This is a genomic window from Lentilactobacillus hilgardii DSM 20176 = ATCC 8290, assembly GCF_000159315.1.
GTDB classification, from domain to species: domain Bacteria; phylum Bacillota; class Bacilli; order Lactobacillales; family Lactobacillaceae; genus Lentilactobacillus; species Lentilactobacillus hilgardii.
This window is the reverse complement of the sequence record NZ_GG669993.1, coordinates 73,913-189,255: the sequence shown is the minus strand read 5'-3', so window position 1 is coordinate 189,255 and position 115,343 is coordinate 73,913. Positions and strand designations below refer to the sequence as shown.

Annotated in this window: 113 protein-coding genes, 2 tRNA genes, 1 other RNA gene, 1 pseudogene and 3 other annotated features (2 of these 120 running past the window's edge); of the genes and pseudogenes, 19 read left to right on the top strand and 98 right to left on the bottom strand. The window is 38.5% G+C overall.

All coding sequences use genetic code 11. From position 1 onward, the window contains the following. From HMPREF0519_RS05020 to ccpA, 7 genes are all read right to left on the bottom strand, one after another. On the bottom strand, positions 1–490 hold the 5' portion of the coding sequence (locus HMPREF0519_RS05020) for a competence type IV pilus minor pilin ComGF (RefSeq protein ID WP_225429172.1). Its footprint begins 104 nt before the window's first position; the window shows 490 of its 594 coding nt (coding positions 1–490); it begins with the start codon at positions 488–490; its stop codon lies off the left edge, out of view. After that, entirely contained in the window at positions 474–884 is a 411-nt protein-coding gene (locus tag HMPREF0519_RS05010) for a hypothetical protein (protein WP_233419320.1), read from the bottom strand. Before HMPREF0519_RS05010 ends, HMPREF0519_RS05020 begins: the two co-directional genes overlap by 17 nt. Positions 885–900: 16 nt before the next feature. After that, a complete protein-coding gene (gene comGC / locus HMPREF0519_RS05005; RefSeq protein ID WP_004561399.1) occupies positions 901–1,203 on the bottom strand; it encodes a competence type IV pilus major pilin ComGC in 303 nt (100 codons plus the stop codon). 22 nt (positions 1,204–1,225) lie between these two features. Then, entirely contained in the window at positions 1,226–2,287 is a 1,062-nt protein-coding gene (locus HMPREF0519_RS05000; protein ID WP_040472716.1) for a type II secretion system F family protein, read from the bottom strand. 193 nt (positions 2,288–2,480) lie between these two features. Next, the gene (gene comGA / locus HMPREF0519_RS04995) at positions 2,481–3,191 is read right to left on the bottom strand and encodes a competence type IV pilus ATPase ComGA (RefSeq protein ID WP_004561397.1); all 711 of its coding nucleotides are present in this window, start codon (positions 3,189–3,191) and stop codon (positions 2,481–2,483) included. 125 nt (positions 3,192–3,316) lie between these two features. Further along, a complete protein-coding gene (locus HMPREF0519_RS04990; RefSeq protein WP_004561396.1) occupies positions 3,317–4,051 on the bottom strand; it encodes a YebC/PmpR family DNA-binding transcriptional regulator in 735 nt (244 codons plus the stop codon). 225 nt (positions 4,052–4,276) lie between these two features. After that, positions 4,277–5,278, bottom strand: a complete 1,002-nt coding sequence (gene ccpA / locus HMPREF0519_RS04985; RefSeq protein ID WP_040472715.1) for a catabolite control protein A — start codon at positions 5,276–5,278, stop codon at positions 4,277–4,279. A gap of 219 nt (positions 5,279–5,497) precedes the next feature. Here ccpA and HMPREF0519_RS04980 point away from each other — a divergent pair, with 219 nt between their 5' ends. Beyond that, complete coding sequence (locus HMPREF0519_RS04980) at positions 5,498–6,595, top strand: M24 family metallopeptidase (protein WP_004561394.1); 1,098 nt, start codon at positions 5,498–5,500, stop codon at positions 6,593–6,595. Positions 6,596–6,669: 74 nt separating this feature from the next. On the opposite strand, the gene HMPREF0519_RS04975 is transcribed toward HMPREF0519_RS04980, so the two are convergent. Both HMPREF0519_RS04975 and HMPREF0519_RS04970 read right to left on the bottom strand, forming a co-directional pair. After that, a complete protein-coding gene (locus HMPREF0519_RS04975; protein ID WP_004561393.1) occupies positions 6,670–7,182 on the bottom strand; it encodes a YtxH domain-containing protein in 513 nt (170 codons plus the stop codon). An 18-nt stretch (positions 7,183–7,200) separates the two neighbouring features. After that, positions 7,201–7,617, bottom strand: a complete 417-nt coding sequence (locus HMPREF0519_RS04970) for a DUF948 domain-containing protein (protein ID WP_003553723.1) — start codon at positions 7,615–7,617, stop codon at positions 7,201–7,203. Between the two features lie 166 nt (positions 7,618–7,783). Here HMPREF0519_RS04970 and HMPREF0519_RS04965 point away from each other — a divergent pair, with 166 nt between their 5' ends. Next, complete coding sequence (locus HMPREF0519_RS04965; protein WP_004561392.1) at positions 7,784–8,659, top strand: mechanosensitive ion channel family protein; 876 nt, start codon at positions 7,784–7,786, stop codon at positions 8,657–8,659. Positions 8,660–8,811: 152 nt separating this feature from the next. On the opposite strand, the gene cbpB is transcribed toward HMPREF0519_RS04965, so the two are convergent. From cbpB to murI, 4 genes are read right to left on the bottom strand one after another with little or no spacing between them, the layout of a single operon-like run. Beyond that, positions 8,812–9,312, bottom strand: a complete 501-nt coding sequence (gene cbpB, locus HMPREF0519_RS04960; protein WP_004561391.1) for a cyclic-di-AMP-binding protein CbpB — start codon at positions 9,310–9,312, stop codon at positions 8,812–8,814. Positions 9,313–9,339: 27 nt separating this feature from the next. Then, the gene (locus tag HMPREF0519_RS04955; protein WP_003560026.1) at positions 9,340–9,849 is read right to left on the bottom strand and encodes a metallophosphoesterase; all 510 of its coding nucleotides are present in this window, start codon (positions 9,847–9,849) and stop codon (positions 9,340–9,342) included. Then, a complete protein-coding gene (locus HMPREF0519_RS04950) occupies positions 9,846–10,445 on the bottom strand; it encodes an XTP/dITP diphosphatase (protein ID WP_004561390.1) in 600 nt (199 codons plus the stop codon). The genes HMPREF0519_RS04955 and HMPREF0519_RS04950 overlap by 4 nt, the downstream gene beginning before the upstream one ends. Further along, positions 10,442–11,236 (bottom strand): glutamate racemase, encoded by a 795-nt coding sequence (gene murI, locus HMPREF0519_RS04945; protein WP_004561389.1) that lies wholly within the window; start codon positions 11,234–11,236, stop codon positions 10,442–10,444. Before murI ends, HMPREF0519_RS04950 begins: the two co-directional genes overlap by 4 nt. Before the next feature lie 153 nt (positions 11,237–11,389). Here murI and HMPREF0519_RS04940 point away from each other — a divergent pair, with 153 nt between their 5' ends. Further along, positions 11,390–11,902 carry a DUF2507 domain-containing protein gene (locus HMPREF0519_RS04940; protein WP_004561388.1) on the top strand — a complete coding sequence of 171 codons (513 nt, stop codon included), beginning with the start codon at positions 11,390–11,392 and terminating at the stop codon, positions 11,900–11,902. A 99-nt stretch (positions 11,903–12,001) separates the two neighbouring features. On the opposite strand, the gene trxA is transcribed toward HMPREF0519_RS04940, so the two are convergent. The 40 genes from trxA to ezrA form a co-directional block, all read right to left on the bottom strand. Beyond that, positions 12,002–12,313, bottom strand: a complete 312-nt coding sequence (trxA, locus tag HMPREF0519_RS04935) for a thioredoxin (RefSeq protein WP_003560017.1) — start codon at positions 12,311–12,313, stop codon at positions 12,002–12,004. A gap of 91 nt (positions 12,314–12,404) precedes the next feature. Then, positions 12,405–14,771, bottom strand: coding sequence for an endonuclease MutS2 (locus tag HMPREF0519_RS04930; protein ID WP_004561387.1), 2,367 nt, complete (start codon positions 14,769–14,771; stop codon positions 12,405–12,407). Then, entirely contained in the window at positions 14,768–15,274 is a 507-nt protein-coding gene (locus tag HMPREF0519_RS04925) for a CvpA family protein (protein ID WP_003560013.1), read from the bottom strand. The genes HMPREF0519_RS04930 and HMPREF0519_RS04925 overlap by 4 nt, the downstream gene beginning before the upstream one ends. A 19-nt stretch (positions 15,275–15,293) precedes the next feature. Beyond that, a complete protein-coding gene (locus HMPREF0519_RS04920; protein ID WP_003560011.1) occupies positions 15,294–15,560 on the bottom strand; it encodes a cell division protein ZapA in 267 nt (88 codons plus the stop codon). A gap of 93 nt (positions 15,561–15,653) precedes the next feature. Continuing rightward, positions 15,654–15,989 carry a DUF1292 domain-containing protein gene (locus tag HMPREF0519_RS04915; protein WP_003560009.1) on the bottom strand — a complete coding sequence of 112 codons (336 nt, stop codon included), beginning with the start codon at positions 15,987–15,989 and terminating at the stop codon, positions 15,654–15,656. A gap of 3 nt (positions 15,990–15,992) precedes the next feature. Further along, entirely contained in the window at positions 15,993–16,427 is a 435-nt protein-coding gene (gene ruvX / locus HMPREF0519_RS04910) for a Holliday junction resolvase RuvX (protein WP_003553698.1), read from the bottom strand. Next, positions 16,424–16,705: an IreB family regulatory phosphoprotein gene (locus tag HMPREF0519_RS04905; protein ID WP_003553696.1), complete on the bottom strand. Its 282-nt coding sequence runs from the start codon at positions 16,703–16,705 to the stop codon at positions 16,424–16,426. The genes ruvX and HMPREF0519_RS04905 overlap by 4 nt, the downstream gene beginning before the upstream one ends. Before the next feature lie 108 nt (positions 16,706–16,813). Beyond that, complete coding sequence (alaS, locus tag HMPREF0519_RS04900; RefSeq protein WP_040472714.1) at positions 16,814–19,456, bottom strand: alanine--tRNA ligase; 2,643 nt, start codon at positions 19,454–19,456, stop codon at positions 16,814–16,816. Positions 19,457–19,725: 269 nt separating this feature from the next. Further along, positions 19,726–21,087 (bottom strand): DEAD/DEAH box helicase, encoded by a 1,362-nt coding sequence (locus tag HMPREF0519_RS04895; protein WP_004561385.1) that lies wholly within the window; start codon positions 21,085–21,087, stop codon positions 19,726–19,728. A gap of 8 nt (positions 21,088–21,095) precedes the next feature. Then, a complete protein-coding gene (locus HMPREF0519_RS04890; RefSeq protein ID WP_003560002.1) occupies positions 21,096–22,043 on the bottom strand; it encodes a DHH family phosphoesterase in 948 nt (315 codons plus the stop codon). A 170-nt stretch (positions 22,044–22,213) separates the two neighbouring features. Continuing rightward, on the bottom strand, positions 22,214–23,302 hold the full coding sequence (gene dinB / locus HMPREF0519_RS04885; protein WP_004561384.1) for a DNA polymerase IV: 1,089 nt from the start codon (positions 23,300–23,302) through the stop codon (positions 22,214–22,216). A 98-nt stretch (positions 23,303–23,400) separates the two neighbouring features. Beyond that, a complete protein-coding gene (yajC, locus tag HMPREF0519_RS04880) occupies positions 23,401–23,790 on the bottom strand; it encodes a preprotein translocase subunit YajC (RefSeq protein ID WP_003559998.1) in 390 nt (129 codons plus the stop codon). 88 nt (positions 23,791–23,878) lie between these two features. Beyond that, entirely contained in the window at positions 23,879–25,021 is a 1,143-nt protein-coding gene (tgt, locus tag HMPREF0519_RS04875) for a tRNA guanosine(34) transglycosylase Tgt (RefSeq protein ID WP_003559996.1), read from the bottom strand. Positions 25,022–25,040: 19 nt separating this feature from the next. After that, the gene (gene queA, locus HMPREF0519_RS04870) at positions 25,041–26,099 is read right to left on the bottom strand and encodes a tRNA preQ1(34) S-adenosylmethionine ribosyltransferase-isomerase QueA (protein ID WP_004561383.1); all 1,059 of its coding nucleotides are present in this window, start codon (positions 26,097–26,099) and stop codon (positions 25,041–25,043) included. Beyond that, entirely contained in the window at positions 26,096–27,115 is a 1,020-nt protein-coding gene (gene ruvB, locus HMPREF0519_RS04865; protein ID WP_003559992.1) for a Holliday junction branch migration DNA helicase RuvB, read from the bottom strand. The genes queA and ruvB overlap by 4 nt, the downstream gene beginning before the upstream one ends. Positions 27,116–27,128: 13 nt before the next feature. Continuing rightward, on the bottom strand, positions 27,129–27,725 hold the full coding sequence (gene ruvA / locus HMPREF0519_RS04860) for a Holliday junction branch migration protein RuvA (protein ID WP_004561382.1): 597 nt from the start codon (positions 27,723–27,725) through the stop codon (positions 27,129–27,131). A 75-nt stretch (positions 27,726–27,800) separates the two neighbouring features. Next, positions 27,801–29,756 (bottom strand): DNA mismatch repair endonuclease MutL, encoded by a 1,956-nt coding sequence (gene mutL, locus HMPREF0519_RS04855; protein ID WP_004561381.1) that lies wholly within the window; start codon positions 29,754–29,756, stop codon positions 27,801–27,803. Between the two features lies 1 nt (position 29,757). Continuing rightward, entirely contained in the window at positions 29,758–32,373 is a 2,616-nt protein-coding gene (gene mutS / locus HMPREF0519_RS04850) for a DNA mismatch repair protein MutS (RefSeq protein ID WP_040472713.1), read from the bottom strand. A 78-nt stretch (positions 32,374–32,451) separates the two neighbouring features. After that, positions 32,452–33,252 (bottom strand): TIGR00282 family metallophosphoesterase, encoded by an 801-nt coding sequence (locus HMPREF0519_RS04845; protein ID WP_004561377.1) that lies wholly within the window; start codon positions 33,250–33,252, stop codon positions 32,452–32,454. A gap of 88 nt (positions 33,253–33,340) precedes the next feature. After that, positions 33,341–34,924: a ribonuclease Y gene (rny, locus tag HMPREF0519_RS04840; RefSeq protein WP_040472712.1), complete on the bottom strand. Its 1,584-nt coding sequence runs from the start codon at positions 34,922–34,924 to the stop codon at positions 33,341–33,343. A 305-nt stretch (positions 34,925–35,229) separates the two neighbouring features. Further along, positions 35,230–36,372 (bottom strand): recombinase RecA, encoded by a 1,143-nt coding sequence (gene recA / locus HMPREF0519_RS04835; RefSeq protein WP_004561373.1) that lies wholly within the window; start codon positions 36,370–36,372, stop codon positions 35,230–35,232. A 96-nt stretch (positions 36,373–36,468) separates the two neighbouring features. Next, complete coding sequence (locus HMPREF0519_RS04830) at positions 36,469–36,945, bottom strand: CinA family protein (RefSeq protein ID WP_003553661.1); 477 nt, start codon at positions 36,943–36,945, stop codon at positions 36,469–36,471. Positions 36,946–37,199: 254 nt separating this feature from the next. Further along, entirely contained in the window at positions 37,200–37,781 is a 582-nt protein-coding gene (gene pgsA / locus HMPREF0519_RS04825; protein ID WP_003553659.1) for a CDP-diacylglycerol--glycerol-3-phosphate 3-phosphatidyltransferase, read from the bottom strand. Positions 37,782–37,805: 24 nt separating this feature from the next. Continuing rightward, positions 37,806–38,870: a helix-turn-helix domain-containing protein gene (locus HMPREF0519_RS04820; RefSeq protein ID WP_004561370.1), complete on the bottom strand. Its 1,065-nt coding sequence runs from the start codon at positions 38,868–38,870 to the stop codon at positions 37,806–37,808. 84 nt (positions 38,871–38,954) lie between these two features. Next, the gene (gene yfmH / locus HMPREF0519_RS04815; RefSeq protein WP_004561369.1) at positions 38,955–40,238 is read right to left on the bottom strand and encodes an EF-P 5-aminopentanol modification-associated protein YfmH; all 1,284 of its coding nucleotides are present in this window, start codon (positions 40,236–40,238) and stop codon (positions 38,955–38,957) included. Then, positions 40,222–41,502, bottom strand: coding sequence for an EF-P 5-aminopentanol modification-associated protein YfmF (gene yfmF / locus HMPREF0519_RS04810; RefSeq protein ID WP_004561367.1), 1,281 nt, complete (start codon positions 41,500–41,502; stop codon positions 40,222–40,224). Before yfmF ends, yfmH begins: the two co-directional genes overlap by 17 nt. A 125-nt stretch (positions 41,503–41,627) precedes the next feature. Then, on the bottom strand, positions 41,628–42,479 hold the full coding sequence (locus HMPREF0519_RS04805; protein ID WP_004561365.1) for an amino acid ABC transporter substrate-binding protein: 852 nt from the start codon (positions 42,477–42,479) through the stop codon (positions 41,628–41,630). Positions 42,480–42,493: 14 nt separating this feature from the next. Continuing rightward, complete coding sequence (locus HMPREF0519_RS04800; protein WP_004561363.1) at positions 42,494–43,129, bottom strand: amino acid ABC transporter ATP-binding protein; 636 nt, start codon at positions 43,127–43,129, stop codon at positions 42,494–42,496. 12 nt (positions 43,130–43,141) lie between these two features. Next, a complete protein-coding gene (locus HMPREF0519_RS04795; protein WP_003635096.1) occupies positions 43,142–43,786 on the bottom strand; it encodes an amino acid ABC transporter permease in 645 nt (214 codons plus the stop codon). A 156-nt stretch (positions 43,787–43,942) separates the two neighbouring features. Further along, positions 43,943–44,174: a binding site (T-box leader), on the bottom strand. A gap of 59 nt (positions 44,175–44,233) precedes the next feature. Further along, the gene (gene minD, locus HMPREF0519_RS04790) at positions 44,234–45,040 is read right to left on the bottom strand and encodes a septum site-determining protein MinD (protein ID WP_003553645.1); all 807 of its coding nucleotides are present in this window, start codon (positions 45,038–45,040) and stop codon (positions 44,234–44,236) included. After that, a complete protein-coding gene (locus tag HMPREF0519_RS04785; protein ID WP_003553643.1) occupies positions 45,033–45,716 on the bottom strand; it encodes a septum site-determining protein MinC in 684 nt (227 codons plus the stop codon). Before HMPREF0519_RS04785 ends, minD begins: the two co-directional genes overlap by 8 nt. 15 nt (positions 45,717–45,731) lie before the next feature. Next, positions 45,732–46,256: a rod shape-determining protein MreD gene (gene mreD / locus HMPREF0519_RS04780; protein WP_003559969.1), complete on the bottom strand. Its 525-nt coding sequence runs from the start codon at positions 46,254–46,256 to the stop codon at positions 45,732–45,734. 15 nt (positions 46,257–46,271) lie between these two features. Further along, positions 46,272–47,141, bottom strand: coding sequence for a rod shape-determining protein MreC (mreC, locus tag HMPREF0519_RS04775; protein ID WP_003635094.1), 870 nt, complete (start codon positions 47,139–47,141; stop codon positions 46,272–46,274). Positions 47,142–47,186: 45 nt separating this feature from the next. Then, on the bottom strand, positions 47,187–48,203 hold the full coding sequence (locus HMPREF0519_RS04770; RefSeq protein ID WP_003553637.1) for a rod shape-determining protein: 1,017 nt from the start codon (positions 48,201–48,203) through the stop codon (positions 47,187–47,189). A gap of 145 nt (positions 48,204–48,348) precedes the next feature. Next, on the bottom strand, positions 48,349–49,755 hold the full coding sequence (locus HMPREF0519_RS04765; RefSeq protein WP_003559965.1) for a bifunctional folylpolyglutamate synthase/dihydrofolate synthase: 1,407 nt from the start codon (positions 49,753–49,755) through the stop codon (positions 48,349–48,351). An 18-nt stretch (positions 49,756–49,773) separates the two neighbouring features. Beyond that, complete coding sequence (locus tag HMPREF0519_RS04760) at positions 49,774–52,455, bottom strand: valine--tRNA ligase (RefSeq protein WP_003635092.1); 2,682 nt, start codon at positions 52,453–52,455, stop codon at positions 49,774–49,776. A 53-nt stretch (positions 52,456–52,508) separates the two neighbouring features. Next, positions 52,509–52,722 (bottom strand) — a binding site (T-box leader). Positions 52,723–52,749: 27 nt separating this feature from the next. After that, the gene (tpx, locus tag HMPREF0519_RS04755; RefSeq protein ID WP_035444741.1) at positions 52,750–53,259 is read right to left on the bottom strand and encodes a thiol peroxidase; all 510 of its coding nucleotides are present in this window, start codon (positions 53,257–53,259) and stop codon (positions 52,750–52,752) included. A gap of 88 nt (positions 53,260–53,347) precedes the next feature. After that, the gene (thiI, locus tag HMPREF0519_RS04750) at positions 53,348–54,565 is read right to left on the bottom strand and encodes a tRNA uracil 4-sulfurtransferase ThiI (protein WP_003635090.1); all 1,218 of its coding nucleotides are present in this window, start codon (positions 54,563–54,565) and stop codon (positions 53,348–53,350) included. 9 nt (positions 54,566–54,574) lie between these two features. Then, a complete protein-coding gene (locus HMPREF0519_RS04745) occupies positions 54,575–55,720 on the bottom strand; it encodes a cysteine desulfurase family protein (protein ID WP_003553628.1) in 1,146 nt (381 codons plus the stop codon). Between the two features lie 173 nt (positions 55,721–55,893). Further along, a complete protein-coding gene (gene ezrA, locus HMPREF0519_RS04740; protein WP_003635088.1) occupies positions 55,894–57,636 on the bottom strand; it encodes a septation ring formation regulator EzrA in 1,743 nt (580 codons plus the stop codon). A gap of 172 nt (positions 57,637–57,808) precedes the next feature. Here ezrA and HMPREF0519_RS04735 point away from each other — a divergent pair, with 172 nt between their 5' ends. The 5 genes from HMPREF0519_RS04735 (at position 57,809) to HMPREF0519_RS04715 (ending at position 61,313) form a co-directional block, all read left to right on the top strand. Further along, positions 57,809–58,267: a free L-methionine (R)-S-oxide reductase MsrC gene (locus HMPREF0519_RS04735; protein WP_003635085.1), complete on the top strand. Its 459-nt coding sequence runs from the start codon at positions 57,809–57,811 to the stop codon at positions 58,265–58,267. Between the two features lie 198 nt (positions 58,268–58,465). After that, complete coding sequence (rpsD, locus tag HMPREF0519_RS04730; protein WP_040472711.1) at positions 58,466–59,077, top strand: 30S ribosomal protein S4; 612 nt, start codon at positions 58,466–58,468, stop codon at positions 59,075–59,077. Between the two features lie 87 nt (positions 59,078–59,164). Then, complete coding sequence (locus tag HMPREF0519_RS04725) at positions 59,165–60,439, top strand: replication-associated recombination protein A (protein ID WP_003635081.1); 1,275 nt, start codon at positions 59,165–59,167, stop codon at positions 60,437–60,439. A gap of 21 nt (positions 60,440–60,460) precedes the next feature. Continuing rightward, complete coding sequence (locus tag HMPREF0519_RS04720; protein ID WP_003635079.1) at positions 60,461–60,748, top strand: hypothetical protein; 288 nt, start codon at positions 60,461–60,463, stop codon at positions 60,746–60,748. Positions 60,749–60,830: 82 nt separating this feature from the next. After that, the gene (locus HMPREF0519_RS04715) at positions 60,831–61,313 is read left to right on the top strand and encodes a universal stress protein (protein WP_003553615.1); all 483 of its coding nucleotides are present in this window, start codon (positions 60,831–60,833) and stop codon (positions 61,311–61,313) included. A gap of 117 nt (positions 61,314–61,430) precedes the next feature. Here the strand turns inward: HMPREF0519_RS04715 and HMPREF0519_RS04710 are convergent, their stop codons facing one another. The 34 genes from HMPREF0519_RS04710 to HMPREF0519_RS04550 all read right to left on the bottom strand — a co-directional run bounded on the left by HMPREF0519_RS04710 (position 61,431) and on the right by HMPREF0519_RS04550 (position 92,336). Further along, positions 61,431–62,411, bottom strand: coding sequence for a helix-turn-helix domain-containing protein (locus HMPREF0519_RS04710; RefSeq protein WP_003635077.1), 981 nt, complete (start codon positions 62,409–62,411; stop codon positions 61,431–61,433). 59 nt (positions 62,412–62,470) lie between these two features. Beyond that, complete coding sequence (locus HMPREF0519_RS04705; protein ID WP_080544226.1) at positions 62,471–63,013, bottom strand: DNA-3-methyladenine glycosylase I; 543 nt, start codon at positions 63,011–63,013, stop codon at positions 62,471–62,473. Positions 63,014–63,046: 33 nt separating this feature from the next. Next, complete coding sequence (locus tag HMPREF0519_RS04700; RefSeq protein ID WP_003635075.1) at positions 63,047–64,564, bottom strand: glycerophosphodiester phosphodiesterase; 1,518 nt, start codon at positions 64,562–64,564, stop codon at positions 63,047–63,049. Positions 64,565–64,663: 99 nt separating this feature from the next. Beyond that, complete coding sequence (locus tag HMPREF0519_RS04695; RefSeq protein WP_003635074.1) at positions 64,664–65,791, bottom strand: D-alanine--D-alanine ligase family protein; 1,128 nt, start codon at positions 65,789–65,791, stop codon at positions 64,664–64,666. A gap of 202 nt (positions 65,792–65,993) precedes the next feature. Continuing rightward, positions 65,994–66,764 carry a hypothetical protein gene (locus HMPREF0519_RS04690; RefSeq protein ID WP_003635072.1) on the bottom strand — a complete coding sequence of 257 codons (771 nt, stop codon included), beginning with the start codon at positions 66,762–66,764 and terminating at the stop codon, positions 65,994–65,996. Next, positions 66,754–67,632: an ATP-binding cassette domain-containing protein gene (locus HMPREF0519_RS04685; RefSeq protein ID WP_003635071.1), complete on the bottom strand. Its 879-nt coding sequence runs from the start codon at positions 67,630–67,632 to the stop codon at positions 66,754–66,756. Before HMPREF0519_RS04685 ends, HMPREF0519_RS04690 begins: the two co-directional genes overlap by 11 nt. Then, entirely contained in the window at positions 67,629–67,997 is a 369-nt protein-coding gene (locus HMPREF0519_RS04680; protein ID WP_035462871.1) for a GntR family transcriptional regulator, read from the bottom strand. The genes HMPREF0519_RS04685 and HMPREF0519_RS04680 overlap by 4 nt, the downstream gene beginning before the upstream one ends. A gap of 26 nt (positions 67,998–68,023) precedes the next feature. Beyond that, a complete protein-coding gene (locus HMPREF0519_RS04675; protein WP_040472710.1) occupies positions 68,024–69,847 on the bottom strand; it encodes an FtsX-like permease family protein in 1,824 nt (607 codons plus the stop codon). 14 nt (positions 69,848–69,861) lie between these two features. After that, positions 69,862–70,614, bottom strand: a complete 753-nt coding sequence (locus HMPREF0519_RS04670) for an ABC transporter ATP-binding protein (protein WP_035462720.1) — start codon at positions 70,612–70,614, stop codon at positions 69,862–69,864. Between the two features lie 139 nt (positions 70,615–70,753). Next, positions 70,754–71,623 carry an SPFH domain-containing protein gene (locus HMPREF0519_RS04665; protein WP_003553595.1) on the bottom strand — a complete coding sequence of 290 codons (870 nt, stop codon included), beginning with the start codon at positions 71,621–71,623 and terminating at the stop codon, positions 70,754–70,756. An 81-nt stretch (positions 71,624–71,704) separates the two neighbouring features. Continuing rightward, on the bottom strand, positions 71,705–72,532 hold the full coding sequence (locus tag HMPREF0519_RS04660; RefSeq protein ID WP_003553594.1) for a MetQ/NlpA family ABC transporter substrate-binding protein: 828 nt from the start codon (positions 72,530–72,532) through the stop codon (positions 71,705–71,707). A gap of 22 nt (positions 72,533–72,554) precedes the next feature. Continuing rightward, positions 72,555–73,250, bottom strand: a complete 696-nt coding sequence (locus HMPREF0519_RS04655; protein WP_003553593.1) for a methionine ABC transporter permease — start codon at positions 73,248–73,250, stop codon at positions 72,555–72,557. Next, complete coding sequence (locus HMPREF0519_RS04650; RefSeq protein ID WP_003559933.1) at positions 73,243–74,277, bottom strand: methionine ABC transporter ATP-binding protein; 1,035 nt, start codon at positions 74,275–74,277, stop codon at positions 73,243–73,245. Before HMPREF0519_RS04650 ends, HMPREF0519_RS04655 begins: the two co-directional genes overlap by 8 nt. Positions 74,278–74,348: 71 nt before the next feature. Further along, positions 74,349–74,597, bottom strand: a binding site (T-box leader). A gap of 49 nt (positions 74,598–74,646) precedes the next feature. After that, positions 74,647–74,940 (bottom strand): glycine cleavage system H family protein, encoded by a 294-nt coding sequence (locus HMPREF0519_RS04645; protein ID WP_003635066.1) that lies wholly within the window; start codon positions 74,938–74,940, stop codon positions 74,647–74,649. A 15-nt stretch (positions 74,941–74,955) separates the two neighbouring features. Then, positions 74,956–76,158, bottom strand: coding sequence for an FtsW/RodA/SpoVE family cell cycle protein (locus tag HMPREF0519_RS04640; protein ID WP_003635064.1), 1,203 nt, complete (start codon positions 76,156–76,158; stop codon positions 74,956–74,958). 30 nt (positions 76,159–76,188) lie between these two features. After that, entirely contained in the window at positions 76,189–76,413 is a 225-nt protein-coding gene (locus HMPREF0519_RS04635) for a DUF2969 domain-containing protein (protein ID WP_003553586.1), read from the bottom strand. Between the two features lie 19 nt (positions 76,414–76,432). Continuing rightward, a complete protein-coding gene (yidD, locus tag HMPREF0519_RS13295; protein ID WP_081446423.1) occupies positions 76,433–76,708 on the bottom strand; it encodes a membrane protein insertion efficiency factor YidD in 276 nt (91 codons plus the stop codon). A 20-nt stretch (positions 76,709–76,728) separates the two neighbouring features. After that, a complete protein-coding gene (locus HMPREF0519_RS04630) occupies positions 76,729–77,730 on the bottom strand; it encodes a rod shape-determining protein (protein WP_003635061.1) in 1,002 nt (333 codons plus the stop codon). 195 nt (positions 77,731–77,925) lie between these two features. Continuing rightward, the gene (gene murA, locus HMPREF0519_RS04625; protein WP_003559926.1) at positions 77,926–79,245 is read right to left on the bottom strand and encodes a UDP-N-acetylglucosamine 1-carboxyvinyltransferase; all 1,320 of its coding nucleotides are present in this window, start codon (positions 79,243–79,245) and stop codon (positions 77,926–77,928) included. A 16-nt stretch (positions 79,246–79,261) separates the two neighbouring features. Continuing rightward, positions 79,262–79,492 carry a DUF1146 family protein gene (locus HMPREF0519_RS04620; protein WP_003559924.1) on the bottom strand — a complete coding sequence of 77 codons (231 nt, stop codon included), beginning with the start codon at positions 79,490–79,492 and terminating at the stop codon, positions 79,262–79,264. Between the two features lie 286 nt (positions 79,493–79,778). Further along, a complete protein-coding gene (locus HMPREF0519_RS04615) occupies positions 79,779–80,198 on the bottom strand; it encodes a F0F1 ATP synthase subunit epsilon (protein ID WP_003559922.1) in 420 nt (139 codons plus the stop codon). Between the two features lie 13 nt (positions 80,199–80,211). Beyond that, entirely contained in the window at positions 80,212–81,657 is a 1,446-nt protein-coding gene (atpD, locus tag HMPREF0519_RS04610) for a F0F1 ATP synthase subunit beta (RefSeq protein WP_190870492.1), read from the bottom strand. Between the two features lie 18 nt (positions 81,658–81,675). Then, entirely contained in the window at positions 81,676–82,596 is a 921-nt protein-coding gene (locus tag HMPREF0519_RS04605; protein ID WP_003635056.1) for a F0F1 ATP synthase subunit gamma, read from the bottom strand. Positions 82,597–82,618: 22 nt separating this feature from the next. Then, positions 82,619–84,187 (bottom strand): F0F1 ATP synthase subunit alpha, encoded by a 1,569-nt coding sequence (gene atpA, locus HMPREF0519_RS04600; RefSeq protein ID WP_003635054.1) that lies wholly within the window; start codon positions 84,185–84,187, stop codon positions 82,619–82,621. 27 nt (positions 84,188–84,214) lie between these two features. Beyond that, positions 84,215–84,757, bottom strand: a complete 543-nt coding sequence (locus HMPREF0519_RS04595) for a F0F1 ATP synthase subunit delta (RefSeq protein ID WP_003559914.1) — start codon at positions 84,755–84,757, stop codon at positions 84,215–84,217. After that, positions 84,754–85,263: a F0F1 ATP synthase subunit B gene (gene atpF / locus HMPREF0519_RS04590; protein WP_003559912.1), complete on the bottom strand. Its 510-nt coding sequence runs from the start codon at positions 85,261–85,263 to the stop codon at positions 84,754–84,756. Before atpF ends, HMPREF0519_RS04595 begins: the two co-directional genes overlap by 4 nt. Before the next feature lie 43 nt (positions 85,264–85,306). Continuing rightward, the gene (gene atpE, locus HMPREF0519_RS04585) at positions 85,307–85,519 is read right to left on the bottom strand and encodes a F0F1 ATP synthase subunit C (protein WP_003553570.1); all 213 of its coding nucleotides are present in this window, start codon (positions 85,517–85,519) and stop codon (positions 85,307–85,309) included. A 29-nt stretch (positions 85,520–85,548) separates the two neighbouring features. After that, a complete protein-coding gene (atpB, locus tag HMPREF0519_RS04580; protein ID WP_003559910.1) occupies positions 85,549–86,271 on the bottom strand; it encodes a F0F1 ATP synthase subunit A in 723 nt (240 codons plus the stop codon). A 390-nt stretch (positions 86,272–86,661) separates the two neighbouring features. Next, positions 86,662–87,291 carry a uracil phosphoribosyltransferase gene (gene upp, locus HMPREF0519_RS04575; RefSeq protein ID WP_003559909.1) on the bottom strand — a complete coding sequence of 210 codons (630 nt, stop codon included), beginning with the start codon at positions 87,289–87,291 and terminating at the stop codon, positions 86,662–86,664. A 203-nt stretch (positions 87,292–87,494) separates the two neighbouring features. Beyond that, positions 87,495–88,742 (bottom strand): serine hydroxymethyltransferase, encoded by a 1,248-nt coding sequence (glyA, locus tag HMPREF0519_RS04570; protein ID WP_003559907.1) that lies wholly within the window; start codon positions 88,740–88,742, stop codon positions 87,495–87,497. Between the two features lie 30 nt (positions 88,743–88,772). After that, complete coding sequence (locus HMPREF0519_RS04565) at positions 88,773–89,795, bottom strand: L-threonylcarbamoyladenylate synthase (protein WP_003559905.1); 1,023 nt, start codon at positions 89,793–89,795, stop codon at positions 88,773–88,775. 5 nt (positions 89,796–89,800) lie between these two features. Beyond that, positions 89,801–90,667 (bottom strand): peptide chain release factor N(5)-glutamine methyltransferase, encoded by an 867-nt coding sequence (gene prmC, locus HMPREF0519_RS04560; RefSeq protein ID WP_003559903.1) that lies wholly within the window; start codon positions 90,665–90,667, stop codon positions 89,801–89,803. Then, positions 90,660–91,745 carry a peptide chain release factor 1 gene (gene prfA, locus HMPREF0519_RS04555; protein WP_003635050.1) on the bottom strand — a complete coding sequence of 362 codons (1,086 nt, stop codon included), beginning with the start codon at positions 91,743–91,745 and terminating at the stop codon, positions 90,660–90,662. Before prfA ends, prmC begins: the two co-directional genes overlap by 8 nt. A gap of 18 nt (positions 91,746–91,763) precedes the next feature. Then, the gene (locus tag HMPREF0519_RS04550) at positions 91,764–92,336 is read right to left on the bottom strand and encodes a thymidine kinase (RefSeq protein WP_311319193.1); all 573 of its coding nucleotides are present in this window, start codon (positions 92,334–92,336) and stop codon (positions 91,764–91,766) included. Between the two features lie 179 nt (positions 92,337–92,515). Here HMPREF0519_RS04550 and HMPREF0519_RS04545 point away from each other — a divergent pair, with 179 nt between their 5' ends. Together HMPREF0519_RS04545 and HMPREF0519_RS04540 are read left to right on the top strand one after the other, a co-directional pair. Continuing rightward, complete coding sequence (locus HMPREF0519_RS04545) at positions 92,516–93,862, top strand: Mur ligase family protein (RefSeq protein ID WP_040472709.1); 1,347 nt, start codon at positions 92,516–92,518, stop codon at positions 93,860–93,862. Continuing rightward, positions 93,862–94,566, top strand: a complete 705-nt coding sequence (locus HMPREF0519_RS04540; RefSeq protein ID WP_003559895.1) for a type 1 glutamine amidotransferase — start codon at positions 93,862–93,864, stop codon at positions 94,564–94,566. Before HMPREF0519_RS04545 ends, HMPREF0519_RS04540 begins: the two co-directional genes overlap by 1 nt. A gap of 101 nt (positions 94,567–94,667) precedes the next feature. Here HMPREF0519_RS04540 and HMPREF0519_RS04535 read toward each other — a convergent pair whose 3' ends face one another. The 3 genes and pseudogenes from HMPREF0519_RS04535 to HMPREF0519_RS04525 form a co-directional block, all read right to left on the bottom strand. Beyond that, positions 94,668–95,675 (bottom strand): serine hydrolase domain-containing protein, encoded by a 1,008-nt coding sequence (locus HMPREF0519_RS04535; RefSeq protein ID WP_003635045.1) that lies wholly within the window; start codon positions 95,673–95,675, stop codon positions 94,668–94,670. A 26-nt stretch (positions 95,676–95,701) separates the two neighbouring features. Continuing rightward, positions 95,702–97,541, bottom strand: a pseudogene (locus tag HMPREF0519_RS04530) (ABC transporter ATP-binding protein). Further along, positions 97,522–99,267 (bottom strand): ABC transporter ATP-binding protein, encoded by a 1,746-nt coding sequence (locus HMPREF0519_RS04525; RefSeq protein ID WP_003635041.1) that lies wholly within the window; start codon positions 99,265–99,267, stop codon positions 97,522–97,524. Before HMPREF0519_RS04525 ends, HMPREF0519_RS04530 begins: the two are co-directional and overlap by 20 nt. 291 nt (positions 99,268–99,558) lie before the next feature. Here HMPREF0519_RS04525 and HMPREF0519_RS04520 point away from each other — a divergent pair, with 291 nt between their 5' ends. Next, positions 99,559–99,888 (top strand): hypothetical protein, encoded by a 330-nt coding sequence (locus HMPREF0519_RS04520; RefSeq protein WP_003559887.1) that lies wholly within the window; start codon positions 99,559–99,561, stop codon positions 99,886–99,888. Positions 99,889–100,894: 1,006 nt separating this feature from the next. After that, positions 100,895–102,271, top strand: coding sequence for a matrixin family metalloprotease (locus HMPREF0519_RS04510; protein ID WP_003635038.1), 1,377 nt, complete (start codon positions 100,895–100,897; stop codon positions 102,269–102,271). Between the two features lie 204 nt (positions 102,272–102,475). Here the strand turns inward: HMPREF0519_RS04510 and HMPREF0519_RS04505 are convergent. After that, positions 102,476–102,549, bottom strand: a tRNA-Glu gene (locus HMPREF0519_RS04505). Positions 102,550–102,680: 131 nt separating this feature from the next. Here HMPREF0519_RS04505 and HMPREF0519_RS04500 point away from each other — a divergent pair. Further along, positions 102,681–102,753 (top strand) — tRNA-Gln (locus HMPREF0519_RS04500). Positions 102,754–102,823: 70 nt separating this feature from the next. Next, positions 102,824–103,300, top strand: coding sequence for a hypothetical protein (locus HMPREF0519_RS04495; RefSeq protein WP_225429169.1), 477 nt, complete (start codon positions 102,824–102,826; stop codon positions 103,298–103,300). Positions 103,301–103,509: 209 nt separating this feature from the next. On the opposite strand, the gene HMPREF0519_RS04490 is transcribed toward HMPREF0519_RS04495, so the two are convergent. Genes HMPREF0519_RS04490 through HMPREF0519_RS04480 form a run of 3 tightly spaced genes read right to left on the bottom strand, consistent with a single transcriptional unit; the run spans position 103,510 to position 106,456 of the window. Next, positions 103,510–105,006 carry an ATP-binding protein gene (locus HMPREF0519_RS04490; protein ID WP_003635033.1) on the bottom strand — a complete coding sequence of 499 codons (1,497 nt, stop codon included), beginning with the start codon at positions 105,004–105,006 and terminating at the stop codon, positions 103,510–103,512. Beyond that, on the bottom strand, positions 105,003–105,740 hold the full coding sequence (locus HMPREF0519_RS04485; RefSeq protein WP_003635031.1) for a response regulator transcription factor: 738 nt from the start codon (positions 105,738–105,740) through the stop codon (positions 105,003–105,005). Before HMPREF0519_RS04485 ends, HMPREF0519_RS04490 begins: the two co-directional genes overlap by 4 nt. Positions 105,741–105,757: 17 nt before the next feature. After that, positions 105,758–106,456 carry a cysteine peptidase family C39 domain-containing protein gene (locus tag HMPREF0519_RS04480; RefSeq protein ID WP_003635028.1) on the bottom strand — a complete coding sequence of 233 codons (699 nt, stop codon included), beginning with the start codon at positions 106,454–106,456 and terminating at the stop codon, positions 105,758–105,760. Positions 106,457–106,573: 117 nt separating this feature from the next. Here HMPREF0519_RS04480 and HMPREF0519_RS04475 point away from each other — a divergent pair, with 117 nt between their 5' ends. The 3 genes from HMPREF0519_RS04475 (at position 106,574) to HMPREF0519_RS04470 (ending at position 108,505) form a co-directional block, all read left to right on the top strand. Then, positions 106,574–107,359 carry a Cof-type HAD-IIB family hydrolase gene (locus tag HMPREF0519_RS04475; protein WP_003635027.1) on the top strand — a complete coding sequence of 262 codons (786 nt, stop codon included), beginning with the start codon at positions 106,574–106,576 and terminating at the stop codon, positions 107,357–107,359. 49 nt (positions 107,360–107,408) lie between these two features. Beyond that, positions 107,409–107,777, top strand: a transfer-messenger RNA (tmRNA) gene (ssrA, locus tag HMPREF0519_RS13290). 197 nt (positions 107,778–107,974) lie between these two features. After that, positions 107,975–108,505 (top strand): alpha/beta hydrolase, encoded by a 531-nt coding sequence (locus tag HMPREF0519_RS04470; protein ID WP_190870491.1) that lies wholly within the window; start codon positions 107,975–107,977, stop codon positions 108,503–108,505. A 788-nt stretch (positions 108,506–109,293) separates the two neighbouring features. On the opposite strand, the gene HMPREF0519_RS14325 is transcribed toward HMPREF0519_RS04470, so the two are convergent. The 4 genes from HMPREF0519_RS14325 to HMPREF0519_RS04450 form a co-directional block, all read right to left on the bottom strand. Next, positions 109,294–109,407, bottom strand: coding sequence for a DUF5776 domain-containing protein (locus HMPREF0519_RS14325; protein ID WP_233419326.1), 114 nt, complete (start codon positions 109,405–109,407; stop codon positions 109,294–109,296). Then, on the bottom strand, positions 109,401–111,056 hold the full coding sequence (locus HMPREF0519_RS04460) for a MucBP domain-containing protein (protein ID WP_003635020.1): 1,656 nt from the start codon (positions 111,054–111,056) through the stop codon (positions 109,401–109,403). The genes HMPREF0519_RS14325 and HMPREF0519_RS04460 overlap by 7 nt, the downstream gene beginning before the upstream one ends. A 211-nt stretch (positions 111,057–111,267) precedes the next feature. Further along, positions 111,268–112,743: a C69 family dipeptidase gene (locus tag HMPREF0519_RS04455; RefSeq protein ID WP_225429168.1), complete on the bottom strand. Its 1,476-nt coding sequence runs from the start codon at positions 112,741–112,743 to the stop codon at positions 111,268–111,270. 22 nt (positions 112,744–112,765) lie between these two features. After that, the gene (locus tag HMPREF0519_RS04450; protein ID WP_003635017.1) at positions 112,766–113,671 is read right to left on the bottom strand and encodes a cation transporter; all 906 of its coding nucleotides are present in this window, start codon (positions 113,669–113,671) and stop codon (positions 112,766–112,768) included. Between the two features lie 218 nt (positions 113,672–113,889). On the opposite strand from HMPREF0519_RS04450, the gene HMPREF0519_RS04445 reads away from it, so the two are divergent. Both HMPREF0519_RS04445 and HMPREF0519_RS04440 read left to right on the top strand, forming a co-directional pair. Continuing rightward, a complete protein-coding gene (locus tag HMPREF0519_RS04445) occupies positions 113,890–114,429 on the top strand; it encodes a TetR/AcrR family transcriptional regulator (RefSeq protein WP_225429167.1) in 540 nt (179 codons plus the stop codon). A gap of 374 nt (positions 114,430–114,803) precedes the next feature. Continuing rightward, positions 114,804–115,343: the start of a cation:proton antiporter gene (locus HMPREF0519_RS04440; RefSeq protein WP_003635013.1), read on the top strand. It continues 1,452 nt past the right edge of the window; 540 of the gene's 1,992 nt are visible here — the first part of the coding sequence; it begins with the start codon at positions 114,804–114,806; its stop codon lies off the right edge, out of view.

Genomic DNA, 115,343 nt, shown 5'->3' with positions numbered 1-115,343 from the left:
TGCCCACATTTACTAACGTCGGAACATGCCCCAGGTGATCACCTGTGAATCTTAACATATTTTTATATTGCTGCATGTGATACTTCTTCTTAGTGTTTGGACTATATAAAATAACATCATTGTTAGATACTTTAACAACCCTAAAATTAAAATGATCGGATTCCAATAAATCAATGTATGAATAAAAATTAATCATCTGATTATTAGAAGCACGTCCAACATAAGCAAGCATAGTCGTAATTGTCCAGATTGCAAAAACACATACAAGTAGACTAATCATGCTTTCGGCTAACAGATAGCCGTTACGATGTTTTCTACTCATTCCCCAGCAGATCCTCATAATGCTTTCGTTCAACGTTTGCTGACTTTGGTCAATCTGATCATTCATTTGATGGGTAATGCCAATATAAAAAAGGCTGAACAGAGAAATAATTGTGAGCCCAATCAACGAATCAATTAAGGTGAACCCGTCCTTAGTTTTTCTTTTCAATTCTAAAACCACTCCATCCTAATTGTATTTTTTGTAAATAGATTTCTTTACCGGATTTTGATTGCCAATAAATGGTTGTCGGCGAAGCGTATCCGTTTGAATTAATAAATAAGTGTCGGGCATTGTGGGGGACTAATCCATTTGGGCACTTAAGTACCTGCTTTCTTATTTTGGGATGATATGGTTTAAAAACAACTTGTTGAGATTCAGTTTCAATCATCACCTCATACTTGCAATGATTCACTCTGGCTGTCTGTTGGGCTTGTGTCCAGCATTCCTGAAACGAATGCCAGAATAAACGATTTTCAATATGGTTGCCTTTAATGAATGAGATCAAGACCAAGTTAATCAATAGCACACACGAGACAATGCCGAGGTAAATGATTAATTCCAATACGGTGAATCCCTTTCTACCTGTCATCATTTTTTGAAATTTTTATACCTTCGCGTCTGGCTTGTGATACTTGTTTTTTGGTTAAATATCCATCTCTTGATAAGTCATCATATGAAACATGCTCGTCGTCAGGATGTTGGCTCTGATATGCGTCGACTTGTGCTTGCACCATTGACTGCATTGCAGAAGTATGCACTGTTTGAGCGCGCTTACGCTGATTGGATAGGTTGGGAATTACTATCATAATTAGAAGAGAGATAATAAAAAGAACAATCGTCATCTCAATTAAAGTGAATCCTGATCGCGTCTGGTTTGTCATGTCTTTTGTTATTTTTTCACGGTTAATAAAGTCCTTTCACTGAATCATATATCGGAATTAACAATTGAAAATATGTTGCCACAATCGTGACCCCAATCATGAGAAACATCGTCGGTTGAATAAAGGCAATTAATTTATCAGTTGCTAGGAGAATTTCGTCAAACATCAGTTTTGAATACGCAGTCATTGAATTAGCCATCTCGGTAACCGTATCACCTGAATTCAGGAATTTAATAATTTCTTTTGGAATAAAATGATGCGTCTCAACAATTTTTTTCAATGAATTGCCCTTTGTAAGGGATGTGTTTAGCATCTCACCTAGTGCATATATAATCGAATCAGTTTTCTGTGCACAAAGGACCGAATAAATTTCTTTAACGCTTAATCCGTTTCTCAAAAGTGTTGCCAGGTTGCTGACTAAATAATAAACAATGTAACGTTTAAAAATGGAACCCAAAAATGGGATTTTAACAACAATCTCAGCTTTTTTAAGAACCGGTTGCTTAAAAAAACTTATCGTTAAAATGATTAATATAGTGCCAATAGCTAGGCCGATGACTTCAAGAAGGTGAAAATCAATCAATTCAGGTTGCGCAGTTGAAACACTTGGCATCAACGTTTCAATTTGTGGGAATACAAAAGTATGAATAACAATGATCAACGTTAGCAAAATGATACAAAGAAATGCAGGATAAATCATGACGGTTTTGATTTTTTTGATTTGCTTAAGTTTCAGTCGATTGAACGTTGCCAATTCGTTCAAAACATCTCGTAGTTGACCATGCTTTTCAGAAATTAGGATTTGCTGATATGCCTGAGAACTAATAAGCGGTTGAACACATTTTGAAAAATCTGAACCCGTTTCCAAGCCATCAATAATTTGTTTCGTCCCTGATTTCAAATGCTGGTCGGTTTCACAAATAAATTTCAATGCCGCCGTGAGTGAGAAACCAATTTTCAGTAAATTAGCCAGTGTACTGAAAAAATCAGCCTGAACTGCTATTGGCCAACGGTTAACCGTACCAAAACTGTTCGGCAGTTTTTCTAGTAATTTGTTGATTAATAATTGCCTGCTCAAGACCATTTTGCCAATCCTCCCAATCATAAGTATTCGTCTTTATTAATTCCTGGAGTGTGTGAGTTTTTAAAAAAACTTTTTGTTGACCGTCTATTGTTGGAATCAACCGTTGATAACAAACGGCCGTTAATGCTTGGGAGGAGATATATGGTCTGTCGATACCTAATTGCGATAATCGATCGACCACGCCACGGGGACTTTAGGCATGAATTGTAGAATAGACTAAATGTCCGCTAAGTGCTGCTTTTATAGCCGCTTTAGCTGTTAACTCGTCCCGAATTTCACCAACTATAAAGATATCCGGGCGATGTCTCAACCCAACTTTAATAAGATCAGAATATGCCATCCCCGCTTTCCGATTAACTTGCAGTTGTAAGTAATTCGATTGTTTAATTTCAACCGGATCTTCAATTGTCATCACAATTTTTCCTGCTGATGTCTGGTTTACCAGATTATAAATAGTCGTTGTCTTCCCAGATCCGGTTGGGCCGGAGAAAATAACGAGACCGCGACGACTTGTCATTTGTCTCACCTTTTTTAAAGCTTCCAGATCAAAGAAAGCAGTCTTGATTTCTTCCAGATCATAAATAATTCTGACAACCATCGATTCAGCACCAGAAAAATCCCCAACGGACGATAAACGTAGCGAATATTGCCTATCGGCTACCTGCCAATCCATTGAACCAATTTGTGGCCGACGTAATTCGCTTAATGCCATATCGGCCATGTATTTACAATAGTTCATCATTCTCCTGGCTCTTACTGCCGACATTATTTTCCAATCCATCAATGATTCCGAATTTCGAATTTTTATCACATATTGATCATTAACTGGAAGAAAATAGATATCACTCGCATGATAGTTAATTGCCGTGTTATATAATGTGGCAACTTGTTCATTAATTTCCATTTTTTTACCTCACAATAATTACATACGAGGTCAATTAGAAATTTTTTCGAAAAAAAAGCTAAACCAAAACATTTCTGTTTTGATTTAGCTTTAGCCTAAATATCTTAAAAATAATTTAGTTAAGTTTAGTTATTTTCTGGTAATACAGCTGCTTCATAAACATCTTGAACATCATCATTATTTTCAAGTTCGTCGATCAAACCGCTATATTGTGAAATTTTATCTCCAGGAACCTCAGTTGTTGTTTCTGGAAACATTCGTACTTCAGCAGTATCCAAATCATAACCCCTTTTTTGCAACTCATCACGGACAGCGGCTAGAGATGAAGGATCGGTAAAAATTTGAAATTCACTATCTGTTGTTTTCATGTCATCAGCACCGGCGTCTAATGCATCCATCAACATATCATCTTCGCTTTTATCCAAGCCGTCACGTAAGACCTCAATATATCCCTTACGATCAAACATATAAGAAACGGATCCACTGGCACCCAATGAACCACCATGATGTGTAAATGCTGAACGAATAGCAGCGGCGGTACGATTCTTGTTATCGGTTAAAGCAGAAACCATGATAGCTGTTCCGCCAGGACCGTATCCTTCATAAGTGATTTCTTCGAATTTAGCTCCGCCAAGTCCCGAAGCCTTATCAATAGCACGTTGAACGTTATCTTTTGGCATATTGGCAGCGCGAGCTTTTTCCATTACCAACCGTAATTGAGGATTGTTTTCTGGATCAGGATCACCTGCTTTAGCGGCTTGATATAAGTCACGTGATATCTTTTGGAAAATCTTTCCACGTTTAGCATCCTGAGCGTTTTTACGTCCCTGAATGTTATGCCATTTTGAATGTCCTGACATAATAACTCCTCTTTTCTAAAATTTATTAGCTAGTGTCAAACATACGACAATATCTTACCAGATACGAAGAACGGTTTCAAGCCAACGCAAAGAATCCAAATCTTTACAGTACCGATAACAAAACCTAAATAAAAGGGCAGTAATTGATCTAGAGTCTGCTTAATATGGAAAAGCTAACCGTCTAATAACTATCATGACTCTCCTATCTGTTGTATGGTCGATGATCTATTTTGTTGATTCGCGCTTCATAAGACCATAAGGAAGTAAGACGTTTTTCTCGTTAACATCTTCATTATTCATGAGTTTTGTGAGCAGTCTCATAGCGACGGCACCAATATCATATAGAGGTTGCGTAATTGACGACATCTTTGGCCGAACCATTTCCGTTAATTTCGTATCATTACTTGTAATGATTTCAAATTTATCCGGTACCTTAACACCGGCATCAGACATCCCATTCATGATTCCTGCAGCTAATTCGTCATCAGTTACCATCGCAGCTGTCGCGTTAACTGACATTAAAGCTAGTTGCAACAACGTTCCGGTCTTGTATGTATCATCCGTTTCAAAGACCAGTTTATCATCATAAGGAATTCCCGCACTTTTAAGCGCTTTTTTATACCCTTCCAGCCGGAATTTACCATTAATTGCCTGTTCAAGTGGTCCACAGACAAACGCAACTCGCTTATTCCCGCGATCAATCAAATTTTTAACTTCTTCTTGAACTGCTGCCACGTAATCGATATTAACGCTTGGCTTCAAATTTTGTTCATCAACTGAGCCTGCAAGAACAATCGGTGTCTTGGTTCGTTTAAATTCCTCACGCAGTTTATCAGTAATTTCATTACCCATAAACACAATCCCATCAACTTGTTTTGACAAAAGTGTATTAAGAACCTTAATTTCCTTTTCACTATTTGAATCAGAGTTGGTTAAAATAATGTTGTACTTGTACATAGTAGCTACATCATCAATTCCTCGCGCCAACGATGAAAAATACATGTTGGTTACATCTGGCACAATCACACCAACCGTGGTTGTTTTTTTACTTGCCAATCCTCTGGCAACGGCATTTGGCCGATAATCCAATTTTTCAATAACGTCTAACACTTTTTTTCGAGTTGCCGGCTTTACATTGGCATTTCCATTAACAACTCTTGAAACCGTTGCCATAGATACATCAGCTTCTCTGGCAACATCATAAATTGTAATTGTTTGTTTATCCATTTTAATAGCCCTTTCTATCGAGATATAATAAGTTTTCATGTATTTTCAAAACATCATTCAATATACCAAATAAAAGCGATTACGGCAAACTGAAAACGTTTTCAAATAAATCATAAACTACCCTCTGTGAAAATTCAAGTGAAAACGGTGATTTATGACAAATCGAGCAAATTATCTATGCTATACTGTTTGTAATCTACTAAGGAGTTGTTCTGACACATGGATAAAATTGAAAAGATACAGCGTTGGCTCTCTGACAACAATAGAGATATTGCTTTAATCAGCGATCCTAAAACCATTCAATATCTAAGCGGTTTTTATAGTGATCCAAACGAGCGAGTCTTACTGCTGGTCGTCTTTAAGAATTCTGACCCTTTCTTGTTCGGACCGGCACTTGAAACGCAAGCGATCAAAGAATCAGGATGGTCAAATCCGGTTTACGGTTACTTGGATCACGAAAAGCCTTGGGAAATGATTGCAGATCAAATTCATGCCCGCAATACAGCCGAAATAAATTTTGCAATTGAAAAGGCTAATATGTCTGTAGAATGGCTTGAACTGGCAAAGAGTGAATTTCCAACCAGTGATTTTTCTGTTAATCTTGATCAAATGCTGGATCAAATGAGAATGATTAAAAGTCCAGATGAAATCGAGAAGTTAAAAATTGCTGGAAAATGGGATGACTTTGCATTCAAAACCTGTTTTGAGGCCGTAAAAGCCGGTAGGCCCGAATCACGCGTCGCCGCAGAAATGTCTTATGCACTAATGAAGAACAGTATCATGGAATTGAGCTTTCCAGCCCTTATTCAATCCGGCACTCACGCAGCCGAGCCTCATGGTGCTACATCAGATAAGAAAATCGAAAACAATGCTTTGGTCCTCTTTGATCTCGGTACAGTCTGGGATGGTTATATTAGCGATGCAACCAGAACGATTGCGGTCGGTAAACCAGATGACAAATCGATGGATATCTATAAAGTTTGTTTAGAAGCACAATTAACTGCTCAAGAGGCCGCAAAACCGGGAATAACTGCAGAGGAACTGGACAAAGTTGCTCGCGATATCATTACAAAGGCCGGCTATGGTGACTATTTCAATCATAGATTGGGTCATGGAATGGGCATGAGTGAACACGAATTTCCTTCGATCATGGAGGGAAATCAATTAGTACTGCAGCCTGGTATGTGTTTCTCAATTGAACCAGGGATCTATATTCCAAATGTTGCAGGCGTTCGTATTGAAGATTGTATCCACATTACGGAAAATGGCAATGAACCGTTCACACACACAACCAAAGAATTACAATATTTCGGTTAACCTCAGAAACTAAAGAAGGACCACCGCTCACATATAAGTGCGTCGGTGGTCCTTTACCTTTGATAATTCAAAGGCTATTGATTATCTGAATGATCTTGATTCGGCTGAGAATTTGAGTGATCCTCAGTTTCATTGTCTTTCTCTTCATCTGTATCGCTTAGATTCGCATCATCTTGAGTATCAGATTTGGTTGCTTTTGAATAACCAGAATCATTAAAAGCATCCCTGGCATCTACAATAATGTCATCCTGATCGGCTTTTTCCTCAGCTGAAACATCAGTCCCATCAGAATCTTTGGCAGTTTTAAACGATTTTGCTTTATCAGCAAAACTGGAAGAAGCATCTTTTACGTTCCCCTTCGTGCTGTTCAATTCATCTTTAAAAGCATCTTTAAAATCACTTACAGCATCGTTTGCATAAAACGCATAATCAACTGCTCGATCTCGTAATTCATCTGTTTTTTCGCGGAAGTCACGTTTTAAACGGTTCTTTTTCGTTTCATCCATTTTCTGATAAGCAGCGTACAACCCTGCTCCAAGTAATCCTGCAAATAAACCGCCTACTAATTTTTTCCCCATAATAAACATCCCTTTTCAAATTAATTGTTAAGATCGGTTCTTTTTAGCTTGTCGATGTTTAGCAAACATATTCCAAGCCGTCCGTCCGACCGTTCCTGCAATGCCTGCAGTTGCACCCTTTTTACCTGTATCTTTAACTTTTGATGTCAGGTTATGAGTTGCTTTATTTAAATCAGAAACACTCTCACCTAAATCAGCTGCAGCTTGAAATACCGGCGTAACAATGTTTAGCTTTTCATCAACATCTTTTACTAACGTATTGGAAGTTGCCATTATCTTATCCGTCTGTTTCGCAATAACATCTACATTACTTGTCATTGAACGAATCGATGAATTAACTTCAGAAATTGTCCGACTTACCTTTAAAAGGAACATTCCAATAAAAATAACTAAAAGTAAGAATGCAATTGCTGCGATAAGACCTGCGATTTGCCCAGCTGTCATGTTCTTCCTCCTTGTGCAACGATTTACTTTAGAATAGCATTCTAGCAGGGCTTTGACAATAAAATTGTTTATTATGTCACGACATTTTATGTGTAAACTTGTATTAGACAGCGTTTTTTTGATAGTATGAATGAAATAGATTCAATGTAAGGATGGAAAGTCGGAAATGCAACTAAAAAGCCTAATGCTCCTTGCCATTAATTGGCAAAAGTATATTAATTTTATTGATTGGCAAAAACTACTCGTCACCATTAGTGAAAAAATAGGTATCTTATTTTTTTTCACTATTTTAATGCTGATTTTTCGAAAGATCGGTAAATCACTCATTAATCACTTTTTTAAACGATACCGAAAAAAATATCAAGATACCGTCACTGAAAAAAGAATTCGAACATTTCATACCTTATCTATTAACGTGCTGAGTTACATTCTGTGGTTCTTCTGGTTATACTCCGTACTTTCCACCTTAGGAGTACCTGTAGGGACATTAGTTGCGAGTGCCGGTGTATTTAGCCTGGCAATTGGACTAGGTGCTCAAGGGTTCGTGACAGACATTGTGAGCGGCTTCTTTATTCTTCTTGAAAAACAAATTGAGGTTGGGGAGTATGTTCAGATCAACACTATTCGCGGCACAATTACTGCAGTTGGATTAAGGACAACACAAATTGTTGGCGATGACGGAACACTTAATTTTATTCCAAATAGAACGATTACAACAATTGCAAATATGTCCCGTAATAACATGACTGCCATGATTCAAGTTGGTATATTACCCGAAACGCCAATTGACAAAGTCATTGAAATCATCAATCAAGTCAATCAACAAGAAGTCCCTAAATATTCAGATATTATCGGAGACCCGAAAATCATTGGTACAATAAATCTACCAGATGGTAAGTTGGTTGTTCAGGTAAATATTACAACAAAAAATGGCGCTCAAGCTGAAATTTCGCATCGCTTTTTAGCTTCATATCTATCCGAGCTTAATAAGCAAGGCGTTCAATTACCAACAAGCCCGGTAGTTCTTCATAACCCACAATAAATCATGTTGAACATCAATCAGCACGCCTTTTCAAAACATGGCTAAAACTATATCTTATATAAAAACGAGTCTGAGCAGAGATCAATCACTGCTTCAGACTCGTTTTTAAATTTTGTTAATCGTAGTTAGTTATCAATCTCCCGAACGTAGCGTTACTGCGCAGCAGACTGACTCATAGTCTTTTCATGGTAAACCGGCAATGCCACATAACGTTTTGAGAAATTATGTGCAAGGAAATTAATTTCTTTAAACAGTTCGCGGCGTGTAATAATCCCTAAAAACTTATTGTCATGATCAACGTATGGAATGAAATTTTCATTAACCAAGTGTCTCAAAATCACTTCTAAATTTTCCCGTTCATAAATCGTCGGAACATCCTTTTGCATAATTTCTTTTATTTTCATGCTATCCAAAGGTCGGGTTGTAATTCCAGTATCCAATAACATCTGCTCTGTAATCATCGATAAAGAAATCAACCCTTTAAAATGATTATTATTATCAAGCACTGGAATCTTTGCATATTTCACTTTTGTTAATACAAGAAATGCATGCTGTAAATTGTTATCTTCATTGACGGTCGCTACCAGATCAGCGGGAATTAAAATATCTCGCTTGCTTTGGCGCATGACCGTTTCAATTGGCTTGTCAATCATCTAAAAAATGACCTTCCTTTCAACTGATCAGAAGCTAAATCGTAACTCATCAACCGCATTGAATTTTCGATCGTAATATTGAACAACAAGTTTATTGTTTTTTGAACTGATAATTGCGTAAGTACCGCCTATATAAGCATATTGACCACGAGGCAGGGAAATACTTCCAGGGTTAACAAACAAAATCCCTTGATCTTGAGTGACACCAAGCTGATGAGTATGGCCAAACAAAACAATATTGGCCTCTTTACTCTTAGCAAAAAGTTCTAATGCCAGTAGCCCACTGTTAACACCGTGTAGATGTCCATGAGTCAACAAAATGGTTTTCCCATCAATTTTACTTATTTCATCTTCGGCAAAAACAGCATGATCCATATTGCCTCTAACAATGTGCATTTTAGAAACCAAGGGGTTGTTTAAATCAAATTCTGAATCACCACAATGGAAAAAGCCATCAACTTCACCATCGTAGTGTGTTATTAAATCGGAAATAATTTGACGATCACCGTGATTATCACTGACTACAAGTATCTTCAACTATCCCACCGCTCATTTAATTGGCCAATTAACTGACGAATGGCTCGACCCCGATGACTAATCGCATTCTTATCATGGGTTGACATTTCAGCTAAAGTTAACTGTTGTTCTGGAACATAAAACAAAGGATCATATCCAAAATTATTAAACCCACGACGAGCTCGCAAAATTTGACCGTTCACCCGTCCCTTTGAAATAACTTTGTCTCCTTCTGGTGATAAATATATCAGAACTGACTCAAAATAGGCATCCCGATTGGTCTTATTTTGCATTTCTTTAAGAAGTTTTGCATTATTGGCATCGTCATCATGATCACCGGCATAACGTGCAGAATGAACCCCCGGCTGACCATTTAAAGCGTGAACAACGAGACCGGAATCATCTGCAATTACCGGCAGTTTTGTAAACGCCATTATTGCAGATGATTTTAAAAATGCATTTTCTTCAAACGTTTGCCCTGTTTCTTCAACATCTGGAACATTACTAAAAGATTTCAAAGATTCAATTTTAATGCCGGTACCCTTAAACGCTTCGTCGAATTCCTTTACTTTATTCGCATTTTTTGATGCAATGACAATTATCGATGGCTTTTTCAACTAGTAACATCTTCCTTTCCCAAACTAAGGTGATCGGCTGTGATTCTTTTGCCTAACAATTGATCGGCAATTTTTGTAAAATCATTTTGATTACCTGTGGTAAAAAATGATTTTATTTGTGGGAATTGAGATGAATCCCTCATTTGATGATGTGACCGCAGGTAGTCAGCAACACTCTTAGCTGTTGAAATACCAGGATCTATCAAATCAATCCCTGAATTGACAGCGCCTTTTATTTCGGCTTCCAATACCGGAAAATGAGTACAGCCGAGTACAAGTGTATCAATAGACTTATCATGAAAATAAGCTAGTTGATGACTTACTTTTTCCCTGGCTAATTCACTACCGGCATCGCCATGCTCAACCATTGTTACAAAGTCGGGACATCCTAATGAATAAACATCGCTCTTTGGATCAAGGCTTTTAATAATTCTTTGATAAACGCCCGAGCTAACCGTTCCGTTTGTTGCAATGACACCGATCTTGTTATTATTTGTTGCCGCAACAGCTGACTCTGCACCTGGTGCGATAACGCCTATGACCGGAATCGGTAAGATTCTTTTTAAATAATCCAATGAAGCAGCAGTAGAAGTGTTACAGGCGATAACAAACATCTTCACGTTCTGTTTCAACATATAATCAGCAATTCTTTTAGTCAGTTTCCTGACAGTTTCAGGACTCTTTTGGCCATATGGCAGATTAGCTTGATCCCCAACAAATATATATGATTCATTGGGGAGAATTTTAACAATTTCCCTAAGTACGGTTAGACCACCAACCCCAGAATCCATTACGCCAATTGGCCGATTATCCACGTCAATTCCTTCTTCCCTTTTATCAATTATCAGTTTAATTATTTTTTGCGATAGTTGACAAACAAAACAGATTTGCTAAATATATTGTATAATAAATTTATGACAATTTGCATTGATGGAGATTAAAAAATGGATAATGAGACGTACAGTACAATCGTAGAGGACCCACAAATGGTTAATTTGTTGGGTCAGGCATTAATTAGGGATGACCTATTACCAAGCATTCTAGGATCAGATAATCATGAAATTTCATACTGGGCTGGTAAACATTTATCTCGAAGCCATCGTTTAGCAAATTACGATGACTTGATCGCATTTTTCAACCAATTTAAACTGGGAGATCTAAGCTTACTCAAGAAGAGCAGCGGTCAACTTAACTGGCAATTAAGTGGTGATATTGTCAAAAAAAGACTAGATTTATTCGACGATCCGGATTTTTACTTGGAAACCGGGTTTATCGCTCAAAGCTGCCAGTATATTGCAGATCAGACAGCGGAAGCAGAGATCACAAAACCCAATCCTTCCAAGGGAATCGTGCTAATTAGTACATTTCTTGGAAAAGACAAACCGGTTGACGATCAAGAGACCAACAGTCTTTTCAAAATAAAACACCCAGGATCTGAAGATTCATCCAATGAATAGTTGGTATACAAAAAAGGTTGGAGCAAAAATGAGATGACCACCCAAAGTTTTTTACTTTAGGGGTTCTCAAATTTGTCCAGCCTTTTTCCTTTGATAAAATTAGTCTGTATACTGAGCTAAAACTTTCTTTAACTGTTCTTTCGGATGATAGCCAACAACGGTGTCGACAACCTGACCATTCTTCTTAATAAGGAGTGTTGGAATACTCATAATCCCAAATTTAGAAGGGGTATCCGGATTCTTGTCAACATCCATCTTATTAAAAGTAACGTTGTCCAATTCATCAGCCAGCTCTTCAACAACTGGTGACTGCATACGACAAGGACCGCACCAAGTTGCCCAAAAGTCAGTCAAAGTAACACCTTTGGCAGTATCATTTTCAAAAGTTTGATCTGTTGTTTCTTTTACCATACCAAACACTCCAATCTTTCAATAGTCTTATACTAACAATTTTATAGTAAAAAGCAACCAATTGTACGTCGTTTTAAAAAAATCCTTAACACTATTTAAACTTCACAACGGTCGAACCGTCTCCCCCAGCATTAGGAGCCGAATAGCCAAAACTTTTTATTCTGGCATTACTTCTAAGGTACTCGGTGACACCTTTTCTAAGCGCGCCTGTGCCTTTCCCATGAATAATTGTAACAGATGGGTAGCCGGCTAGCAAAGCTGAATCAATATACCTGTCAAGCTCGTACATTGCTTCCTCATAACGATGGCCTCTTAGATCAAGTGTCGGCGACATACCACTGGAACGCGTCCGTGAAACCTGGGTTTGATACTTTTGCTTAGCTTTTTTCTCGGGTGCAGCTTTTTCCAAGTCATTTTCATCAATTTGCATTTTTAAAATTCCGAGTTGAACTTCCCAAGCGCCATTTTTTTCCTGGCGAATCAATGTCCCTTGTTGCCCATATGACTTAACCAATACTTCATCGCCGGGATGAAAATCATGCTTAGCTTTTTCTTTTCGAAGAACTTTGTTTTTCTTAAGGTTAGGGGTAACTTCAAGTCGGTTTAGTGCACCTTTGGCATCAATTAATTCATTCTCTTTAATGGCGCTTTGACCAACTTGCTGTTGCTTTTTGTGAAGATCGGCAATGATTTTATCAGCACTGATTTTTGCCTTTTCAACAACTTGATTGGCTTGTTCGCGTGCTTGTTCAAGTAAATGATCCTTTTGATTCTGATATTGGGTAAATTGATTTTGAAGGTCATCATGGAGTTTAGTTGAATCAGTCAATTGCTCATCAAGTTGATCAGCTTCATCATGCGCCCGCTTGGTTTGTGCAGTCAATTCATCAATCATGTTATTAATATCTTGATTTTCAGAATCTGTAAAAGCCCGCGCTTTCTCAATTATTCCTTTTGAAAGCCCTAATTTACTAGCTATGTTAAGTGCGTTACTTTGTCCCGGAATTCCCATCAAGAAACGATAGGTTGGTCGTAACGTTTCAATATCAAACTCCATCGAAGCATTGATAATTCCCGAGCGATTATATGCATAGGCCTTTAATTCAGGATAATGGGTTGTTGCAATCAATTCACAGCCGCTTTGATGAATGGCATCGATAATTGCCATTGCCAAGGCAGCTCCTTCTTTAGGATCTGTGCCGGCTCCCAGTTCATCTAAAAGAATCAGGCTTTGGGATGACATGCCATTTAGAATCGAAATAATGTTATCCATATGCGAAGAAAATGTACTTAGATTGGCCTCAATTGATTGATCGTCACCAATATCTGCAAAAACGTCATCAAATACGCCAATTTGGCTCTCTTCGTTAGCAGTAATAAACAATCCTGATTGTCCCATTAACTGTAACAACCCAACAGTCTTAAGTGTAATTGTTTTACCGCCGGTATTGGGGCCGGTAATGATAATGGTACGATATTCATCACCAATTTGAATATCATTTGCAACCACTTTATCTCGAGCAATTAATGGGTGTCTGGCCTGCCTTAAATTAACCACATTATCACGTGAAATTTCCGGCTGCACTGCCCTAATTTGATGAGCAAACTTTGCTTTTGCGTTTACAAAATCAAGTTGACCGACCAAATTCATGTTGTTTAATAATTCAGAGCGATATGGCCGAATAAGATCTGTTAGTTCAGCTAATATTCGACGTTCCTCTGCCCTTTCGGCAAGCTGATCCCGTCTTAACTGATTATTCATCTCGACAACGTTACTGGGCTCAACATAGAGCGTTTGACCAGAAGCACTCTGATCATGAACAATTCCGCCAAAATGTTGTTTATAATCTGCACGAATTGGTAAAACAAACCTGTCTTCTCGCATTGTAATAATGGATTCAGTTAAATATTTAGAATCCGACCCCTTGAGATATTTTCCAATCCGTGACCGAATATCATTTTGTGTTCGATTAATTGTTCGGCGAATCGTTCTTAGTTCCGAAGATGCTGTATCCAAAATACTGCCATCCTCATTAATAGATTGAACCATTCGTTTGGTAATTTCCGGCATTAACGTCAATTGCGACACAATTTGAGAAACAACGGTTAGATTAACATCTTCATCTTGAAAATTGTCAAAGAAATCGTTAATGGTTCTAACAGCTCTCAAAAGCTTTGTAATGTGGGACAGTTCTGTGCCGCTCAAAGAAGCATTTTCAATTCTTAAACGTTTCATATAAGGAGAGATTTCAGTTAATTTGGGAATTGGAATTTCGCCTTGCAAACGAACGATATTTGCCCCATCCTCTGTTTCTTTAAGGCGATGATCAACTTCCTCAAATTTTGAACTTGGACGAAGTTGATCAATAATTTCACGACCACGATCAGTCGTTAAATAATTGGCCAATTGATCCTTAATTTTGTTATATTCTAGTGTTTCTAAAACTTTTTCGTTCATATACCTTCCTCATTTGAATTTGAAGTCCAAAAATTGGCTAACTTTTCTGATAAAACAGGGGTTTGTCTGACAATCCATTGTGAAACGGCAGATTGTTGATATTGATTTTGAATTTCCTGACTTGGTAAAAGAATCAAAACATTCAACATCACAAAAATCACCAGATACTTTGTAATCAAATTAATACCGCCACCTAAAATTGCATTTGCTTGATTGATTAACGGTAACTTGGTAACTGGGGTTAATACCCGTCGAAGTATTCTTATCACCTGCCAAACGAGCGAAAATAGCACAACAAAAATGAATAATTTGATCATTAAATGTGCGCTATTACTGCCCCCTGATCGATCTATGAATTGATTAACAAACGCCGCAACCGGTCCTGTAAATAAAACACCGACTGTCATTGAAACAATAAATCCAATCAGATTTAATACCTCAACAACAAATCCCTTTCTCCATCCGGTAAGGAAACCAATCGTTAGGATTAGTAATATAATCATATTCAGTATCACTCAACAATCACTCCGATTCTTGAGATTGAGCGCTTTGGGACTGTCTTTTTGTCAGTTGTTCTTCTAATTCGAACTGTTTGGAAATTGCGTTAAATGCTACCAGTATCGATCGCTGTTCATCAGAAATATTTGGCATTAATTGACGCAACTTTTTCAATTGCTCATTTAAAAGATCCGAAACGGCTTGTAAATGTTCATCCGAACCCTTACCAACCAAAGTATAATTTTTCCCGCCAATCGTTGTCTTAAATCGTCGTTTTTCGTCTTTCGACATTAAATCACATCCTAAAAATACTCAACTAAAAAGGACTGAGACAAAATCTTTGTACTCAATCCTTCAATCACAATGATATTTCCAAATACTTAATTACTGATTATCACTATCGTTGGCACTGTCTTGATCGTCACCATCTTTACCCAAGAAAGTATTCAAAACAGATTCGATCATATCCCATTCTTTGTCAGTCGAAATAGGTTGAAGTTCCCCACCTTGTGGATCACTTGGATCATCACCTGCAGGTAGAGCGTATGCCTGGATTTCAACTTCATCATCATCTTTTTTGCCTGCTGGGTAAATCAAGATGTACGAACGATCGAAATCTTCTGACTTGAAAGTGAATAAAACGTCGTAGAGTGTTTCTTCGCCGTTGTCATCAACTAACGTAATTTGTTGTTGTGTAGGATCTTCTGCCATATTTTGCATACCTCATATTCTAGTTAATTTTCCTTTGCGGTCTAAATAGTTCTGTAGGATTAATCCTGCAGCTAACTTATCAATGACCTTTTTACGCTTCCTACGTGAAATATCCGCTTCTTCGGTAAGCATTCGTTGCGCCTCAACCGTTGTTAAACGTTCGTCTTCAAAATCTACAGGAAGTTTGAACTTTTTTTCTAATCGGTCTCCATACTGTTCGGAAGCTTCTGCCCTTGGCCCTAAAGAATTATTCATATTCTTCGGTAAGCCAACAACAAATCCATCGACTTCATACTTGTCAACCAACTGGGCAACTCGTTCTAGCCCAAATTCGCCGTTTTCTTCGTCAATTGGAATGATCTCAACCCCCTGAGAAGTCCAACCCAATGAATCACTGACTGCAACTCCAACTGTCTTAGAGCCAACATCTAATCCCATTAATCTCATTGTTCACCCTTTTTTGAATCGTTTGGATGGTTATCAAGATAGAACCGAACCAACTCTTCAATAATCTCATCACGTTCATGTCTTCTAATCAAATTTCGAGCATCCAGGTTACGTGGAATGTAGGCAGGATCGCCGGAGATCAAATACCCGACAATTTGATTATATGGATTGTAACCTTTCTCTTCCAACGCTTTGTAAACAGTCAAGAGCGTATCTCGAACATCTTTTGGCTGATCCTCATTGAAATTAAAAAACATGGTCTTATCTAACGAACTCATACAATTCACCTCTATGACGTAAGGTCATTTGTATTAATTTTAACTGATTATTGATGAAACTACAATCAAGTGAACGAATGTAACCGACATGTAATCCTGATGTAATAATTACTTATTACCCAACCATTCGATCGCGGCCTTCATCGCCTTGTCCAATCCTGATGGATCCTTTCCACCAGCCTGCGCCATATTAGGGCGGCCACCACCGCCACCCTTAATGTTTGAAGCGATTGATTTGATTAAATCTCCCGCTTTAATACCATCTTTTATCTTGTTGTCTGAAACGGCAACAACCAGATTTGCCTTTTGACCGCTTCCGGTACCAAGTACTAAAACATCCGATAGCCCTTTGGATCTCCAGGTGTCTGTCAATTGACGTAACTGGTCCATTCCTGCATCCTTGATAATACCTGTAATAATGGTAGATTGTCCAGCTTCTTGCTTATGGTTGAAAACTGATTCAGCCTGTTGTCCAGCAAGTTTGGCTTCAAGAGAATCTTGCTTTGCCTTTAGGTTTTTAATTTCATCTTGTAACTGTTCAACTCGAGTAGGTACGTCTTTTAACTGCGTCACTTTTAAACTATCGGAAATTTGTTTTAATTCACTAGCTTGAGTGTTTAACAATTTAAATGCATCTTTTGACGTTACAGCCTCAATTCGTCGAATACCGGCACCAACACCGGATTCGGAAACTATCTTGAATAAACCGATGTCCCGAGTATTTTTAACGTGGGTGCCCCCACAAAATTCAACCGAAAAATCACCAATGCTGACAACTCGAACTTTATCACCATATTTTTCACTAAATAGTGCAATTGCACCCATTTTTTTACCAGTTTTAGGATCAGTCACAACTGTCTTGACGTCAATTTCTTTAAAAATTTGCTTGTTGACCATTTGTTCAACTTTTTGTAGGTCTTCATCGGTTACCTGACCAAAATGATTGAAATCAAAACGTAAATACCCAGGTTCAACTAAAGAACCAGCTTGCTGGGTATGGCCACCTAATACATTTCTTAATGACTGATCCAGTAAATGAGTTGCTGTGTGATTTTTTTCAACTCGACTATGGAATAACTTATCAACCACTAAATGATACTGTTGTCCCTTTACAAGCGACTCTTGAGTTTTGATCGTATGAATATTTTGACCATTAGGTGCATGTTGAACGTCAATCACGTCTGCGACCTTATCCCCGTTTTCATCTAAAATAACGCCGCGATCAGCAACCTGACCGCCCATTTCAGCGTAAAACGGTGTCTTGTCGAAAATGACTTCAATTGTATCCGCCTTTGATTCAGAAACCAATTTTTCATTTTCAACGATATCGATTAATTTGGCATCTTTAACATCAAGTGTGTCATAACCGACATATTCACTGTCTTCTTTCACCTTGACTAATAGATCTCGCTGAACACCCATTGATTTGGCACCGCTGCGTGCATTACGTGCGCGTTCCTTTTGTTTGTGCATCTCAACTTCAAACCCTTGTCTGTCGACATCTAAGCCAACTTCTGAAGCTTCCTCTTTGGTTAATTCATATGGAAATCCATAAGTGTCATAAAGTTTGAAAGCTGTTGGGCCATCAATTTCATTTTTAGATTCAGCTTTGGTATCGGCAATGACGTCATGAAGTAATTTCAATCCATCTGCTAAGGTTTCGTTAAATCGATCTTCTTCTGATCTAATAACCTTTTCAATGTATTCACGTTGCTCAAGAACTTTAGGATAATATGATTTTAGGGTTTCACCAACAACTGGTGCCAATTTGTAAAGAAAAGAGGCGTTAATTCCCAGACGTTGTCCATTCACAATTGCCCGTCGAATCAAACGCCGGATAACATACCCCCGTCCAACATTTGAAGGTAATGCACCATCACCAATCGCAACCGTAATTGCTCTGGCATGATCGGCAATGATTCGAAAAGCAACATCATCTTGCTTATTAACACCGTATTTTTTATGATCACTAAACGCTTCGGTCTTCTTGATCATGGGCAAAAATAAATCGGTCTCAAAATTGGTCCTGGCATGCTGAAAAATTGAGACAACACGTTCAAGCCCCATCCCGGTATCAATGTTCTTACGTGGAAGTGGTTCGTACGTATCCTGTGGTGTGTGATTAAATTGGGAGAAAACAATATTCCAAACTTCCAGCCACCTATCATTTTCACCGCCAGGGTAATTTTCAGGATCGTCAGGAGCTAGTTCATCAAAATCAGCACCACGATCATAAAAGATTTCAGAATCCGGACCGGAAGGCCCCTGGCCAATATCCCAAAAATTATCTTCGATTTCAATAATGTGGTCAGGAGAAACACCAACCGCTTCCCAGTATTTTTTAGCATCCGTATCTTTTGGATAAACAGTCATGTAAAGTTTATCCTTATCCCAGCCAAACCATTTTGGTGAAGTTAAAAGCTCGAACGCCCAAGCAATTGCTTCTTTTTTAAAATAGTCACCAACTGAAAAGTTTCCCAACATTTCAAATAATGTATGATGACGTGGTGTCTTTCCGACATTCTCAATATCATTAGTTCGGATACTTTTCTGTGAACTAGTCATTCTAGGGTTCTTTGGCACAACAGAACCATCAAAATACTTCTTCATAGTAGCAACCCCGGAGTTAATCCAAAGTAACGTTGGATCATCAACCGGAATTAGTGATGCACTGGGTTCAATAGCGTGACCCTTTTCTTGAAAAAAGTCTAAAAACATTTGTCTGATTTGACTACTGCTTAAGGTTTTCATCCCAATATCTCCTTTAAACAAAATAAAACACCGTTGCTAACAGAGACGCCGATTGACGCGGTACCACTCTGATTGCAACGATGTTTGATCGTAACCACTTTATCTCTAAAAAATAGAGTTTGTGTTTAATTGTAAGTGAGTTAAGAGAGCACCAAATTGATCAAATCGTTTTTCTCATCAACCAAAACGTTTCTGAAAATCAATCATACTTAGCATATTCTTAAGACATTAAAAGTATACTTTTTTGTGAAATTGATGTCAATTGAATTTTACTTATATCGCTTGGAACTTTGCTTACGCTGTTTACGTTTTGCCCGAGATTCCTCACGCTTTGATACTCGTCTATCCATTTCTTCCTTTCGGGAAATTGACATCTTAATTTGACGTTTATAACCGGGTTTTATTTTTTTCTTCTTTTTCTTAATCAACCCAATCATTGTTGGATCAAGTTTTTCCCGTTTCTTGCGATGAGTTTGTCGACGTCTTCGATCATAAGTGTCAACAATTTCATGATTTTTCAGCGCTTTGGGTTTAAAATGAATGCCCATACCTTCAAGTTCCTCAACTTCTTTTTCTTCATCGGGAGAATACAAGGTAATTGAAGTCCCAGACATACCATTACGTCCAGTTCGACCAACGCGATGAATAAAAAATTCCAGATCTTCAGTTGGAATATCATCATTGATCACTTGTGAAACACCTTCAATATCAATCCCTCTGGCAGCCAAATCGGTTGCTACAACGAATTGAAAGTCTAAATTTTTAATTCGCTTCATAATTTGCTTTCGCTCACGAGGCTTCACACCACCATGAACCATTGCAACTTTTAGACCCTGTCCCCGTAAATATTCCGTCAACTCTTCAACACGTTTTCGAGTATTTGCAAAGATCAAAACCAAGTACGGCTCACCAATTGTCAATAAGTGATAGATCAACTGGTTTTTATCCTGTCCCTTAGTTGAAATCAACCAATTATCAATCGTTGGACTAATAATTGAGGAAACTGGAATTTCTTCAATAACCGGATTATCCATATACTTTTTCAGGAAAACCGTTATTTTTTGAGGAATAGTTGCCGAAAAAACCATCATTTGAACATGTTTACCAAAACTGGCGGCAATATGATCAACAACGTCCAAAAAGCCCATATCCAACGTCATATCAGCTTCGTCAATGACAAGTTTGGAGGCAGTATGAACATCTAGTCCACCGTTTTTGATCAGATCCCAAACCCTCCCGGGAGTGCCAACAATTAGTTGCGGCTGTTCTTTTTTTAATTTATCTTCTTGTCGTTTCTTATCAGTTCCGCCAACGTAACTGCCGATTGAAATTGGATCCGGACTAAACTTGGCAAGTTGCTTAGCAGCATCAAGAATTTGATATGCCAATTCACGACTCGGTGTTGTAATAACCGCCTGAACTTCATCAATTTTGCGGTCAATATCATTAAAAATTGGCAACAAAAATGCATGTGTCTTTCCACTTCCGGTTGCGGATTGGCCAACAACGTCTCTATGCTGCAAAATAACCGGAATCAGTTTTTCTTGGACAGGTGTAGGCTTAGTGAATTTTAAGTCGTCTAATGCATTTAAAATAAACGGCTTTAAATGAAACTCTGAAAATTGTGTCATAAGATCTCCTATTTACTGTTTTTGACCAAGTCATCCAGATCTTGAATAAAAAGTTTGATCTGGTCATCATTATCAACCACTGCACCGCTTGCAAGTGGATGACCACCGCCACCATATTTCTTAGCAAGCTCATTAATTTCTGGACCCTTTGAGCGAAGTCGAATTCGATAATCGCCTTCTTTTTGTTGAACAAAAATTGCCCATGACAAGACTTCTTTAATTCGACCCGGCAACGGCACGATGGAAGACGTACTTTCATCACCAAGTCCAAACGGTTTCAAAACTTGATTTGATAAAATTAGGTAAGCTGCACCACTTTTGAGTATTTTCAGATTCTCATAAACATAAGCAGATAAGCGGGCAAGTGGCATATCGATTTCATCCTCTGCCTGATTAACATCACTTGCTGAAAAGCGATAAGTCGTCAATTTTGAAGCAACTTCAAGTGTGTGTGACGACGTAGAGGGATACATAAACCGTCCTGTATCACCAACAATGCCTGCATAAAGAAGCCGAGCACCTTCATCAGAGAGTTTTAATTCCGGACGAAACATATAAAAGAAGTCAAATATGAGCTCTGAAGTACTGGAAGCTTCCGGTACCACCCACATCGGATCACCAAACTGGTCATCATTTGGGTGATGATCAATTTTAATTAACGCCTTTCCTTTTGTGTAGCGATCATCATCTACCCGAGGCTGATTGGCTGTATCGACAACAATTACCAAGGCGTCTTTATATTGATCATCCGAAATTTCGTCAGCCGTTCCCAACCATTTAAAACCGGGAAAGTTTTTACCGGCACAAAATACTTGCTTATCAGGAAAAGAAGCTCGAATGATCTCTGCTAGTCCCATTTGTGACCCAATTGCATCTGGATCCGGGCGTTTATGACGGTGAATAATAATTGTTTTATATTGCTTTATTTGATTTAATATTTGTTCTTGAACGGACATTACTTAGACTCCTTATATTTAAGTTAGATTGAGCGATGTTAGACAAAATCAATTAAGTAAGCTAAAAAGTCGTTGAAAACTGCATCTAACCTCAGTCGAATCCTATCAACTTATTTTTTTCTCGAACACTTCAGTATACACTAAATGGCTAGACATATAAACATCATTTCTCAGTGGAACAAATCCAAAACAATATTTTCATAAGTCAGGTCTGCTAAGTTGGTGAGCGTAATTCCCAGCAAACGTACTCCGGTTGCAATATCCGGCATTTCAGCTAACAGATCACTCGCTAACGAAAAATAATCATCCGGATCGTTTTTTATATAATTATCTAAGGTCACCCGTTTTGTAAAAGTGGAAAAATCTTTATATCTAATTTTGAGAACCAGCGTTTTCCCGTGCTTTTTCTTTTTCTTCATTTCTGAAACAACCAATTCCGCAATTCGCATGAGATGATCATCTATTTGATTTTGGTTATCAATCTCCGGGCCAAACGTCCTTTCCTTACCGATTGATTTACGAATCCGTTGATATTCAACTGGTCGATCATCAATCCCACGTGCACGTTCGTAAAGAACATAGCCGAACTTGCCAAATTCATTTATTAAATCCATTTGTGACCATGACAATAAGTCAACACCATTGTTAATTTTCAAAAGGTGCATCTTAGGAATCGTCTTTTTACCGACACCACGAAATTTTTCAATTGGTAGCCGTTTTAAAAATTCAAGGGCATCCTTGTGTTGAATAATTGTCAGTCCAAATGGTTTCGCATAGTCAGAAGCTTCTTTTGCAAGAAATTTATTATAAGAAATACCAACCGAACAAGTTAATTTTGTTCGACGTAGAATTTCAGATTGGATCATTCGACTAATTTGAATTGGATCGTCTAAATGACATTTATTTTTTGTAACATCAAGGTAGGCCTCATCAAGAGCAACGTACTCAACCATATCCGTATATTCATGAAAGATCTGGTGAATCTGTTCTGAAACTGCCCTGTAGAGTTTGAACCCTGAAAAACGAAAGACAGCCTTGGGACATAACTCAAGGGCTTTTTGAACGCTCATCGCAGAATGAACACCATATTTCCGCGCAACATAGTTAGCAGTAGATACAACTCCCCGTCCGCCCGTTAACTTTGGATCCTTGGCAACAATTAAGGGTTTTCGTTTAAGTCTAGGATCTTTGTGTTCTTCAATGGACGCATAAAAAGCGTCCATATCAACATGAATAATTTTTCGAAAAATTGTCCCCACCGGTTCAAACTTCTCCCCACAATCATCAAACGTATGTTCTTAGTGCTCCGAAAAAAACGGCTGGCACAAAACATTGTTCTGCCACCAACCCTTTTACTTTACTTGTCTTCAGTCTTAGAATCATCAGCCGAACTATCCGGCTTTTGATCAGTTTGATCTGAATTTGATTCATTAGTCTTATCGTCAGACTGGTTCCCAGAGGCATTAGCTGATTCAGTCGCAGTTGCTGAAGCGGCTGGTGCAGTAACTGCTGGTTGCTTAACCTGGGCAATAGCACTCAGATCAAACACAAGGTAGATACCATCACAGTCAAGAGTAACGGTCTTATCTGCCTCATTAATCTCATCGATTACCCCATGAAGCCGACCAATTGTCACAACTTGATCACCAGGTTTAATCTTTGATAATTGATCCCGACGCTTTTGTTGCTGCTTTTTCTGCGGACGAATCATTAAAAAATACATCAACGCAAATAAAACAACAATCATTAAGATTGAGTAAACAGAACTGTTCAATATTTTTCACCCACACTTTCCATAAGAATACTTTACCAAATAACTAGTCAACCGTCCATAGTTAAAAGTTTTTAGCATTTGCTTTATTATAACCATATTGTTCAAAAACTTCTGCTCGTAAGTCCAAAAGATCGTCATCCATAATGGCTTGTTGAACCCGCTTCATCAAGTGAATCAAATAGTATAAATTATGATAACTTGCTAAACGTAAGCCAAATGTTTCACCGGACTTAATCAAGTGGCGAATATAGGCACGAGAATAATTCCGACAAGTGTAACAATTACACTGATCATCCAATGGTCGAAAGTCGCGAGCATATTGCGCGTTTTTTACAACTAATCGTCCATGAGAGGTCATGACAGTCCCATTTCTTGCAATTCTAGTTGGTAAAACACAATCAAACATATCAATGCCACGTATCACACCATCAATTAAAGAATCCGTCGCGCCGACTCCCATTAAATAGCGCGGTTTTGTTTCAGGTAGAAGCGGCGTTGTCGTTTCTAAAATACGATTCATCTCAGCCTTTGATTCTCCAACCGAGAGTCCGCCAATCGAATAACCAGGAAAATCAAGACTAACCAAATCTTGGGCGGACTGTTTTCGTAAATCTTCAAAACCGGCTCCCTGAACAATTCCAAAAAGTCCTTGAGTATCAGGATTTCGATGTGCTTTTAATCCGCGTTCCGCCCATCGACTGGTCCGTTCGACTGATTTTTTAACATAATCATATGTCTCAAAAAAGGGCGGACACTCATCTAAACTCATCATAATATCAGGGCCAAGATCATTTTCGATTTGAATTGCCTTCTCAGGTGATAAAAACATCCTGGCACCATTAATTTCATTTTTAAAAGTGACACCTTTTTCAGTGATATCACGATTTTTAGCTAATGAAAAAACCTGAAATCCACCTGAATCGGTTAAAATGCCATGGTCCCAATTCATAAATTTATGGAGACCACCAGCCTCTTTAACAATATCCTCACCCGGGCGTAACCAAAGATGATAGGTGTTGGCTAAAATAATAGTGGCTCCCATGTCATTTAATTCTTCAGGCGCAAGCGTTTTAACAGTTGCTTGAGTTCCGACTGGCATAAAGATAGGTGTTCTAAATGTCCCATGCGGTGTCGTAATTTCACCCAGTCGAGCACCCGTGTGTTTCTCTTTTTTAATCAAGCGATAACTGATCGCTGGTTGCATACAAATCCTCCTAGAATTCCTAATGAATATACATTGCATCGCCGAAACTAAAGAATCGGTATTTTTCAGAAATAGCGTGTTGATAGGCGTTCAAAATGTTTTCACGGCCGGTAAAAGATGCCACTAACATAACAAGTGTCGATTTCGGAAGATGAAAATTGGTAATAAAGGAATCAACTACTTGCCATTGATATCCCGGCTTGATAAAAATATCAGTCCAACCTGAATCAGGTCGGATTTCACCATTAAATTTAGTGCCTACCGTCTCAAGCGTTCGAATTGAAGTTGTCCCAGTGGCAACAATTTTACCACCGTTTTTCCGGACGTCGTTTAACGTTTTTGAGGCTTCCTCCGAAAGACGGTAGAACTCACTATGCATTTTATGATCCTCAATATTGTCCTCTTCAACCGGCCGGAATGTCCCTAAGCCAACGTGAAGTGTTAAATAAACTAAATGAACACCCTTATCGGCTACTTTTTGAAGCAGTTCCTTAGTCCAATGTAGACCGGCTGTTGGTGCCGCAGCGGACCCCATTTCCTTGGCATAAACGGTCTGGTAACGATTAGGATCGTCCAACTTCTCTTTAATATATGGGGGTAAGGGTGTTTCACCAAGTCTTTCAAGAATTTCAATGAAAATTCCTTCATACTTGAATTCAATTTCTCGGCCACCATGATCTAGCTCTTTTGTTACTACTGCCTGTAATTGACCCTCACCAAAGCCAATAACTGTCCCCACCTTTGCACGCTTAGCCGGTTTCATCAATGTTTCCCAGCGATCCCCTTCAATGTTATGAAGTAAAAGGACTTCAATGTGGGCACCGGTGTCCTTTTTGACACCATAAATTCTGGCAGGCATGACTTTGGAGTCATTCATAACCAAAGCATCCCCAGGATTCAAATAATCAATAATATTATAAAAACGACGATCCTGCATATCACCCGTTTCTTTGTTCAAAACCAACAAGCGCGATTCGTCACGATCTTTAATCGGGGTTTGTGCAATAAGTTCGTGAGGTAGTTTATAATCAAAATCTTCTAAAGTGTAAGTTGTTTTCAAGGTTCCAATTCCTTTCATACCAAGTTATTAGGATTATTTGGGTAATGCAAATGTTCATAGCCTTTAGGCGTCACTCTTCTACCACGTGCTGTTCGTTTGATTAAACCAATTTGAAGCAGATAGGGCTCATACATTTCTGCTATTGTATCTGTTTCTTCGCCAATGTTTGCAGCCAATGTTTTTAAACCAACCGGACCGCCATCATAATAATCAATCATTGTTCGTAATAATTTAATATCAGTCGCGTCGAGCCCCAAATCATCAACTTTTAACTTTTCCAGGGCATATCGAACAATCTCAAGATCAATATTGTCTTTGTCAAAAACTTGTGCAAAGTCACGAATACGCTTTAGCAAACGATTAGCTACTCGAGGTGTCCCTCGTGATCTAAGTGCAATTTCATGCGCACCCGATTTTAAAATGGGAATTTGAAAAATACCGGCAGTTCTCTGAACAATCTCTTCCAGATCCGACACTTCGTAATAGTTCATATGCTCTACAATTCCAAAGCGATCGCGTAACGGTGCTGAAAGCATACCTGCTTGCGTTGTTGCGCCAATTAGCGTAAACGGAGGCAGTGGAAAGTGAACCGGATGTGCACCTGATCCTTGACCTACAATGATATCCACAAAAAAATCTTCCATCGCTGAATATAGCATTTCCTCGACTACCTTTGGAAGTCGATGAATTTCATCAATAAATAGAACATCGCCAGGATTTAATTCATTTAACAGTGATAATAAATCACCCGGTTTATCAATTGCTGGACCGGTCGTTGTCCGAATATTGACACCCATTTCATTCGCAATAACCATTGCAAGCGTTGTTTTCCCAAGACCGGGTGGCCCGTATAGCAAAACATGGTCTAATGATTCCTCGCGTTGCTTAGCCGCCTTGATGTAAACTTTTAATTCATTTTTTACATCTGTTTGTCCAATATAGTCACCCAAGGTTTGTGGACGTAATGTTTTTTCAATGTTGTTCTCATCGCCATTCACATTTTCCGGTGAAACAATTCGGTCATCTTTATCCAACCAGTTACACCTCCTAATGCATCAATAACTTAAGTCCAAGACTTAGATATTCATCGGTCGTTAGTGCTTTATCCTTACCCAGTTCTAACCTGATTGCATCGATCTGTTTGGCGGAATACCCTAAGGCTTCCAACGCAGAAATTGCATCCCGAAGCTCATCAGACTGCTCTGAAGCACTCTGACCAGAACGTGCTTGCACAATCTGCGATAAATCCCCAACCTTCCCTTGAAGGTCCAAAATAATTTGCTGAGCCGTTTTTTTGCCGACTCCCGGAAATTTTGTTAAAAATTTGACATCTTTATTGCTAATGGCCAAAACTAAACCACTACGGTCGTTGCCGGCTAAAATTGCCAAAGCACTTTTAGGCCCAATTCCAGAAACTGCAATCAGCTTTTCAAAAAGCTTTTTATCATCTGCTTCATAAAAGCCATAAAGCAAAATGGCTGAATCACTAACCGACTGATAAACGTATACTCGAATCGTTTTATTCTGATCAACATTGAATCTGTACGGATCAGCAGTATATATTAAATACCCAATACCATTTACAAGTAACACGATATATGCCGGCGTAATATCGACAATTTGTCCATCCATAAATTCGTACATTTACTTTTCCTCTTCATTAAAACGTATGTTTGCTAATAAATTGTATCATAAGTTGGCACCAGACTCGACACTAAATTATAATATTTCTTCATCAGTATGGTGAGGATCCTGAATTCGTTTGAACATTTTTTCAATATCTTCATTTGTAAATTTAACCAACGTTGGACGTCCATGTGGGCAATTATAAGGGTTTTCGCATTCAGGTAACTTTGCTAGAAGTGCCTTGGCCTGCCGTTCGTCAAGATGATGATTTGCCTTGATGGCCCGTTTACAACTCATCATAATAGCGGTTTTTTCCCTGAAAGCTGCAACTGACAATCGATGATCAGACAAGATCCAATCGACCATTTCTTTAATGGTTGATTCTTCCTGACCGGCCTTGAACCACATTGGATGTTCACGGATAATAAAACTGTTTTGCCCAAATTGTTCAAGATGAATGCCGAGCTCATTAAGCAGGGGAATCTTTTCATTCACTAATAAGAAATCAGAAGTTGAATAGTCCAAAACGATCGGAACCAACAGTTTTTGCTGCGCACGACCTACCTCACCAATTGCCTGTCTATAATATTCATAATTGATTCGTTCTTGTGCTGCGTGTTGATCAATTAAATACATATTATTAGGCGTTTCAGCGACTAAGTAGGTACCGTGAATCTGACCAATATACTGAAGATCTGGAAAACCGGTTTCAACCACCAGTTCCTCCTGTTCCGGTTTGGTTACCTGAACAGGGTTCTTTGGTTGGACTTTAGCAGTTACCCCAAAGCCGCTCTCATCAAACACTGGTACCGATGAAGCTTCAGAGGACAACAATGAATCCAATTTAGCTACCCTTGGGCTTTGCAAATCGTCGCGGTTCTTGATCACAATTGGATCAACTTCATTTTGCTGCTTTGTTGAAACAACAGGTTTTGAATTCACAGCAAACAAAGGTTGTTCTTCCGGTATCGATTGAATGACTGATTTCGAATAGTTGATCGACTGATCACTGGGTGCAAATGACTTTTTGAAATCTCTTGTTGCATCAGGAATCAATTGTTTATCTGCCAGCATTTCCCTAATAGCATTGGAAAGCATACCGCCTATTTTTGGTTCTTCACTAATTCGAACCTCCTGCTTGGTTGGATGAACATTTACGTCTATTAATGCAGGATCTGCACTAATATTAACAACCGCAATTGGAAAACGCCCAATCATCAGTTTGGATCCATATCCGTTGATAACAGACTTAGTCAGTGGAAAATTTCGAACATAGCGACCGTTTAAAATCAATGAAATGTAATTTCGACTTGAACGGGTCAACTCCGGTAAACTGACATAACCATCAATCGAAATATCAGGGGTCTTTGATTTAATGGGCTGCATTTTCGAAACGGTTTTTACGCCATAAATCGCGCCTAAAACCTGAAGCAGGTCTCCCCTGCCGGATGTTCGAAGAAGTTCACGGCCATTACTGATAAATGAAAACGAAACTTCGGGATGGCTTAAAGCCAGTCGATTCACAATATCAGAAATTTTGGAAAGCTCTGTATTGGGAGAACTTAAATATTTTAGCCTGGCGGGTGTGTTATAGAACAAAGAACTGACAATCACAGTAGTCCCTTTTCTTGATTCAGAAGCCTGCTGTGAAATAAATTTGCCACCCTTGAAGACAACTTCTGTTCCAACAGACCCGGTTGACGTTTTCAGCTCAACATTCGATACCGAACTAATGCTGGGCAGTGCCTCACCACGGAATCCAAGTGTCCGTACTCGAAAAAGATCCCGCTGTTCTGTAATTTTGCTGGTTGCATGACGCAAAAAAGCAGTTTGAACCTGAGAACTATCAATCCCATCACCATCATCCACAACCTTAATGACCTTTAGTCCGGAATCCTCAACTGTTATATCTATTTCGGTACTGTGAGCGTCAATCGCATTTTCAACTAATTCCTTAACAACGGAAGCTGGCCGTTCGACCACTTCTCCTGCCGAAATTTGGTTTGCAAGTATGGCTGGTAATTCATGAATTCGTTTCAAATCGACCACCTTACTCTCTGTTTATCTTCTGCTGCCATTTATAAACCTGATTCATTATTTGCATTGGTGTTTTTGACATTAAATCCAGGTTCTTGAGTTGGGCAACAACCTCTTCCTGGTTATCATCTATCTGCTCCATAGGAAATAATGAGATCTGCTGCTCTTCTTCTCCCGCTTGTTTAGTTTTAACACGTTCGTCATGGTTTTGCTTAGATGGTGTTGCATTGATCTTATCGGGTTGGTCATCTTTCTTTTCCAAGTCAGTTAAAATGTGATTGGCACGTTTTAATAATCCATTTGGTAAGCCGGCCAACTTGGCAACATGAATACCATATGATTTATCCGCTGGTCCCGGTTGAATTTTATGGAGAAAGACAAGTTCCCCATTTGATTCAGTTGCACCAACATGTACGTTCTGAAGTTGTTTTAAAGATTCATCCAAACTGGTTAGTTCATGATAATGAGTTGAAAATAGCGTTTTGGCACCGATATTATTATGAACATACTCAATAATTGCCTGGGCAAGTGCCATTCCGTCATAAGTAGCTGTTCCTCGACCAATTTCGTCGAATAAAATCAAACTGTTTGGTGTGGCATTTTCAATAGCATCATTGGCTTCTTTCATCTCAACCATGAACGTGCTTTGACCGGAAATAAGATCATCAGCCGCACCAATTCGTGTAAATATTTTATCAAAAACCGGTAGGGTCGCCTTTTTGGCAGGTACAAAGCACCCCATTTGATTCATAATGACACAAAGCGCCATCTGACGCATATACGTACTCTTCCCAGACATGTTTGGACCGGTGATAAGTAACACACTGGTGTCTTCTCCCATGTCAACATTATTAGGTACGTATTGTTGATGACCAAGCACCTTTTCAACGACTGGATGCCGACCATCAATTACTTTAACCCGATGATCATTAGTCAATGTTGGCCTGATAAACCGGTATTCTTCACTAACGTTGGCAAAACTTTGAAGAACATCAATTGAAGCAACAGCATCGGCCAATGCTTGAATTCGTTTAATCGATTTTTTGATATCATCACGAATCCGGACAAATAGTTTATATTCCAACGTCTTGCTTTGCTCTTGAGCCTCAAGAATTAATGCTTCTTTTTCCTTTAACTCGGGAGTTGAAAACCGTTCGGCATTCGCCAACGTTTGTTTACGTTGGTAACGATTTTCAGGCATCTTATTTAAATTGACCTTCGTTACCTCGATATAATATCCGAAGACATGGTTAAAACCAACTTTTAAATTATTAATGCCCGTAACTTGACGTTCTTTTGCCTCAAGCTCTGCAAGCCATTTTTGACCATTGTTTGAAGCATCACGATACTTATCAAGCTGATCATCGAATCCATCTTTAATAACACCGCCATCGGTCACTGATATTGGAGGTTGTTCAATAATTGATCGAGAGATTTCATCTACAATATCATCCAGTGGTATCAAGTCTTTCAGCATATCTTTAAAACTATTATCAGCAATCTGTTCAAGAATGTATTTAATTTTTGGAACTTGCTGAAGTGACGTTTTTAATTGAATTAAGTCGCGGCCATTAACACTGCCAAATGCAATTCGTCCAGCTAACCGTTCCAGATCATAAACCTTAATTAATTCATCTTGAAGCTGACTGCGTTCATAATAATGGTCAAGTAAAACGCCAACCGCATCCTGTCGTTCGGAAATTTTTGATTTGTTTACCAATGGTCTTTCTATCCATTGCTTTAACTTTCTACCGCCCATTGCCGTTTTAGTTTGATCAAGCAGCCAAAGAAGTGTACCGCCCTTTTTGCCGGTCCTGATATTTCGTGTCAATTCCAAATTATATTGTGAGTTGTGGTCCAGTTCAAGGAAGTCCGACGGCTCGTACACGACAGCACGTTTTAAATGCTGTAGGCTGCGTTTCTGAGTTGTTTGAATATAATCCAGCAGCATCTTAACAACTTGCTTCAGAGGCTCCTTATCAACGTCTTGACTTAGGTAACTGACAGACGCATTGATCGGTAACGCTTCTTGGTGAGAAATCAAAATTCCTAATTTTTGAATAGTTTCAAGAATTGTTTTTGGAAAACGGCTACCAACAACCGTTTCCTTAGTTTGAAGTGACACGAGCTCATTAATCAATTCAGCCTGTGTATCCAATTTAGCAACTTTCAGCTCACCTGTTGAAAGATCTGCATAAGAAAAGCCAAACGCTCGATTATCTTGATCATAAGTGACCGCCGTTAAATAATTATTACTCTTTGCATTTTGACTGCCGACATCAACCTGCGTTCCAGGCGTCACAAGCTGGATAACCGCTCGCTTGACCATTCCTTTGGTTAACCTTGGATCTTCCATCTGTTCGCAAATAGCAACTTTATATCCCTGATCCACCAAAATATCAATATAGTTTTGAGCTGCTTTATGTGGAACGCCACACATTGGAACCGGATTTTCAGCATTCCGAGAACGATTAGTCAATGTCAATTCCAATAACTGTGATCCCTTGATTGCATCATCATTAAACAGTTCATAAAAATCTCCTAATCGATAAAATAAGAATGCATCAGGATATTGATCTTTAATTTTTTGATATTGCACCATCATTGGTGTTGTTTGTGTTTTTGCCAATTGTAACGCCCCTTAAAGACCATGAAATAAATTCATTTTATACTATGTTTTGTTTATTCGCTAATAAAAGCAGCTTCTTTAGTCAATCACCTGATCATCCGTATAAAGAATCGTTTTGATTGACGTTGCGTGACCACTTTTATCATCAATATCAATCACACAACCGGAAAGAATGCCACGGCCTGTTTCCAATACTTGAAATCTGGCTGGACGTTGATTTAAAAATCTTGAAATGACACTATCCGGTTGCATGCCCAGCATGCCATCGGCCGGTCCAGTCATACCTACATCTGTTAAAAATGCTGTTTTTTGTGGCAAAATTCGAGCATCATTCGTTTGAACATGTGTATGAGTGCCGACAACAGCCGACACTTTTCCATCAAGATATCTAGCCATTGCCAATTTTTCACTAGTAGCTTCAGCATGAAAATCCATAAAAATACAATTTGTTGTTTTATTAAGTTTGTTTACTAAATCGTTTGCTAAGGAAAAAGGATCGTCCAAATTATCCATAAAAACGCGACCTTGAAAGTTTAGAACGGCTAGTTGTTTGCCATTTACGTTAATCAATGTATATCCCTTTCCGGGTGTAACATTCTTCGGGAAATTATACGGTCTGATTAACCGATTTGTATCGTCAATAAAGTCTAGGATTTCACTATTACTCCAGGCATGGTTGCCTAACGTCACAACGTCAACACCGTAACTCATTAAACGTTTATAAATACTTTGACTAATGCCACGGCCGACAGGCGTTGCATTTTCTCCATTCACAACCGTTACTTGTGGTTTTACATCTTGCTTAATTTTAGGCAAATAGGTTTCAATCATCGAAACGCCTTTGTCCCCAACTACATCCCCAATAAAAAGAACTCGCATTAGATCATCCTACACTTTCTAATATTTGTATTTAAACAATTCTAACATTATCTATTATAAAAGAAAAAAGACCAGATAGCCTGATCTTTTACTTTGCATATTCGACTGAACGAATTTCTCTGATAACTGTCACTTTAATGTGACCAGGGTATTTCATCTCAGTTTCAATCTTTTGTTTAATCCTTCTAGCAAGCACTATCGCCTGCGTGTCAGTGATATTGTCGGGTTTGGCAATGACACGGATTTCTCTTCCTGCTTGAATTGCGTAACTCTTTTGTACATCGTCAAAGCCGTCCGTAATTTTTTCAAGACTATCCAAACGGTGAACAAAGCTCTCAAGTGATTCGCTATGTGCACCAGGACGAGAAATCGCAATTTTTTCAGCAACTGCTACCAATTCCGAAATAATGTATTTCGGCTGATGCTCATCTTCATAACCTTGAATTGTGTCAATTACAACTGGACTTTCATGATACTTTTTAGCGAGGTCAACGCCCACTTGAACGTGCGAGCCTTGAACAACACCATTATTAACAGCCTTTCCGATATCGTGTAATAATCCTGCGCGTTTAGCTAAAGTAACATCCTCACCTAATTCTGAAGCAAACGCCCCAGAAAGCTTTGCAACTTCTGTTGAATGGGCCAGTAGGTTCTGACCTTGATAGATCTTAAAGTTCATTCTGCCGACCATTTTAATCATTTCGGGACTCATTGAATGAATGCCCAGATCAAAAAGCGTTTCTTCGCCGATTTCGTGAATACGTTCATCAAGTTCCTTTCGACTCTTATCAACCATCTCTTCAATGCGAGCTGGATGAATTCGGCCATCCTTGATTAATTTTTCAAGCGTCATCTTGGCGACTTCGCGACGAATCGGATCGAAACCGCTTAATACAACAGCTTCAGGTGTATCATCAATGATTAGATCAATTCCTGTAAGCGTCTCAAATGTGCGGATATTTCGACCTTCCCGTCCGATAATTCGACCTTTCATGTCTTCGTTTGGAAGACTGACGACCGAAACTGTCGTTTCAGAAACGACATCAGCAGAACTTTGCTGAATTGCTTCAACAATTAAGTCCTTTGCGTTTTTATCAGCTTCCGATTGAGCTTGATAATAACTCTCCTTGACCATTCTGGCTTTTTCTTCAGCCAATTGATCACTGGTTTCCTTTAAGATGACATTGCGAGCCTCATCTTGAGTAAGCCCCGCAACCCGTTCAACTTCTGTCTGACGTGCTTCAATAAGTGAGTTTGCTTTTTCTTGTTGTGTAACTAAATTCTGTTGTTCATGGTTAATCTTCTGCTCTTTGCGATTTAGACTATTTTCGCGTCGCTCGAAAGTGCTATCCTTTCGATCAAGAGCTTCCTCTCGTTGCAGCAGCCGATCCTCTTGCTTTTGAATTTCCGCACGCCGTTGCTTTAATTCTTTTTCGATCTTTGAACGGTAGCGGTGATTCTTTTCCTGAGCAGACAAAGTAGCTTCCTTAATAACAGTTTCAGCTTGCTTATTTGCATCAGCCAAAATTGATTTAACAGAGCCCTTTGCATCCTCCAGCTTTGCTTTTTGGATCTTTTTCTGTGCAGACTTCCCGATTAGAAAACTTAGAATACCAACAAAACCAACAACAATAATAGCGATGATTGCGAGGATTATTCCAGCCATACTCATGGCTTCACCTCCAAATCATCATAAAAATGATTTTTTTCTAAACCAATTATAAGATGTTATTTGATTATTGACACAACCTTAATTTTAATGTTTGTTGAGGGCAGTGTCAATCATCTTATTGCAGGCTAATAATTGATTGCTATATACAACAAATTATTAACCGATTAATTAGAATAACCAAAGCGGTTAAATCAAATACATGAGTCGTAATAATGCCTGTATTACCAACGGTTTAAGAAAAAAGAAGATTGGGTACGCTTCTCTTGCAGGGAAGGAATCCAATCTTCAAAAAATTGTTTATAATTTTATTTTCCAATATTTAAATCAATATTATCGACTGATTTTGAGTTGGAATCGGCAGTTTTGACAGGTTTTTCAGTCTTTTTGTCGCTTGTTTTTTTATTTGTACCCTTATCATCATTTGAACTATCTTTAGTCGAGTTGCCAGTATCCGCATCGTCTGGTATGCCATAAGCATCACGGACTTTTCTCTCGACCTCTTTGTACATATCTTGGTGTTCTTCCAAATAGCCCTTAGCATTTTCACGCCCCTGGCCAATTCGTTCCTCACCATATGAATACCAAGAGCCGGACTTATCAATAATATCTTTATCAACAGCCATATCAACCAACTCACCGGACTGGGAAATACCTTTACCATACATGATATCGACTTCTGCACGTTTAAATGGCGGTGCAACCTTGTTCTTGACAACTTTAATCCGAACACGATTACCAATAATATTAGTGCCATTTTTAATTTGTTCAGCTCGTCGAATTTCGAGCCTAATTGTCGCGTAAAATTTTAGCGCACGACCGCCAGGTGTTGTTTCGGGATTTCCAAACATGACACCGACTTTTTCACGAATCTGATTAATAAAAATTGCGATTGTCTTTGTTTTACTAATCGTACCCGACAATTTTCTTAACGCTTGGGACATCAAACGAGCTTGAAGGCCAACGTGGGTATCGCCCATTTCACCTTCGATTTCCGCACGTGGAACCAACGCAGCAACTGAATCAATTACAACAATATCAATTGCACCACTGGTGACCAAGGTATCGGTAATTTGGAGACCCTGTTCGCCAGTATCCGGTTGTGATAATAACAGATCATCAATATTAACACCAAGATGAGTTGCATAAACTGGATCAAGTGCATTTTCGGCATCAATATAAGCGGCCGTTCCACCACGCTTTTGAACTTCCGCAACCGCGTGTAAAGCAACGGTTGTTTTACCCGAACTTTCCGGGCCGTAAACCTCAACGATTCGGCCACGCGGATAGCCACCAACCCCAAGTGCTTCATCCAAAGCCAGGGAACCAGTTGGAATTGTTGAAATTTGTGTATCGGCCTTATCACCCATACGCATAATTGAACCCTTACCGAATTCTTTTTCAATACTTTTTAGCGCCTTATCCAAGGCAACTTTTCTTTGGTCAGCCATGAAATTCCTCCCACTTTTCTAAATTGAAAAGATTACTCACTTACTATACAAACATTTGGTCGAAAAAGCAACAAAAAAGCGAACAAAAGTTCTAACTTATTTGTCACTCGTAATAGCGGATAATGCCATTTTTAATCCAGCCTCAACGGCAGCTTCACGAATTTGATTACGTAATCCTTCAAACTGGAATTTTTTAGCATAACTAATTTGTGCCCCAAAAGCAATTCCGATCCAAACCGTTCCGACAGGATTGCCTTCCAAGGCATCTGGACCGGCAACCCCCGTGAAGGAAACCGCTAAGTCTTTATCCATGATTCGTCTTGCTTGATCTGCCATCCAGATAGCCGTTGGTTCACTAACAACACTGTTTTCAGCAATAACATCGTGAGGAACATGTAGCAACTGTTCCTTAACTTTATCAGAATACGTGACAAATCCCCCTTCAAAAACCTTTGAAACACCGGAAACATTCCCCAATGTGCTCTGAAACAGCCCAGCAGTTAGACTTTCTGCAGCAGTAATTGTAATATGCTTCTTCAATAATTGCTCAACCAGTTTTTGTTCAAGTGACAATTTTACCTACCCCTTTCAATAATTATATACGAAAAACAAATGATCTTATTTCAACATTATTGATTATTAGTACAAAAAGAGTAATGACGACTAAGTCAGGTTATTTGGTCGATTTAGTGTGAGTAATTGGTTAATTTAATTAAATAATCATGGACGACCAACTAATACAGATTTTAAGTCAAAGTTAAAACCATCGTAAAAGAGAGGTTGGGCAAAAATAAGCTTTTTGTCCCAACCCCTTTATTTTGACATTTTTAAAATGAATCTGCAAACACCGACCGATTTTGAACAAAATAGTCAATCCCTGAATAAATTGTAAAGAACAGGCAAATGTACAGCATGACTTGTGCAAACGGAAAATTAATTGCATCAAAGAAAATATTATTCAACAGCAAAAAAATAATTGCCAGCATTTGAGTAGTCGTTTTAATTTTCCCCGGCCATGCAGCTGCAACAACCTTACCATCATTCTCAACAATGATTAATCTTAGTCCCGTAACTGCCAATTCACGGCAAACAATTATTGTAATAACCCATGCCGGTGCTTCGTTCAATTCAACCAAAAAGATAAATGCTGTCATCACTAACATTTTATCAGCCATCGGATCGGCAAATTTTCCAAAATTAGTGACCAAATGCCGTCTTCGAGCTATTTGACCATCAAGAAAATCTGTTGCAGAAGCAACAATAAAAATTAATGCTGCCAACCAGCGTGTATAGCTGATAACCGTGCCAGCAACAACCGTACTCCCTGAAAGAATTGGAACAGCCAATATTAAAATAAAAAACGGAATTAAAATAATTCGAAAAATCGTAAGTTTATTAGGTAAATTCATCAAATTCCCTCCAACAGATTAAAACTAGTAGCCAGTAGTTGACCCCGTTGTTGTACCGGTAGTTGTATTACCAGTCGTACCATTAGTTCCTGTAGTTGACGATGTCCCTTCTGTGGAACCGGTAGTTGACGAACCGGTTGTACCAGTTGTGCTGCTATCAGTTGTTGAAGAACTTGATGTACTGGTGGTCGAACCTGATTTTCCAAATTGAAGAGTCACAACACGCACTTGATTTGAGCTGCCATCACTTGGATCGGAAAGCTTAAGCCGTTTTCCTGAAACATAAATAACAGTTTGAGGTGCGTTACCAGTATTAATGGTTGCTGTTGAAACACTGCTTGGTAACGTAACAGTGTGCGACTTCCCACCGGCTTGAGCTGCTTGCCAAAGCGTTGACCCATTAGCACTAACGGAAGTCCAAGCGCTACCGGACCCGGTTGTCGCAATTTTTATTTTGGGTTTACTTGAAGCCCCGGTTACTTGATAAGTAACGTTGCTGCCGGATTCAGTCAGCTTTTTGAATACTAACTTCTTTGTTGCGGCCTTTTTCTTAGTATTCTTTTTTGCTGCTGAACTTGAACTGGAAGAACTGGCTTTTGAGCTCTTGTTTCCTGATACGGAAACTTTACTTGTCTCAATCTGAGTTTTAGATGTATCTCGTGTACTGTGAGCAGCAGCGACCCAAATTGCAATTAAAATTACCAGAACCACCACTGACACTGAAGCCACCGGAATATATCTTCTGATTTTTTCATTCCGTTGATCTACCTGACGTTGTGCCGATCGAGTTTTGGGATTATCACTGTTAACTCGGTTCACATATTCCGGATCTTCTGTGTCTGGTAATTTAGTATCAAATTGAGACAATAGTTCATTGCCATTCAACCCAACAGAATCCGCATACTGTTTAACAAATGCACGGACATAAAATTCACCGGGAAGCGAATCAAAGTCATTATCTTCGATCGCAATCAGATAACGTTTCTGAATTTTCGTATTTTTTTGTAGATCATCTAGTGTATAGCCCTTTGCAACTCGGGCATCATGTAACTTCTTACCAATCGTTAAATTATCTTTTTCGTCGTTCATTCTCATTTCTCCATTAAAATTAATTGATCATCTGTTTTCAGTATATCATATGAATCAGCCAAGTTATTTTAAAGAAAGTATAAGTTAGTCGTTTGCTTGAATAATTTCAGATTGAATAGATGCCGAATCAAAATATTGCTCGGCAAACGCAACCGTCTGTTCCAGCGTTAAGGAATCCAAAATACCAACCTCATCATAAATTGTCAGTGGTTCACTTAAAAATCCATCAAATTGCCCACTGATTGCCTCTTCTGAATCCATCATTTCAATATAATTTCCCAACAATTCCTTTTTTTGTAGTTCAAATTCACTCGACATACCAGACAATTTCTTTGGGATTTGTCGAATGATTTTTAACAATTTATCTATAAAATCTTGTGGTTTATTTGTATCACCATTCAGAATGGCAAAGTGAAAGCCACGCTCATTTTCAAATTCCCAAGAAAATGAATCGTCAAGAACACCGTCCTGATACAGTTGCGTATAATCTTCGGCAGTTTCACTAAAAAATAAATCTAATACTAGGGAAATGGCAATTTCATATGCCAATCCCTCTCGACCGCGGGGAACCGAATCATTCCCTCTAATGCCAATGGACGCTTTGGGTCGAGAGATCGCCATTTGATATTTATTTATCTTATCATTAGCAACCGTTGGAAAAACAAGGTTCCGCTCAATGACTGCTGGAACCGACCACGACTTTTGACGTTGATTCTCTTTGATCCATGAAAGCGTCTCTTCAGGATTAACCCTACCGGTGATAAACAATGACATATTATCCGGACGATAAAACGTTTCATATGCCCTTTGGACATCAGCCAAAGTAATTTTAGAAACGCTATCAACTGTCCCGGCAATGTCTTCGGATAATGGTGATTGAGGATAAAGATCTTGAATTGTCTGGAAATAGATTCGATTATCAGGATCATTTAAATACATATTAATTTCTTGATCAATAATGCCCTTTTCACGCTCAATTTTCTCAGTCGTAAAATATGGCTTTTGAACAAAATCAAGCAGGATAAGCAAATTATCCCTTAAGTCTTCAGTAGTTGAGAACAAATAGTTTGTCTTCGTAAAACTTGTATAAGCGTTGGCAGAAGCACCGGTCTTATTGAATAATTCAAAAACATCATAATCCTTTTTATCAAACATTTTGTGCTCGATAAAATGTGCAATACCGGCAGGTTGACTGACCGGTGTCCCGTTAATACTAAAATCCGTATCAACTGATCCATAATTGACACCCAATATGGCAATTGATTTTTCAAATCCTTTTTTTGGTTGTAAATAAACCGTTAGTCCATTCTCCAGTTTTTCAACAAAAAGTTGTTCATTAAACGAAGCATAATCAATTGTTTTCATCATTGTCCCCCTGGCTTTGAAGAATATATCGTGCCTGATACTGGACCCGTTTTGCAACCTCGGCAACATCCTTCTTTGTAACGTCATTGACTAATTGTTCCCATTGGCTATCACCAAACGCTACGCCTGAGATTTGACGCACATATTGTCGCTCAGCCAAAGTTGATAAATAATCCGACTGAGATCGATGTTGATTGATCATTGATTTTTTGACACCAACCAGCAGACTTTCAGGATAAGCCATATCTGCAGTTGCAGTCAATTGCTCATCCGTTGTTTGAATGACTTGGCTAAGATTTTTAAATTCAATTCCAGCCTGAACGCTCAGCATTCCTGAAAACGAATTATAACTACTATGAATATCATAGGCTAAACTAGCCTTCTCACGGACATTTGTAAATAGCAAGGATCTGGTTGACGCTCCAAAGATCTGGTTGAATACGTTCGCAGCAAAATATGAATCATCGCCAAAGTAGATAGGCAAGCGATAACCAATGTTGAGCAGGGATTGGGATCCCGGAAAGACAGTCGTTTTTTCACGAGGAACTTTTGGAAGCTCAGGTTCAATAAACAGCTTAAGTCCTAAATCATTTCGATCACTTAATGTTGAAAAGGATTTTAATCGAGAGACCACCTGTGCCTGATCTATCTGCCCGGCCACAATAACAGTAACAGTAGCCTGCTGAATAAACGCCCGATAGAAGTTGTATAGATCACTTGCATTAAGCTCTCGAATGCTGTCAATATTGCCGAGTAAATAGGTCCCTTGATTAAGGTCATTTGCATAATACAATTTTTGAAGTTGAAGAGTTGAATAGAATTCCTTGTTATCTGAAATCGAGTCCAGATAGCTCATTAAATTTGTTTGATGTATTTTAAAATAATGGGCGTCAAATTGATCGTTTTTTGCAAAGGGCCGTTCAATCATTTCCCGAAGAAAAGCCATCGCGTCATTTAGTAAATCCTCCTTGTGAGGTAAATAATGGTTATTGGGGAAAGTTAACCTAATTCTTAGCGTATGCTGATTTCCATAACGAAGAACCGTAACGCCATAACTAGCGCCAAACATCTCAGATAATTTACGTGAAACGAGCATCTCACTGGGAAATTTTAACGATGCATTTTCTAAAAGATCCGCTAACAATGCTAATTTAGCAAAATTTTTATAATTGGATGGTATGCTAAAATTAAATACGATCGTATTATTTTTAAACTGACTAGTCTGAATTATTTTTAAATCGACACCTTGTGCAATCTGAATATTCAATAGTTTTCCTCCTCAATTAGTCACAATTTTCATCTTAATGTAAAATCATCGAAATCTCAATATATAACTAAAAAGAGTTTGAACAAATTCCGATTGTTCAAACTCAAAAATAGCCATTGCTGTCATTATTTTTTCATCAAGGGACTGTAAGCATTGGTTCCAAACCATTTCTTATTAATCTTTGCAAGTTGACCATCTTTAGCCAGTCGATTTAAACCAGCATCAATTTTCTGCTTAAGTTTAGTATCTCCCTTTCTCATTCCAACACCATAATACTCTTTAGGAAATTGACTTGGAACGCTTTGATATGTTGCCCGATCTTTTTGGTGCCCAATATAGTACCCCGCATAAATACTATCGATTAATAATCCTTGAATTCGATCTGAATTTAAGTCAATAAATGCTTCTGTAAATGAATCATAAAGAATAGGAGTGTGATTTTTAATTCGATCCTTTAATAGCTTTGGCTGTGAATCAATATCCATTGCCCCGGCAGATCCAGCTTGAACACCGGCAACTCTATTTTTCATATCCGCAAAACTATTAATATGATTTTTTTCCTTAGAAATCAATACCTGTTTATTAACCAAATAGGGTTCGCTGAAGGTGACCTTCTTTGCCCTTTGAGGATTCATAGAAAACCCATTCCAAATTAAATCAATTGTTCCATTCCGCAGTTCAGTCACATTCATTGACCAATCAATTGGTTGGAAATTTACTTTAATGCCGTATTGCTTAAAAACCGCCTTAGCCAAATCAACATCGTAACCAACGATTTTGCCACTTTTAGTTTCAAAACCCATTGGAACAAAACCATCGTCTAAACCGATAACAATTTTCTTTTGTTTGGAAACAATTGACCAGGTATCTGGATTTGTTTCCATTTTTTGCCTTGATTCAAAGCGACAGCCGGATAATACAAACATTAGCAGAAGGGTAACGATGACTAACGGGCATTTTTTTACAACTTTTTGCATGTTAATCCTTCTCTCTATTGGATTTGTTCGACTCGCTTAATATCATCTGCTACATGCTTCGCAAATTCCATATCATGAGTAACCACTATTTGTGTCATTTCTTGTTTTTTTAGATCCAAAATAATCTGAGCCACTTCATCTCGAAGTGCCGGGTCAAGGGCCGAAGTCGGTTCATCATAACAAAGAATTTTTGGATTCATTGCAAGTGCACGGACAATAGCAACTCGTTGCTTTTGTCCACCAGAAAGTTGATACGGATATAATGTCTCTTTTCCTTCCAAACCCAAACGCTTTAAAAGTGTCATTGCATTTTCAGTTACTTGACTCTTTGATTCTTTTTTAACCATTGTTGGTGCTAATGTAATATTTCCCATCACCGTTAAATTTGGAAACAATTGATAATCTTGAAAAACAACACCGATAATCGTGTCACCTTTATCCGGATTTGTAGGATCAAATTGTTTACCATCCCAATAAAAAGCACCACTATTAACTCTTTCAAGGCCCGTAATACATCTAAGCAAAGTTGTCTTCCCAGCACCAGAGGGGCCGACAATCGCCATAATTTCGTTATCGTTAACCGTCATAGACAGGTTATTGATAACTGTTTTACTACCAAATTTTTTCGTTAGGTTCCTTATCTCCAACATGTCAATACCCCCTTATCTCCAAACACTTGAACGTTTTTCAATCACCTTTAGCACGATCGTACAAATAGCGGTTAATGCCAGATAAATAATGCCAACAAGTACAAGTGGCAGCAATGTAACATCTCTGGCTGTTGCTACGTTTCCGGCTCTTAAAAGATCTCCCAACCCGATAACGTAAACCAATGATGAATCCTTAACCAAATTAATGACCTCATTGCCAATTGACGGTAAAACGATTTTAAACACTTGAGGAATAATAATTTTTCGGATCGTTTGACCATAGGATAACCGTAACACACAGGCACTTTCAAATTGCCCTCGCGGTACTGATTGAAATCCCCCTCTAAAAATCTCTGCAAAATATGCTGTATAGTTTAAAATGAATGCAAATAAGGCCGCGTCATAACGTTCAAATATAATACCAATAACAGGTAATCCATAAAACACAAAAATTAATTGTAGTAGCAGTGGTGTGCCTCGCATTAACCAATCATACAGATTTAACAACCAAACTAATGGCTTAAATTTACTGACTAATCCTAAGGCTAAAACCGCTCCTAACGGAATTGAACAAATTAACGTCCAAAAGAAAATTGACAAGGTCATTTTTGTTCCTGACAACAGTGCCGGTAAAATTTGCTCGATATATTGAATCATTTTGACATCCCTCCATAAAAAAAATCCCCTTGAGTTATTAATAGACTCAAGAGGACGATAGTTTTCGCGGTTCCACCCCAATTTGTAGTAAATTCACATTTACTACCTCATGAAGTTTAATTTTCTATACAAAAAAGCCTCTTAAGTCTAATGACTTAAGAGGACGATTATTAATCGCGGTTCCACCTCAGCTTCACTTTCCATTCATATGAAAAGTCTCAACGAGTTTAGAAAACTAAACTTCAGCAATAACGTGCTCACCGCTTTTCCCTACTTCATTCAGGAAAATGACTCCCAGATGTGACGCAAACCATTCAAATACCCATTTCCCATCATCATGAGCTTTCTGAAATTTAACATGGTTTACTATTCTGATCATAGTCTTTTATATTTCCTTAATTTATGGTAACAATGATAATCGGAAAATCGTCATCCGTCAAGCAGTATTTACCCCTTTTTGAACCAATTACCAATTTTTTTCCAAAATGAGGGATGAACTTCATCTGTCATCTGCATTAGGGGAACCGATTCACCTTCAAGACGTCTGGCAATATCCCGATACCCTTGACCAGCCGGATTATCAGCCTGAAGAACCACTGGTTCACCTTGATTTGACGTTGTAATAACAGCATCATCATCAAATACAATGCCTAGTAATTCTACGCCTAAATGATGGGTAATCTCATCAACGTCCATCACAGAACCGTCTTTCATCATATGAGTCCTAATTCGATTAATAATCAAGTGTGGTTCTTCTTGAAGCGGATGTTGCTCAAGCAATCCAACCACTCGATCAGCATCCCTTACTGCAGAAATTTCGGGAGTTGTGACAATAATGGCACTATCAGCGCCCGCAATGGCGTTCATAAATCCCTGTTCGATGCCAGCAGGACAATCAATCAGAACATAATCAAAATCCGGCTTTATCTCGTTAACAATCTGAACAACCTGATCTTGAGTTAACGCCGTCTTATCAGTATTCTGGGCAGCAGGAAGAAGGTATAATAAATCATCAAACCGTTTGTCCTTAACTAGTGCTTGCCCAAGACTGGCCCTTCCTGATGCAACATCAACAATATCATACATAATTCGATTATCCAGTCCAAGAACAACATCCAAATTTCGTAGACCAATATCTAAATCCATCAAGCAAACTTTTTTTCCAAGCATGGCGAGGGCAGTACCAATATTAGCTGAAGAAGTCGTTTTTCCAACTCCACCTTTTCCTGAAGTAATGACGTATGCTTTACCCATTGATGACTCCTCCTATCTGATTAAAGAACTTTGGGTTAATTTGTTTAAGATCTTCAACTTTTCCATAGTCTAAGACGTGCAAATCATTCACATATACAACCGAGTTTTCTGTAATCTTCTGGTTGGTATCGTCAAGAATCTCGTATTGTTCACCAATCCGGACTTGTTGCGCGTTATGTACATCCCCAATAATCATTTTATCTTCCAAATCAGGGAATCCCGCTTGAATGACGCCATGAACATCGCCAAGAACGTAAATATTTCCGCCTACAAAAAGCTTACCGCCCTCATGAATAATGCCGAGAAACACCACATCTCCCTGAACGTGAACCTCTTGTCCGTTTCGAATGATGCGATCAACCACGTGAACCGTTTCCTGATCTAGAATTCGATTTGACTCTTCTTTAGTCATCACATCTGACGTAATTTTGTGGACTGAGAAAAGCTGAAAGTCAGAAAAAATCTTTTCAATTTCTGAACGATTACCGGCTGACAAAAGTCTCAGACCAGTTTGGATATCAAAGGAAATTGGTTGAGGATGAGTAGAAGCAGTCTGAGTTCTAAGCTTCTCAAGCAAACTTCTTAGTGACGTATAAATATCACCCAAATCAGCCTCATCATCTAAAATTATCTCGTAACCATCATTTGTACCTTTCAATACAGCTGCATCTTGCATATACGACTCCCCTTTTTACCGCCTATGACTCCTATACAATGAGGCCACTGGAAAATAGGCTAGTGCCATGAATACAAGGTTAATTGCCAGAGTCGGTGCTAACGTGTTGACCAAGTATTGGGCGAGAGATGAAGATGTCTGCCCGATAAACGCATTCGCAATAAACCCAAGAGTGGTCCATACTGTAATCCCCAAAAAATAAACCAAAAAACCGCTCATAAAGTTTGGCGGTAACATTTGGTAAACACTTTGGCAAAGATAAATTACCAGTGGAAAAATGAATACATAGACTCCTAATAAACCTGTGTAGTACATATCAAAGATAAAGCCGATTACAGCAGCCCAGATCCCTAAATGCAGTTTCTTACGATCACCAAAGAAGACTGCTAGTACTAACCATAGCAATGTCAATGCAGGAACTAAAGAATTAGGATACCTATATAACGTTCCCGACAAGATTTGACTTATTGACCCATCTAGGAAGAAAGCAATAAATTGACCGACAACAAAAATAACTGTGATAGGAATTCTTCGTCTCAACAGAACAACCCCCTATCAATTTCGAACAGCAACCGAAACGACTTCGATGTCGTTCAAGTTAGCTGCCGGCTTGATGTAAACTTTTTTGGCCAATCCATAGTCATCTTCTGCAATTTTTGACACGGTTCCAACATAAATACCCTTAGGAATGATGCCGCCCAGCCCACTGGTTGTGACTCGGCCACCTTTGGAAAGTTTGGCTTTCGAGGTGATGTTACCCATGATGATACGATTACTTTGAGAATCATATGAAGTGATAATACCATTAACTATCTTTGACGCTTCGCCAACAATCTGGATAGCAAACCGGTTCGAATTTTCTGCGGTATTAGAAATTAAGACAACTTTACTGTTGGTCTTATTAACCTCAGCAACAGTTCCAATTAAACCAGGTCCGGCAATAACCGGCATGTTTTTCTTAACACCGGCAGCTTGACCTTTATTAATAATAATTTGGCTTGCCCAAGATGAGGGTGTCCTAGTAATAACAGCCGCATTGATTTTTTCGTAACCTGTTAATGTGCTTCCAACATTAAGCTGACGCTTCAGTTGTTTGTTTTCTCGCTCTAAAACTTGATCTTTAACCTGTGTTTGTGCAAGCTGATCAACCTTTGACTTAAGCTTTTGATTTTCCTGATACGTATTCAAAAGATTATTAATCGAAATAAATCCATGGTGGATACCATTCATTGGAACGGCAACAACCCGGTCGGCAAATCCAACAATGTCGTTGCCGAACTGTTGAACAAGCGGTGGTGTATTTCGATTGTTTCTAAATGCAACTGAAACTGACATTAAGCCAAAGCTAATGATCAAACATACAATAACAATGACAAGTTTTCGACTGGAGAAAAATTTTTGCATAATTGCCTCCATCCGTTTCATAAATTACCTAAATCTTTAAGTGATTCAGGTAAAATTGTTAATTGTTTATTGTTTTTTCTTCATAACATTGATACTTTTCAGTGATTCTCCTGTACCAATTGCCACACAGTCAAGTGGATCGGCGGCAATTGAAACCGGCACCTGAGTGGCTTCAGCAATCACATCTGTAATGTTTCGAAGTAACGCACCGCCACCTGTGAGTACAATTCCATGATCAATGACATCGGCAGCAATTTCAGGAGATGTTTCTTCCAATGTTTCTTTAATTGTCGCAATGATCTCAGCAACGGATTCATTAATAGCTTCGTTAACATCAGACCCAGTCACTTGAACCGTTGTTGGCAGGCCTGTAACAAGATCACGCCCTCGAACAGGAACAGCCTCAATATCCTTAGCAGCTTTCGGAGAAGCTGATCCAATGTCAATCTTTAGTTGTTCAGCAGTTCTTTCACCAATCAATAAGTTATATTTTTGACGGACATACTGAGCGATTGATTCGTTGAGCTTATCACCGGCCATTCTGACAGAACGGCTTGAAACAATACCACCAAGTGAGATTGTTGCAACATCAGTAGTACCACCACCAATGTCAACAACCATACTCCCCGTTGGATCCATAACCGGTAAACCGGCTCCAATCGCAGCAGCGAATGGTTCCTCTATAACGTAAGCGTCACGAGCACCCGCAACACGGGTTGCATCGATTACTGCACGCTTTTCAACAGCGGTAATTCCCGTTGGAACGCAAACCATAACATATGGTTTACCCGATGAATGTCCCAATGCTTTTTCAATGAAATACTTCATCATTGCAACAGTTGTATCATAGTCTGCAATTACGCCGTCCTTCATTGGTCTGACAGCATTAATGCTGGCAGGGGTCCGGCCAATCATGGCACGGGCTTCTTCTCCCACGGCAATAATATCACCGTTTTTAGTACTCTTGGCAACAACCGACGGTTCACGAAGGACAATACCTTTTCCTTCAACGTAAACAATTGTGTTAGCTGTTCCAAGGTCAATTCCTATGTTTTTTTCCCCAAGTCCGAACACGTTATCCATCCCTTCATCGCTTTATCATGTTGATTTCGCTTTTGATGTTATTTTATAAATTAATTATTGTTTAACGAAATAAGTATATCATAACAGACGTAAAAATGAACTAAATCCAAGGAATGAAAGAATGATTTAAGATATTATTTGAAATTTAGTTCAAAGACGCCAATAAATACTTGCGAACATCCGAAATAAAATACAGTGATCCGGTAATTAACAGCATATCATCTGTCATAAGTTTTTTTTGAATCGTATCAATCGCTGTTTGCCAATCATCAATAACATCCGTTACGGTTTTCTTTCTTTCTTTTGAATCCACTTGCTCTTCAAGTACTTGCGGATCGGCCGCGTTACGCTTACCTGGTCCATTAAAGCTTGTCAAAATGATTGAAACATTTTTAACCGTTGCCATCTTTTCAACCATTTTTTCGGCTTGCTTATCAGCTAAAATGCCCATTAACACATATATTTTTCCTTTAGAAAAATTTGATTCCAATAGATCTACAATTTCATCTACGGCTGAAATGTTGTGAGCACCATCAATGACAATTGTAGGATGATCGTTAATTCTTTCAAAACGACCGCCCCACTTCGTTTGCTTAATACCTGCAATAACACTGTTATGATTAACTGGTCTGCTGCTTAGTTGGCAATAATTCAGATAGGCCTGAATGGCTAGTGCTGCATTATCAGTTTGATAGTCACCAATCAACCCGGTTGAAAGGTCATTAAACTCGTCATGATCAGACTTAAAAGAAAAGTGTTGTTCCCAATCAATCATTCCCAAGTTGTTCACTGTAAACTGTTTACCTAAAATCGTCATTGGGCTTTTCTTCCCGGAGGCTGTATGTTCAATTACTTTTAGCGGCGCCTCAGGTATTTTACCAACAACTACAGGAACCTTGGGCTTAATAATCCCTGCTTTTTGATAGGCAATCTTGGGCAACGTATCCCCTAGAATATGCATATGATCCCAACCAATTGTCGTAATAACAGATAATTCAGGGGTCATCACATTGGTTGAATCCAACAAACCGCCAAGCCCAACTTCCACAAGGACAATATCCGCATGGCCTTCTGAAAAATATTCAAACATCATGGCAGTGATAATTTCAAATTCTGTAGGCCCACCCTCAAGTAAAGCATCATCCAATTTAGCAACGACTGGATAAACAATGTTAGTTAGCCGTAAAATGTCATTATCGGAAATTGGCTTACCGTTAACACTAATCCGTTCATTAAATCGGATTAGAAAGGGTGATGTAAAACTGCCGACTTTTAGACCGTCTTCCTGCAAAATGTTTCTCAAAAAAGCAAGCGTTGATCCCTTCCCATTTGTACCAGCGATATGAATGGCTTTTATCCTTTTGTCCGGTGATCCGAGTTCATCCAAAAACCGACGCATCCTTTTGAGTGTCGGGATCTTTTTAAATTTAGTCCTGCCATGAATAAATGCCAAAGCTTGATCATACGTTTCAATCGTCATTATCAATTGCTCCTCACAAAACGAGGGAACCACGAGCAAAGTAATAAAATGCTCTGGTCCCCTCAAAATCATGTACTTAATTATTTATCCTTATAACTCACTAGTCACCTGTTGAAGTCGATCCTTAGCAGCATCAAGTTTTGACTGATAATCGTCTTTTTTCTGTCGTTCCTCATTGACAACCGCTTCTGGCGCATTGTCAACAAATCTTGTATTAGCTAGTTTTTTGGTAGAACGAACCACTTCAGATTCAAATTTATCAATATCCTTTTGAACCCGATCTTTTTCTTCATTTAAATCAACCAGTTCGGCCAAAGGAACATAAATGGTAGCGTCCGTGATAACAGCAGACATTGATAATTTAGGTGCGTTAACTTTGTCGCCTATTGTTAATTCCTGCGTGTGACAGAATCGATCAATATAATCACGATTTGTTTCAAAAATTTGTTTCAATGTTGGATTCTCAGTTTGAACCAACATATCAATTGGTGATGAAAGGGGGGCATTTGCCTCATTTCTAATGTTTCTGACAGCCTTAATCAAATCAATCAACGATTGCATTTCATGTTCAGCAGTCGGATTGTCAAATTGTTGATTCGAAACTGGATATTCTGCTGTTACAAGTGACTTTCCTTCATGAGGCATCTTCTGCCAAAGATACTCTGTTACAAATGGCATAATTGGCTGTAATAATCTTAAGATTTTATCCAAAACATAAGCTAAAACATTTTGAGTGTTTTTCTTCAGCTTCTCATTATCACCAGTCAAAGCTTCCTTACTCATTTCGATATACCAATCACAGAAGTCATTCCAAATGAAGTCGTACAGTTTTCGGTCTGCTTCTCCAAAATTATACTTATCGAAAAGTTCAGATACTTCAGAAATCGTTGTGTTTAATCGACTTAAAATCCACTTATCAGATAACTGCCACTCAGATTTATCAGGTAATTTCGGCTTTTCAATGCCATCCAAATTCATAATAACGTAACGACTGGCATTCCAAATTTTGTTAATAAAATTCCAAGCAGAATCCATCTTATCATAACTGAATTTTAAATCTTGACCAGGTGTTCCACCAACTGACAAGAACCATCTGAGGGCATCAGCTCCATATTTATCAATGACATCCATTGGATCGATTCCGTTCCCCAACGACTTGGACATTTTACGTCCTTGTGAATCACGAATCAGACCATGAAGTAGGACATCTTTAAATGGTCGGCGATGTGTAAACTCGAGACTCTGGAAAATCATACGTGATACCCAGAAGAAAATGATATCATAGCCGGTTACCAAGGTATCCGTTGGGAAGTATCGCTTCATGTCATCAGTATCATCCGGCCAGCCCATCGTTGAAAACGGCCATAGTGCTGAAGAGAACCATGTGTCAAGCACATCGGGATCTTGTTCCCAATTTTCGGCATCTTTCGGGGCTTCCATTCCAACATAAGTTTCACCAGTGTCTTTGTTATACCATGCTGGAATCTGATGTCCCCACCAAAGCTGACGGGAAATAACCCAATCGTGAACATTATCCATCCACTGGGTAAATGTCTCTTCAAAACGGGGTGGAAAGAAGCTAACTTTATCATCTGTATCTTGATTTTTCACAGCTTGTTCAGCCAATGGCTTCATTTTAACAAACCATTGTGTTGATAACCGTGCTTCTACTTGAACGCCGGTTCTTTCGGAATGACCAACAGAGTGGACAATGGGTTCAATACTTAAAATCAAGCCTTGATCCTGTAAATCCTTCACCATTGCTTTTCTAGCTTCAAAGCGATCCATGCCTTGATACTTGCCAGCTTTTTCATTCATCGTTGCATCCGGATTCATCGTATTAATCCGCTCAAGATTGTGCCGATTTCCAACTTTAAAGTCATTTGGATCATGGGCAGGTGTAATTTTTACCATACCAGTACCTTCTTCAGGATCAACGTACTGATCAGCAATAATTGGAACTTCCCGATTAACAAGTGGTACAAGAACCTTTTTGCCTACAATTGACTTATAACGTTCATCACTAGGATTAACAGCAACTGCAGTATCCCCCATCATCGTTTCAGGACGTGTCGTTGCAATCTCGATATAATCGTTTCCATTAAACTTTGTCCCATCTGTAAACGGGTATTTAACGTGATAAAATGCACCCTTATCATCCTTATGGATAACCTCAATATCAGAAAGCGCCGTTCGGGCTTGAGGATCCCAATTGATAATATATTCTCCACGATAAATCAGGCCTTTGTTGTAAAGATCAACGAATACTCGACGAACAGCTTTTGACAATCCTTTGTCCAGCGTAAAACGTTCACGTTCATAATCCAGCGAAAGACCAAGCTTTGCCCACTGTTCTTTAATAGTGGCAGCAAATGTATCTTTCCATTCCCAAACTTTTTCGACAAACTTCTCTCGTCCCAAATCATAACGGGAGATCCCCTGTTCACGAAGTTTAGCTTCAACTTTTGCCTGGGTTGCAATCCCGGCATGATCCATTCCGGGCAGCCAAAGAGTGTCATATCCCTCCATACGCTTCTTGCGAATAATCATATCTTGGAGTGTTGTATCCCAAGCGTGGCCTAAATGAAGCTTACCAGTGACATTTGGAGGCGGTAAAACAATTGAAAAAGGTTTTGCCTTCTTATCCCCACTTGGTCTAAATACGCCTTCTTGAAGCCATTCATTATATCTGCCATTTTCAATGGCCGTCGGATCATATTTCGTCGACATTTCGGTGTTTTGTGTTGACGCTTTTGTGTCTTTTTCTGACATGATGTTTCTCCCTTCTTGTATGTAAAATAAAAACACTTCATCCCAATAAATACGATTAGGACGAAGTGCTTCGCGGTACCACCTAAATTGGATATATTTCAACCCCACTCAGTATCCTGATAACGGTCAGATAGTACCGACCCGCTCTCAAATTTTTGAACGAGTAGCTCACAAGTTACTTTCACCCAACAAAGCGTAAGAATTTTCCATTATCAATTCTCTTTCTGAAACGCAACGGTTGGTTACTCTCTTGATCAATGCTTTAATTTAATTCTAATCTTACTCAACAATCTGCTAATCGTCAATACGCTTTGCCAATTTTTCCAAAGCTGACAAGGCATCTTGATAGTCAGGTTCATCCGTTATTTCTGGTACAATTTGTCGATAAACAATTTTACCTGTTTTATCAACAATAAAAATTGTTCTAGCCAGTGCACCAAAATTTGGCATATACAATTTCATTGCGTACCCAAAAGACAGACTCTCATCTGATAACAATTGCAAATTACGAACTCCTTGAGCAGCACACCAATCCTTTTGCTGCTCAAGCGTATTGTTTGAAATCGTTAAAAAGCGCGCATCCGGATATTTATCGGCTTCCTGGTTGAATTTTCTTGTTTCCAATGAACAAACCGGTGTATCAATATCTGGAACAGATGAAATTAAAGTAATTCGGCCAATAATATCAGCCGTCTTTACTTTATTTCCTTCAGCGTTTTCTAATTTAAATTTTGGAAGCTGTTCGCCAACTTCCGGAGGATTACCAAACAATTTTTCATCTTTGCCATTGATTGTGACTTGCATACAAACACTCCCTTGGTGTGTCTTGAGTAAGTTAAGTTTACAAATAATGTAGCCCATTCTGCAAGTTTAAGCAAGCAATCCGATGAATTTATAGCAATTCAGCAAAAACATCGGCATCTTGATTCAAAAACTCTTCGCCCGGTTTGATATCCGTAATTTGGATATTATCAACGGCCTTCTTCATAAGCCCCTCAACATCAATATAATTTTCAAATTCCCGAGAACGTTGCAGGTTTGGCTTTGTCTTGGGTGCAGGCGGTGTAAAAATGGTGCAGCAATCCTCGTACGGTAAAATGGACAGATCATAAGTTCCAATTTGTTTTGATATTTTAATAATTTCTGTTTTATCCATTGATACAAGTGGCCTCAATACCGGCATACTTGTCACATCGTTAATTGCAAGCATACTTTCAAGTGTTTGTGAAGCAACCTGTCCCAAAGATTCCCCTGTAAAGACACCACCACAATGACGACTCTTGGTAATCTCAGCCGCAATTCTCAACATCATTCGCCGCTGAATGGTCATCAAATAGCCCTCAGGTACTTTCTCTTTAATTGTTTCCTGAACTTCTGTAAAGGGAACTTGAATAAATTGAATGTTACCTGAATACTTGGCAAGTATCGAGGTTAATTGCTTAGCCTTGTTTAAAGCCTGCTCACTGGTATATGGGGGACTATAGAAATGAATCATATCAATCTTAACGCCACGCTTCATTGCCAAGTATGTTGCAACTGGCGAATCAATACCGCCAGACAGCATCATTGTTGCACGACCACCGGTTCCAACAGGAAGACCACCGGCCCCGTGAATCGTTTCAGAAGACAGATAGGCCCCGTTCATACGAACTTCTACCCGAATTGCAATATCAGGGTTTTTAACGTCAACTGAGATACCATCAATGTTTTCTAAAACGTAATCCCCCAGCATATTATTGATTTGATTAGTGTGATACTCAAAATGCTTGTCTTGTCGACGCGTATTGATTTTGAATGTCTTACCGGAGCGATATTGTTCCTGGGCCATTTGTAATGCGGTTTCCTTGATAACATCCATATCCTTCTCTACCTTAATCGAAGGATACAACGTTTCAATGCCAAAGACCCCTTGAAGTGTTGAAATGACCTTTTGATCATCTTCACCATTTAAATCAACATGAAGCCTGTCTCGCTGCGCTTTGACCTCAACTGTTGGAAACTGGTGAAGAACTGCGCGGACATTTCTACCAAGTTGACGGATAAAGTCCCTTTTGTTTTTTCCTTTAGTAGAAAGTTCGCCATAACGAACCATAATTTCAGTGTAGTGCATAACATACTCCTAACTTAATTTGTCAAATTCTTCATACAACTGATCAAATACTTTGATGAATTCTTTGGCCTCGTCAAGTGTGTTCTGGTCGCCCAGAGAAATTCTGACGGCACTTGTAGAAACATCTTCTGGAACATGCATAGCAGTTAGTGTGCTTGAAGCAACGTGTTTTTTTGAGGAACAAGCACTTGTAGTAGAAATATAAATGCCATACTTTTCAAACGCATGGACAATTGTTTCGCCCCTAACGCCTTTAATCGCAAAACACAGGATGTGTGGTGCAAATTGATCTGTATTCTTAGAGAAGATCGTTATTTTATCAAATTTACTGATGTGGTCGCTAATCAGTTGCTTGATTTGATGTTCTGTTTCATTAGCTTTAGGTTCCTTTTCAAGTAATAGTCGCAACGCTTTTGCCATAGCTGCAACTGCTGGCAGATTTTCAGTCCCGGAACGTTGATTTTTTTCCTGACCGCCACCATTCATCAGTTGTGCAATCCGTCGACCACGACGACCATAAATAAAGCCAATGCCACGAGGTGCATGAAATTTATGGCCGGAAATGGTTACAAAGTCAACTCGCTCATTAAATATTTTCTCTTGAATTCCTTTACCAATTCCTTGAACCGCATCAATATGAAAGTGAATCTTTGGATACTTTTTTAATAACTCAGCTGCTTCCTCAATGGGTTGAATTGTGCCAATCTCGTTGTTTACTGCCATAATTGAAACTAATGTTGTATCTGGACGAATTGCCTTTTTAAGATCATCAATCGAGATTCGTCCCTCATCATCAACTGGTAAATAAGTGACCTCGTAGCCGAGTTGCTTAAGTTGTTCCATTGAATTATGAATAGCAGGATGTTCAACTGCAGTCGTAATCAAATGTTTACCATACTCTCGCTTTTGAATTGCCGTTCCCTTAACAACCCAATTATCGCCTTCGGTTCCGCCACTTGTAAAGTAAATTTCATCAGCATGTACATGCAGTAAATCGGCAATTTGTTTCCTAGATTGTTCCAGTAAATTAAATGCCTGTTCACCAAAGTTATGAAGACTTGATGGGTTCCCCCAAATACTCTTACTAACTTTATCATACGTGTCAACTACTTCTGGTAGCGCTTGTGTCGTTGCGCTATTATCAAAATAAATCATTTGAAACCTTCTTCTCTTTATTTATTGGTTCGACTCCAACAAATATAACTTCCACGATGATACACCCAAAAGGGCTTTGTAACAAGTAGGACCGTTCTTACCGCAGACAAAAACTGCTAATCAAAATTTTTGGATAAATAAAATTTTGATTAGCAGTTTTTATTGAATTGGGTCTACTGCTCTTCGTCTTTTGAATTAGTATCAGATGCTTGTTTTGGTTTTTGGGCATTAAAGTAGTCATTCTTTATCTTTGAGAAAATGCCGGATGACTGATTTTCTAATGCTTCAGATATCGTACTCAGGCTTTTTGAGTAATCATATTGCTTTTCAAAGTAATTCTGAGCTTTCACACTTGCAGAGGCAATTTCTGGATTAGAACTAATGTATCTATTTGCGTATTGAATTGTTTGTTCCGCTAAATTAGCATCATCCAACATTTTTGTTGTTTGATCTTCCAAAGTATCCATGTCTGACTGAATAATAATGACCTGCTTGCTAACATCGTCAATATTGACATGTGCTTTGCCAAGATCTTCATCCAAGTGGTTAATTTCACGAATAACGGCAGCAAAGTTGTTCTGATAAGAATCGGATAATCCCGGCAGGTTTTGATTGTCAATCCGTCTTTTTTTGTTACGCATCTCCAAATCAAACTTTGACAGCGCATTTTGCGCGTCCCTCTCTTTTTCCGGTAAATCAATAATTGAATCAAATAATTCTTTTTGTGAATTCTCCAACTCTTTTAAACTTGAAAGCATTTTTTGCTGTGTGTGATTGATTTCTGAATAAACTGCTTTTCCTTCATCGATATTTTTCGTTTCACGATCAAATTCTCTTTCAAGCGCGGTAATTTGTCTGTCAAACTGATGATTATCTTCGATCTCTTGGTGATTTAACACATAGCTTTCATTCAAAATCTGAAGCCTTTTTGTGAGATCCTCGTTTTGCCTACGCACGTGATCAACATATTCGCCAATGATACTTGTGTTCTTTTCAACACTTGGACGTGCTTTTAACTCCTTATCAATTGCACTATATAATTGATCGATTGCATCTTCAATTTTTGCGTTAACGGCAGAAACATCTTCGACTTTGAGCTTTGCCAGCGAATCAAGGTTGTGACTAATTTGATCACGGATATTGTTGACACTTGTTTCAAAATTATCATTAGGAAAATTGTAACCCTTAGACCTTAACTCTGTGTAACCCGTTTGAATTTCGTCAAGTTGCTCATTGAACTCCCTATCTAAAGAAAGAAAGAGTTTTGGAATCCGTTTCATATAATCTTCCAGCTTGCCGGTAGCGGTGTTTAGATCTGTCAACACCTCATCGGCGCTACTGGGATCACCACTTTTGGTCAATTTGGTAAATTCATCAAATGTGCCTTCAATATTGGCTAACATTTTCTCAAGTCCATCAATACTCGGTCCAAATGACGCATTTTGATTTAGAATATCCTCTCGTAACTGTTTATATTTTTTTTCGAGTTCTGAAACAGCCAGCTGATGTTGCTTATTTAAATCATATAGTTGGGCCAATCCCGCTTGAATCTCTTTAAGTGTAGCGTCTGCATCCTGAATTGTTTGATTGGCAGTGCGCCAATCATTTCTTGTCTTGATAAAGTTAATTCCCTTACCATCTTCCTTAACCGTTTTAATCAGTTCGTCGATACTTGGCAATATTTGGTTTCGGTAATGTTGGTACTTATTATGAAGTTGACCATATTTCTTTTTTGATTCACCAGTTAAATTCATCTTTTTAGCAAGTGCAAATTCATCATCCAAAGGAATTTTGTTCAAGTCCTTTTTGCTCTCATAAACGCTTGTTGCCATTTTTATTGTCCGTCGTTGGTAAAAGACAAATCCTAAGTAGCATGCCCCTACTACCACTATAATTACTATCAGCAAAGTAAACATTCGATCCCATCCTTCAAAAATAAAGATATTGAAACAACAAAAAACATTAATTGTAGAAAAAAATGCCAAAACATTCTATTATGTATTAATAATTGATAAAAAAGTGCCCTAAACTGAATTATATCATAGTGGGTAAGTTTCACCATATTATTTTTAAGTGAGGAAAAACTTTATGCAAAACGTAACAGAATTAGTCAATCAGCAACTTGACGCATTATTATATGAAGAAACTGATTTGGTTTCCAATATGGCCAACGCATCAGCGCTTTTAAATCAAAGCTTAGATCAGATTAACTGGGTCGGCTTTTATAGATACGTTCCTGAAAACGATGAATTAATTCTTGGCCCTTTTCAGGGAAAAGTTGCTTGCATGCATATTAAGAATGGTGTAGGTGTGTGTGGAACGGCCCTTACACAGAGGCATTCGCTGCGCGTTGCAGACGTTCACCAATTTGCCGGCCATATTGCTTGTGACGGCGATTCCAAGTCGGAAATTGTCATTCCGATTTTTAAAGATGGACAACCGCTTGGTGTACTGGATATTGACTCCCCTGTATTAGAGCGTTTTTCAGAAAAAGATGAAGCCTTACTGAATGGCTTTGTCAATATCTTTATTAAACATGTTGACTAATTGCTAAATTCTCGATAGAATGTAACTCGTGTAAAATAATGCAGCAGTAGGTGGTAAGCTCGTCAACATGTTGTTGCCTGAATCCAGGTTCTGCAAGTAACTCAATTCGGCTGCTTGAGCGAAAGAGCAAAGCAACATGCACGAATACTAAACCTGCAATGGCTTATTTTACTCCAAAAAATAATTGGAGGATTTTTTATGTCTAGATATACAGGTCCAAGTTGGAGAATCTCACGTCGTTTAGGTATCTCACTTTCAGGTACTGGTAAGGAACTTTCACGTCGTCCTTACGCACCAGGTGATCATGGTCAAGGTCGTCGTCAAAAGCTTTCTGAATATGGCTTGCAATTAAAGGAAAAGCAAAAGCTCCGTTATATGTACGGATTGACTGAACGTCAATTTTCTAATTTGTTTGTTCGTGCCGGTAAAATCCGTGAAGGTAAGCATGGTGTTAACTTTATGATCTTACTTGAAAGACGTTTGGACAACATCGTTTACCGCTTAGGTTTGGCAACAACTCGTCGTCAAGCCCGTCAATTAGTAAATCATGGACATATTACTGTTGATGGCAAACGCGTTGATATTCCATCATACGAAGTTAAAACTGGTCAAGTTGTTTCTGTCCGTGAAAAGTCCAAGGATCTTCAAGTAGTTAAAAATGCTGTTGAGGCCGTTGTGGGTCGTCCACAATACGTTAATTTTGACGCAGACAAGCTTGAAGGATCATTGGTTCGCCTTCCACAACGTGAAGAACTTGATGCTGATATTGATGAATCACTTATTGTTGAATACTACAACAAATTAGGTTAATTCACGACAACGAAAAGACGTTTTGCGAAAGCGGAACGTCTTTTTCTATACAAAAGACAATCTATCTCTAATAAAGGAGGACATGCCATGCAACAACCACTCGCCTACAGAATGCGACCTACAAAAATCGAAGAAATCGTTGGTCAACAAGATCTTGTCGGTCCCGGCAAAATTATCAGTCGGATGGTCAAGGCAAAAATGCTTTCTTCGATGATTTTATACGGCCCTCCCGGTACGGGAAAAACGAGTATTGCTAGTGCAATTGCAGGTTCAACTAAATACGCCTTTCGAGTTTTGAACGCAGCAACCGATACAAAAAAGGATTTACAAGTTGTGGCCGAAGAGGCAAAAATGAGTGGCACCGTTGTTTTACTTTTAGACGAAATCCATCGCTTAGATAAAACTAAACAGGACTTTTTATTACCCTTGCTCGAAAAGGGAGCCATTATTCTAATTGGCGCTACAACCGAAAATCCTTATATTAATATTAATCCAGCTATTCGAAGTCGAACTCAAATTTTTGAAGTCCATCCCCTTTCCCCAAAAGATATAAAGCAAGCCGTCCTAAGGGCCTTAAAAGATGTTAAGAACGGTTTGGGACAATTTCACGTAAGCTTATCCGATCCAGCGATGGAATTCCTTACAACGGCTACAAATGGTGATCTGAGAAGTGCCTTAAACGGCTTGGAGCTTGCCGTTAAATCAACCCCAGAGAATGACGATAAAATGATCGATATTGACCTTTCCGTCATAGAAGAGTGTCTGCAACGCAAGTCATTGAGTGCTGATAAAAATGGTGATGCTCATTATGATGTCATATCTGCATTTCAAAAATCAATTCGGGGATCTGATGTAGACGCGGCGCTTCACTATGCCAGCAGACTTATTGAATCGGGCGACTTAGTTTCTTTAATCAGGAGGCTCATCGTTATTGCCTATGAGGATGTCGGCTTGGCAAATCCAGCAGCTTGTGAAAGAACCGTGAGTGCAGTTGAGGCCGCAAAACAACTCGGCCTACCAGAAGGCCGCATCCCACTTGCGAATGTTATTATCGAGTTATGTCTAAGCCCTAAATCCAATTCAGCCATGTCTGCCATTGATCAGGCGCTTAATGACGTTAAAACAGGAAACTATGGTGAGATTCCCCTTCGATTAAAAGATGCACACTACAAGGGAGCCAAGAAGCTTGGACGCGGTGTAGAATACGAATACCCACATGATTTTCCAAATGATTGGGTTAAACAACAATATTTACCAGATAAGATTAAAAATGCCCAGTATTACCACCCAAAAAACAATGGTAAAATCGAAACAGCTTTAAAAGAACAATATTTAAGACTGCGTCAATCTTTTGGCCGCTAATATAATAGATGGAGTGAAAAAATGATCATAAATATCCTTGTTGGGATTGCTGTAATAATTGCCTTCTTTATCGGTTATTACCTACTTTCCCATATAAACAAGACAATGTTTGAAATCAATGTGCAAAAAAATCCTCGATTGTCAGGAGCAGCAAGAACCGGCGGTATCACATTTATCCTTTTAGGCGTTCTGGGAATTCTTTCAATGATTATCCAAAACGATATTTTCATTCTAATTGTTCTTCTTACAACAACGTTTGCAGGGACAATTCTTGAAATGGTGATTATGAATATTATCAATCATCGATAATAAATAATCGTATTTAATTCTTTGTATTTATACAAAAATAACGTACAATTAAACTATAAAGATGAAATGAGGGGTGGGCACAATGATACAACAATACAATCAAATTCTGGTTCCCGTTGATGGATCATATGAAGCCGAATTGGCATTCAAAAAAGGTGTCGCAGTTGCAATTAGGAACCATGCGTCTCTTCACTTGCTACACGTCGTAGATACTCGAGCATTTCAGAATATTTCAAGCTTTGATACATCGATGGTTGAACAAGTTACCGATACTGCTAAACAAACTCTTGATAAATACATCGATGAAGCAAAAAAGGCTGGTTTAAACGATGTAGATTATTCAATTGAGTACGGTGCTCCTAAAACAGTGATTGCTAGAGATATTCCACGAAATTTGAATATTGACTTAATCATGATTGGCGCAACCGGTCTAAATGCTGTTGAACGATTATTAATCGGCTCAGTTACTGAATATGTTACTCGGACTGCTGTCTGTGATGTTTTAGTTGTTAGAACTGATTTGGATAATAAACCGGCCAAGAATCCTAGTAAGCGAGTTGGTTAACCCTCACTATACCAGTGATTGATCACAATATTAATACGAAAAAAGAGATTCAAAAACAAACATAAATTTGTTTTTGAATCTCTTTTTTCGTCCATGATGTCCACAAATAAATATAATCTAAACAATAAGTGTCTCATGACCATCATTCTTGCTTAACTCTTTTTTAACAAGTTCAATAAGATGTTTTTGATTCTTTGTCATGATTTTTTCAAACAATTGATGATTCCCGCGTAAGTCAGCAATAAACATAGCATTAAATTGTCGCATTGTCGCCTCAACAATTTGTCCATTTGCATATAAGCACCGAGAAGCCAGCTCCTCAACAACATCAATCTTGTAAATTGAATTTGTTGAAGTTAAACGTTTTAAAACAACTGCACACAATTTTAACGCCCGATCAAACTTTTCAAGCTCAACGTACGTTGCAATAATATCAATGTATAGATCTATGACTGCGCAAATATCATCATTTGTATAACGATTTTTGTGACTTTGAATCTTTTCAAGTATCCGAATACTTTCTTCGATAAACTTCGGTGCACGGGCCGTTTTCCCAAGCTTTTGATAGGCCAATCCCAATCCAAGATTCGACCATGCTTGATAAAAGCTCAGGTTTTCATAAGGATATTTTGTCAACATCCAATTGAAATGATAAATTGCCTCTTCAATATCATCATCAATGTAAAGTTCTGCGAATCCTTGATAGCAATAATACTTTCCCTCAGCAAGTTTGGATTCTAATTTATCAAAGCTGACCCTACCCATTCTTTCACGGGCTTGTAAATAGCAATGGCGTCGCATGTCACTTTCAATATAAGAAAATAATTTTTCACCATACCTGGGATTAAAAGAAACATCAGTCATATTAATTGCCAAACGTTGGCAAATCTGATTAAGAATATTGATATTTGGACAAACATTTCTGTTTTCTATCAAACTGATGGTTGCTTGAGTACATATGCCATCCGCTAATTGCTTTTGAGAAAAACCTTTCTCTTTTCGGGCCTTTCGAATTGCTGATCCCGTAATTTTAGTAGCCATTAGAAATATTCCCTTTCTCTCTCTAGTTAAACTGATGGTATTAATTTTATTACGCATAATGAATGTAGTCAAGCTGATACTGTTAACAATTACATTACTATTATTTTGTTAGATTCTCATCGAAAACAACATGTCAATGCATGATCATTTACTACGCCGACAGCTTGTAAATAACTATAAGTTGTGACCGGTCCCATCCGTTTTAAGCCCCAGGTTTTGAATGCAGCAACAAATGGTCTGATGAATTCTTGATAATCGGCCGGTTTTGCCGGTTCGGTTAACATATGATCCAGTTGAACATAGTGTACTGGGGCCCAAGTTAGATCTACCAATTTCCCCGGGTCATTGGAAACAACTTTTGCATTTTCTATAAGTGCTTCAATTTTTGCCCGGTTTCTGATCATTCTTGTATCTTGACACAGATTTTCAATGTCCGATTTAGATAAATGGGCCATATAATTAATAGAAAAGTCTTGGAGAACTTCCCTCATCCCTTCTTCATGCTTTAACACGACCTGAAATGCCAATCCAGCCTGCATGATCTCCAAACACATTGCATGAAATAAATCTTGAACCTCTCGGGTAGGCTTTCCCCACCTTGTATCATGATAGATCATTAATTCCGGACTTTTTGTCGCCCATGAACACCTAGTTGTCATTATTTTCACCTCTAAGAATGATATACGAAAAAATCAGAGATATGTTACGATCGAATTTAAAATTAATAACCAATAATTCTGTTTCTGATTAAATGTCAAATCTTTCAATCTTATGGCTTGATCGGTTACCTGTCCATCAACCCCCATCATGCTTAGACGCTTCATCGTTAGTGACTGATCATCGGTCCATGCATAGACTGGCCGCTTAGAAGGTATCGACCGTAACAAAAATGGCGTTAATGTTATATGCTGAAGCGTATAAAAATCTACTTTATACTTGGCAAGGTTAGAGAAATTAAGCATCGTAACTAATCCAACTCTTATTTTGGGATACCTTGCTTTAATCTGACGGAGATAATTGTATCCTACAGAATGGACCATATTTGATTGTTTTAACATCTGTTGACCGAATTGCTCAGCGAACCTTTTACCCATTTCTTTATCAGAATGATTTGTCACTTTCAGTTCCACGATTAGTGGCTGTTCGAGATTGTTTGCTATATGCAAGTATTCACGAAACAAGTCCACATGATGATACCTTTGAATTGTTTTTAATTTTAAAAGGTTAATTTCTCGTTGTCCCTTTCCAGGAATAAAAAGCGTGTCATTATGGGCACAAATAAAATGATGATCTTTAGTCTCTTGAATATCCATTTCAACGTAAGAAAACCGATAGCGACTATTCTTTTTTAATGCACTGATTGTGTTTGGTGCGTCATCATTATCAATAACACCACGATGAACGATAATTTCTTGCTGAGCCGGTTTCAGTATACGGTGACTACTATATGTAACCCCCAACACCGAAACAAAAATCAGCGCTCCAAATAGCCCAAATACGGAGATGCCGGTCAATTTGATATGACTATTTACAGGTATTGCCAACAATCTAAAAAGAAGCTTAATTTCAATTAATGGTACACATAAATTGATAATGCCAAGAGATAACACAAAGACAAATTGTTGTCCTACCAAGTAATTAATAAACGACAGAAATAAAATGAGACACATTTCCCAGCCTATTCTAATAGCTATTAATAATAAGCTCCTACCAACGTCTTTCAATGAAGCAGTATGACGAGATAGGGTCAAAATTTGAAGGAAACTTTTATTATCACTAGTAGCCAAGTAGTAAATAAAGCGTCTCAAATATAACACAACCATTAACAACACAACATAGGCAGTAATCAAACAGCCTAATAGCCAGTAACGATTAATTGTTATCCAAGTAAATTGATAACCAGTTAGTGGAAAAGAAGTTTTAAAAAAGGCGCTTAATCCAAACAATCCAAAAGGAAGCATCATGAACCATAACGTTAAAACTGCTAGCCAAAAATCAATTCTGAAACAGATTTTTTTCTTCACATGGTTCGGTACTAAATTCCCAATACCAACATTAATTGTGCTCCCCAGCAATAGCAAAGACAAAAACGCACAAATCACAACAACCTTACTATCTACAGTCACCATCATCCAAAACTTTAACAATGCCATTACAATGGCAAAACCAACTAGATAAAAATTCAATTTTTGAAATTGTCTTTCGACCATGATTACCACCCTAAAGAAAAAAGCAGAGCCATTTCCTAAAAAATAGGATTGCTCAGCTTTTTAACAACATCACCATACTATATTAAAGATCAAACCACACTACTTAACATCCTGATCTCGTGGTGGTAGTGGTTTGAAATCATAAAGAATTTTGGATTGTCTTTCGTATTCTTCGTTTGCAAGCTGAATTAGTCGATCAATTAACTCCCTGTATGAAATACCTGAAGCTGCAAACAACTGCGGATATAAACTAATATTGGTAAATCCGGGAAGTGTGTTTACTTCACTGACATACGGTTCACTGTCTTGAGAAACCAAAAAGTCAATTCGTGCCATTCCCTTAAGTCCAAGTGCCCGATAAGAATCAAGTGCCATTTTGGTTAGTTCCTTAGATAACGCTTCGGAAATATCAACAGGCACATCGAATTTCACCTGGCTGGCATCGACAAACTTATTATCGTAAGTATAGAAAGCATCGTCCGCAGGTACTTTAATTGAACCAACTTTAGAAGCGATGGGATGATGATTACCAAGAACTGAAATTTCCAACTCTTCGGGCCCCTCAATCGCTTCTTCGACAAGTACTTTATTATCATAACGGAAAGCGTCTCGAATCGCTTCGTCATAATCGTCAGAAGTTTCCACTTTATGAATACCAACCGAAGATCCTTGATTAGCAGGCTTTACAAATAAAATCTTGCCTAATTCTGCGCTCAATGAGTCATAACTATACTTTTCCACCGTAAGTGGCGTTAATAACTCATATCGAGTTGTTGCTACACCAGCTAATTTTAAAATCTTTTTGGTAATGTCTTTATCAAATGACATTGCAGATCCTAAAACACCACTGCCTACATATGGCTTATTCAATAATCGTAACAGGCCTTGGATTGTCCCATCTTCACCCAAGTTTCCATGGATGATCGGGAAAAAGACATCAATATTTGAATCTTCACTTAAATTCAAAATTGGGGCAAGTGGATTACTTTTATCCAGCTTTGCAATTTCTTGGCGCACAACATCATCCTCGGGTTCACCGTTAAAAACCCTGGTTGAAGCTTTTGTTCCTAAGAAATAGCCGTTCTTGGTCATCAGAAAGAGACTGACGTCATATTTGTCCTTGTCCATTGCATCGTAAATGTTGTGAGCAGAACGCTTCGAAACGTCGTGTTCAGAAGAGTTTCCACCAAAAATCAGGCCAACATGAAGTTTCTTATTATTTTCCATGATTTCCCATCCTATTCGTATATATTTCAGAAACCTAAGTATACCATTAAAAATTCGGTTAATAAATATCTTTGTCGCGTTCTAATGGGTTTCTTAGAAAGGAAAATAGAAATAACACATCAGAGATATCTTGTATTTTAAAAAAATCGGAATTGACTTAACCTGTTAAATTAAGTTGTTACTAATCGGAATTTTTAAAAAATCATTCTCTTTTCAACTGCTTCTTTGAGAACAAGTATCTAACAATTGCCAACATGATTACAGAAATAAGAAGCATAAATGCCATCATTGGGAATGGATTGTAAATACCACTTCGGTGATACCCCAGTATAAATTCGGCAAAATGCTCAACCCACGTCATTTTTAGAGATGATGTTTCCAACGCATTAATGATATAAATCATCGTAACGCCACCAATAATTGGCGTTGCCACCAAAAGTATCCGCTGCCAGGTCTTTGAAAAGAGTGACAGGAAGCTACCAATCGTCATACCAATCAACGTCATGATTACTAAGGTTAAAGCACTAAATATAAAGTTAAAAATCACAGTTATGATACCGTTGCTAAAAAATTTAGCGTAGGTTGTCATAAATATATTAAAGGTATCTCTATTTGTCATTGGCGTATAAATAAGGTAATTATATATAAGATTAACCGTATTACCAATCAGAATAAATAACCCATAAACTGTAATTTGGGCTTCAAAAAAGGTTTTTCTTGAAATACCGTTTTGAATTAAAAACTTAAAGTTCTCATAAGACAAGGTCGCAATCACAAACATAAAGAAACTAAAGAAGCCGGTAATCGGAGAGGTTTTCAAAATCTGGACAAATGAATAATCATGTAGTGTCCCAGTAATTAACGAAAGTAGTAAAGGAAGAATATAAATTGCGGCAAAGGTGACTAAATACATTTCGCCCAAGATAACAATTTGTCTTTTAAATAAATACTTGGTAATCTGGCTAGTTTTCATAATGTCGACTCCCCTCAAATTGATTTGTAAGGAAAATAAACAATTTTTGAAGATCAAAGTTGGACAATTGAACCGTATCGGGTAACCGACGATCATCTAAATCGCCATAAACATAATTAACCCGGATGGTCCCCATATTATCATGACCGATAACGTTAAGCCCCTTTGTATAAGCATCAACATCTTTTTGTGGCCCCACCACTGAATGTGTTTTGGCAAGAACATCCTCAACCGGTTGATCAAGCATAATTCGACCCTCATCCAATACAATCACATCACTAATTAAGTTAGCAACTTCTTCAATTAAATGGGTTGAAATAATAAAAGTTCTGGGATTATCCGTGTAGGTTTGAATTAATTCAGAATAAAACATTTCCCGATGATTAGCATCCAGCCCAAGGACCGGTTCATCAAGTAAAACAAACTTAACAGGAACACACAGTGCCAATATTAATTTGAATATTGAATTGTAACCAGTTGATAATTTACCAAACTTAGAGGTCAGGTCCAAATCAAATTCTTTTGCTAGTCTTTCAGCAAGCTGATGATTAAAACTACCATATATCAGTTCGGTATCGGCGACTATTTGATTGAGCGTATTGCCATTTGGATACAGATTGACTTCACTCATTAAAAATATTAAGCCAAGCTTTGCGTCATTATCATTAATTCTTTCAGAATCGATTTTAACTTCACCGGTATCAGCAAAAATACGATTTGTCATAATGTTCAATAAAGTACTTTTCCCGGCACCATTTCGCCCTAGCAAACCATAAATTTTATTCTCGTCAAACGTCAAACTAACATCCTGAAGCACGTTTTTTGATCCAAACGATTTCGAAACGTGACTGACCTCCAACACACTCATTTATCATAACCTCGCTTTATTAATTCAAGTAACTCAGATTCGGAAATATCTAAACTACGAGCCTCTTTCACCAAACTAACAACAAAATTTTCAAAAAAAAGATTCTTTTTTTCAGAAACAATTCGTTGATGGGCACCATTAGTTACAAACATTCCCAAACCACGTCGCTTCTCAATCAGGTTTTTCGCAACAACAATGTTCATTCCCTTTAAAACGGTCGCGGGGTTAATGTGGAACTCCTTGGAGATTTCTGTTGTTGACGGAATTTGTTGTCCTTCTTCAAATCCGCCAGCAGCAATTGCATCTTCTATTTGTTCGGCAACTTGGCGGTAAATTGGCTCAGAACTATTAAATTGAAATTGCATTGAGTACCATGCCACCATTTCTATCATTATTTTTCACTTCTGGTCTTTGGTATCACTATCTTCTGGTAGATTAACACTGTCACACCATAATAGATCAAATATAACACAAGAAAGCCAATTGAAGAATAAGCAAATGTACGATAAGCATGGTACAAGAGATTTGCTTTTACAAACATTTGCAATCCAAAGGCCACATCCAATAACCCAAGGACTGCAGGAAGCCCAAACAATCCTAAAATTTGAAGCATGATTGAGTGCTGTAGAACCTTTTTACGAGTACCAATTTTATTTAACATTTCAAATCGAACTTTATCGCTTTGCGCACCACTTAAAATTTTAAACATTAAGCAACTGGCCAGCATTGCCAAAAACGCAATTCCAAGAAAGACTCCCATGAATTCCATACTTGAAAACATGCTTTTGAGCATTGAATATAAGACAATAGATTCCCCCATTAATTGTACAGTTTGAGAACCAAATTCTGTCTTTTGCAGATCCATAACAGATTTTAGAGACCGATATTGACTGTTAATATCTTTAACTCTAATTAATTGTAACTCATTTGTCCGACCCCTCAGTTGATCAAATGTTGTATCAGAAATGAATCTGATTCGACGGGATTTTAGGCTTGGATCTTGCAGTGAGGAGAGTTGTTGATACGCTGGTGACTGAGGATCTTTTAATTGCTTTAGTGTACTAGTCTTAATCTGCGAAAGACCAGCCTGATTTCCCTTAAGAACGAACGCTGAATATTTCAGTGGACTTTTATTAAAATCACTAGAACGATAATAAACAACTTTATCAGTCACCTTTTGCTGATAATGACTCGTTGTTTTACCCTCAACCTTTGCTATTAATGAAGACATTTTTGCGGATGGGTTAGTGGCAGAAATGGCATATGCATTATTGCCATTAGCAATTTCTGGAATATCGCTTTGAAATCCAATTCCGACCGTAATTGCACCAAGCGCTAAAGCAAACAACAGTGAAACAACCGATAAAATTTTTGTATAATCACGAATTCGAAATTTTAGCTGTGCAATTGTAAAATTATTAATCCCCTTACTATTAAGTGATGATTGTTGGATTCTTTCAAGCAACATCACAAAAAAGGAGTTAAAAATAAGATAAGTCCCTGCAACAATTGTAATAAGGCCAATCCAGATTGAGCCGACTTGTAATTGGCGAATATCATACATTGCATAATAACCACCACTAAGAAGTAAAACACCAAGAACCGCCTGTATGACAAGTCGCTTAGTTTTTGGTTGTTTCCAATCAGTTTGATTTTCAGACTTTAGCAGTTTAAGTGCTGCTGTTCTGGAAAAAACACCTGCATTAATCATACCTGCAATTGCAAATAAAATCATGAATAAAATAAGTGTCGTCCAAATCGCTGGAACATATATCGCCTGAAAATATTTAATTGGAATTTCCAATGAAGTAATTAAAAAACTACTGACGATTTTTGTTAGGCCTATTCCGGCAACAATGCCCAATAACGTCGAAGCAGCACCAACGATTAGAGTTTCAAAACTAATTAATTTACTAATTTTAGAACGCTTAGCACCTAACATCATAAATAACCCATAATCATGTTTTCTCATACTCATTAAAAAATTATTTGCATAAAAAACATATACCAAAGTAATAATGATTAACAGTACGGATCCAAGGATAAAAACCGCCCTGGCATTTTGACCAACCGTTGTTGATGACACAAACTTTTTATTTAGTGCGATTGCCTCAAACATGTAAAAAATGGCTGACGCCATAATGATTCCGGAAAAAAGCACGCAATAGTCTTTCCAACGCGACTTTACCCCAGAAAGTGAAATCTTTAATAACATGACTTTTCCTCCAATTACTGTTCAAACGTCCCTAACTTTTCCAGAATTTCTTGATAAAACTGTGTCCGATCGCGATTACCAGCTTGAATTTCATCCCCGATTTTACCATCTTTAATAAACAGAATTCGTTTGCAGAAACTTGCTGAGAATGGATCATGTGTGACAAGAAGAACAGAAACACCCTGTCGATTAATATTTTTCAACGTATCCAATAATTCCCGAGCGTTGGTTGAATCAAGTGCACCGGTTGGCTCATCACCAAATATGATGGATGGATTAGAAACCAGCGCTCTTGCAGCGGCTACCCGCTGCTTTTGACCACCGGATAATTGAGTTGGATATTTTGCCAACAACTCTTCAATTCCCAATTTTGCGGCCGATTCTCGAACCTTTTGATTAGTAAGCCGTCCCTTTATATTTTGCAGTGATAGCGGTAATGCTATATTCTCAAATACTGTTAACGTTTCGAGTAAGTTAAAATCTTGAAAGATGAATCCCAATCTTTGTGAGCGAAAATCAGACATTTCGTTTGATGTTAGTTGTGTAATATCGTTGCCATCTATCTGAACACTCCCACTTGTTGGTTTATCCAACGTTGCTAGAATGTTTAATAACGTTGTTTTCCCGGAACCTGAGGCGCCCATAATGCCTACAAAGTCACCTTCATCAACTGTAAAGCTAATCCCTTTTAACGCTTCATATGGTCTTTCGGAATTCTGATCGTATACCTTGTGTAAATTTTGAGTTTTAACAATTTCCCGAGTCATATTGTCCTCCTGTATTAGTTCATTACTTGTGTAACTAACTATATATGCCAAGTGCAAATATGTCAACAAAAAAATCGGAAAGTTTAGCATTTAATTCCAAACTTTCCGACTTATATTAAGTTGAATAAAATTAATCAAACTAACTGACATTATCTGTATTAATCACATTTTGGGTACCACGTTCCGTAATAATTGAAACCAGTACGTTGTTGATCATTTGAATCTTTTTCTCATCTGGAATATCAATGCTGATATTTTTTTGAAGCTGCTTTACCGCCTCTTGAGAGATTTCCACAGCTCCTTGAACAATAATTTTTCTTGCAGAAAGAATGGCCGTTGCTTGTTGACGTTGAAGCATTGCACTCGCAATCTCAGTTGCATAAGCCAAATGGGTCAATCTGGTTTCCATGATCGTCAATCCTGCCACTTCCAATCGCTCCTGAAGTTCTCCCTTTAGGGCCTCAGAAACCTCTGTGGAATTACCGCGTAAAGTTAAAATATCCTTTTCTTCATCAAAACTGTCATACGGGTATTGACTTGCAATATGACGAATTGCCGACTCACTTTGGATTTCAACAAATTGTTCATAGTCTTCAACATTAAAAATTGCTTTAGCAGAGTCAACAACTTTATAGACAATAACGGCTGCAATTTCCACGGGATTACCCTTTGAATCGTTCACCTTAATAATTTGACTATTAAAATTTCGAACTCGCAGCGAAATGGTTTGCTTGCTGGTTAAGGGAACCGTCATGAACAAGCCCGGTGTTCGAATAGTGCCAATATAATTGCCAAAAAAGGTTAATACTTTCGCTTCGTTTGGTTGAATGATTGTCAGGGAACTGGCAAAAAGTAGATCCAAAATAATAATTAACGTGCCAAATACAATGGAGCTAACCGAAGTATCTTGACTACCAATCCATAAAAGGTAACCACCAAAAGCAAGCAACACCAAGGCAACCACCAGACCAATGTAGCCATTAACATGGAATACATTCTTCTCTTTCAAAAAAACTCCCCCTTTACCACTGAGAAAAGTAATCGATTTACTATCCTAAGTATAAAGCGGAAGCCATTTAAATAACACTATTTACTTAACATTCTTTACTGGTAGAACTGCACCCTTGTATTTGTTATAAATCCATTTCTGAGTACTTGTTGATTGTAGTGCCTTCACCAGTTTCTTAATAGCTGGTTTGTTCTGATCTCCTTTACGAGTAGCAATAATGTTGACGTAAGGGGTGTCACGACCTTCAATCGCAATTGATTGTTTACGAGGATCCAAACCGGCTTGAACAGCATAATTTGCATTGATAACAACGGCATCACCCTCACCGTTCTTGTAGATTTGCGGCATTAATTTCGGTTCATAACTGTGCTTGAATTTCAGATGGCGGGGATTAGATGCAATGTCATCGAAAGTAGCCGATTCAATATTAACGCCCTTCTTCAAAGTGATCAATCCGGCGTTCTTAAACAACTGAAGAATTCGACCATAGTCTGGGGTGTTGTTACTTACAAGAACAGTAGCACCCTTCTTCAAATCTTTAAGGTTTTTGACTTTCTTAGAAAAAACAGCAATGGGTTCAATATGAACGCCACCCGCATCTACTAAAGTGCCGTGGTTTTCTTTATTCCATTGTTTTAAGAAAGGAATATGCTGGAAATAATTAGCATCCAATTCCTTGTCAGCCAATGCTTTGTTGGGCATTACATAATCTTGAAAGACGGTAATTTTCAAGTTAACGCCTTCTTTTTTCAGTTGTGGTGCAACATGCCTTAAAATCTGGGCGTGTGGTACATTTGATGCACCAATCTTAAGCGTAGTGGTTTTCTTGCTTGTACTTGAGGAAGAGCACCCAACTAACAAGAAAGCCGTGAATACGACTGCAAATAAACCTAATAATTTCTTCTTCATGTGAAACCCTCCAAATAAAATATTATAATGTTCGCTTATCAGTCACTTTAACAAGCAAGTCGCCAATATATTGAACTAAGAAAACAAATAAACAAATAATAACCGTCGCAACAAGTGTAACGGTGTTATTACTGGACTGAAAGCCATCCAGATAGGCAAGATTTCCAAGGCCCCCAGCACCAATTGCACCAGCCATCGCAGTATAAGAAATTAATGAAATGGTCGTTACTGTAGCGCCAGCAATTAAAGCAGGTTTGCTTTCAGGCAAAAGTACCTTGGTAATAATCCCCCAAGTCGTAGCTCCCATTGATTCAGCAGCTTCAATAACACCAGAGTCGACTTCCCGAAAATAGGACTCAACCATTCTTGCATAAAATGGAGAAGCCGAAATGACCAAAGATGGTAGCGCAGCTCTCGGGCCAATAATTGTCCCAATCATTTCTTTGGTAACAGGCAATAAAAGCACAATCAAAATAATAAATGGAATTGAACGAAATATATCAACAAAGAGTCCAACAATCCAATTTAAGACTTTAAACAAAGGCCCATTATGAGTCCTGGTTTCATATAAAATCAACCCCAAAATAATACCAAAAACTACTACTGCAATCATTGATATTAACGTCATCCAAACAGTCTCCCAAGTAGCAGACCACATTGACGGCCAATCAACATTTTTAAAAATAAAATACGATTTCAATCCGGTTGCGTTACTCATGGTGAATCACCTCCGTTTCAACACGCATTTTTTTAAGGTAATCCAACGCATCAGTAATTTGTTTTTCATCACCAATAAATTGTAAATCAAGTGACCCTAAAGCGCCTTCTTGAGTTTGTCGAATTGCCCCTGCCAAAATACTGATTTGCAGCTCTGAGTATCGCTTAACAACTTCTGAAACAATTGGCAGTTCAGCTTGTGGTCCATGAAAAACCAATCTAATGATCTGCCCTTCAGGATACTTTTTAATTAATTCATCCAGTGTAATGGTCGAATCTTCTTGCTGTGGTGAAAATTCCTCGCTAACAAACTTTTTGGTAACTTCTTCTTTGGGATGCCGGAATACATCAAAAACGGATCCACTCTCCACTACACGTCCTGAGTCCATTACAGCTACCCTTTCACAAATTTTTGCGATAGCATGCATTTCATGAGTGATTAATAAAATAGTCAAATTCATTTCTTTATTAATCTTAAGCAGGAGATCCAATACCTCGTTAGTCGTATCAGGGTCCAATGCACTGGTTGCTTCATCTGAGATTAAAATCGTCGGTTCATTTGCCAACGCTCTTGCAATTCCAACACGTTGCTTTTGACCACCGGAGAGTTCAGAAGGATAAGAGTGCTCACGTCCCTCCAAGCCAACCAATTTAACCAGTTCTTCGGCACGAGCCTGACGTTTTTTCTTTGGAACTTTTGCGATTTCCAGAGGCAGTGCAATATTGTCAATAACTGTCCGGGACCATAACAGATTGAAATGCTGAAAGATCATTCCGATTTTTTGTCGTTGTACGCGCAATCTATGACCATACAGTTTGGCAATATTCGTACCGTTAATATCAATTTCACCTTTTGTTGGTGCTTCCAAACCATCCAACATTCGGACCAAAGTACTCTTACCTGCTCCGGAATAACCGACTATGCCGAAAATTTCGCCATCATTGATTTCAATATTGACATCTGAAACGGCAGTTAATTTACCATCCTTGGTGCTGTAGTCTTTCGACACATCTTTAAACCGAATCAATTTAATCCACTCCTAACTTGTCAAGATACTAAAAAAAGCCTTTCATCCTTCAACAAACAATTAATCATTGTCTGAAGGACGAAAAGCTTTTTTCGTGGTACCACCTTTATTCGTTATTATTTTTCAATAACAACCTCAAAGAGCATAGTGCAATCTATACTCAACGGAATAATGGGCGTTAACCATTGTTGACTTGTTTTAACCTCATCAACACTTGAAAAAATCAAGACCATCTTCAATAGATTCAGTAGACTCTTTCTCAGCTACCAGAGTTCTCTGATTCAACTTTATCTATTTACTTATCTTGTCACTTTTTTGTCATTTAACTATATGTTAGTTTACTACAATCAATGCTAACGTCAAGAATTGTTACTTCTGGATTTTTGCAATCCATGAATCTGCTTTATCCCTCTTATTTAGAACTGAGGGATCGTTTGCAGCTTTATCATTAATTGCAATAACTTTACCGGCAACCGGGCTTGGAATATCTGAAACAGCTTTGTCAGCTTCAACATTTAACAATGTGTCCTTGGTAGTCAAAGAAGCACCTACCCTTGGTAACGATGCAAATGTAATATTTCCAAGTTCATTTTGACCATCGGCAGTTAGTCCAACAGTAACAACACCATTATCTTCATCAGTCCAATAATACTTTGTATCCATGATCAATCCACCCTTTTAAGAAAATTCTTTATCTTCACCAAACATATAACTTTTATTATGATATTGCATTGACATAATAAGACCAATACCAATCATATTTCCGATTAAAGCTGAACCCCCGGCACTTACAAAAGGCAAAGGAATACCAGTTAATGGCAATAAGCCAATACTCATGCCAACATTCTCAAATACATGAAAGAGAATCATCATAATAACGCCAGTGGAGATATAAGCATAAAAAACATTCCTTGTTTCAAAGGTAACCTTTATCATTTGATAAATCAACAGGAAATAAAGGAAAATTAATACACAACTGCCAATGAAACCGAAATTTTCACCAATAACGGAAAAAATCATATCTGATTCTCGAACCGGTACGTAGACGTGCGACTGATTAAAGCCTGTTCCAAATATACCACCTGAACCGATTGCTTTCATGCTTTGCCACAACTGATACCCCTGATTAGAAGTATCGGCAGAAGGATGAAGCCACGTATCAACCCGATTAAACTGATAGGCTTGAAAACCAATCTTTTCCAATATTTTCCGACCTGCTTCTGGAATAACCAGTGCGAGAGCCGTTCCGGCAGTAACAAAAATTATAATGACGGATGGTAAAATAATCTTCCAGGTAATGCCGGAAACAATGATCATGCCACCTAAGATGGCAAAGAAAACAAGCATCGTTCCAAAATCATTTTGTAATTTTAACAAGACTGCAATTGGTACCGTCCATAAGATCATTTTACCAATTAATAGCCAATCACTTTTAGCCGTTTTTAGCGGATGTCTGTCATTATGCTCAACAATAACCCTGCCCAACATTAAAATATACGCTGGTTTCATCACTTCAGATGGTTGAAATGTCAACCCTGCTAAAGAAAACCAGCTTTTAGCACCGGTATTAACATAATACGTTCGACTATAAAGCACCAAAACACTTGCTAGTAGCAGTATTCCCAGCCAGTAAGCAAGTGGTGCCACTTTCCACAATTGCTCCGAATCAAACTGCATGATGATAATAACTGCAACAATTCCGATGACATACCAAACAAGCTGCGAAACAACTTGTCTTAAAACACTGGTCGCACTGGAATCATGAGTTGCAGCAACGTAAATTGACGCTAAGCCAATCAAAGCAAGCATCAAAACGCAGAAAATAATCCCCCAGTCAATTCTGGATTCTTTTTCTTTGTCCGTACCGCGTTTGGTATCCAAATTTAAACCTCCTCATCGCGCAATAACTTATTAATGATGTAGATGAAAGTCTTTAATTAATAACTGGACGCCTTCATCAAAAGTTTTGACATGATAGCTTTCCTGATGAGTGTTAACGGCTTGGAATTTGTCGTCATTCACTTTCGTAATCGAACCAATCCGTTTGCGACCGATCATCAAATCGGAAACCTGGTTACCATTTTGGTCCTTGGAATCTTTAATTTCAACATTGATACTTTTAATAGCCTTACTCATTCAATCTCTCCTGTTAATCCTATTTTAAGTGCATCGATTTGCGATATTGGTCCCGAGCGGATTTATTTCTAAAAATAGTAAAATGATCCGGAACCGGATCATATCCGCCACGGACAAATGGATGGCATCTTAAAATTCGAGCTATCCCCATAACAGCCCCCTTAAGCGCACCATGCTTCTCCAATGCGATCAGCATATAATGACTGCACGTTGGATAATAACGACACGTTGGCGGAAAGAGGGGCGATATAAAGTGCTGATAGCCGCGAACTATCAACATCAGAATTTTTTTCACTAAAACTCCCGCTTTTTATCCTATTTCGTCTTAAGTTTCGGATTTTTAATATATTGCTCCAACAGAACACCCGCACCCTTTGCAACATTGTCCAAAGGATTTTCGGAAATAATCACAGGTACCGTCAAAGCATCAGCAATCACTTGATCAATGTTACGAAGAAGTGCGCCACCACCAGTTAGCATAATGCCGCGATCAACAATATCCGAAGCCAATTCTGGTGGGATAATTTCCAAAACTTCTTTTGCACCGTCGACAATCAACTGAACAGTATCAGCAATTGCGTCGGCAACTTCGTTACTATCAATTGTAATTGCCCGTGGCATTCCTGAAACAGCATCTCGACCACGAACCTCTAATTTCTTAACATCTTTGTCATCTTTTTTCGCAGTGCCAATTTCAATCTTAATTTTTTCAGCAGTGTGCTCACCAATAATCAAACCATGCTTTTGTTTGATATAAGTGACAATTTCAGTATTCATTTTATCTCCGGCAATCCGAATCGATTTGCTGGCAACAATATCACCTAACGAAATAACTGCAATATCACTGGTACCACCACCCATATCAATAATCATGTTACCACGTGGCTGGAAAATATCCATTCCTGCTCCAACGGCAGCAACTTTTGGTTCTTCTTCAAGATATACTTGACCGCCACCGGCTTTTTCAGCTGCCTGGACAATCGCATTTCTTTCAATTTCTGTTACGTTTGTTGGCGCACAGATCATGATCTTTGGCTTGGACATGAATCCCTTAACATCTAATTTATTAATAAAGTAGGTAAGCATTTCCTCGGTAATATCAAAATCAGAAATAACGCCGTCTTTTAATGGACGAATTGCCCGAATATTACTGGGTGTTCGGCCAACCATCCGATATGCTTCTGTTCCGACCGCCAATGCTTTACCGGTTCGAGTATCAATCGCCACAACTGAGGGCTCATTTAATACTATCCCCTTTCCGGCAACGTAGATCAATACGTTGGCAGTTCCTAAGTCAATTCCTATGTCTTTTGCCATCTGTGAACTTCCTCCTGAAAAACTTTAATCTCAAAAATTAATTATATCACATCTATTGCTAGTTTCTAACAGTTCTTAAGTATTCTCAATAAACATGGCTTAGTTTAGAAAAGATTTAATCTCATCGTCTCAACTAGACCTCAACCGCAAAAAGACCGGTACAAAACACAAACGGTTTCGCTCCGGTCCTCAGCTTTACTTATTTAGATGTTTAACTGATGAAGATTGATTAACAATGATTGAATCATCTTCGACATTGACACGTTTAATTTCAGCGCCCAGGCTAGCCAATTTCTTATGGAAATCATAGTAGCCTCGATCCAAATATTGTAAATTGCTGACCTGTGTATAACCCTTCGCAACAAGGCCTGCAATGACTAATGCTGCTGCGGCTCGTAAATCAGTTGCTGCAACTTCAGCACCATTAAAGTCTGTTGGACCATTCATAATAACCGTTCGTCCGGAAATTGTGTACTTAGCATTCATCCGTCGAAGTTCTTCCATATGCATAAAGCGATTTTCAAAAACCGTCTCGGTCATTGAACTGTTTCCATCTGCTGCTAATTGCAGAATAGTCATTTGAGGCTGCATATCCGTCGGAAATCCGGGATGAGGCAACGTCTTAACATCTACAGGTTTCAAATGATCCGGTCCAATCACACGGATTCCGGCATCTGATTCGGTAACTGATACACCCATTTCACGCATTTTTAAAATCAACGGCTTATTGTGCTCAGCAATTGCATCTTCAATTAAAACATCGCCCTTTGTAACTGCAGCGGCAATCATAAAGGTCCCTGCCTCAATACGATCTTGAACAACTGAATGGTCAGTCCCATGAAGTTCAGAAACGCCCTGAATACGAATCTGCTCAGTGCCGGCACCAACAACCTTTGCGCCCATTTTATTTAACACGTTGGCTAAATCAACTATTTCGGGCTCACGGGCTGCATTTTGAATAATTGTCTTACCAGTTGCCAAAGTTGCGGCCATCATGATATTTTGGGTTGCACCAACACTAGGAAAATCAAGATAGATGTCAGTTCCAACTAACCCATTTGGAGCCGTTGCTTCAACATAACCGTCATGCTGTTCAATTGTGGCCCCTAAAGCCTCAAACCCCTTTAAATGTAAATCGATTGGTCTGGACCCAATAGCACAACCACCTGGCAAAGCAACTTTTGCCCGACCTAAGCGAGCTAATAATGGGCCCATCACAACAATTGAAGCCCGCATTTTTGAAACATATTCAAATGGTGCTTCACTAGATATTTCTGATGATGCATCAAAAGTGATTTCATTATGTAACTCATCAAAATCAACCTTTACATTTAAAAACCGTAACACATTGTTCATTGTATACACATCAGACAATAGCGGTACGTTTGAAATAGATGTGTGACCTTCACTGGCCAAAATAGTAGCAGCTTGAATTGGCAATACAGCATTCTTCGCCCCGTCAATATGTACTCTTCCCTTTAGTGGGTTTCCACCATGTACAATAATTTTTTCCACAAGAACGCCTCCTACATTATTTTATTAAATAAATTAAATTTTGAATATTAGTGATTACTGAAAGGAAAAATTGTGCACATGCATACCCAATTGTAATTGATAATAACACGATCAACAATTTCCCAGGCAACGCACGAAGAGGGAGATAACGCTCGATGTGGATTTCTTGAACACTCCTAAACGCCATTGCAATAAATAGGAAATACGTAACAAGTGTTACGATGGCTTGAATGCCAATCATTTTCATCTAAATTCCCCCAATTCACTGACAACTATATCATAAAGGTGCAAACTTGTCTCATATTTTCGCGTTTTTTAAGAAAAAGCGTGCGCTTTCTCATAATTGATTCACTTTCTAAAGCTCTAATTACCATGGGGAGATCGAAAGTAAATATGTCAGTGCTTACATTTGCTCAACATCAAACATTGTTAGCGATTGTCATAAAACTAATTTGATTCTTATATACTAACAGACAAAAAAAGATCAAAGCAACATTGAAGATTTGCTTTGATCTTTTCGAAACTTAATTGTTTTACTTTCTAGCAACATTAATTCGGTTAACAGCTCTACGCAACGCAACTTGAGCACGATCCAATGCAGCTTCGTCATTTTTTTGACGGGCTTCTGTAATCAATCTCTGGGCACGTTGTCTAGCACTTTCTGCCCGAGCAACATCAATGTCACTCTGATTCTCGGCACTATCAGCTACAATCGTTGCCGTATTGTTTGAGAATTCAATAAAACCACCGTTTACAGCAATTTCATCCTCTTCATTACCATACTTTACCCTTGTTTCATCAACATCAAGAGTTGCAATGATCGGCACGTGATTTGCCATGATTCCCAGTTGTCCCGATTGTGTTGAAACAACTATCATGTCAGCAGCGGAATGCTCGTAAACTTTTCCATCGGGAGTAACAATATTAATGTTAATAACTGAACTATCAGCCAATTAAACTCCCTCCTTAGTTTGCTGCACTTTGCTTTTCATCACTTGTGTCTGCAGTTGAGTTACCTTGTAACCTCTTAGCATTAGCAATAACATCTTCGATTGGTCCACAATTACGGAACGCATCTTCTGGAATGTCATCGTATTTACCGTCAAGAATGTCTTTAAATCCCTTAACTGTATCAGTAACTGATACATATTTACCAGGAAGACCCGTAAATTGTTCAGCAACTGAGAAGCTTTGTGAAAGGAAAAATTGAATTCTTCGGGCACGGTTAACAATTGTTTTTTCTTCGTCGGACAATTCATCCATACCAAGAATTGAAATGATATCTTGCAATTCACGGTAACGCTGTAAAACGTGTTGGACTTCAGTAGCCACATCATAATGTTCTTGGCCAACAATTTGTGGATCCAAGGCTGACGATGTTGAAGCCAACGGATCAACAGCTGGATAAATACCTTGTTGTGTTAATGAACGTTCCAAGTTAGTTGTGGCATCCAAATGGGCAAACGTCGTTGCTGGTGCAGGGTCGGTATAATCATCGGCAGGCACATAAACGGCTTGAATAGATGTAATCGCACCCTTCTTAGTAGAAGTAATTCGCTCTTGCAATTGACCCATTTCAGTAGCCAGCGTCGGTTGATAACCAACAGCTGATGGAATACGTCCAAGCAAAGCTGAAACTTCTGAGCCAGCTTGAGTAAATCGGAAAATGTTATCAATAAATAGCAGAACATCTTGTCCAGCTTCATCACGGAAGTACTCTGCAATCGTTAATCCTGTTAAGGCAACACGCATACGCGCACCAGGAGGCTCGTTCATTTGACCATAAACCATGGCAGTCTTGGCAAGAACTCCTGATCCTTTCATTTCGTAATACATATCATTACCTTCACGGGTTCGTTCACCAACACCGGTAAACACTGAAATACCATTGTGTCCTTGTGCGATGTTATGAATCAATTCCTGAATTAAAACGGTTTTACCAACACCGGCACCACCGAACAATCCAACTTTACCACCACGAATGTATGGTTCCAATAAATCGATAACCTTAATTCCGGTTTCCAAAATTTCAGTTGATGGGCTTAATTCATCATACTTCGGGGCCTCACGGTGAATCGGCCAACGTTCTGCGTCTGAGCCAAATTCTGGACCGCCATCAATTGGTTCTCCAAGAACATTAAACACACGACCAAGTGTGTCATTACCAACAGGAACACTAATGGATGATTCAGTATTTTCAACTTCCATTCCACGACGAAGACCATCGGTTCCATCCATCGCGATCGTTCGCACAACACCATCACCTAAATCAAGTGCAACTTCAACAACAAGTGTTTTATCGTCACTTACATGAACATTTAAGGCAGTGTTAATTTCTGGTAATTTGTCGTTCAAGGAGAATTCAACGTCAACAACTGGTCCGATAACTTGTAAAACTTTACCAGTACTCATGTTAGTTAATTCCTCCATCTAATTGTTATCTGACTTAAGAGCTTCCTGACCACCAGTGATTTCAGTAATTTCAGTCGTAATCGCAGCCTGACGAGCTCGGTTATATTGTAACTCCACTGATGCAATCAAATCGTCAGCATTGTCTGAGGCCGATTTCATTGCAGTTGCACTTGAAGCATGTTCTGACGTTTTTGCGTCAAGAATCGCACCATATACCAAGCTCTCAGAATATTGTGGCAATACAACATTCAAAACTTCTTTTTCAGATGGCTCAACATCATATTCAGCAGTTAATTCTTTAGTTTTAATTTCTTGACTTGCTTCACCCTGAATTGCTTCACTATCTACAGGAAGCATCTTCTCGGCTCTAAATCGAGAAACCAATCGGTTAACAAAATGTTCGTAACAAACGTATAACTCATCAAATTCGCCCTTGTCATACATAGATGTAATCATTTTGACGATTTGACGAACTTCGTTAAACGTTGGTACATCACTCACACCCCGGTATTCATAAGAAACATTTTGACCACGCTTCTTGTAAAAATCAGAACCATTACCGCCAACAGCAATAATAGTATAATCACCCGACACACCAGAATGTTTACTGATAAATTCATTAGAATCTCTAATGACATTGGCATTATAGCTACCCACCATTCCTCTATCGGATGTGATAACTAAATAGGCAGTTCTCTTAGCTTTAGACTGATCATTGTTTGCTGAATGACCTGAGGATTTTAGCCCATCCAGAATATGGGACTGAGCTAAATGCATAACTACAGATTTTACTTGGCTTGCATATTCCGCGTAGCTTGATGTATGCTTTTGGATTTGGTTTAATTTAGCCTGAGAAACCATTTCCATTGCATTCGTAATCTGACGCGTCTTCTTTGTAGAAGTAATCCGATGTTTAACATCGTTAAGCGAAGCAGGCATGTAATCTCACCCTCCTTAAAAACTAGTCATTTGTTGCAGTTGACTTCTGATCATCATTTGAGGCAGTTGTTTGTCCTTCATCTTGCTTACTTGGTTGAAATGTTTGTTCAAATTCTTTAATTGCAGCATCCATTTTAGACGTATCAGGCAAATTACCAGTCTTAGCAATACTGTCCAATAAATCCTTGTGTGAACGATCAAAGAAGTCGAAAATCTCATTTTGATAACGAAGAATGTCATCAATTTCAATTTTGTCCAAAAAGCCATGTGTCAAGCAATACAAAATAAGAACTTGTTTTTCAACTGGGATTGGAGAATGTAGCGGTTGCTTCAAAACTTCAACAGTTCGAGCACCACGATTCAATTTAGCCTGAGTAGCTTCATCAAGATCTGAACCAAATTGTGCGAATGATTCCAATTCATGATATGAAGCCAAATCAAGACGCAAGGTACCAGCAACTTTCTTCATTGCTTTAACCTGTGCATCACCACCAACACGAGAAACTGATGTACCGGCATCTACGGCAGGACGAACACCTGAATAGAAACTGTCAGCATCCAAGAAGATCTGACCATCAGTAATTGAAATAACGTTGGTTGGGATATAAGCTGAAACATCTCCGGCTTGAGTTTCAACAATCGGCAAAGCCGTCATTGACCCACCGCCTAATTTATCACTCAGCTTGGCAGCTCGTTCCAACAAACGTGAATGAGTATAGAAAATATCACCAGGATAAGCTTCACGACCAGGTGGTCGACGAAGAATCAAGGAAAGTTCACGATATGCGTTAGCTTGCTTTGACAAATCATCATAAACGATCAAAACATGTTGACCTTTGTGCATAAAGTATTCGCCCATCGTTGCACCGGCATAAGGAGCAATGTACAACAGTGAAGCAGGTTCAGAAGGACCCGCAGAAATAACAGTTGTATAATCCATTGCACCAAACTTTTCAAGTGTACTTACAGATGCACGGACAGTTGATTCCTTTTGCCCAATAGCAACGTAAATACACTTCATATTTTGACCTTTTTGATTAAGAATAGTATCAATGGCAATCGAAGTTTTACCGGTTTTACGATCTCCGATAATCAACTCACGCTGACCACGACCAATTGGAATCAAAGAATCAATTGATTTAATACCAGTTTGCAATGGTTCAAAAACAGATTTCCGATCCATAACACCTGGTGCTTTGTGTTCAATTGCCTTATGATCATCGGCCTTAATAGGTCCTTTACCATCAATCGGTTGACCGAGTGAATTAACAACTCGTCCAATCATATCGTCCCCAACAGGGACTTCCATAATCCGACCAGTACGTTTTACAGAATCTCCTTCACGGATATTTGTATCATCACCCAAAACCATAATACCAACATCATTGGCTTCAAGGTTTTGAACCATTCCGAAAACACCGTGGCCGAAGTCGAGCAACTCCCCAGACAACGCATTTTCAAGACCATGCGCACGAGCGATACCATCACCAACATATGTAACGATACCTGTTTCTTTAACATCAAGCTCGTTTTGGTAACCTTGCAATTGTTGCTTGATAAGAGCACTGATTTCCTCAGCTTTAATGCTCATAAGTTTCACCTCTTTAAATAGATATCGTTAGTTCAACAATAATTCTTTCACTTTATTAATTCGAGTTTTAACACTACCATCAATAATGACATCAGAAGATTTGATAACAATACCACCAATAAGTGACTTGTCAACCTTTGTATCAAAAATGACCTTAGCGGCACCAACCCGTTTCTCAAAGGCTTTTGCCAAGCGATCCTGCTGATTATTATCTAGCTCAGTTGCTGACACAACCTCCGCGCGAACGATCTTTTTATCATCTTCGTATAATTGCTGGAATTGATCAATGATCGTTATAATGTCAGGAAAGCGACGATAACTTGCTACGACTTTGAGAAAATTATTGATAAAGTCAGATGCATTTTTAGTGATAGGAGCTAGCAATGACGTTTTTTGATCATCAGAAACCCGCATATCATCAAGAATATCAATCAACTTGGGATTGGTAACAAAAATTTTGCGAAGTTCAATTAAATCAGCGTAGCCGTCTTCAAGGTCCTTAGCATCTGTTAGGACTTCAAACATTGCTTTGGCATATTTCTTAGCTGCTGTTATGTTAGTTGATTTCATTTCTGCTTACCCAACCCTTCAATATAAGAATCGACCAGCCCTTTTTGATCTTGTTCATTCAGTTCTTTTGAAATAATCTTAGTTGCAATTTCAATTGAAAGGCTTGCCACATCTTTACGAGAATTAGCCAAAGCTTCTTGTCGCTGTTGTTCAATATCCTTTTCAGCAGAACTCTTAAGATTAGATGCTTCATTTCTCGCATCTTCAACAATCTGTTCACGTTGTCTCTGCCCATTCTCTTTAGCAGTGTTAATGAGATTATTTGCATCTTCACGAGTCTTATCTAATTGTGCTTGACGTTGTTGAGCAAGTTCAGCGGCTTTATCACGTGAGTTCTTAGCAGAATCAATATCATTAGCGATCTTATCTGAACGGTTTTGCATCATCTTAGTAATCGGATTCCATGCAATGAGTTTGATCAGAAACATCAAAATCAAGAAACTGATCATAACAAAAATCATGTCTCCGGTATAAAGTTGAGCTCCAACTACCGAATATGAAAACATTAATTGGCACCTCCTTCTTTGTTATTTTAGCAATGCTAGCAGACTACTTGTTCATAACTAGCAAAGCAACAACGAAGGCGATGATAGGCATAGCTTCAACCAAACCAACACCGATGAACATGTTACCACGAAGTTGACCGGATAATTCTGGCTGACGTGCCATACCTTCCAACATCTTAGCGATTAAAATACCATCACCAATAGCACCACCGATTGCGGCGCCTGCCATAGCGATACCTGCAGCGATTGCTCCCATAATTAATAATCCTCCTTAAAAATATCTTGTTATACTTCTTCTACCTCAATCTTTTGAGAAATGTATACAGATGACAACGTTACGAAAACATATGCCTGAATACATGAAATAAAGACTGAGAAACCTTGCCAGATCAGTTCAAGTGGTAGCATTCCTATCCACATGACTGGTCCGCTACCTGTCGCCATTCCGGTAATCATCGTCAGAAGCATTTCTCCTGAAAGAATATTACCGAATAGTCGCAATCCCAATGTTAAGAAATTGGTGAATTCCTCAAAAAGATTAACAACTATGAATATCTTAAACGGTTTGAGATAATTCTCAAAATGTTTCTTATAACCCAAAGTACGAATCCCCAGGAACTGGGCAAGTGTCAGAGTCATAAGAGATAAGGTCATCGTCACAACCGGATCAGAAGTCGGGCTTTTTACATACGTAATGCCGGAGACGTCAATGTGTAAAAACAGTCCCATGTTGTTGGCGACCAACAAAAACAAAAACAATGAAAAACCCCATAAGCCTAACATTTTACTAGCTTCTCCGGAAACTGAACCACCCACAATACCATTGGTAAAATCAACGGCATATTCCAGAATATTCTGTGCCTTTCCCGGTTTCATAGTAATGTGTCTGGAAAGGGCATAGACTAAAGCTAAAACGATCAAACAAGCGAGCAAAATAGAAATCATGTTACCTGCGTTAAACGTCAATCCTAAGAATGTAAAAGTATGATTAGACCCTCCAATGGACATTAAAATTTCACCTCTTTCTACGACATAATCTACGCAAGCTAATCAATCTGGTTATTTGGTCAGGAAGACATTAATACCAAAGTGAACTTTGCGATGGTAATGGATACATCTCAGCATCCAAATACAATTGAAACTATACCACCATTCATTACAAAATTCAAAACAATATTGACATGCTATACATCCCGTCAAATTAGGAAATCAGCCAACTTACAGGGCCTTGTCACATGAAAACATGAAAACAAAATGAAAGGGTTAAAATATTGTCAATCGTTGCTGTACAGCAAACTGACTACTAGTAAAGTCGTAAAGACTTTTTATTGCTGATTTTTAACAACTTAACAATAGTATAAAAAAGATTGCATCAAGTTAGCTGCAATCAGTTTTCGATTACTTTGTTCCAAAGAGTCTGTCGCCTGCATCACCCAATCCAGGAACGATGTAACCTTTGTCATTTAATTTTTGATCTAATGCGGCTGTATAAATATCTATATCAGGATGAGCTTCCTGAAGCGCTTTAACACCCTCGGGTGCGGCAACCAAACACACAAACTTAATATTTGAAGCACCACGTTTTTTTAATGCATCGATGGCCATAATTGATGAACCACCAGTTGCCAACATTGGATCAACCACAAAAATTTGCCGTTGATCAATGTCAGACGGCAACTTTACAAAATACTCATGTGGCTCCAAAGTCTTTTCATCACGATACATCCCGATGTGACCTACTTTGGCTGCTGGAATCAAATCCAAGATACCGTCTACCATCCCGATACCGGCACGTAGAATCGGCACAATGGCAACCTTTTTTCCAGAAATTTGTTTTGCATGTGCAATACCTTCTGGGGTTTGAACGTCAACGTCTTCCAAAGGCATATCGCGAGTAACTTCAAACGCCATTAAATTAGCAATTTCATTAACAATTTCCCGAAATTCTTTAGTCCCACAGTTTTTATCCCTGATGATTGTTAATTTATGCTGAATTAACGGATGATCCATGACTTGAAACTTACCCATTATTCCCACTCCTTTTTTTATTTCTAGACAATTGTATCACATATACGAGAAGCAATTTCATAAAAAAAGTTCGAAACATTAATTAGTTTCGAACCTAAAGCAGTTTGTTAATTTAAATAAACCAAAATCCGGTTAATTGCTAATAGTCGATACTAACTGCTAAATACTTTACTCGGCAATCTGATTAAACAAACAATGATTTGTTAATCTAGTGGATGCTTTTCGGTTAGTTGTTCGACTTTGGCGGCAACATCTTTGAGATTGGCATCATTTTCTGGATCTTCAATAACTTGGAGAATGAGTGTCGCAACCTGGCGGGCATCGTCTTCATCAAATCCACGAGTTGTAATTGCTGGCGTACCCAAACGAAGCCCACTTGTTTTCGAAGGTGGCAACGGGTCATTTGGAATTGATTCTTTGTTAGTCGTAATGTGAACCGAGTCCAAAATATTTTGAAGATCTTTTCCATTTAACCCACATTCAGTTAAATTCAATGTCATTAAATGGTTGTCAGTGCCACCGGTGAGAACCGACACGTTATCAGAAGCTTCAAAAACGGCTGCCATTGCTTGAGCATTTTTGATAATTCGAGCAGCATAATCTTTAAATGATGGTTGAAGGTCTTCGTAGAAAGCAGCCGCTTTTCCCGCAATCACGTGCTCCAATGGACCACCCTGACTGCCAGGAAATACAGCCGAGTTGAGCTTTTTGGCATACTTTTGTTTAGCCAGAATCAGTCCACCACGAGGGCCCCTAAGTGTTTTATGTGTTGTTGTTGTCACGACATCAGCGACAGGAACTGGATTAGGATGAAGTCCGGCAGCAACCAAGCCTGCGATATGAGCCATATCAACCATTAAGTATGCACCAACAGAATCAGCAATTTCACGGAATTTATCCCAATCAATAATTCTACTGTAGGCCGAAGCACCGGCAATAATTAATTTGGGTTGCACATCTTCTGCAATCTTTGCAACTTGATCGTAATCAATTAATTGTGTTTTGGGATCAAGGCCATATGAATATGAATCATATAGCTTGCCAGAAAAGCTAACTTTGGCACCATGGCTTAAATGACCACCGGCATCAAGTCCCATTCCCAATATTTTATCTCCGGGTTTTAGCAGGGCAGCATAAACTGCCTGATTAGCTTGTGAACCTGAATGCGGTTGAACATTAGCATATTCCGCACCAAATAATTCTTTGGCACGATCAATGGCAAGCTGTTCAACAACATCAATAAATTCACAACCACCATAATAACGGCGTCCAGGATAGCCTTCGGCATACTTGTTAGTCAAAACGGATCCTTGAGCAGCTCGAACAGCATTCGAAACAATGTTCTCAGAAGCAATCAATTCAATATTATGCTCCTGACGGTTTTCCTCATTCGCAATTGCATCCCATAGTTCGGGATCCTGTTGCTTGTAATCGTAATTCAACTGCAACACCTCATTAATTTTTTATTTGGTATATGTTGATTATAACTGCTTGAAATGCATTTGCCCAGCCGATTTATTAAGTCGATTCATATAAGCTTCGGCAATCCCAGATGGCTTAAGGCCCTGAGTAAAAATTATTTTTATTTCAGGATGGTTGTCGAATTCCCGAAGATCTGCAAACAAATCACGGCTAGCCGTTCGGGAATTGCTGCCTAAGGTCACGATTTGAGCATTCATTGGCCAATCAATTGATGAAATCACGTTATCAAAAGCCATCACCCCAACTGGTTGCGGATGGTTTTCAATCCATTTAGCCACATCAAGCCAACTGTCTTCAGGATCGACAATATAGACTTGAGCATTTGGCGCATAATGTTTATATTTCATCCCTGGTGCCTTGGGTGTCTGATCGGTTCCAACGTGATGCAATTCGTCAATCACGTTTTGATGGATAACAGCTTCAATATCATCCTTGGTAACAGCACCCGGACGCAAAATAGACGGTGTTTTAACAGACATATCCAAAACGGTGGATTCGACGCCAACAGTGGTTGGACCATCATCTACGATTGCTGCAATTTTACCATTTAAATCATGGTAGACATGTTGGGCAGTTGTTGGGCTTGGCTTCCCCGATGTGTTGGCAGAAGGGCCAACAATCGGAACACCCGCTTTTGTAATTAAATCGAGTGTCAGCTGGTTTTGGGGAAATCGAAAAGCTGCAGTGTTAAGACCACCTGTTACAGCCTTTGATAAAACATTTGGCTTGAGCTTAAAAATCATTGTTAACGATCCCGGCCAAAATGCTTTAATTAGCTTCTGGGCATCGTCATTAATATGATCAACATATTTTTTTACCATTTCAACTGACGACACAGTCACGATTAAAGGATTATCACTTGGACGTCCCTTGGCTGCATAAACCTTTTTAACGGCAGTTTCATTGGTTGCATCCGCTCCAAGCCCATAAACCGTTTCAGTCGGAAAAGAAACCAGCTCCCCCTTCTTAATAAAATTTGCTGCCTGTTCAATCTGATCTTTTTTTAAGATTAACGTTTTCATCACAATTATTCTCCATTCTTTCTTAATCGAACCATCCGTTGATGACCGGAAACATCGTGTTTAGCTGTAACAATGGCGTTAGGAAGCGCTTCTTGAAATATTTTTCGGACAGAAGTCTCCTGATGAAACCCGATTTCAACAAATAACTGCCCACCCACGTTCAAATGAGCATCAACACCCTTAGCTAATGATTTATAAATGGCAAGGCCATCATCTGCTGCAAACAAAGCAATCCTGGGTTCATTATTCTTAACACTGCTATCCATGTCACCCACTTCCGAGGCGGAAATATATGGTGGATTAGACACAATCAAATCAAATGCTTCATTAATATGGGCAAACATATCACTTAAAATAAAATTGATTGCCACATGATGTAACTGAGCATTCTGTTGCGCAACTTTCAAAGCCGATTCTGAAATGTCACTGGCATTCACCTGCCATTCCGGTCGATTGGCTTTTAACGCAATTGCAATCGCGCCGCTTCCCGTACCAATGTCCAGCACCTTTAAAGGTCGGTTTGTATAAACGGTGGTTTGATCCAAAATCCAATCAACTAATTCCTCGGTTTCTACTCGGGGAATCAGAACATTTGAATCAACATTTAAAGTCAGTCCATAAAAATTTGCCTGACCAACAATATATTGAACGGGTTCACCGGAAATCAGCCTTTTGACATCATTTTGAAACTGCAGCCATTGTCCGGACAACATTTTGTCATGGTAATGAATCAGCATGTCTGTCGTTGAAAAACCAAATCGTTTTTGAATCAAAAAATCGATATCATACATATCAATCTGTGAAAAATTCTGAATACGAAAAGAAGCCCATTTCCGGGCTTCAAAATAAGTTGGCTTTTCTGGACTATTCATGAGTTAAGTTCTCAAGTTTCTTAGCCTGGTCAGACAAAATTAACGCATCAACTATATCATCAAGTTCGCCATTCATAATTTTATCCAATTTGTTTAATGTCAACCCGATTCGATGATCAGTCACCCGATTTTGTGGGTAATTATAAGTTCGGATACGTTCCGAACGGTCTCCTGTCCCAATTGCGGACTTCCGTTCAGCGTTGTACTGATCCTGTTCTTGCTGCGCATAATAATCGTACACTCTGGCCTTCAAGATTTTCATGGCTTTTGCCCGGTTTTGCTGTTGTGATCGTTCATCTTGCATGGCAACAACAATTCCGGTTGGTAAATGCGTCATTCGAACAGCAGACGATGTTTTGTTGATATGCTGTCCACCGGCACCGGATGAACGATAAACATCTACCCGGATATCTTTAGGATCGATATCAATATCAACATCCTCTTCCTCGGGCATCACGCCAACCGTTGCGGTCGACGTATGAACTCGACCGGCGGATTCAGTCACGGGTACCCTCTGAACACGGTGTGCGCCATTTTCATACTTCAGCTTTGAGTAAACCTTATCACCGGTAATCATCAACACAATTTCTTTAAAGCCACCCACTTCAGTTTCACTTTTATCAATGACTTCGACTTTCCAACCTTGTCGTTCGGCATATTTAGAATACATACTGAACAAATCGACCGCAAATAAGCTTCCCTCGTCTCCTCCGGCAGCACCATGAATTTCCATAATAATATTTTTTTCATCATTGGGATCTTTTGGCAAAAGCATCACTTTAAGCTGATCTTCCAACTTGGCTTTTTGATCCTTAAAATCTGAAATTTCATCCTTGACCATTGATTCCAAATCGGCATCATCAATTTTTTCACGTAACATTTCTTCATCATCATCAAGTTGTTTTGAAACTTCTTTATACTTATTATAGGCTGCAACCGTATCCCGCAACTCGCCCTCTTCTTTTGAAAGCTTCATGAATCTCTGAGTATCTGCAATAACTTCCGGATCACTGATTAACTCATTTAATTCATCGTAACGGTCAACAACTGCCTGTAATTTATCAAATATTTCGTCCATTAATAATTCCTCGCTTTGTTACTTAATCGGTGGATTGTAATAATGTCTGCGACAAACTGGATAATAGGATTCGTTCCCACCCATTTTAATCTGTTCACCCTCATAAACAGGTTTTCCGTTGTGCAAGCGCAGGTTCATTGTTGCCTTTTTTCCACAGAACCAGCAAATTGTCTTCATTTCTTCTATTTTATCTGCGTATAACAGTAAATATTCGGATCCTTCAAACAAATGGTTTTGAAAGTCGTTCTTGAGACCGAATGCAATTACTGGGATATGCAGCTCATCCACAATTTGAGCCAATTCAAAAACGTGCTTTTTCTTTAAAAACTGAGCTTCATCAACTAAAACACAGCTTGCATGTGGGTTAATCTCAAAAACCTTTTTAAATACATTTGTTTCATCATATATGGGAATTGCCTTTCTTTCCAATCCGATTCTCGATTCAATCATTCCCTTTTTTTCACGGGTATCAAGCGCACTAGTCATAATAATAACACTTTTGTTTTGCTCCTCATAGTTATGAGCAACCTTAATAATCTCAATGGTTTTGCCACTATTCATTGTGCCGTAGCGATAAAAGAGTTGAGCCAATTTTTCCACCTTTTTCCTTGAAAGCTTCTTCTCTATTATACAGAAATTTGACCGAATATCGATATGAACCTTAAAAATTGGCCACATCCTACATATTTTAACCCGATTTAACATCTATATGATAAACTAAGAGTTTGTTTATAGAGATCGAAAGACTTCATCAAAAGGAGCAAAAGTTTATGTCTTTAAAAAGTTTAATTGCAACGGCAGCTGGTAAATCATCTTACTGGTTCCTTCATACCTTTCTTAAGGGTGGAAGTTCGTTGCCCGGGAAAATCACAAAAAAGCTCGACCCGGATATTTTAGCAACTCTTGGACAAAATTATGATGTCATCGTAATTACCGGTACCAATGGCAAAACATTGACAACTGCTTTAACCGTTCAGGTGCTAAAAGAAAAATATGAAAACATCTTAACAAACCCTACCGGTTCCAATATGGAGCAAGGAATCATCACAACCTTTCTACACGCCTCCAGGACCAAGGGAAAACGCCCTTTGGCAATTCTGGAAGTTGATGAAGCAAACGTTATTAAGGTCACACAATATATCAAGCCAAAAGCATTCGTCTTTACAAATATCTTCCGGGACCAAATGGATCGCTATGGTGAAATTTATACAACCTATCAAAAGATTCTCAACGGTGTTGCTTTAACACCCAACGCAACCATTATTGCAAATGGCGACGCACCAATTTTTCATTCCAAACAACTACCCAATCCAATTATTTATTACGGATTTGATAATCACGAGCAAGGAGATATTAAAGCAACCCCAAACACGGATGGAGTTTTATGTCCCCAATGCCAACACATTCTGCATTACCGGTTTATTAGTTATTCAAATCTGGGTAAGTATTTCTGCCCAAATTGTGGTTATCAGCGTCCCAAACTCAATTTTGCCCTTAATAAAATTACCGAATTAACTCCCAAGTCGTCCAGCTTTGAAATTGATGGTGAACCCATTAAAATTGACATAGGCGGCGTCTACAACATTTATAATGCATTAGCTGCATACACCGTTGGCCGGTTCATGGGTGTGAGCCCCGCACAGGCCAAACAAGCATTTGAAAAAGACAAACGGATTTTCGGCCGACAGGAAGAAATCAACATTGACGGTAAATTAGTCACACTTATTTTAGTCAAAAACCCGGTTGGCTTAAACCAGGTCATCGATATGATTTCAACTGATAAGGATCCATTTACCTTTATTGGTTTGTTAAATGCCAACTACGCTGACGGAATTGATACCAGCTGGATCTGGGATGGTGATTTTGAACGTCTGCCAAAGATGAACATCAAACAATACATTACGGGCGGACAACGTTATAAAGATATCACCTATCGCCTTCAGGTTGCCGGTGTCGATCCCAGTAAGCATCTTGTCGAACCTGATTTGGATAAAGTCGTTGAAATGATTCCGAATGCACCAACCAAGAAGGTTTATATATTAGCAACTTACACTGCAATGTTAAGTTTAAGAAAAACATTTGCAACTAAAGGATTTATTAAAGGAGGAATGGGCTAATGGCTTATTCACTAAATGTCTGTCATCTTTATGGTGACTTAATGAATACCTATGGGGATCTTGGCAATATCCTTGTTTTAAAATATTTAGCAAACAAAATGGGCGTTCAGTTAACCTCCGAAGTTATCAGCTTGGATCAAAAATTTGATGCTGATAAATTTGACATTGTCGTCTTCGGCGGCGGGCAGGATTTTGAACAATCAATCATTTCAAAGGATATTCAATCCAAGAAAAAAGATCTAACAGACTTCATTGAAGATGGTGGTTCCGTTGTCGCAATTTGTGGTGGTTACCAACTATTAGGTCATTACTATATTGGTGCCAACGGTGAAAAATTGATGGGTATCGGCGCATTGGATCACTATACTGATAAGCAAAAAGATCATCGCTTCATTGGTAATGTCGTTATCGAAAACGAAGAAACCGGTGAGAAGTACCACGGCTTTGAAAACCATCAGGGAATTACGTTTCTTGGCAAAGGTGAACGACCTCTTGGAAAAGTTTTGGAAGGTCATGGAAACAACGGCCAAGATAAAACAGAAGGCGCCATTTACAAAAACGTTTATTGCACCTATTTTCACGGTCCAATTTTAGCTAGAAATAACGATATCGCCAAACACGTCTTGATAAATGCCTTAAAGCGTAAATATCCAGACGCAGATTTAGGTCAAGCCGAACAGGTAAGGGTCGGCAGTACCTTCTAATCATTAAGTAAATCAAACTAGCACAATCAAAAGAAACCCGGCTAAACACTGATTTAATCATCAGATTTAGTCGGATTTCTTTTAGAATCTGTAATTTCTTTCTATTGATTGGCTTCCCTTATGAAGGTTCGAATTAAATTGCTTCGATATGGCAAAAATTGTTTATTTGAAGCATCGGGATGAACTCGATTCGTTAAAAAGACCAGTGCCTGTTGGGAAATCCGATCAATCACGACTAGTGTCCCTGTGTAACCCGTATGCAAAATATAGGGATGATTTTGATAACTTCTTAAGATCCACCCAAAGGAACGATTCTTTAAATGGCTTGGCGTTTGATCAACGAATAATTGATCGAGCCACTCACTCGGCAAAAAATCCGGGTATGAGATTTGACCCAGAAGCCATCTAGAAAAGTGAAGCAGATCCTGAAGCGGTGAAAATAGGCCTGCTGCTCCACAATCGGATCCTAAAATTCTGGTTTTAGGATCATGGACCGTTCCTCTTAGGAGCCCACCGTTAGGTAATTCAGCTGTGGGCACAACATCTTCAATATGCTTAGGATGAAAAGTGGCGTTGGTCATTTCTAAAGGTTTTAATACATCTTCAGAGATGAGTTGTTGGACAGGCTTACCGAGAATCTGTGAGGCGATCCAGCCAAGAAAAATAAAATTATAATCCTGATAATGAACGACCTTTCCAAGATCCGGACCACTTTTTAAACTTAATAATGCAGGAATGAGTTGATCCTTAGGTAAGTTATTTCGATTTGGAATATAACCAACAATATCAGAAGTATGAGTCAGAAGATGCCGAATTGTAACCTGTGGCGACTGCCACTCTGGTAAATATTGGCTGATCGAATCATCCAGAGATAATTGATTGTCCGCCAACAGTTTTAAAATTAGATTCGTCGTTCCGATCACTTTAGTTAATGATGCCAAATCATAAAATTCCTGGGGTTTAAGTGACAGCTTTTGAGGTACCAATTCCTGATTGCCAAAATAATCGCTCATAATGGCTGACTGATCAATAATGCCATAAGTAACGCCAGGCACAACATTATCGTCTACAAATTGGTGCATTTCTTTAATAGTATCGGCATATTTCATTTATCAATACCCTTTTCTCTCTAAAATTAATGACTCAATAATGTATTCCCGATGAATTGAGCATTGTACAGGTTTGCATAGAAGCCATTTTTAGCCATTAATTGTTCATGATTGCCTGTTTCAACAATTTGGCCTTGATTCATTACCACTATTTTATCAGCATTTTTAATTGTTGAAAGCCTGTGTGCAACCACAAAACTTGTCCGCTGTTCAGCCAGTTTGTCCATTGCTGCTTGGATGAGCTTCTCGGTTCGGGTGTCCACGGAAGATGTTGCTTCATCTAAAATAATAATTTCCGGATCAGCTAAGAAAACACGCGCAATGGTGAGTAATTGTCGTTGACCTTGGGAAATGTTTGTCGCATCCTCATTTAAAATGGTATCATAGCCATCCGGCAATTCCCGAATAAATAAGTCTGCGTGCGCGGCCTTTGCAGCCTCAATGACTTCATCTTTTGTTGCTGAAAATCGGCCATATTTAATATTATCAAAAATCGTACCGTTAAAAAGCCAAGACTCCTGAAGAACCATTGCCATGCGTTTTCTAATTTCGGAACGTGGCTTGTTTCGAATATCTTCACCTTTCATTCGAATTGCCCCATCGTTGACCTCGTAAAAACGTTCCAAGAGATTAATAATCGTACTTTTTCCAGCACCGGTTGGTCCTACGATAGCAATCTTTTGTCCAGGAAAGACGTTCAAATTAAAGCTTTGAATCAAAGATTGATCAGGAACATATGAGAAATCGACCTTATCAAAAGTCACTTCGTTCTTATCACTTTTAACAATCGGAAAATGTCCTGGTTCAAAATCCATTTCAGGTTCGTCAAAGATCTCAAAAATCCGTTCTGCCGACGCGATTGTCGATTGAATCGTATTGGTCAGGTTTGCTAAGCGGGTAATGGGCTGTGAAAACATATTTGTATACTGCAAAAATGCTTGAACATTTCCCAGCGTCACTGCCCCTTGTGTGACTTGAATACCACCGATAACCGCAACAAAGACGTAATCCAAATTTTTAATCAGGTTCATCATCGGAAACATGAAACTTGAAACAAACTGTGCCTTCCACGAGGCTTGAAAGTAACGACCATTTTTTTCTTTAAATTCTTTAATCGCATTCTCTTCCCGATTAAATGTCTTAATGACGTTGTGCCCATTATACGACTCTTACTTGGCCATTTAAAACGCCCAATTCATGTTGCTGCGCTCTGAAAAAGGTTTGTGATTTTGGCGCAAAGAAGCTCACGACCAGTATGCTGAGCGGCAAAGTCAGTAAAGCCAAAAGTGTTAACTTCCATGAAATGGTCAACATCATAAACAAAACGCCAAAGAACATAAAGAAGCTGGTAATTAATTGCGTCAAACTGGATTGAAGCATTGTATTAATATTATCCATATCATTAACAGCTCTTGAAAGGATATCACCCTTTGAATGCCCATCGTAAAATGATACAGGCAGTCTGGTAATTTTAGCTTTGAGATCCTTTCTCATTTGATAAACAATGCTTTGAGAAATTCGAGTCATCACAACCTGCTGAACAAGTTGAAAAATACCGGATAAGACATAAAGAACGACTACGATCATTAAGATTGACACAATCTTTTTAAAATCGATTGGAAATGAACGAACGGTCATACCGGCATTTACTTTTCGCATGCCGGCAATAACACCATCAAAAACAACCGTCGTTGCACTTCCAAGAACCTTCGGAGAAACAATGTCCATAATGACGCCGCCAATTGCCATTAGAATTGCTAAAACAATCCCTGGAATCCACCGTCTTGTATAGCTAATCAGCCGTCTGGTCGTATGCCAAAAGTCATGTGGCTTGGTGACGGGTCCTCTAACTGGTGGTGTTCGCATTGTTAATTCCCCCCTGCTCTCCAATTTGAGATCTCAAGATGTCTTGATAAACCGAATTCGAAGCTGCTAATTGTTTGTGGGATCCCTCTCCGACAACTTGACAATTATCCAAAACCAGAATTAAGTCTGCATCCGCGACTGTAGAGATCCGCTGTGCCACAATAACCGTAATGGCCCTTTGAATCTGCTTGTCTGTTCTTAGTGCCATCCGTAATTTTGCATCTGTTTCAAAGTCCAAAGCAGAAAATGAATCATCAAAGATATAAATATCCGCCGGTTTTAAAATTGTCCGTGCAATTGCAAGACGTTGTTTTTGACCACCCGAAAAGTTGTCACCATTCTGATCAACGTGGGCATCAAGACCGCCATTATCTTGTGTAATGAATTCAGTCGCCTGTGCCACTTCCAGAGCGTGCCAGATGTCATCATCAGTTGCATCCTGCTTCCCATATAACATGTTTTCACGAACCGTTCCAGAGAAGAGAACCGCTTTTTGCTGATTAATCGAAATGAGTGAATGCAAATCGTGTTGTGTTAGTTTATCAATTTCCAAACCATTGACCTTGACCATTCCTTTCTCAGGCTCAATTAGTCTTGGAATCAGATTGATCAGCGTCGATTTCCCCGATCCGGTACCACCAATAATAGCTAATGTTTGACCACCACGAACTTTAAAACTGACATTTTGTAACGTTTGTTGTTCAGCAGATGAATACCGAAAATAAACGTTGTCAAATTCTAACGACGGTTCAACTTCATGATGACCAAGCGGTTGTGGCTTATCGGGACCTATAATCGTATCTTTCACTTCCAAAACTTCGATAATTCTGGCAGCTGATGCCGATGCTCTTGGCAAAAAGACAAAAATCATTGAAAGCATCATAAAACTAAATAGGATTTGACCGGAATATGTCATAAAAGCAACCAGGTTTCCAACCGCCAACGTCCGATTGGAAATCATGTCGGCACCGAACCAAACGATTGCTACATTAATAAAGCTGAAGATGATCGTAATGATTGGAATAATAAATGACACAATTGTAAAGGCCTTAATACCAGTTTTTGCAAAGTCTTTATTAGCGGCATCAAAGCGCTGATTTTCATAATCATCACGGTTAAAAGAACGAATCGTACGGACACCGCCCAACGCTTCGCCAAAGATTAAATTAATGCGATCCGTTTTCTTTTGCATTGTTTTAAAGAGAGGAACGACATAATACATCAATCCTCCGACTATCAGAGCAACCAATGGCAAACAAATGATAAAAATCGTGGTTAGATCAGGGCTCTTCACATATGACATGACTGATGCACCAAGCAGCATCAGCGGTGCCATTAGCATCATCCGTAGAATCTGTACCATAACATTTTGAATTTGAACAACATCATTTGTCGTTCTTGTGTCCAATGAAGCCGCACCAAAATGATCCATGTCCTCTTGAGAAAACCTGGTGATCTTTTGAAACATATCATCTCTGCTGCGTTGACCCATTTTCATTGACTGTGTAGCGGCAAAAAAGATATTCCCGCCTGCTGCCAAAACACCACAGAATGAAACGAAAAGCATTTTGAAGCCCTCACTCCAAATATAGCCAATGTTATTTTGAGCAATCCCCTTATCAATCACGTTTGAGGTTACGGTTGGCAAATAAAGGTCACTCGAAACTTGAAGCAGCAAAAAAACAACTGCCCCAAAAACAGCAAGATAGGAAACTCTACTCTTCATTAACTTTAACAATTGCTTTCACACTCCTCGTAGAACTCCTGGAAAAGCATAAAATTAACTTTTATTTCTTTTTGCATGGTGTCCCCCACTAGGCATGTTTTCTAAAAAAATAATAACTCGTTCTATCAATTATAGCCCCAAGTTAACTGTAATTTGAAGCAATTAAGCGTTGTATTTGTTCGACATGAATGCGCTTGCTTTTTAGATAAGTCACCTTTGTCAATCCAGTTACCATTTTTTTGGTATAATTGTCCTTGAGTGAGAGTTTTTAATGATTGGAGGATTTAGCTGTTGGCAAGCAATTCCGATACAATTTACCACGTTTTATCATACATTAAGGCGCATCCTGCCAAGGCGACCATTCGCCCTGATAAATATGATAATGTTGTTGAAATGTATTTAGATGATGATGTTAAATTGGGAAATCCAGAAATTTATTTTCCATCCCAGCGCTTGGAAGTAAACCGCATGGCTCCCGACTTTGTGTCTATGAACAGTGATCTGCTCGATTATTTCCATGATAAAACTGCCGTAAAAGATAGCAGTTATCACGACTTGTGGATTACAACATCTCATCTGGCAAACAGAAATAAATATTTAATTGATCTATCATTTGAATAATAACGTCGAAACAGCTAAAAATAAAATCAGACCGAGTCAATACCTGGTTCATGATTATTTTTGTAGGTTTGCACAATTTCAATTTCGATTGTGGCCTTGATGGAGCTGCTTCAAGAAATAAAGACCGACTCAACACTTTTTTGTATTGAGTCGGCCTTTATTTAACTTCTAGATGTTAATTTGCATCTAGCAAATAACAAGCGTCTCCTATACAATAAAAGTTAATGTATCGTTAACTTGTTTCATATCAACTTTTGTAAAGAGAATTCAGTTTGATTAGTCAGTTACTTGATGTTATTACAAAGCTATTGTCATATGCTATGGTGATTTTTTTGGCACTATTTGCTTATAGCAAGATCGCCAAAAAGCCGGAAAAATACCCTTATGGTAGATATGCGCTCGTTTCCTTATTGCTGTTGTGATTTTTGGAACACTCTTTTTAACTCTCCAAAAGAAAAAGCCGTTATCCAAAGGGGCGTTAAAGAGCAAACCGCCTCTTCCTCTCAGCAGCCCTCGAACGACCATTACAAAAGCACGACGCTTCAGGTAAGAAGTAAACTGAAGTCAACAACTTTGTTGTTTAAACATCGTCATCCGTTATGATAAAGATACGATTGATTCTTTCAAACTCACCACCGTCGATTTAATCAAAACGATTAAGGATTCCGACTATCAAAAATATCAGCCCCTTACAATAGCTTTCACAACAAATCACGGAAAAGCAAAAACGCTGTTAGAAACATCTTATCGCCAGTTTACAATTAGCAAAATAAATCCTAAACAACTAGATGTGTCAGATTTAAAAACGATTAGCAGCCGCTACTATGAAGCAGGTAAATGATTAATGGGTTGCATTCTTTAGCATCCTTAACTACCTCGCGTTATAATTACAGTGTGTACAATTGTTTGTACTTAGAGATTTTTTTGTTATTATTTAACAAGACAATCACCTATTCCGTTGATTGGTTAAGACAATAAAACCAACTACTTTGGAGGCAATCTGAAAATGAAGGTAAATAAGAAATTTTTCCCAGGTGTGTTACTCACGGCATTCGCTTTTTCTGTGGGATTCCTAATGAATAACCAACCAAATACTCAGGCAAAATCGGCTGTAAAAGTCGTCTGGCGTCAAAAGATGACACGCTCCTTTTACACGATCAATCAATCTAAAGCCAAGAATGGGTATGCTTACTCGGCCAAATTGGGTAAAAAAGTTTTTAAACTTTCAAATTATAGTCACAAAACCTTCACCGCATATTACCATCAAAAATTAAAAGTTAATAATCAGTATCGGATTTACTATTACGTCAAGAGTAATTCTGGAAAGAAAGCCTCCGGGTGGGTTTGGCGAAACTATTTGAAAAAAATCCCTAGTAAAATCAATTCTTCTAATTCAATTATTGGGGCAACCGTGTCCTCACAATCTCAACTGATGTCGTACATCAACGCCGCACCGGATCTTGATCCAAACTTAACCATCCTTGGATTTGAAACTGACGTTTATTCAAAATATAAGACGACCCTAAGCCAACAGTACAATCTGGCACAGTTTGCGTCATCTGGTGTTTTTAAAGACAATCATGCTAAAATTTACGTTGCAGATAATCGTTTAAATTCATACGTTAACACAGCTATTGAACGTTGGAATGCTGCTTTGGGCAAAAATGTTTTTTCGATCGGAAGTTCGTCCGACCATACACTGACCGTTAAACTCAATGATGCGTCAACAGAAAAATGGGATGGCCTTTTCAGTGGTAATATCATTGAAATTAACTCGAAAAATTTTACAAATCCAAATTATGCAAATAATAATCTAGCAACTTCATCGACGTTGGAAGCAAAACTAACTGACATTTCAAATCAAGCTTCCAGCTTATTGGACTTAACCAATACCCTACTTAACAAATTAAGAATTAATTATCAACTACAATATTTAACGCTGGAAAGCAAGTATAACAATTCCTCTAACGCTTCAACCAAATCAACCATCCAAAAGCAAATAAGTGATTTAGCGACGAATTATGAAAACCAAGACAAAGCAATTCGTCAAAATTATGACTCCCAAGTGTCTGCACTGCGCCAAGCAGTTAAAGATGCTTATGTACAGGAACAGCCTGCTATTTCTCAAGCTTCAACAACCAATTACTGGACAACCGTTATTATGCATGAACTTGGTCATGGGCTTGGCTTATATCATACTCCTTACCAAAGTGACGTCATGTTCGCATCATCAAGCGATGAACAAGACGCAACCCCAAGTCCTGTCAAGTATGCTTGGACTCAGGCAAAGGATCCTTCAGATGCAATGGCGTATACTTCTGCTACCCTGACATCAAGAGATGTTGATCGGGCCAAACTAGCAGAGATACTAGGCTATTGGTAAACAATTAGACAGCCTCAAAAAACAACAGTCCACCTTCAATTTTGAATGTGACTGTTGTTTTTTACATTACTTAATTTAAAAGCATATTTAGTTAAACGGCGGGCAATGCAATGACCAACCTAGTGGGTCCCAAAAAGAAAGAGATCACCAATACTGATAAGCAGCATTTGGCGACCTCTTAGATTCGTTGATTATTTCAATTTATCACCCGCACGGGGCTCGAACCCGTAACTCCGCCTTGAGAGGGCGACGTCTTAAACCAGTTTGACCAGCGGGCAATGCTCTCAAACTCACAAATAATAGTGTATCTAAATCTCGTTAATTTGTCAACAGAGAAGTTAAAAATCAAAAAATCGGTTGACAAATCAGTAAAAAATCGATAATATTATTAACTGTGATATTTGTTCATTGGGTATTCGCCAAATTGGTAAGGCAGCGGACTCTGAATCCGTAATTTACTGGTTCGAGCCCAGTATACCCAATAAATGGCCCATTATGGTTGGTTGCGATAGCGCCAAGATAATGGGATTTTTTATTACCGGAGGTTATTTAATGAAAGTTCGAAAATTAATTTTGCCCTTTATGATTATCTGCTTATTTATTTTTGCATTAACTAAAAGTGCCAATGCTGACGCAGCTACTTGGCATACCGGTACCCCAAAAGTTATCAGAGGGAACTGGTACTACAACGGATCTGGAGAGCAAAAGGCATTTATTACCTATACCAAAACATTGAGTTCAGGCGAGCTTTTTAAACAGTCCGATAATAACCTCGGCTACTATAAATTACCGGGATACGGATTAAAACATATTAAATATAAGGCGCTTCGTCATCATATCTATCTCATAACCGGTATTCAATACTCACCGAAAGGTGCCTCCGTTCAATTTGACGGCCAACGCCTATCCTACAAAGTAAAAGCGCCTGATAAGAAAAATCTTTATTTCTATAAAGGGTTCCGCCATTATACGCGAAAGCCGAATTTCAAAATCGTTAAACAAAATCAGCAAGCCACTAGTAACCAGTGATGATGATTGCATCGTCCAACCGATTGCTTTATAATCCTAATTGTGAATCTACCCACTCAGTAGATTTACTCCATTTTTTATAGATAACACATCCCAAACTTGTCGTAGGCGTGGGATGTGTTATTTTTTTATTTAAAAAATGAGTCCGTCAACTAAATGCCCTATTCATTAAAAATAGACGCCACACAAATCTGCGTGAGCGCCTATTTTTACACATCTGTTCTTTCAGATGATTTTCGCTTATTATTCTCGGCAGCCTTTTTTTCAGCATCCGTTTGATCAGGAATGATAACGGTAAAGGTGGTTCCCTTGTGCGGCTTAGAAGTCACTGAGATCTTGCCACCATGTTGTTGAACAAGTTGGTGGACAATTGCCAACCCCAATCCGGATTCTCCGTATTTTCGGGCTCTTCTGGAGGCATCAGCTTTATAATATCGTTCAAAAATATTTTTTTGTTGTTCCTTTGTCATACCAATTCCAGTATCTTTGATCCGAATAATCGTTTCGTTATAACCGCGTTCACCAATTAAGGTGATTGTCCCACTGTCTGTAAATTGAATCGCATTGTTTGTGATATTAAAAACAATTTGAACAAACCGATCATAATCAGCGTATATAGGTAAATCGTCCGGGGCTTGAATCTCAAAACGATCTTTTGATTCGGAAGCCTTACTTCCTAATTGTTCCACAATGCTGCTAAGAACCTTCGTTGCATTAAAATGTCTTTTTTCAAGTCGAATCGAATTCGAACGAATTTTTTCATAATCCAAATTTTCATTAACCAATCGAATAAGCCGCTGAGTTTCATTGCTCATTAAATCAATACTTTTCCCCCGCTGTTCCTGAGGAATGACATCATACTTAATTCCCTCCAGGATCCCAGAAATTGTCGTTAACGGCGTTCTCATTTCATGAGCAGCATCCGCCAGAAATTCCTGGCGTCGTTCTTCCTGCCGCTGAATTTCTTGATTGGCTTTTTCCAAAGATTCCGTCATATGGTTAAAATCCGTAATCAACTCACCGATTTCATCGTTTCCACCGGATTTGACCCGAATGTCATAATTACCATTTGAAACCTGGGTTGCAGCTGCTCGAAGCCTACTAATTCGACGATTCAAGCGACTTGCAATAAAGAAACTGATAATCATGGAAATAATCAGAGACACGCCCAGACCCTTCAAAAGGTCCCGGTTAATTCGGTCAACGTTTGAATTAACATCCGAAACAAACACACCTGCACTCACGACAGCAACCAATTTCTTATTGTAATAATACGGTTTTAAAATCTCGATCATTGCCGGTCTGGTTTTACCATTGCTTAACTTAAAATTTCGATTATTGACTTTTCTGACAATCTGGTCCTTTGTTAAATGCCGCCAATCATTTTTAGTAACCTTAGGTGATAAACCATTATTTGGATAAATAACCCGGTTTTTTTGATTGAATACCGTAAAATGAACAGATTGATTTTCCAAAAGTGCCTGCGCCGTTTTTAAAGTGCTGAGACTGAAAGTTACTTGTTGACTGCTCTTTGTATTAACTGTCAATGACTGCTGAACCAAACTATCCGAATATTTCTCCAGACTTCGCCACTCATCGTTGTACACAAAGCTTTTGGACATTCTTCCAAATGAAATACCAAGTAAAAGGATTGTCACGGCAATTACCAGAAAAAAGGCCAATAACTGCTGATAAATCATTTTCATTTCTTTTTGTCCACTTCACTATCGTCAAATTTGTAACCAACACCCCAAACAGTTTGAATAACCTGAGGTCCAACCCGTTCGATTTTCTGACGTAATTTTTTGATATGCGCATCGACGGTTCGCTCATCGCCATAATACTCATATCCCCAAACCAGTTCCAATAACTGCTCACGGGAGAATACCTGACGCGGTTTCTGAGCAAGTGCATTCAATAATTCAAATTCTTTTGGCGTTAGTTCCGGTATTAATTGACCATCCAAATACGCTTCTCGAGTATTCGTGTTAAGTTTAAAATGCTCAGTTGTAATTTGATATTCTTTTTTCTGTTCCTCTTCAGAATGCTCTGGTTCTTCAACTTGAGCCTCTGTATGTGCCCGACGCTGTAAGGCTTTAATTCGGGCAACTAGCGTGATGGGTGAAAATGGCTTGGTCACATAGTCATCCGCACCCATCTCAAAGCCAAGCACCTGATCACTGTCAGAATCACGAGCTGTCAGCATTATGATTGGAACGGATTTAGATTTAGCACGAATTTCTTTGGCAACTTCCATGCCGTCCTTTTTTGGTAAATTCAAATCCAATGTGATCATGTCCCAACTTTCCGGATCTTCATTGAACATGTCAACAGCCTCAATACCATCATATGCAAAAGAAACGTCCCAGCCCTCTTTTTGAAAGAACATCGACATCATCTCTGAAACCGATTTGTTATCTTCTATCATTAACAGTTTCATTGTCTTTCCCCCAACTCCTAATAGCTAATGGCTTCTACATGACCTTGAAGCCAATGCTTTTTTAAATGATTCTCCGAGACCGATTCTAATCGCCCAGTCCACGGATCGTTATAGAAATATAGTTTCCTGTTAAAACCAGTCAGAACAATTAAGCTGGATTTTAAATTATTCAGTCCATTGACTCGCAATACAATCGGTCGTCTTCTAAGCAATTGTTTATCTAGTTGCCTCAAATTGCCCTTATTTAAATCCCTTATAGAGTGAGTTTCCGAAATAATCAAATCGCTTAAACCGATCAAACCGGTATTCGTTCGCTGCCATTTTTCAACCGCAACCTTTAAATCAGGGTATGAAATATCACTCCCGGCATTTCGAAGCAGCATCATCAGTGCTGCAGATTGATTATCAATATCTGCTTGAGTTGCTTGCTTAATGGCAGGAACATCCAGTCTACGAAAGGTCTTGCGGATGTTTCGTTTAGGCAGCCACCCTGATAGGTCACCGTAAGTAAAGTGATACCAAATTTGTTTATTAAAAAAACTAATTTGATCAATCAAAAAATCCTGGGTTAAGATTTCATCTGGAATCTTAACCTTACTGCTGGTAGTCGTAATTTTTGGTCCTTCAGTCGCAAGATACCAGTGTTCTCCAGGGATTCTTCTAAGTCGCACAAAAAAACGATTGGTCTTTTCATTAGCGATGGTCGTCTTCTCCATTTTTTCTCACCCCATACTATATCTATTTTACCAGAAAATGGTCAACTTGCTTGAAAAGGTCCAAGATTGTTATGATAATAAAGTAACGTTTCTTTTTCCACAAATTAAAAAACTAGGATGGTTAAATTCATGTATAAAGGAATTGCATTTTTCGATCTCGACCATACATTATTAAACGAACAAACAAAAGTTGATCCAGAAGTTGCTGAAGCAATGAAACAATTGCGTCGCAACAATGTTCTACCAGTTATTTCCACTGGTAGAAATATCTTTGAAATCCCTGAAATATTAGAAAAAACAGAAATTGATACAGTCGTATCCGCAAATGGTGATTATGTTCTTTTTGAAAACAAACCGGTTTATGAAGCAATTATCAAGCCGGAAATTGTAACTAAGTTTATGGATTTCGCCAAATCAATGAACGAATCAACAACTGTGATGAATAATTTAGGAGCTGCAATCAACTTTGTGACGGTCGACACAAAAAGCAACTACAAATCTATTAATACTCGAATTCCACCTTTAGGCGCAGAAAATTTCGTCAAGCAACACCCAATCTATATGATGGTTGTCAACACCGTTGGTCACGATCAAAAATATATTGATACATTTGATGATACACTGACTTTCTATCGAAATACACCGTTTAGTATGGATGTCGTCGTTAAAAACGGTTCGAAGAAACGCGGCATCCAAGAACTCATTTTAAACGCAGGATTAACCGGCATTCCCACTTACGGATTTGGTGATGGTAATAACGACGTGCCAATGCTCCAATATGTCGATCATCCGGTTGTTATGGGCAATGGTTTGCCACATGTTAAAGAATATGCAGAGTTTATCACCACTAATAATACAGATCACGGCATTGTGAATGGTCTCAAGCACTATGATCTAATCTAATTACTTCTAACTAATTTGAATGTATGATACAATACTATTGTGTCTATACGGGGTCGTTAAGGATTCGACGGGTATAGGTCGAGCTTGGATTGCGTTTCGTGCGGCGTCACGTAAAAACGCCCAGTTTAAATTATAACTGCAAAAAATAATAACAATTCTTACGCTTTAGCTGCCTAATAAGCGCTTAACGTAGATCCTCCCAATCTCGCCCATGGGTTGGATCTGGGTCTTAAATTTAGTGGGCTCACGCAGTTGGCTCCCACCTGAAGTCAACTGAAGAGATTAATCAGGTTAGCCATTTATGGGTGCCTTGATTTGCGGCGTTTTAAATGGTGAATTCCAAATAGTAGATCTATGAACGTAGATATCTAGGTGGCGATATGCTCGGACGCGGGTTCGACTCCCGCCGACTCCATTGATAGGGTTTCATGAGGGGCTGTCGAGTGTTAAAATACTGGTACAATGATATTCTTGACTTTCTCGATTGTTATCTAACGTCGGTAAAAACAACTTATGTGGAAACTAATATGTTTCCGTCAACGTCTTAAAAGAGCCAATACTCCAGAGTTTCTGGGATATTGGTTCTTTTGCTTAAATGTACTGGAGGGACTTACAATGAATGCAATTATTTTTCACGGATCGGCACCTCATGCCACAGCAAATAAATTTTGGTACCAAAATATCTCTAATAGTTTAATCAATCATGGTATTTCAAGTATTGTAGTTAACTTACCCCAACTTGACCAAGAACCTTTAACTGACACGTTGGAAAAGATTAATAAAATGGATTTAGAATTTACCAAAGATACAATTTTAATTGGACATTCTGCAGGAACAAATATTATCTTCGCTTTATTAGAACAACATTTAGAAACGCCTGTAAGAGCCGTTTATTTAATAGCAGGTTATAGTCAGCCTAACGGCATGAAACACACTACCCTAAAAGAGTCTTACGACTGGACTACCATCAAAAACAATGCAAAGGAATTCTTCATACTAAATTCCTTTAACGATCCTTTTAAGTGCGATGAAAAACAAGGTAAAGTTTTATTTGATCATTTGGGTGGCACGCTCATTTTACGTAACGACGGTCATTTTATGCAAAAACACCAACCATTGTTGCTTACTTTATTGAATCAATATTAATCAAAATGTTACAAGCTGTTGCTCAGACCAATTCTACTGTTTGAGTAACAACTTGTATAAAACAACAAACTAACTTTAAAGAAATCAAAGCATTTCAATACATGAACCGAAACACCAACCTACAAAATTAACCCGAGTTTCAATTCCTTCTTTAGTGAAACTTTCGTTAGTCGTTGTAGCTACTTACTTCTCCTTGATATCGATTTTTCGATGGATAGGCACAACCACCTTACCATCAAACGCTGAATTGAGTAACTAATCAAATCGGAAGCAATTGGCCTTGTTTTAAAAAAGTGCAAATTCCAGCTTCTTTTGACATTAACTCATTGGGATTTTAACAGCATTCTGGTATACTTAAACAAATTTATAGAAGATGGTGATGTGTAGTGCCGAGAAATAACTTTGATACTCAAGAAGCTTTTGCTGAAAAGACCGTGGATATGGTCCTAAATCATTTAAAAGAAATACGGCAAAAACGACCCAATAGTGATTTTATACTTTTAGATGATAAGAATTTTATGATTGATGATTTAAATACTGTCGGTTCCTTAATCTCTTTAAATCTTATTAACAATAAGGGAATGCGATGTGAACGGTTAGTGGCCCCGGAAGCTTTCTCAATTACTATAGAAGAACTTCGAAAGCGATAATGGAACAGAGGCATATTCTGCCTAACAGCATTAGTAAACTGCTAAGTGCCAAAGAAGCCCTGTTTAAATAAAGATAGTAATGACAAAAACGCCCACCTGTCAAAAAGGATGGGCGTTTTGGCGTTTTGGCGTTTTAAACTATTTAAACTTAGTAAAAATGACAAATTTCTTATTAGCCGTAATGTAACGGTCATTTAACAACTGGTATCTCGTAGTATATTTGTACTTAACGATTTTTTTTACTTTTAATATTTGTCCCTTTTTAAAATGCCTGATTTCTCCGGTGAGTGCAGTTTCCTGTATGAGTTTATTCCATTTGGGTTAATAATTTTGATCTTTTTATTTGCGGGCAGAGTCGCATAATAAGCAGGGATGACATATTTAACGCTAGAAGTAATGTATCCAGAGGTTCCTTTAATATACCGCTTAGCATACGGACTATATTGTTGGACGCGATATCTTAATTTGCCAGACTTATCCCGTTTATATCCTTTGACAACAAACTCCGGACGATTAATTCGTACAGCTCTTTTGTAATACTTAATACGATTTCTCTTGGAAAAATCACCTTTTTTATAAAGTCCAATCGTATTTACTGCATATACAGCTTGACCTTTTGCGACTACATAATTTGGAATGTCAGAATCCGAAACTTGGTCTGGACGTGTTGTCGGCGCTGTTGGTGTCGTCGGGGTTGTTGGCGCTGTTGGGGTTGTTGGCGTCGTTGGCACCGTTGGCGTCGTCGGTGTTGTCGGTGTCGTTGGCACTGTTGGTGTCGACTCCTTTTTATAGTAATAATTTACAATGACATTCTTAGCACCAATTTTCCCCACCTTTTCGCCATCGACCGAAATGAATGTATATCCCGGTACATCTACTTGTTCGGTTTTATAATTATCACCAAAATAGCCGGTAATAATTTTAGATTCTGCAATTTTGTTATGACTTTCATCAAGGTAATTGACGGTTACAGGTCTACCCAATACATTAATCGTTAATTGACCATTAAAATTTATATCCTTATTTGGTTGCTTGTTATAGGGGCTTGAATCACTCATAATTTTTTTCCAGTTTACTTCCAATTTTGTATTTGGATCAGCGTTGTGCCAAATAATTTCATTTTTACCTTGATCATAGCTACCGTTGTTAGTCGCGGTTATGCCATCAGTCAGTGAAATTCTATTCCCTTGATCATCAAAAATATACAACGGATTTTTTAAAACAATGTCGCCATTTTCCTCCAATTGTGCTTCTGCAAATGCCGTATTGTTATTAAATCCCCAAAAGCCATTTTGGTAAAGAGAAAGATTAGAATATTGTTGAGAAAAGCCATACCATGGCGAAATATCCGTAAAATGCTGATGAGTAAACCCTAAATAAACGACATGTAACTTTCCAAGGTCTTCTCGTGTACTCAACTGTTGCTTAATCTGATTTAACGTTTGTGACAAATCATTAAAACCATTATTATCATACTGGGTAGCCAGCTGACGGTAACTATTATTTAGATTCAAATTACTAAGATCTGGAAAGAGCACTTTTGTGTTCCTAAACGTTAAATACCCAATACTAAACATACCGTTAAAGAATTCTAGCCCTTGCAATGAAGATACTGGATTAGTAATATCAATGTTTATATAACGATTATTGTTTGCCACTTCTTTGGTAATATCCTCTAATGTGGCATCTTTTGGAAGCTGGGATGTTTTCTTTAGATAGGCTAAAATATCCTGTTGTAATCCCTTATCAGGCATCCAAGAATCTAATGTTTCCCTAGATTCTACTATTTGTGAACTTCTTGTACCGGTTTCTGGGCTCGTGCTGGCTTTAGACCCTTGTTGCAAAAAACTTACTCCCAAAGCAATTGTCAATGCCAATAAACTATATTCGAATTTTTTCATACATGTACCCCTCAAGTATCAAAATCGATAAACTTTTGCTACCCAATAGTTACCTTGTTTATAGTATTTTACCATGTTAACTAATTTCCCACTATCAACATGCCTCTCTGCTTACAACACCTATGATTCTTAGCGAATACTATAATTTGCGAATACATGTACTTATTATATGGTGGCTAATCAATAAGGGGAAATCTACCTCAAAAACTTGTCATCCTTTCGACACATTAATATGCAGTTCCCTAAAAACCTCTGATGTTGATTTTGTAATCAGATTTGCATTCAACTCATCAAATTGTTTCTGGGCAAGTACAGCGTTCGCTTGGTTGCTGGCAGTTAAATAGGTTTGCAAATCCGCTGTCTTGGCAATTGCACTGGATTGTTTATCGCTATTCTTTAAATGACGCAGAAGTTGTCGATTAACCTTTCTTTGAATGGGACGAATATAGCGGTTAGTAAAACTATTTGGATAAGGCTGTGCCAAAACTCCCGTTAATTTGTATGTCCAAAAAGCGGATTTCGAATCATACCTATCAGTTCCAATTTGATAAGTCACCGGTGTGTTATTAATATCCGTGTAAAACGGAACATAAACACTAGTATCTGGAGAAGCCATTGCCAACCATTGAATACCTGAAATGGCCTTAGCAACATGTGGCCTAATTTGAAGAATGTGTGATTCGTCATTCATTGGCATGTTAATCGGTCGGAATTTATTAAGCCATCGACCTTTTGAATCATACTTGGTATTTGTAAAATGACTAGCCAAAACCTGACCAACTTTTTGAACTGTAATTTTTTTATCGGATTTCATAAACATCTGAAAACTTCTCTGATCTGGGCTCTGCTTTTTACTTGGTGTTAAAATTCTTTGACCGTCCCAAATTCGAGGATCATTTTCCTGCCGATCGGCTTTGTTGCTGGTTCCAAATGCTTTAGCAAAGTTAACAATCCCTTTACTGTAGCCAAGTAACTTATGCTTTCGTACAAAAGAAACGAGATGCTTGGAAGCTAAATACTTCTTATGGTTTTTTAATCTCAATCGTCCTATTCTCAATTGATTGGGAATGATCGCGTATCTGTTAGCAGGTATCCTAACCGCAGCCCATTGATGACCCGCTCCGATTTCCATATACCACACTTCATTTTTATCAGAAAAAATAATACCGTCGGACTCTGCGGCACCACTCTTTCTAATAATGTTCCCCATTCTGATCACTCCTTGACGAGCAGAATGAATATAAGGTAATACCACATCGAGCATGGCATCTTCACTGATCCCCCTTTTTACGAATGGATCCGCCTTAATGGCCTTCCTATTTGAATCTGTTGATTCAGTTGCGCTCATTGCAACGTTACTTTCGTTAATGCCATCCTCTCCGTATTGACCATGTTTTTGTGTCCAGTCCGGAGTTGACGTGTATCTTTGATGGATTTTAGGAAGCCGAATGGTAAATTGATTTCCTTTCGAAACGTAGGTTGTTTGACCAGTATCCGTATGTGCATGGACAATAAAATGCTTTGCCCAATTTGTTGAGTTATCTTCATTTCTGGCAATAATCGTTGAGCCATCTTTAGTTGCCTTAGAACCGACTATCACAGTTGTACAAGCTGATGCTTTTAAAGCTCCAGCAAAAAAAGTTAATGATGTCAGTGCTCCAATGATGATTTTTTCATATAATTTCATATATTCTCCCACCTTCAATAAATTATTGTTTGTTTTCCCGTTGTGAATCAATCATGAAATCAACGTCTACTAATTGAAATATCGCTATTAGATTATCTCTAATCAATTTTATCGAGTTGAGGGCACAAGCTCCCATCCCTGGAGATAAGTAAACGTCCACTTGAATGTGCATCCCCCTTTTAAAAATAAATATTTTTTTACAGTTTGACATGTGCTTCAACACAATGGCTTCTATTGTGTGTTTGATCGGCCCAGCCGGCAGTTCTGCGCCAAGTATCTCCTTAACCGACTGAATCATAAAACCAATTGGCTGCCCAATAAACATTAGAACAATTATGATAGTAATGAAGAAGTCACCAGTATATAGCAAAAATGATAAGGGTGATCCGCTTGGAATAAACATCAGCAGCATTGCTACAAAAGCAATACCGATAGACATCATGACATCGATAAAACTATTTTTAGATTCGACAGTCAGTATTTCGCTTGCTCCTTTCATCTTTTTATTTCCCCTGCGGTACATCGTTAGCAGACATGATCCTAAAATAACCATCACAATTGCATATATCAGAACCGGAACAACATTAATTTTGGTTCCTTGCCCGACTGTAAAAAATAAATAAGCTTTAACGCTAACACTCCAAGTCGTAAACCCCATCAAGAAAATGATTAATATCGACTTAAAAAACACATAAACCGGTTCTAAGATAAACAGCCCCTTTGGAAACTGTTTCGTTTTTCTCTGACTTATTCTGGAAATAGCGGCGGCAACTATGCCGGAAATGACTTCAATTAATACAAACGAAGCATCTAGAAATAAGGCTTCAAGATGGGTAAAAGCATACACAAGCATTCCAGCACTTCCCATTAGAATATTAATAATGATGCCCCGATTGAGGCTTTGTTGTTCAATTCTTTTTGCGTTCATTTTCTATCCCTCACCTATTCAAGAAATTCAAATATCATTATTTATCAAGGTAACTTGCTTTTGTTGAGAAACTTAGTCATACTTAGAACTTAATAGACGGTTGTCTATAAATGAATATGTGTATATTATAGATATTTTTCCCTTTTATCAAAGAGCAATTCATTGAAAAATGTCTTTTAATGGACAAAATAATAAAAATTGACCAATTGGAGGAAAATATGGCTGAAGACAGACGACAGAGAAAAACCAAGAAAAGTATTCAAGAAGCACTCATTCAGTTTCTACAAAAAAAGCCCCTAAACAAAATTTCGGTTGCCGAAATTGTTCACGAGGCCGATATATCCAGAAGTACTTTTTATCTCCATTACGATGATTTGTATGATTTATACGATCAGTTAAATAATCATTTTTTGGACGGCTTATTTGAAAGCTTTGAAACCTACTACCCAACTACGCAAACAGAAAGCTATTTTGAGCTTGCTCAGAGACTCATTAATTACATTGACAAAAATAAAACTCTTTTTTCGATTTTTATTAAAGAAAACACCGTTTCTGTTGTAAACAGATTGTTCAATATCTTTGTGGACAAGGTCATGCAATTCGAAAAAATTAATAAAGACGATTTGCAGAGATATTATGAAATTGTTTGGTCCGTTCGTGGCATGATGGGAATTGTTATCGAATGGACCCAACATGACATGAAACCTGATAAAGATGACTTTATTGAAATTGTAAGATCAATTTTGGATAAATTATAAAAATATCATCGTTATTAGTTCGCTTTGGGCGCTAATAACGCGTCTCTTCTATATAAATGAGACCATCCTTCCCCCTTGATATTCCAGCACTTTTCATGCTATACTTCATGACGGTGCCAAACCACGGTGAGTTCGTAACGATCGGCGCATTTGCGTTCAGAAGGTCGAAGCGGCTCGCCATTTTTGTATCCTTATTTATCAGGATAGGATCGCCACAGCCTGACGGTCATATTAAAGACTTTGACTGATATCACTTTTATATTAGTCGTCATCTGTGCCCAATGACCTTTAACTCAAGTGCTATCCGGCACTTTTTTAGGCTATAAGTGCTAAACTGATATCGTTAATAAACTGACAAAAAGGAAGTGCCGAAAATGGATGAGGTGTTACTTTTAGCAATTATTTTGGCAGCCGTTGTTTTAGCCAATATTTTGGCACGATACTTTACAAAAATTCCACTGCCATTCTTCTTGATTTTCTTAGGTGTTCTGTTGGCAGGATTACCTGTTTATAAAAATTTTCACCTTGATCCATCCACCTTTGCGCTTGCAGTGATTGCACCGATGCTGTTTAATGAGGCGCAAAATAGTTCACGGCTTTGGATCGGACGATCTATCACCAATATTTTATCGTTAGCAGTTGGCCTGGTGTTGGTCAGCGTGCTGGTTGTTGGTGCCGGACTGCACATGGTTTATACCGTGCTACCCATTAGTTTGGCGTTTGCACTGCTCGCTATTGTCACGCCTACCGATGCCTCAGCGGTTAATTCGATTTTTGAATCAAATCCCATTGCTGAAGAACAAGCCGGTATTTTACAACACGAATCACTGTTTAATGACGCGGCCGGCATTGTCGTTTTTGACATGTCACTAGCTGCCTTTATCTCCGGCACTTTTTCAATGGAGTTGGCAGTC

What these genes read in the sequence shown, in the direction of transcription:
- HMPREF0519_RS04655 (WP_003553593.1), bottom strand. Translation starts at nt 73,250, where the DNA reads ATGAGTAACGCAACCGGATTGAAATCGTATTTTATTTTTAAAAATGTT.
- ccpA (WP_040472715.1), bottom strand. Translation starts at nt 5,278, where the DNA reads ATGGATAAACAAACAATTACAATTTATGATGTTGCCAGAGAAGCTGAT.
- HMPREF0519_RS04940 (WP_004561388.1), top strand. Translation starts at nt 11,390, where the DNA reads ATGGATAATGAGACGTACAGTACAATCGTAGAGGACCCACAAATGGTT.
- HMPREF0519_RS04905 (WP_003553696.1), bottom strand. Translation starts at nt 16,705, where the DNA reads ATGAGTTCGTTAGATAAGACCATGTTTTTTAATTTCAATGAGGATCAG.
- HMPREF0519_RS04595 (WP_003559914.1), bottom strand. Translation starts at nt 84,757, where the DNA reads ATGAAATCAACTAACATAACAGCAGCTAAGAAATATGCCAAAGCAATG.
- HMPREF0519_RS04680 (WP_035462871.1), bottom strand. Translation starts at nt 67,997, where the DNA reads ATGCAATTTCAATTTAATAGTTCTGAGCCAATTTACCGCCAAGTTGCC.
- HMPREF0519_RS04565 (WP_003559905.1), bottom strand. Translation starts at nt 89,795, where the DNA reads ATGAAAACGTTAATCTTAAAAAAAGATCAGATTGAACAGGCAGCAAAT.
- ruvA (WP_004561382.1), bottom strand. Translation starts at nt 27,725, where the DNA reads ATGTACGAATTTATGGATGGACAAATTGTCGATATTACGCCGGCATAT.
- pgsA (WP_003553659.1), bottom strand. Translation starts at nt 37,781, where the DNA reads ATGAATTTACCTAATAAACTTACGATTTTTCGAATTATTTTAATTCCG.
- HMPREF0519_RS04970 (WP_003553723.1), bottom strand. Translation starts at nt 7,617, where the DNA reads ATGACAGCTGGGCAAATCGCAGGTCTTATCGCAGCAATTGCATTCTTA.
- HMPREF0519_RS04510 (WP_003635038.1), top strand. Translation starts at nt 100,895, where the DNA reads ATGAAGGTAAATAAGAAATTTTTCCCAGGTGTGTTACTCACGGCATTC.
- HMPREF0519_RS04715 (WP_003553615.1), top strand. Translation starts at nt 60,831, where the DNA reads ATGATACAACAATACAATCAAATTCTGGTTCCCGTTGATGGATCATAT.
- tpx (WP_035444741.1), bottom strand. Translation starts at nt 53,259, where the DNA reads ATGCAAGTCACAATCAATGGCAAAGATGAAAAATTGTTTGGTAATCCT.
- alaS (WP_040472714.1), bottom strand. Translation starts at nt 19,456, where the DNA reads ATGAAAACCTTAAGCAGTAGTCAAATCAGACAAATGTTTTTAGACTTT.
- HMPREF0519_RS04745 (WP_003553628.1), bottom strand. Translation starts at nt 55,720, where the DNA reads ATGATTTATTTTGATAATAGCGCAACGACACAAGCGCTACCAGAAGTA.
- trxA (WP_003560017.1), bottom strand. Translation starts at nt 12,313, where the DNA reads ATGGTAAAAGAAACAACAGATCAAACTTTTGAAAATGATACTGCCAAA.
- HMPREF0519_RS04725 (WP_003635081.1), top strand. Translation starts at nt 59,165, where the DNA reads ATGCAACAACCACTCGCCTACAGAATGCGACCTACAAAAATCGAAGAA.
- HMPREF0519_RS04890 (WP_003560002.1), bottom strand. Translation starts at nt 22,043, where the DNA reads ATGTCCGTTCAAGAACAAATATTAAATCAAATAAAGCAATATAAAACA.
- minD (WP_003553645.1), bottom strand. Translation starts at nt 45,040, where the DNA reads ATGGGTAAAGCATACGTCATTACTTCAGGAAAAGGTGGAGTTGGAAAA.
- HMPREF0519_RS04545 (WP_040472709.1), top strand. Translation starts at nt 92,516, where the DNA reads ATGTCTTTAAAAAGTTTAATTGCAACGGCAGCTGGTAAATCATCTTAC.
- HMPREF0519_RS04470 (WP_190870491.1), top strand. Translation starts at nt 107,975, where the DNA reads ATGAATGCAATTATTTTTCACGGATCGGCACCTCATGCCACAGCAAAT.
- rpsD (WP_040472711.1), top strand. Translation starts at nt 58,466, where the DNA reads ATGTCTAGATATACAGGTCCAAGTTGGAGAATCTCACGTCGTTTAGGT.
- HMPREF0519_RS04495 (WP_225429169.1), top strand. Translation starts at nt 102,824, where the DNA reads ATGAAAGTTCGAAAATTAATTTTGCCCTTTATGATTATCTGCTTATTT.
- HMPREF0519_RS04705 (WP_080544226.1), bottom strand. Translation starts at nt 63,013, where the DNA reads ATGACAACTAGGTGTTCATGGGCGACAAAAAGTCCGGAATTAATGATC.
- HMPREF0519_RS04480 (WP_003635028.1), bottom strand. Translation starts at nt 106,456, where the DNA reads ATGGAGAAGACGACCATCGCTAATGAAAAGACCAATCGTTTTTTTGTG.
- HMPREF0519_RS04800 (WP_004561363.1), bottom strand. Translation starts at nt 43,129, where the DNA reads ATGTTGGAGATAAGGAACCTAACGAAAAAATTTGGTAGTAAAACAGTT.
- HMPREF0519_RS04695 (WP_003635074.1), bottom strand. Translation starts at nt 65,791, where the DNA reads ATGGAAAATAATAAGAAACTTCATGTTGGCCTGATTTTTGGTGGAAAC.
- HMPREF0519_RS04915 (WP_003560009.1), bottom strand. Translation starts at nt 15,989, where the DNA reads ATGCAAAATATGGCAGAAGATCCTACACAACAACAAATTACGTTAGTT.
- HMPREF0519_RS04735 (WP_003635085.1), top strand. Translation starts at nt 57,809, where the DNA reads ATGCAAAACGTAACAGAATTAGTCAATCAGCAACTTGACGCATTATTA.
- HMPREF0519_RS04770 (WP_003553637.1), bottom strand. Translation starts at nt 48,203, where the DNA reads ATGGATAACGTGTTCGGACTTGGGGAAAAAAACATAGGAATTGACCTT.
- comGA (WP_004561397.1), bottom strand. Translation starts at nt 3,191, where the DNA reads ATGGAAATTAATGAACAAGTTGCCACATTATATAACACGGCAATTAAC.
- HMPREF0519_RS04920 (WP_003560011.1), bottom strand. Translation starts at nt 15,560, where the DNA reads ATGTCGAAAGACGAAAAACGACGATTTAAGACAACGATTGGCGGGAAA.
- HMPREF0519_RS04485 (WP_003635031.1), bottom strand. Translation starts at nt 105,740, where the DNA reads ATGAAACTGTTAATGATAGAAGATAACAAATCGGTTTCAGAGATGATG.
- HMPREF0519_RS04445 (WP_225429167.1), top strand. Translation starts at nt 113,890, where the DNA reads ATGGCTGAAGACAGACGACAGAGAAAAACCAAGAAAAGTATTCAAGAA.
- HMPREF0519_RS04635 (WP_003553586.1), bottom strand. Translation starts at nt 76,413, where the DNA reads ATGAGTAAGGCTATTAAAAGTATCAATGTTGAAATTAAAGATTCCAAG.
- yfmH (WP_004561369.1), bottom strand. Translation starts at nt 40,238, where the DNA reads ATGATGAAAACAATTGATTATGCTTCGTTTAATGAACAACTTTTTGTT.
- HMPREF0519_RS04690 (WP_003635072.1), bottom strand. Translation starts at nt 66,764, where the DNA reads ATGAAAACTAGCCAGATTACCAAGTATTTATTTAAAAGACAAATTGTT.
- HMPREF0519_RS04925 (WP_003560013.1), bottom strand. Translation starts at nt 15,274, where the DNA reads ATGATTATATTACTAATCCTAACGATTGGTTTCCTTACCGGATGGAGA.
- atpD (WP_190870492.1), bottom strand. Translation starts at nt 81,657, where the DNA reads ATGAGTACTGGTAAAGTTTTACAAGTTATCGGACCAGTTGTTGACGTT.
- HMPREF0519_RS04990 (WP_004561396.1), bottom strand. Translation starts at nt 4,051, where the DNA reads ATGTCAGGACATTCAAAATGGCATAACATTCAGGGACGTAAAAACGCT.
- prfA (WP_003635050.1), bottom strand. Translation starts at nt 91,745, where the DNA reads ATGGACGAAATATTTGATAAATTACAGGCAGTTGTTGACCGTTACGAT.
- atpB (WP_003559910.1), bottom strand. Translation starts at nt 86,271, where the DNA reads ATGTCCATTGGAGGGTCTAATCATACTTTTACATTCTTAGGATTGACG.
- HMPREF0519_RS04895 (WP_004561385.1), bottom strand. Translation starts at nt 21,087, where the DNA reads ATGACACAATTTTCAGAGTTTCATTTAAAGCCGTTTATTTTAAATGCA.
- HMPREF0519_RS04535 (WP_003635045.1), bottom strand. Translation starts at nt 95,675, where the DNA reads ATGAAATATGCCGATACTATTAAAGAAATGCACCAATTTGTAGACGAT.
- HMPREF0519_RS04710 (WP_003635077.1), bottom strand. Translation starts at nt 62,411, where the DNA reads ATGCGTAATAAAATTAATACCATCAGTTTAACTAGAGAGAGAAAGGGA.
- HMPREF0519_RS04785 (WP_003553643.1), bottom strand. Translation starts at nt 45,716, where the DNA reads ATGCAAGATGCAGCTGTATTGAAAGGTACAAATGATGGTTACGAGATA.
- upp (WP_003559909.1), bottom strand. Translation starts at nt 87,291, where the DNA reads ATGGGTAAGTTTCAAGTCATGGATCATCCGTTAATTCAGCATAAATTA.
- queA (WP_004561383.1), bottom strand. Translation starts at nt 26,099, where the DNA reads ATGAAAGGAATTGGAACCTTGAAAACAACTTACACTTTAGAAGATTTT.
- atpA (WP_003635054.1), bottom strand. Translation starts at nt 84,187, where the DNA reads ATGAGCATTAAAGCTGAGGAAATCAGTGCTCTTATCAAGCAACAATTG.
- HMPREF0519_RS04765 (WP_003559965.1), bottom strand. Translation starts at nt 49,755, where the DNA reads ATGATTTTGAGGGGACCAGAGCATTTTATTACTTTGCTCGTGGTTCCC.
- HMPREF0519_RS04980 (WP_004561394.1), top strand. Translation starts at nt 5,498, where the DNA reads ATGGATAAAATTGAAAAGATACAGCGTTGGCTCTCTGACAACAATAGA.
- HMPREF0519_RS04965 (WP_004561392.1), top strand. Translation starts at nt 7,784, where the DNA reads ATGCAACTAAAAAGCCTAATGCTCCTTGCCATTAATTGGCAAAAGTAT.
- HMPREF0519_RS05000 (WP_040472716.1), bottom strand. Translation starts at nt 2,287, where the DNA reads ATGGTCTTGAGCAGGCAATTATTAATCAACAAATTACTAGAAAAACTG.
- atpF (WP_003559912.1), bottom strand. Translation starts at nt 85,263, where the DNA reads ATGTTTTCATATTCGGTAGTTGGAGCTCAACTTTATACCGGAGACATG.
- HMPREF0519_RS04630 (WP_003635061.1), bottom strand. Translation starts at nt 77,730, where the DNA reads ATGGCAAAAGACATAGGAATTGACTTAGGAACTGCCAACGTATTGATC.
- HMPREF0519_RS04670 (WP_035462720.1), bottom strand. Translation starts at nt 70,614, where the DNA reads ATGACTCGGGAAATTGTTAAAACTCAAAATTTACACAAGGTATACGAT.
- HMPREF0519_RS04795 (WP_003635096.1), bottom strand. Translation starts at nt 43,786, where the DNA reads ATGATTCAATATATCGAGCAAATTTTACCGGCACTGTTGTCAGGAACA.
- HMPREF0519_RS04685 (WP_003635071.1), bottom strand. Translation starts at nt 67,632, where the DNA reads ATGAGTGTGTTGGAGGTCAGTCACGTTTCGAAATCGTTTGGATCAAAA.
- rny (WP_040472712.1), bottom strand. Translation starts at nt 34,924, where the DNA reads ATGAGTATGGCTGGAATAATCCTCGCAATCATCGCTATTATTGTTGTT.
- yajC (WP_003559998.1), bottom strand. Translation starts at nt 23,790, where the DNA reads ATGATTGTTGTTTTATTTGCGTTGATGTATTTTTTAATGATTCGTCCG.
- recA (WP_004561373.1), bottom strand. Translation starts at nt 36,372, where the DNA reads ATGGCTGACCAAAGAAAAGTTGCCTTGGATAAGGCGCTAAAAAGTATT.
- HMPREF0519_RS04605 (WP_003635056.1), bottom strand. Translation starts at nt 82,596, where the DNA reads ATGCCTGCTTCGCTTAACGATGTTAAACATCGGATTACTTCTACAAAG.
- atpE (WP_003553570.1), bottom strand. Translation starts at nt 85,519, where the DNA reads ATGGGAGCAATCGCTGCAGGTATCGCTATGGCAGGCGCCGCAATCGGT.
- HMPREF0519_RS04475 (WP_003635027.1), top strand. Translation starts at nt 106,574, where the DNA reads ATGGTTAAATTCATGTATAAAGGAATTGCATTTTTCGATCTCGACCAT.
- HMPREF0519_RS04660 (WP_003553594.1), bottom strand. Translation starts at nt 72,532, where the DNA reads ATGAAGAAGAAATTATTAGGTTTATTTGCAGTCGTATTCACGGCTTTC.
- HMPREF0519_RS04540 (WP_003559895.1), top strand. Translation starts at nt 93,862, where the DNA reads ATGGCTTATTCACTAAATGTCTGTCATCTTTATGGTGACTTAATGAAT.
- thiI (WP_003635090.1), bottom strand. Translation starts at nt 54,565, where the DNA reads ATGCACTACACTGAAATTATGGTTCGTTATGGCGAACTTTCTACTAAA.
- HMPREF0519_RS04805 (WP_004561365.1), bottom strand. Translation starts at nt 42,479, where the DNA reads ATGCAAAAAGTTGTAAAAAAATGCCCGTTAGTCATCGTTACCCTTCTG.
- HMPREF0519_RS04450 (WP_003635017.1), bottom strand. Translation starts at nt 113,671, where the DNA reads ATGAACGCAAAAAGAATTGAACAACAAAGCCTCAATCGGGGCATCATT.
- HMPREF0519_RS04675 (WP_040472710.1), bottom strand. Translation starts at nt 69,847, where the DNA reads ATGTTATTAAAGATTTCACTTTCTGGGGTAAAGTCGCGTTGGAAAGAC.
- HMPREF0519_RS04720 (WP_003635079.1), top strand. Translation starts at nt 60,461, where the DNA reads ATGATCATAAATATCCTTGTTGGGATTGCTGTAATAATTGCCTTCTTT.
- HMPREF0519_RS04845 (WP_004561377.1), bottom strand. Translation starts at nt 33,252, where the DNA reads ATGCGAGTTCTTTTTATTGGGGATGTAGTTGGGGACAAAGGCGTTTCG.
- mreC (WP_003635094.1), bottom strand. Translation starts at nt 47,141, where the DNA reads ATGAAACGGATGGAGGCAATTATGCAAAAATTTTTCTCCAGTCGAAAA.
- prmC (WP_003559903.1), bottom strand. Translation starts at nt 90,667, where the DNA reads ATGAATAGTCCAGAAAAGCCAACTTATTTTGAAGCCCGGAAATGGGCT.
- HMPREF0519_RS04525 (WP_003635041.1), bottom strand. Translation starts at nt 99,267, where the DNA reads ATGAAGAGTAGAGTTTCCTATCTTGCTGTTTTTGGGGCAGTTGTTTTT.
- HMPREF0519_RS04820 (WP_004561370.1), bottom strand. Translation starts at nt 38,870, where the DNA reads ATGAACGACGAAAAAGATAATTTAACGATTGGTAAGAAGTTACATGAT.
- HMPREF0519_RS04645 (WP_003635066.1), bottom strand. Translation starts at nt 74,940, where the DNA reads ATGGATACAAAGTATTATTGGACTGATGAAGATAATGGTGTTGTTACT.
- HMPREF0519_RS04700 (WP_003635075.1), bottom strand. Translation starts at nt 64,564, where the DNA reads ATGGTCGAAAGACAATTTCAAAAATTGAATTTTTATCTAGTTGGTTTT.
- HMPREF0519_RS04460 (WP_003635020.1), bottom strand. Translation starts at nt 111,056, where the DNA reads ATGAAAAAATTCGAATATAGTTTATTGGCATTGACAATTGCTTTGGGA.
- HMPREF0519_RS04760 (WP_003635092.1), bottom strand. Translation starts at nt 52,455, where the DNA reads ATGTCAGAAAAAGACACAAAAGCGTCAACACAAAACACCGAAATGTCG.
- HMPREF0519_RS04490 (WP_003635033.1), bottom strand. Translation starts at nt 105,006, where the DNA reads ATGAAAATGATTTATCAGCAGTTATTGGCCTTTTTTCTGGTAATTGCC.
- HMPREF0519_RS04930 (WP_004561387.1), bottom strand. Translation starts at nt 14,771, where the DNA reads ATGAACGAAAAAGTTTTAGAAACACTAGAATATAACAAAATTAAGGAT.
- murI (WP_004561389.1), bottom strand. Translation starts at nt 11,236, where the DNA reads ATGGATTCTGGGGTTGGTGGTCTAACCGTACTTAGGGAAATTGTTAAA.
- ruvX (WP_003553698.1), bottom strand. Translation starts at nt 16,427, where the DNA reads ATGAGATTAATGGGATTAGATGTTGGCTCTAAGACAGTTGGAGTTGCA.
- ezrA (WP_003635088.1), bottom strand. Translation starts at nt 57,636, where the DNA reads ATGTTTACTTTGCTGATAGTAATTATAGTGGTAGTAGGGGCATGCTAC.
- HMPREF0519_RS04455 (WP_225429168.1), bottom strand. Translation starts at nt 112,743, where the DNA reads ATGAAATTATATGAAAAAATCATCATTGGAGCACTGACATCATTAACT.
- HMPREF0519_RS04620 (WP_003559924.1), bottom strand. Translation starts at nt 79,492, where the DNA reads ATGAAAATGATTGGCATTCAAGCCATCGTAACACTTGTTACGTATTTC.
- cbpB (WP_004561391.1), bottom strand. Translation starts at nt 9,312, where the DNA reads ATGATTGACAAGCCAATTGAAACGGTCATGCGCCAAAGCAAGCGAGAT.
- tgt (WP_003559996.1), bottom strand. Translation starts at nt 25,021, where the DNA reads ATGCAACCAGCGATCAGTTATCGCTTGATTAAAAAAGAGAAACACACG.
- HMPREF0519_RS04975 (WP_004561393.1), bottom strand. Translation starts at nt 7,182, where the DNA reads ATGTTTATTATGGGGAAAAAATTAGTAGGCGGTTTATTTGCAGGATTA.
- comGC (WP_004561399.1), bottom strand. Translation starts at nt 1,203, where the DNA reads ATGACAAACCAGACGCGATCAGGATTCACTTTAATTGAGATGACGATT.